Annotated in this window: 103 protein-coding genes (2 of these 103 cut by a window edge); 33 read left to right on the forward strand and 70 right to left on the reverse strand. The window is 73.7% G+C overall.

Annotated elements, in window-relative coordinates; genetic code table 11:
- A protein-coding gene (locus ABTY40_RS07965; protein ID WP_352058716.1) for a glycoside hydrolase family 35 protein crosses the window boundary here: on the forward strand, positions 1 to 1040 show its 3' portion. It extends 721 nt beyond the left edge of the window; only the last 1040 of its 1761 coding nucleotides appear in the window; its start codon lies off the left edge, out of view; it ends in the stop codon at positions 1038 to 1040.
- Positions 1041 to 1152: 112 nt separating this feature from the next.
- Here the strand turns inward: ABTY40_RS07965 and ABTY40_RS07970 are convergent, their stop codons facing one another.
- On the reverse strand, positions 1153 to 1953 hold the full coding sequence (locus ABTY40_RS07970) for a S1 family peptidase (RefSeq protein ID WP_309050745.1): 801 nt from the start codon (positions 1951 to 1953) through the stop codon (positions 1153 to 1155).
- Between the two features lie 163 nt (positions 1954 to 2116).
- Between ABTY40_RS07970 and ABTY40_RS07975 the strand changes: the two genes are divergently transcribed.
- Positions 2117 to 3037, forward strand: a complete 921-nt coding sequence (locus ABTY40_RS07975; protein ID WP_352058717.1) for a hypothetical protein — start codon at positions 2117 to 2119, stop codon at positions 3035 to 3037.
- A 61-nt stretch (positions 3038 to 3098) separates the two neighbouring features.
- On the opposite strand, the gene ABTY40_RS07980 is transcribed toward ABTY40_RS07975, so the two are convergent.
- Entirely contained in the window at positions 3099 to 3644 is a 546-nt protein-coding gene (locus tag ABTY40_RS07980) for an MOSC domain-containing protein (protein ID WP_352058718.1), read from the reverse strand.
- Positions 3645 to 3860: 216 nt separating this feature from the next.
- On the opposite strand from ABTY40_RS07980, the gene ABTY40_RS07985 reads away from it, so the two are divergent.
- Positions 3861 to 5333: an ankyrin repeat domain-containing protein gene (locus ABTY40_RS07985; protein ID WP_352058719.1), complete on the forward strand. Its 1473-nt coding sequence runs from the start codon at positions 3861 to 3863 to the stop codon at positions 5331 to 5333.
- Positions 5334 to 5373: 40 nt separating this feature from the next.
- Here ABTY40_RS07985 and ABTY40_RS07990 read toward each other — a convergent pair whose 3' ends face one another.
- The 5 genes from ABTY40_RS07990 to ABTY40_RS08010 all read right to left on the reverse strand — a co-directional run bounded on the left by ABTY40_RS07990 (position 5374) and on the right by ABTY40_RS08010 (position 9554).
- Complete coding sequence (locus tag ABTY40_RS07990) at positions 5374 to 5793, reverse strand: guanyl-specific ribonuclease (RefSeq protein ID WP_352058720.1); 420 nt, start codon at positions 5791 to 5793, stop codon at positions 5374 to 5376.
- 212 nt (positions 5794 to 6005) lie between these two features.
- Positions 6006 to 7691 carry a DEAD/DEAH box helicase gene (locus tag ABTY40_RS07995; RefSeq protein ID WP_352058721.1) on the reverse strand — a complete coding sequence of 562 codons (1686 nt, stop codon included), beginning with the start codon at positions 7689 to 7691 and terminating at the stop codon, positions 6006 to 6008.
- Between the two features lie 400 nt (positions 7692 to 8091).
- Entirely contained in the window at positions 8092 to 8673 is a 582-nt protein-coding gene (locus ABTY40_RS08000; RefSeq protein ID WP_352058722.1) for a pyridoxamine 5'-phosphate oxidase family protein, read from the reverse strand.
- 71 nt (positions 8674 to 8744) lie between these two features.
- The gene (locus ABTY40_RS08005) at positions 8745 to 9119 is read right to left on the reverse strand and encodes a VOC family protein (protein ID WP_352058723.1); all 375 of its coding nucleotides are present in this window, start codon (positions 9117 to 9119) and stop codon (positions 8745 to 8747) included.
- 57 nt (positions 9120 to 9176) lie between these two features.
- On the reverse strand, positions 9177 to 9554 hold the full coding sequence (locus ABTY40_RS08010; protein ID WP_502990518.1) for a MerR family transcriptional regulator: 378 nt from the start codon (positions 9552 to 9554) through the stop codon (positions 9177 to 9179).
- A 79-nt stretch (positions 9555 to 9633) separates the two neighbouring features.
- Here ABTY40_RS08010 and ABTY40_RS08015 point away from each other — a divergent pair, with 79 nt between their 5' ends.
- Entirely contained in the window at positions 9634 to 10530 is an 897-nt protein-coding gene (locus ABTY40_RS08015; RefSeq protein ID WP_352058725.1) for an aldo/keto reductase, read from the forward strand.
- A 136-nt stretch (positions 10531 to 10666) separates the two neighbouring features.
- Here ABTY40_RS08015 and ABTY40_RS08020 read toward each other — a convergent pair whose 3' ends face one another.
- The 4 genes from ABTY40_RS08020 to ABTY40_RS08035 all read right to left on the reverse strand — a co-directional run bounded on the left by ABTY40_RS08020 (position 10667) and on the right by ABTY40_RS08035 (position 19554).
- Entirely contained in the window at positions 10667 to 12127 is a 1461-nt protein-coding gene (locus tag ABTY40_RS08020) for a glutamate synthase subunit beta (protein WP_352058726.1), read from the reverse strand.
- Complete coding sequence (gene gltB, locus ABTY40_RS08025) at positions 12120 to 16685, reverse strand: glutamate synthase large subunit (protein ID WP_352058727.1); 4566 nt, start codon at positions 16683 to 16685, stop codon at positions 12120 to 12122. Before gltB ends, ABTY40_RS08020 begins: the two co-directional genes overlap by 8 nt.
- Before the next feature lie 574 nt (positions 16686 to 17259).
- A complete protein-coding gene (locus ABTY40_RS08030; RefSeq protein ID WP_352058728.1) occupies positions 17260 to 18654 on the reverse strand; it encodes an APC family permease in 1395 nt (464 codons plus the stop codon).
- A 171-nt stretch (positions 18655 to 18825) separates the two neighbouring features.
- Positions 18826 to 19554: a VIT1/CCC1 transporter family protein gene (locus ABTY40_RS08035; RefSeq protein WP_352058729.1), complete on the reverse strand. Its 729-nt coding sequence runs from the start codon at positions 19552 to 19554 to the stop codon at positions 18826 to 18828.
- Positions 19555 to 19810: 256 nt separating this feature from the next.
- On the opposite strand from ABTY40_RS08035, the gene ABTY40_RS08040 reads away from it, so the two are divergent.
- The 7 genes from ABTY40_RS08040 (at position 19811) to ABTY40_RS08070 (ending at position 28143) form a co-directional block, all read left to right on the forward strand.
- Positions 19811 to 20806, forward strand: a complete 996-nt coding sequence (locus tag ABTY40_RS08040) for an ADP-ribosylglycohydrolase family protein (protein WP_352058730.1) — start codon at positions 19811 to 19813, stop codon at positions 20804 to 20806.
- Between the two features lie 281 nt (positions 20807 to 21087).
- Positions 21088 to 22437, forward strand: coding sequence for an ADP-ribosylglycohydrolase family protein (locus ABTY40_RS08045; RefSeq protein ID WP_502990519.1), 1350 nt, complete (start codon positions 21088 to 21090; stop codon positions 22435 to 22437).
- The gene (locus ABTY40_RS08050; protein ID WP_352058731.1) at positions 22418 to 23569 is read left to right on the forward strand and encodes an ADP-ribosylglycohydrolase family protein; all 1152 of its coding nucleotides are present in this window, start codon (positions 22418 to 22420) and stop codon (positions 23567 to 23569) included. The genes ABTY40_RS08045 and ABTY40_RS08050 overlap by 20 nt, the downstream gene beginning before the upstream one ends.
- Positions 23570 to 23787: 218 nt before the next feature.
- Positions 23788 to 25140: an ADP-ribosylglycohydrolase family protein gene (locus tag ABTY40_RS08055; RefSeq protein WP_352058826.1), complete on the forward strand. Its 1353-nt coding sequence runs from the start codon at positions 23788 to 23790 to the stop codon at positions 25138 to 25140.
- Positions 25137 to 26057, forward strand: a complete 921-nt coding sequence (gene rbsK, locus ABTY40_RS08060) for a ribokinase (protein WP_352058732.1) — start codon at positions 25137 to 25139, stop codon at positions 26055 to 26057. Before ABTY40_RS08055 ends, rbsK begins: the two co-directional genes overlap by 4 nt.
- Entirely contained in the window at positions 26054 to 27280 is a 1227-nt protein-coding gene (locus tag ABTY40_RS08065; protein WP_352058733.1) for a CaiB/BaiF CoA transferase family protein, read from the forward strand. Before rbsK ends, ABTY40_RS08065 begins: the two co-directional genes overlap by 4 nt.
- Positions 27277 to 28143: an HpcH/HpaI aldolase/citrate lyase family protein gene (locus tag ABTY40_RS08070; protein ID WP_352058734.1), complete on the forward strand. Its 867-nt coding sequence runs from the start codon at positions 27277 to 27279 to the stop codon at positions 28141 to 28143. Before ABTY40_RS08065 ends, ABTY40_RS08070 begins: the two co-directional genes overlap by 4 nt.
- Positions 28144 to 28237: 94 nt before the next feature.
- On the opposite strand, the gene lgt is transcribed toward ABTY40_RS08070, so the two are convergent.
- From lgt to hisI, 11 genes are all read right to left on the reverse strand, one after another.
- On the reverse strand, positions 28238 to 29200 hold the full coding sequence (gene lgt, locus ABTY40_RS08075; protein ID WP_352058735.1) for a prolipoprotein diacylglyceryl transferase: 963 nt from the start codon (positions 29198 to 29200) through the stop codon (positions 28238 to 28240).
- A gap of 81 nt (positions 29201 to 29281) precedes the next feature.
- The gene (locus tag ABTY40_RS08080) at positions 29282 to 30103 is read right to left on the reverse strand and encodes a DsbA family protein (RefSeq protein WP_352058736.1); all 822 of its coding nucleotides are present in this window, start codon (positions 30101 to 30103) and stop codon (positions 29282 to 29284) included.
- A 64-nt stretch (positions 30104 to 30167) separates the two neighbouring features.
- Positions 30168 to 30995: a tryptophan synthase subunit alpha gene (gene trpA / locus ABTY40_RS08085; protein ID WP_352058737.1), complete on the reverse strand. Its 828-nt coding sequence runs from the start codon at positions 30993 to 30995 to the stop codon at positions 30168 to 30170.
- Positions 30992 to 32275, reverse strand: coding sequence for a tryptophan synthase subunit beta (trpB, locus tag ABTY40_RS08090; RefSeq protein ID WP_352058738.1), 1284 nt, complete (start codon positions 32273 to 32275; stop codon positions 30992 to 30994). The genes trpA and trpB overlap by 4 nt, the downstream gene beginning before the upstream one ends.
- A 188-nt stretch (positions 32276 to 32463) precedes the next feature.
- Positions 32464 to 32622, reverse strand: coding sequence for a tryptophan biosynthesis modulator TrpM (gene trpM, locus ABTY40_RS08095; RefSeq protein ID WP_345281015.1), 159 nt, complete (start codon positions 32620 to 32622; stop codon positions 32464 to 32466).
- A 7-nt stretch (positions 32623 to 32629) separates the two neighbouring features.
- Positions 32630 to 33439 carry an indole-3-glycerol phosphate synthase TrpC gene (gene trpC, locus ABTY40_RS08100; protein WP_352058739.1) on the reverse strand — a complete coding sequence of 270 codons (810 nt, stop codon included), beginning with the start codon at positions 33437 to 33439 and terminating at the stop codon, positions 32630 to 32632.
- A 143-nt stretch (positions 33440 to 33582) separates the two neighbouring features.
- A complete protein-coding gene (locus tag ABTY40_RS30860; RefSeq protein ID WP_502990513.1) occupies positions 33583 to 34281 on the reverse strand; it encodes a DUF2752 domain-containing protein in 699 nt (232 codons plus the stop codon).
- 83 nt (positions 34282 to 34364) lie between these two features.
- The gene (locus tag ABTY40_RS08110) at positions 34365 to 34619 is read right to left on the reverse strand and encodes an HGxxPAAW family protein (RefSeq protein ID WP_352058740.1); all 255 of its coding nucleotides are present in this window, start codon (positions 34617 to 34619) and stop codon (positions 34365 to 34367) included.
- A 169-nt stretch (positions 34620 to 34788) separates the two neighbouring features.
- Entirely contained in the window at positions 34789 to 35442 is a 654-nt protein-coding gene (locus tag ABTY40_RS08115; RefSeq protein ID WP_352058741.1) for a TIGR02234 family membrane protein, read from the reverse strand.
- Between the two features lie 26 nt (positions 35443 to 35468).
- Positions 35469 to 36962 carry an anthranilate synthase component I gene (locus ABTY40_RS08120; protein ID WP_352058742.1) on the reverse strand — a complete coding sequence of 498 codons (1494 nt, stop codon included), beginning with the start codon at positions 36960 to 36962 and terminating at the stop codon, positions 35469 to 35471.
- An 11-nt stretch (positions 36963 to 36973) separates the two neighbouring features.
- Positions 36974 to 37324: a phosphoribosyl-AMP cyclohydrolase gene (gene hisI, locus ABTY40_RS08125; protein ID WP_352058743.1), complete on the reverse strand. Its 351-nt coding sequence runs from the start codon at positions 37322 to 37324 to the stop codon at positions 36974 to 36976.
- Between the two features lie 84 nt (positions 37325 to 37408).
- Between hisI and ABTY40_RS08130 the strand changes: the two genes are divergently transcribed.
- Positions 37409 to 38044 (forward strand): TIGR03085 family metal-binding protein, encoded by a 636-nt coding sequence (locus tag ABTY40_RS08130; protein WP_352058744.1) that lies wholly within the window; start codon positions 37409 to 37411, stop codon positions 38042 to 38044.
- 10 nt (positions 38045 to 38054) lie between these two features.
- Here the strand turns inward: ABTY40_RS08130 and ABTY40_RS08135 are convergent, their stop codons facing one another.
- From ABTY40_RS08135 to hisD, 10 genes are all read right to left on the reverse strand, one after another.
- Complete coding sequence (locus tag ABTY40_RS08135; protein WP_352058745.1) at positions 38055 to 39293, reverse strand: MFS transporter; 1239 nt, start codon at positions 39291 to 39293, stop codon at positions 38055 to 38057.
- A complete protein-coding gene (locus ABTY40_RS08140) occupies positions 39290 to 39877 on the reverse strand; it encodes an ArsR/SmtB family transcription factor (RefSeq protein ID WP_352058746.1) in 588 nt (195 codons plus the stop codon). Before ABTY40_RS08140 ends, ABTY40_RS08135 begins: the two co-directional genes overlap by 4 nt.
- 110 nt (positions 39878 to 39987) lie before the next feature.
- The gene (gene hisF / locus ABTY40_RS08145) at positions 39988 to 40743 is read right to left on the reverse strand and encodes an imidazole glycerol phosphate synthase subunit HisF (protein WP_345281032.1); all 756 of its coding nucleotides are present in this window, start codon (positions 40741 to 40743) and stop codon (positions 39988 to 39990) included.
- Complete coding sequence (locus tag ABTY40_RS08150) at positions 40740 to 41138, reverse strand: RidA family protein (RefSeq protein WP_352058747.1); 399 nt, start codon at positions 41136 to 41138, stop codon at positions 40740 to 40742. Before ABTY40_RS08150 ends, hisF begins: the two co-directional genes overlap by 4 nt.
- Positions 41135 to 41869 (reverse strand): bifunctional 1-(5-phosphoribosyl)-5-((5-phosphoribosylamino)methylideneamino)imidazole-4-carboxamide isomerase/phosphoribosylanthranilate isomerase PriA, encoded by a 735-nt coding sequence (gene priA / locus ABTY40_RS08155; protein WP_352058828.1) that lies wholly within the window; start codon positions 41867 to 41869, stop codon positions 41135 to 41137. Before priA ends, ABTY40_RS08150 begins: the two co-directional genes overlap by 4 nt.
- A 5-nt stretch (positions 41870 to 41874) precedes the next feature.
- Positions 41875 to 42522 carry an imidazole glycerol phosphate synthase subunit HisH gene (gene hisH / locus ABTY40_RS08160; RefSeq protein WP_345281036.1) on the reverse strand — a complete coding sequence of 216 codons (648 nt, stop codon included), beginning with the start codon at positions 42520 to 42522 and terminating at the stop codon, positions 41875 to 41877.
- Positions 42519 to 42683: a CG2302 family histidine operon protein gene (locus tag ABTY40_RS08165; protein ID WP_345281038.1), complete on the reverse strand. Its 165-nt coding sequence runs from the start codon at positions 42681 to 42683 to the stop codon at positions 42519 to 42521. Before ABTY40_RS08165 ends, hisH begins: the two co-directional genes overlap by 4 nt.
- 2 nt (positions 42684 to 42685) lie before the next feature.
- The gene (gene hisB / locus ABTY40_RS08170) at positions 42686 to 43279 is read right to left on the reverse strand and encodes an imidazoleglycerol-phosphate dehydratase HisB (protein ID WP_030492957.1); all 594 of its coding nucleotides are present in this window, start codon (positions 43277 to 43279) and stop codon (positions 42686 to 42688) included.
- Positions 43276 to 44391, reverse strand: a complete 1116-nt coding sequence (locus tag ABTY40_RS08175) for a histidinol-phosphate transaminase (protein ID WP_352058748.1) — start codon at positions 44389 to 44391, stop codon at positions 43276 to 43278. The genes hisB and ABTY40_RS08175 overlap by 4 nt, the downstream gene beginning before the upstream one ends.
- The gene (hisD, locus tag ABTY40_RS08180; RefSeq protein ID WP_352058749.1) at positions 44388 to 45713 is read right to left on the reverse strand and encodes a histidinol dehydrogenase; all 1326 of its coding nucleotides are present in this window, start codon (positions 45711 to 45713) and stop codon (positions 44388 to 44390) included. Before hisD ends, ABTY40_RS08175 begins: the two co-directional genes overlap by 4 nt.
- A 225-nt stretch (positions 45714 to 45938) precedes the next feature.
- Between hisD and ABTY40_RS08185 the strand changes: the two genes are divergently transcribed.
- From ABTY40_RS08185 to ybaK, 4 genes are all read left to right on the forward strand, one after another.
- On the forward strand, positions 45939 to 47534 hold the full coding sequence (locus ABTY40_RS08185; RefSeq protein WP_345281045.1) for an oxidoreductase: 1596 nt from the start codon (positions 45939 to 45941) through the stop codon (positions 47532 to 47534).
- A 149-nt stretch (positions 47535 to 47683) separates the two neighbouring features.
- Positions 47684 to 48724 (forward strand): hypothetical protein, encoded by a 1041-nt coding sequence (locus tag ABTY40_RS08190; protein WP_352058750.1) that lies wholly within the window; start codon positions 47684 to 47686, stop codon positions 48722 to 48724.
- 11 nt (positions 48725 to 48735) lie between these two features.
- The gene (locus tag ABTY40_RS08195; protein ID WP_345281049.1) at positions 48736 to 49473 is read left to right on the forward strand and encodes an LON peptidase substrate-binding domain-containing protein; all 738 of its coding nucleotides are present in this window, start codon (positions 48736 to 48738) and stop codon (positions 49471 to 49473) included.
- A gap of 16 nt (positions 49474 to 49489) precedes the next feature.
- Positions 49490 to 49984, forward strand: a complete 495-nt coding sequence (gene ybaK, locus ABTY40_RS08200; protein WP_352058751.1) for a Cys-tRNA(Pro) deacylase — start codon at positions 49490 to 49492, stop codon at positions 49982 to 49984.
- Positions 49985 to 50122: 138 nt separating this feature from the next.
- Here ybaK and ABTY40_RS08205 read toward each other — a convergent pair whose 3' ends face one another.
- Genes ABTY40_RS08205 through ABTY40_RS08220 form a run of 4 tightly spaced genes read right to left on the reverse strand, consistent with a single transcriptional unit; the run spans position 50123 to position 53993 of the window.
- Complete coding sequence (locus tag ABTY40_RS08205) at positions 50123 to 50731, reverse strand: DUF2567 domain-containing protein (RefSeq protein WP_352058752.1); 609 nt, start codon at positions 50729 to 50731, stop codon at positions 50123 to 50125.
- 34 nt (positions 50732 to 50765) lie between these two features.
- The gene (locus tag ABTY40_RS08210; protein ID WP_386332576.1) at positions 50766 to 51584 is read right to left on the reverse strand and encodes an ABC transporter permease; all 819 of its coding nucleotides are present in this window, start codon (positions 51582 to 51584) and stop codon (positions 50766 to 50768) included.
- A gap of 49 nt (positions 51585 to 51633) precedes the next feature.
- Complete coding sequence (locus ABTY40_RS08215; protein ID WP_352058753.1) at positions 51634 to 52614, reverse strand: ABC transporter ATP-binding protein; 981 nt, start codon at positions 52612 to 52614, stop codon at positions 51634 to 51636.
- A gap of 11 nt (positions 52615 to 52625) precedes the next feature.
- Positions 52626 to 53993 (reverse strand): NYN domain-containing protein, encoded by a 1368-nt coding sequence (locus ABTY40_RS08220; RefSeq protein ID WP_352058754.1) that lies wholly within the window; start codon positions 53991 to 53993, stop codon positions 52626 to 52628.
- 230 nt (positions 53994 to 54223) lie between these two features.
- On the opposite strand from ABTY40_RS08220, the gene ABTY40_RS08225 reads away from it, so the two are divergent.
- Positions 54224 to 54397: a hypothetical protein gene (locus ABTY40_RS08225; protein WP_345281060.1), complete on the forward strand. Its 174-nt coding sequence runs from the start codon at positions 54224 to 54226 to the stop codon at positions 54395 to 54397.
- Between the two features lie 66 nt (positions 54398 to 54463).
- Here ABTY40_RS08225 and dnaE read toward each other — a convergent pair whose 3' ends face one another.
- Complete coding sequence (gene dnaE / locus ABTY40_RS08230; RefSeq protein WP_352058755.1) at positions 54464 to 58003, reverse strand: DNA polymerase III subunit alpha; 3540 nt, start codon at positions 58001 to 58003, stop codon at positions 54464 to 54466.
- 165 nt (positions 58004 to 58168) lie between these two features.
- Between dnaE and ABTY40_RS08235 the strand changes: the two genes are divergently transcribed.
- From ABTY40_RS08235 to ABTY40_RS08245, 3 genes are all read left to right on the forward strand, one after another.
- The gene (locus ABTY40_RS08235; protein ID WP_352058756.1) at positions 58169 to 59506 is read left to right on the forward strand and encodes a DUF2252 domain-containing protein; all 1338 of its coding nucleotides are present in this window, start codon (positions 58169 to 58171) and stop codon (positions 59504 to 59506) included.
- 70 nt (positions 59507 to 59576) lie between these two features.
- Positions 59577 to 60263, forward strand: a complete 687-nt coding sequence (locus ABTY40_RS08240) for a hypothetical protein (protein ID WP_352058829.1) — start codon at positions 59577 to 59579, stop codon at positions 60261 to 60263.
- 54 nt (positions 60264 to 60317) lie between these two features.
- The gene (locus ABTY40_RS08245; RefSeq protein ID WP_352058757.1) at positions 60318 to 61133 is read left to right on the forward strand and encodes a DsbA family protein; all 816 of its coding nucleotides are present in this window, start codon (positions 60318 to 60320) and stop codon (positions 61131 to 61133) included.
- 73 nt (positions 61134 to 61206) lie between these two features.
- Here the strand turns inward: ABTY40_RS08245 and ABTY40_RS08250 are convergent, their stop codons facing one another.
- Positions 61207 to 62751 carry an outer membrane protein assembly factor BamB family protein gene (locus ABTY40_RS08250; protein ID WP_352058758.1) on the reverse strand — a complete coding sequence of 515 codons (1545 nt, stop codon included), beginning with the start codon at positions 62749 to 62751 and terminating at the stop codon, positions 61207 to 61209.
- 186 nt (positions 62752 to 62937) lie between these two features.
- On the opposite strand from ABTY40_RS08250, the gene ABTY40_RS08255 reads away from it, so the two are divergent.
- Positions 62938 to 64587, forward strand: coding sequence for an alkaline phosphatase D family protein (locus ABTY40_RS08255; protein WP_352058759.1), 1650 nt, complete (start codon positions 62938 to 62940; stop codon positions 64585 to 64587).
- 347 nt (positions 64588 to 64934) lie between these two features.
- Positions 64935 to 65924: a zinc metalloprotease gene (locus ABTY40_RS08260; protein WP_345281073.1), complete on the forward strand. Its 990-nt coding sequence runs from the start codon at positions 64935 to 64937 to the stop codon at positions 65922 to 65924.
- A gap of 54 nt (positions 65925 to 65978) precedes the next feature.
- On the opposite strand, the gene ABTY40_RS08265 is transcribed toward ABTY40_RS08260, so the two are convergent.
- The 6 genes from ABTY40_RS08265 to ABTY40_RS08290 form a co-directional block, all read right to left on the reverse strand.
- A complete protein-coding gene (locus ABTY40_RS08265; protein WP_352058760.1) occupies positions 65979 to 66554 on the reverse strand; it encodes a dienelactone hydrolase family protein in 576 nt (191 codons plus the stop codon).
- Between the two features lie 231 nt (positions 66555 to 66785).
- Positions 66786 to 68372 (reverse strand): Na+/H+ antiporter, encoded by a 1587-nt coding sequence (locus tag ABTY40_RS08270; protein WP_345281077.1) that lies wholly within the window; start codon positions 68370 to 68372, stop codon positions 66786 to 66788.
- A gap of 115 nt (positions 68373 to 68487) precedes the next feature.
- On the reverse strand, positions 68488 to 68961 hold the full coding sequence (locus ABTY40_RS08275; RefSeq protein ID WP_352058761.1) for a GNAT family N-acetyltransferase: 474 nt from the start codon (positions 68959 to 68961) through the stop codon (positions 68488 to 68490).
- Positions 68958 to 69899 carry an RluA family pseudouridine synthase gene (locus ABTY40_RS08280; protein WP_352058762.1) on the reverse strand — a complete coding sequence of 314 codons (942 nt, stop codon included), beginning with the start codon at positions 69897 to 69899 and terminating at the stop codon, positions 68958 to 68960. Before ABTY40_RS08280 ends, ABTY40_RS08275 begins: the two co-directional genes overlap by 4 nt.
- Before the next feature lie 29 nt (positions 69900 to 69928).
- Positions 69929 to 70495: a signal peptidase II gene (gene lspA / locus ABTY40_RS08285; RefSeq protein WP_352058763.1), complete on the reverse strand. Its 567-nt coding sequence runs from the start codon at positions 70493 to 70495 to the stop codon at positions 69929 to 69931.
- A 147-nt stretch (positions 70496 to 70642) separates the two neighbouring features.
- The gene (locus ABTY40_RS08290) at positions 70643 to 71110 is read right to left on the reverse strand and encodes a TraR/DksA family transcriptional regulator (protein WP_352058764.1); all 468 of its coding nucleotides are present in this window, start codon (positions 71108 to 71110) and stop codon (positions 70643 to 70645) included.
- Between ABTY40_RS08290 and ABTY40_RS08295 the strand changes: the two genes are divergently transcribed.
- The gene (locus ABTY40_RS08295; protein ID WP_352058765.1) at positions 71079 to 71810 is read left to right on the forward strand and encodes a hypothetical protein; all 732 of its coding nucleotides are present in this window, start codon (positions 71079 to 71081) and stop codon (positions 71808 to 71810) included. The genes ABTY40_RS08290 and ABTY40_RS08295 overlap by 32 nt on opposite strands.
- Before the next feature lie 534 nt (positions 71811 to 72344).
- On the forward strand, positions 72345 to 75488 hold the full coding sequence (ileS, locus tag ABTY40_RS08300; RefSeq protein ID WP_352058766.1) for an isoleucine--tRNA ligase: 3144 nt from the start codon (positions 72345 to 72347) through the stop codon (positions 75486 to 75488).
- A gap of 213 nt (positions 75489 to 75701) precedes the next feature.
- Here ileS and ABTY40_RS08305 read toward each other — a convergent pair whose 3' ends face one another.
- From ABTY40_RS08305 to rsmH, 16 genes are all read right to left on the reverse strand, one after another.
- Positions 75702 to 76772, reverse strand: a complete 1071-nt coding sequence (locus ABTY40_RS08305; RefSeq protein WP_352058767.1) for a DivIVA domain-containing protein — start codon at positions 76770 to 76772, stop codon at positions 75702 to 75704.
- Between the two features lie 55 nt (positions 76773 to 76827).
- A complete protein-coding gene (locus ABTY40_RS08310; protein WP_309054120.1) occupies positions 76828 to 77118 on the reverse strand; it encodes a YggT family protein in 291 nt (96 codons plus the stop codon).
- A gap of 78 nt (positions 77119 to 77196) precedes the next feature.
- Positions 77197 to 77817 (reverse strand): cell division protein SepF, encoded by a 621-nt coding sequence (locus ABTY40_RS08315; RefSeq protein ID WP_309054121.1) that lies wholly within the window; start codon positions 77815 to 77817, stop codon positions 77197 to 77199.
- A gap of 124 nt (positions 77818 to 77941) precedes the next feature.
- Positions 77942 to 78661: a YggS family pyridoxal phosphate-dependent enzyme gene (locus tag ABTY40_RS08320; RefSeq protein WP_352058768.1), complete on the reverse strand. Its 720-nt coding sequence runs from the start codon at positions 78659 to 78661 to the stop codon at positions 77942 to 77944.
- Positions 78658 to 79398 carry a peptidoglycan editing factor PgeF gene (pgeF, locus tag ABTY40_RS08325; protein WP_352058769.1) on the reverse strand — a complete coding sequence of 247 codons (741 nt, stop codon included), beginning with the start codon at positions 79396 to 79398 and terminating at the stop codon, positions 78658 to 78660. The genes ABTY40_RS08320 and pgeF overlap by 4 nt, the downstream gene beginning before the upstream one ends.
- Entirely contained in the window at positions 79395 to 80597 is a 1203-nt protein-coding gene (ftsZ, locus tag ABTY40_RS08330) for a cell division protein FtsZ (RefSeq protein ID WP_352058770.1), read from the reverse strand. Before ftsZ ends, pgeF begins: the two co-directional genes overlap by 4 nt.
- Positions 80598 to 80875: 278 nt before the next feature.
- Entirely contained in the window at positions 80876 to 81682 is an 807-nt protein-coding gene (locus ABTY40_RS08335; protein ID WP_352058771.1) for a cell division protein FtsQ/DivIB, read from the reverse strand.
- A gap of 28 nt (positions 81683 to 81710) precedes the next feature.
- Positions 81711 to 82805 (reverse strand): undecaprenyldiphospho-muramoylpentapeptide beta-N-acetylglucosaminyltransferase, encoded by a 1095-nt coding sequence (gene murG / locus ABTY40_RS08340; protein WP_345281101.1) that lies wholly within the window; start codon positions 82803 to 82805, stop codon positions 81711 to 81713.
- A 6-nt stretch (positions 82806 to 82811) separates the two neighbouring features.
- Positions 82812 to 84152 carry a putative lipid II flippase FtsW gene (gene ftsW / locus ABTY40_RS08345; RefSeq protein ID WP_352058772.1) on the reverse strand — a complete coding sequence of 447 codons (1341 nt, stop codon included), beginning with the start codon at positions 84150 to 84152 and terminating at the stop codon, positions 82812 to 82814.
- A 52-nt stretch (positions 84153 to 84204) separates the two neighbouring features.
- Entirely contained in the window at positions 84205 to 85644 is a 1440-nt protein-coding gene (murD, locus tag ABTY40_RS08350) for a UDP-N-acetylmuramoyl-L-alanine--D-glutamate ligase (protein WP_352058773.1), read from the reverse strand.
- Entirely contained in the window at positions 85626 to 86696 is a 1071-nt protein-coding gene (gene mraY, locus ABTY40_RS08355; RefSeq protein WP_352058774.1) for a phospho-N-acetylmuramoyl-pentapeptide-transferase, read from the reverse strand. Before mraY ends, murD begins: the two co-directional genes overlap by 19 nt.
- Positions 86693 to 88117 carry a UDP-N-acetylmuramoyl-tripeptide--D-alanyl-D-alanine ligase gene (locus ABTY40_RS08360; protein ID WP_352058775.1) on the reverse strand — a complete coding sequence of 475 codons (1425 nt, stop codon included), beginning with the start codon at positions 88115 to 88117 and terminating at the stop codon, positions 86693 to 86695. The genes mraY and ABTY40_RS08360 overlap by 4 nt, the downstream gene beginning before the upstream one ends.
- 4 nt (positions 88118 to 88121) lie before the next feature.
- Positions 88122 to 89813 (reverse strand): UDP-N-acetylmuramoyl-L-alanyl-D-glutamate--2,6-diaminopimelate ligase, encoded by a 1692-nt coding sequence (locus ABTY40_RS08365; RefSeq protein WP_502990514.1) that lies wholly within the window; start codon positions 89811 to 89813, stop codon positions 88122 to 88124.
- Positions 89814 to 89839: 26 nt separating this feature from the next.
- On the reverse strand, positions 89840 to 91819 hold the full coding sequence (locus tag ABTY40_RS08370) for a peptidoglycan D,D-transpeptidase FtsI family protein (RefSeq protein WP_352058777.1): 1980 nt from the start codon (positions 91817 to 91819) through the stop codon (positions 89840 to 89842).
- Positions 91820 to 91826: 7 nt separating this feature from the next.
- Entirely contained in the window at positions 91827 to 92456 is a 630-nt protein-coding gene (gene ftsL, locus ABTY40_RS08375; RefSeq protein WP_352058778.1) for a cell division protein FtsL, read from the reverse strand.
- Complete coding sequence (rsmH, locus tag ABTY40_RS08380) at positions 92453 to 93409, reverse strand: 16S rRNA (cytosine(1402)-N(4))-methyltransferase RsmH (RefSeq protein WP_352058779.1); 957 nt, start codon at positions 93407 to 93409, stop codon at positions 92453 to 92455. Before rsmH ends, ftsL begins: the two co-directional genes overlap by 4 nt.
- A 318-nt stretch (positions 93410 to 93727) precedes the next feature.
- On the opposite strand from rsmH, the gene ABTY40_RS08385 reads away from it, so the two are divergent.
- The 4 genes from ABTY40_RS08385 to ABTY40_RS08400 all read left to right on the forward strand — a co-directional run bounded on the left by ABTY40_RS08385 (position 93728) and on the right by ABTY40_RS08400 (position 99279).
- A complete protein-coding gene (locus ABTY40_RS08385; RefSeq protein ID WP_352058780.1) occupies positions 93728 to 94267 on the forward strand; it encodes a beta-class carbonic anhydrase in 540 nt (179 codons plus the stop codon).
- A gap of 202 nt (positions 94268 to 94469) precedes the next feature.
- On the forward strand, positions 94470 to 95489 hold the full coding sequence (locus ABTY40_RS08390) for an AAA family ATPase (RefSeq protein WP_352058781.1): 1020 nt from the start codon (positions 94470 to 94472) through the stop codon (positions 95487 to 95489).
- Positions 95489 to 96856 carry a DUF58 domain-containing protein gene (locus ABTY40_RS08395; protein ID WP_352058782.1) on the forward strand — a complete coding sequence of 456 codons (1368 nt, stop codon included), beginning with the start codon at positions 95489 to 95491 and terminating at the stop codon, positions 96854 to 96856. The genes ABTY40_RS08390 and ABTY40_RS08395 overlap by 1 nt, the downstream gene beginning before the upstream one ends.
- Positions 96853 to 99279, forward strand: a complete 2427-nt coding sequence (locus ABTY40_RS08400; protein ID WP_352058783.1) for a transglutaminase TgpA family protein — start codon at positions 96853 to 96855, stop codon at positions 99277 to 99279. The genes ABTY40_RS08395 and ABTY40_RS08400 overlap by 4 nt, the downstream gene beginning before the upstream one ends.
- A 634-nt stretch (positions 99280 to 99913) precedes the next feature.
- Here ABTY40_RS08400 and ABTY40_RS08405 read toward each other — a convergent pair.
- The 5 genes from ABTY40_RS08405 to ABTY40_RS08425 all read right to left on the reverse strand — a co-directional run bounded on the left by ABTY40_RS08405 (position 99914) and on the right by ABTY40_RS08425 (position 104091).
- The gene (locus tag ABTY40_RS08405) at positions 99914 to 100318 is read right to left on the reverse strand and encodes an SCO2097 family morphological protein (protein ID WP_352058784.1); all 405 of its coding nucleotides are present in this window, start codon (positions 100316 to 100318) and stop codon (positions 99914 to 99916) included.
- A gap of 295 nt (positions 100319 to 100613) precedes the next feature.
- Entirely contained in the window at positions 100614 to 101402 is a 789-nt protein-coding gene (locus ABTY40_RS08410) for a class I SAM-dependent methyltransferase (RefSeq protein WP_345281127.1), read from the reverse strand.
- A gap of 66 nt (positions 101403 to 101468) precedes the next feature.
- On the reverse strand, positions 101469 to 101999 hold the full coding sequence (locus ABTY40_RS08415) for an SAV_6107 family HEPN domain-containing protein (RefSeq protein ID WP_352058785.1): 531 nt from the start codon (positions 101997 to 101999) through the stop codon (positions 101469 to 101471).
- 177 nt (positions 102000 to 102176) lie between these two features.
- Positions 102177 to 103403 carry an MFS transporter gene (locus ABTY40_RS08420; protein ID WP_352058786.1) on the reverse strand — a complete coding sequence of 409 codons (1227 nt, stop codon included), beginning with the start codon at positions 103401 to 103403 and terminating at the stop codon, positions 102177 to 102179.
- A 91-nt stretch (positions 103404 to 103494) separates the two neighbouring features.
- Entirely contained in the window at positions 103495 to 104091 is a 597-nt protein-coding gene (locus ABTY40_RS08425) for a TetR/AcrR family transcriptional regulator (RefSeq protein WP_352058787.1), read from the reverse strand.
- A gap of 133 nt (positions 104092 to 104224) precedes the next feature.
- Here ABTY40_RS08425 and ABTY40_RS08430 point away from each other — a divergent pair, with 133 nt between their 5' ends.
- The 5 genes from ABTY40_RS08430 (at position 104225) to ABTY40_RS08450 (ending at position 110500) form a co-directional block, all read left to right on the forward strand.
- Positions 104225 to 105220, forward strand: coding sequence for an ATP-binding cassette domain-containing protein (locus ABTY40_RS08430; protein WP_352058788.1), 996 nt, complete (start codon positions 104225 to 104227; stop codon positions 105218 to 105220).
- Positions 105192 to 107279 carry a YhgE/Pip family protein gene (locus tag ABTY40_RS08435; protein ID WP_352058789.1) on the forward strand — a complete coding sequence of 696 codons (2088 nt, stop codon included), beginning with the start codon at positions 105192 to 105194 and terminating at the stop codon, positions 107277 to 107279. Before ABTY40_RS08430 ends, ABTY40_RS08435 begins: the two co-directional genes overlap by 29 nt.
- A 58-nt stretch (positions 107280 to 107337) precedes the next feature.
- Positions 107338 to 107946, forward strand: a complete 609-nt coding sequence (locus ABTY40_RS08440) for a TetR/AcrR family transcriptional regulator (RefSeq protein WP_352058790.1) — start codon at positions 107338 to 107340, stop codon at positions 107944 to 107946.
- A 422-nt stretch (positions 107947 to 108368) separates the two neighbouring features.
- Entirely contained in the window at positions 108369 to 109007 is a 639-nt protein-coding gene (locus ABTY40_RS08445; protein ID WP_352058791.1) for a DUF4126 domain-containing protein, read from the forward strand.
- 56 nt (positions 109008 to 109063) lie between these two features.
- Positions 109064 to 110500 (forward strand): phytoene desaturase family protein, encoded by a 1437-nt coding sequence (locus ABTY40_RS08450; protein WP_352058792.1) that lies wholly within the window; start codon positions 109064 to 109066, stop codon positions 110498 to 110500.
- A 34-nt stretch (positions 110501 to 110534) separates the two neighbouring features.
- On the opposite strand, the gene ABTY40_RS08455 is transcribed toward ABTY40_RS08450, so the two are convergent.
- The 5 genes from ABTY40_RS08455 to ABTY40_RS08475 form a co-directional block, all read right to left on the reverse strand.
- Positions 110535 to 111422 (reverse strand): hypothetical protein, encoded by an 888-nt coding sequence (locus tag ABTY40_RS08455; RefSeq protein WP_352058793.1) that lies wholly within the window; start codon positions 111420 to 111422, stop codon positions 110535 to 110537.
- A 54-nt stretch (positions 111423 to 111476) separates the two neighbouring features.
- On the reverse strand, positions 111477 to 112394 hold the full coding sequence (gene metF / locus ABTY40_RS08460) for a methylenetetrahydrofolate reductase [NAD(P)H] (RefSeq protein WP_345281147.1): 918 nt from the start codon (positions 112392 to 112394) through the stop codon (positions 111477 to 111479).
- 133 nt (positions 112395 to 112527) lie between these two features.
- A complete protein-coding gene (gene thiE, locus ABTY40_RS08465) occupies positions 112528 to 113187 on the reverse strand; it encodes a thiamine phosphate synthase (protein WP_352058794.1) in 660 nt (219 codons plus the stop codon).
- Between the two features lie 262 nt (positions 113188 to 113449).
- Entirely contained in the window at positions 113450 to 113815 is a 366-nt protein-coding gene (locus ABTY40_RS08470) for an Rv2175c family DNA-binding protein (RefSeq protein WP_345281151.1), read from the reverse strand.
- A 43-nt stretch (positions 113816 to 113858) separates the two neighbouring features.
- Positions 113859 to 114532: the 3' portion of an NAD(P)/FAD-dependent oxidoreductase gene (locus ABTY40_RS08475; protein ID WP_352058795.1), read on the reverse strand. The gene runs 568 nt beyond the window's last position; the window shows 674 of its 1242 coding nt (coding positions 569-1242); its start codon lies beyond the right edge, outside the window; the stop codon is at positions 113859 to 113861.

Here is a 114532-nt window from a genome sequence, read left to right on the forward strand (position 1 = left end):
GGGGGACGGAGCACGCGGCCCGGGACGCGGGGGACGCGGCGGCGGCGCTGCGGGAGATCCTGGAGTGCGGGGCCTCGGTGAATGTGTACATGGCGCACGGCGGTTCGAACTTCGCGGGGTGGGCGGGCGCGAACCGCGCGGGCGAGCTGCACGACGGACCGCTGCTGCCGACGGTGACCTCGTACGACTACGACGCGCCGGTGGACGAGGCGGGGCGGCCGACGGAGAAGTTCTGGCGGTTCCGCGAGGTGCTCGCACCGTACGCGGAGGGTCCGCTGCCCGGGGTTCCCGAGCCGCCGGCCCGGCTCGGGGCGCCGGTGCGGGCCGGCCTCGGCGGCTGGGCGCCGCTGGGCGCGGTCCTGGAGGCGCTCGGCGGGCCGGAGGTGGCGGCACCGCTGCCGCCGTCCTTCGAGGAGCTGGGCGTGGACCGGGGCCTGGTCCGCTACCGGGTGGAGGTGCCGGGGCCGCGGCGGCCGTATCCGCTGTCGGTCGCGGGGCTGCGGGACCGGGCGGTGGTGGAGGTGGACGGGGCCGTGGCGGGGGTGCTCGCGGCGGAGGAGGCGGTGCTGCCGGAGCCGGTGGCGGGCCCGGCGGTGGTGGACCTGTGGGTGGAGTCCCTGGGGCGGGTCAACTACGGGCCCCGGCAGGGGGAGGTGAAGGGCCTCACGGGCGGGGTGCGGCACGAGCGGCAGTATCTGCACGGGGTCCGGGCGCGGGGGCTGCGGCTGGACGCGTTCGAGGAGGCGGCGGTCGGCGCGGTGCCGTTCGGCCCGGTGCCGCGGGACGGCGGGGGCCGGGGCCTGTACCGGGGCGAGGTGGCGGTGGCGGGTGCGGGGGACGCGTGGCTGCGGCTCGGCGGCGGCACCCGGGGCTTCGTGTGGGTGAACGGATTCTGCCTCGGCCGCTACTGGACGGTGGGTCCGCAGGACGCGCTGTTCCTGCCGGGGCCGGTGCTGCGGGAGGGCGGGAACGAGGTGTGGGTCCTGGAGCTGGAGGGCGGCGGGGTGACCGGCGTGGAGCTGCTGCCGGACCGGCCCTGACCCTCCGTGTGCCGGAGGGCCCCGGGGCGGTCGGCGCCCCGGGGCCCTCCTCGGCGGTCGTACGGCCGGTTCCGCGGGGGAACCGGCCGCCGAGCGGGGTTTGCCCTACGGGTCAGAGCGTGGCCGCGGCCGACTTGATCGCGGCGGCGAAGGTGGAGACCTCCGTGTAGACGCCGGGGTAGCCGGGCCGGGCGCAGCCCTCGCCCCAGCTCACGATGCCGACCTGGATCCAGGCACCGGTGTTGTCCTTGCGGAACATCGGGCCGCCGGAGTCGCCCTGGCAGGTGTCGACCCCGCCCTCGTTGTAGCCGGCGCAGATCTCCTCACCGGGGACGAGGGAGCTGCCGTACGCGCGCTGGCACTCGGCGTCCGAGACGAAGGGCACGGTCGCCTTGCGCAGGTAGCGCTGCTGGCCCCCGCCCTCGTAGGTGGCGCCCCAGCCGGCCACGGTGAAGGTGCCGCTGTTGTAGGCGGTGGTCTCGGCGATCTTCAGGGTGGGCAGGGTGGTGATCGGGCTGGCCAGCTTGATCAGGGCCCAGTCCTTGCCCTGGCCGTTGTAGCCGGGGGCCTGGAGGACCTTGGTGGAGCGGACCTTGATGGCGCTGCTGGACTGGAGGTCCACGACGCCGGCGGTGGCGGTGATGCTGGTGGTGTTGCCGGAGCCGCTGACGCAGTGGGCGGCGGTGAGGACGATCTGCGGGGTGAGCAGGGAGCCGCCGCAGCCCATGGAGAGCCGGACCATCCAGGGGAACTCGCCCTGCGCGGCGCGGGTGCCGCCGACGACGGGCGCCGGGGCGGCGGAGGCCGTGGTGGGCTGGAGGCTGACGGCCGCCAGGACGACGGCGCCGGCCGCGGCCAGTTTCTGGAGCGCGCGGACCAGTCGGTTCTTCTTCACGTGTCTGCCTTCTTTCATGGGGGGTTGGCCCTGACGCCACGGCATGCAGTCATGACATGCGCCCGTCAAAGCATGCCGGGAATTATGGGCAACGCCCAACTGCCGTCACAAGGAAGCCTTTTCGGCCAGAGCCGGTGGGGGGACCGTAGGACCGTACAGTGAACGGCAGGGGGGATCCGGCATGCCGAACCGTCATGGCGCCGACCGTGTCGGCGGTACACCCGCTCAGGGGGACCCGTACGGAGTCGTCCACGGCTTCCCGCACCGCGCGACCGTGCACGCCTCGCTCACCGCGCTGCACCGGCACCTCTCCCCCGCCGAACTGCGGCGTTACGCGACGAGCGTGCCCGCCGCGGCGGTGGCCCTCGGCCCCGGCGAGGAGCTCCGCACCGGCGTGCGGCGGGTGGCCGCCGCCCTCGTCCGCCACCTGCGGCTGCCCGAGGCGCGGCTCGTCGTGCGGTTCCGCCGGATGGAGCACGCGGCGAGCGTCCGGCCGGCCACGGGGCCCGAGTACGCCGTGGAGCTCAACGACCGGTTCCGGACCCGCCGCGCCGACATCGGCGCGGCCCTCGCCCACGAGATCACCCACCTCCTGCTCCACCGGCTCGGCCTGGAGTTTCCCGGCACGGCGGCGAACGAGATCCTCACGGACGTGGCGACCACCTATCTGGGCGCCGGCTGGCTGCTTCTCGACGCCTACCGGCAGGACGGCACGGAGGGCCAGCAGCTCGGCTACCTCACCCCCGAGGAGTTCGGGTACGTGCTCGCCCTGCGGTCCGCCCGCTTCGGTGAGGACCCGTCACCGTGGTTCACCAGCGCGGTGGCGTACGAGGCGTGGGTACACGGCCGGGCCGAGGCGGCCCGCGAGCGGCGGCAGCCGCCGCTGGCCGGTGCCTCCTGGACGGCCCGGCGCCGCTACGGCGGGGAAAGGCGCCTGGGCCGGGCGGCCCCCGGCGCCCCGTACGCCTTCGACGGCGGCGCCCCGGCCACCCACGTCACCTTCTCCTGTCCCGTCTGCCGCCGGCGCCTCCGCCTCCCGGCCGGACGTGCCCTCCGCGCCCGGTGCCCTCTCTGCGGAGAGGTCCTGGAGTGCGCGGCCTGATCGGGCGTTCCCGGGCCGTGACCGGAAAGGCGCGCCTCGCCCGCGACCTTCCGGACACGTCCTAGACGCGCTCCAGGGGTCGGTGGGGAAGAGGCGGGTTCTCGACCTTGACGGAATCGCCGGGACGGACGATTCCTCCCTGGCGGACCACGGCCATGACACCGGACCTGAAGGTGAACTCGCCCGACGCGGGGTCCAGGGCGAAGACCTCGCCGAGCAGCCCCGGGCGGAAGTCGTTGATCTTCGCGCACGGGTTGCGCAGGCCCGTCACCTCCAGCACGGCCCGCTCCCCGAGGCGGAGCAGGGCGCCGGTGGGCAGGCCCAGCAGGTCCACACCGCGCGTGGTGATGTTCTCGCCGAGCTGCCCGGCGGAGACCTCGAAGCCCTTGCGGGCGAGTTCGCCGAAGAGCTCCTCGTGCATCAGGTGGACCTGGCGCAGGTTGGGCAGGTCCGGCTCGTAGGTCATGCGGAACTGGTGGCGGATCGTCTTCCCCGCGTGCACGTCTCCTTCCACGCCGAGCCCGGCGAGGAGCCTGATGGACTCGCGAGGGGGCTTGCTGAAGGAGTACGTCTCGTTGCGGCTCACCGCGGCGACCTGACCGGTCATGGCGCTCCCCCGTTGTCGTCGTCCTGCCGGTCGATCCTAGGCCGTGCCCGGAGAGGAGCGGCGTCGCCCGCGAGGCGCGATCCGCGGCGTCCGGTGCTTCGGCACCGTGGTCCCCTTCCCGCGCAAGGTGGTCCGGACGGTGCCGCGCTTCACCGCGAACCCGCGTGAACCGGTAATGATTTGCCCCCGGCCCGGACCTCGGGCCAGGGTCGCGGTATGAGCACGTTGTTCGAACTTGTCCTGGACGGTGACGAGGACGGGGTCGTACGGGCCCTGCGGAACGGGGCCGACCCCGAGGCCCTGGACGAGGGGGAGACCGCGCTGTACCGCGCGGCGGTCGCCGACGAACCGGGGATCGTGCGGCTGCTGCTCGCCGCCGGGGCCGACCCCGGCCGGGCGAGCGGCGCCGACGGCGGCGACCTGGCGCTGTGCGGGGCGGCCTGCGGCGGGCACACCGAGGTGGTCAGGGCGCTGCTCGCGGGCGGCGCCCGGCCCGACCAGGAGGAGGCGTACGGCTGGACAGCGCTGGCCTGGGCCGTACGGCTCGGGCACACCGGCACCGTACGGGCGCTCCTGGAGCACGGCGCCGATCCCGACCGGCCGGGCCCCGACGGGCTCGTCCCGCTCGTCGCCGCCGCCCGGCGCGGCTCCACCGGCACCGTACGGGCGCTCCTCGACCACGGGGCGCGGTCCCTGGAACAGGCGCTGCGGGAGGCGCGGCGGTGGATCGGCGCCGACATCGCGGCCGAGCTGCGGCGCGGGCTGGTCGCCGGGAACGAGGGCGGCGAGACGTACGAGGCGGTGGTCCGGCGGGTCCGGGAGGACGGCGGGGTGACCGTGGTCGTGGAGCTGCTGCGCGAGGACGGCCGGCCGGGGCGCGGCGACGAGCGGCAGACCGGCCACGCGGCCGTCGCCACGCTGCTGGAGGCGGCGCTCGGACGGCGCACCCCGCACGAGGAGCTGGCGGCGCGGGCGCTGCGCTGCGGTGACCCGGAGCTGGACGACTGGACGACGGTGGTGGCCGAACTGGCCGGGCGGGCCGACGAGGAGACCTTCGTGACGGCGGCGGCCTGGTGCGCCTACCGGGACCCGCTGCGGCGGGCGCTCGGGGCGCGGATCCTGGGTGCCCTGCCGGGCTTCGGGCCGGGCGCCGTACCGGTGCTGCGGCGGCTGGCCGTGGAGGGCGCCCTGGGAGGTGACCGGGAACCGCTGCTGTCGGTGGTGGCGGCGCTCGGCGAGTGCGGTGACCCTGCGGCGGTGCCCGAGCTGCTCGCGGCGGCCGGGCACCCGGACGCGGCGGTGCGGCGGGCGGTCGCCGCGGCGCTGGCCGGGATCGTGCCGGCCGGGCACGGCGAGGCGGTACGGGTGCTGCTGGCGCTCAGCCGGGACGCGGACGCCCGCGTGCGGGACTGGGCGACGCTGGCCCTGGCCGAACTCCCCGAGGACTCCCCGCTCGTCCGCGAGGGCCTCGCGGAGCGGCTCGGCGACGACGACCCGGAGACGGTGGCGGAGGCCGCCCGCGGCCTGGCGATCCGTCAGGACCCGCGGGCGGTCGAGGCGCTGGCGTCGATCCTGGCCGACGGCGACCCGGACGGGGCGCCGCGCGAGACGGCGCTCGCCGCCCTGGAGTTCGTCCGCGACCCGCGGGTCCGCGCCCGCCTGGAGTGGACGGCCCCGCGCCGCCGCTGACGCCGCCGCGGCCGGAGCCGTACGGCGGAGGGCGGACGGTTCAGCAGGCGTGGTCGATCAGGTCGAACGAGGCGTAGTGGTCGGCGGTGTAGTAGTCCTCCCGCTCCGCGCTGCCGGTGACGATCCGGCGGGCGCCGCGCGTGGACGTGCCCGGGGTCTTCACCGTGTACTCGTGGTAGTAGCCGGAACCCTGGGCCGGAAGGAGCCGCTCCCGGTTCTGGAAGACGGAGCCGTCCTGCCGGTACGGGAAGGGGCCGCCCGCCTCGATGAGGCGGAGGGTGTCGTGGGCCTGCGCGGGCAGGTCGGAGGAGCAGATCGAGCCGTAGGCCGCCGCCGCGAGGGGGGCCGCGACGGGCGCGGGCGCGGCCGGTGCCGCGCCGGCTGGGGCGCCGAGGAGGAGGGAGGAGAGGAGGGCGGCAGCGACACCGCCGGCCAGGCCGATTCGAGGGGGAAGACGCATGCCTGCGATGCTGACGCGCGAAGAGCGCGGGCAGAACCCCGACCGCCTTCAATTCGCCGGACGTTCACCGCCGCTCACCGGCCGTTCGCACGTCTGCGCGAACCCGTCACAGGGTGTCCTCCGCCGGCGGGTTTCCGCCGGACGGCCGGGGGCGTGGGCCGGGGCCGCGGAGGTCCTCCGCGGCCCGGCGTGCCCGCCCGGCCGAGCGCCCGTCAGCCGTCCGTGGACCTCGGCTGGCGGGCGACGCGGGAGCGGGTGGCGCCGCCACGGGAGCGCCCGCCGCCCGCACCCCGGGACGCGCCGGTACGGGACCCGGCGCCTGAGCCGGTACGGGAGCCGGTACCGCCGGTGCCGGAGGCCGTGCGGGAGCCGGCGCCGGAGGCCGTGCGGCCCGAGGCGGTGCCGGCGGCGCGGCCGGTGCCGGAGGCGCGGCCCTTCGTCGTGCCCGAGCCCGAGCCCGTGGCCGTGCCCCGGCCCGTGCCGCCCGACGCGGAGGCGGACGACGGCCTGCGGCGACGGCGGCCCGAGCCGGTGCCCGGCTGCTGGACGGGCTGCGGGGTCTCGATGACGACCGGGACGCCCGAGGGCTCCTTGGCGCCGGTGAGCCGCACCAGCTCCTCGTCACTGGACTTGATCTGCGCCGTGCGGGGACGGATCCCGGCGTTCGACATCAGCTTGCCCATGTCCCGCTTCTGCTCGGGCAGGACCAGGGTGACGACGCTGCCGGACTCGCCGGCGCGGGCGGTGCGGCCGCCCCGGTGGAGGTAGTCCTTGTGGTCGACCGGCGGGTCGACGTTGACGACCAGGTCGAGGTCGTCCACGTGGATGCCGCGGGCCGCCACGTTCGTCGCGACGAGCGCGGTGACCTGTCCGGTCTTGAACTGGTCGAGGGTCCGGTTGCGCTGCGGCTGGGAGCGCCCGCCGTGCAGGCCGGAGGCCCGTACGCCCTGGGCGAGGAGCCGCTTCACCAGCCGGTCCACGGACCGCTTGGTGTCGAGGAAGAGGATGGTGCGGCCGTCGCGGGCCGCGATCCGCGTCGTGACGGCCTTCTTGTCCGTCTCGTCCAGGACGTAGAGGACGTGGTGCTCCATGGTGGTCACGGCGCCCGCCGACGGGTCGACCGAGTGGACGACCGGGTCGTGGAGGAACATCCGGACGAGCCGGTCGATGTTCTGGTCCAGGGTCGCCGAGAACAGCAGCCGCTGGCCGCCCTCCTCGACCTGCTTCAGCAGCTTGGTGACCTGCGGCAGGAAGCCCATGTCGGCCATCTGGTCGGCCTCGTCGAGGACCGTGACGGCGACCTGGTCGAGGCGGCAGTCGCCACGGCCGATGAGGTCGTCGAGGCGGCCGGGGGTGGCGATGAGCACCTCGGCGCCGCGCCGCAGCGCGGAGGCCTGGCGGGTGATCGACATGCCGCCCACGACGGTGGTGATCCGCAGGCGCAGGGCGGCGGCGTACGGGGTGAGCGCGTCGGTGACCTGCTGGGCGAGCTCGCGGGTCGGGACGAGGACGAGGGCGAGCGGCGCGGTCGGCTCGGCGCGGCGGCCCGCGGTGCGGGCGAGGACGGCGAGGCCGAAGGCGAGGGTCTTGCCGGAGCCGGTACGGCCCCGGCCGAGGACGTCGCGTCCGGCGAGCGAGTTCGGCAGGGTCGCGGCCTGGATGGGGAAGGGCTCGGTGACGCCCTGCTCGGCGAGCGTCTTCACCAGCGCGGCCGGCATGTCGAGGTCCTCGAAGGAGGCCACGGGCGGCAGGGCGGGCGTCACCGTCTCCGGTGGGGTGAACTCCCGGGGCGGCGGGGGCGTGGCGGGGCGGCCTCCGCGGGAGCCCTTGGGCTGCGAGGCGGACGTCGCCCGGGCAGTGCGGGGGCCGCGCTTGTAGGGGCGTTCGGAGCGGGTCATTCGTGCCTTCCTGGCTGCGCGGCACGGCCGGGGCCCGCACCCTGCGAGGGTGCGGGCCCCGGCCGTTTCTCTTCGGAACAATAGTGCGCCCCGGAACCTTCCCGCCTCCGGTCGCCCACCGGGGCGCCCGGCGGATGCCTCCGGGTGAGCGGAGTCACAGGGACGGGGCGTACGCCGGTCCCGCGGGGGTTCTCGGGACGTACGGCGGTCCCGATCGGGTGCACGGGGAGGTGCGGTCCCGGTGTGCGCAGGACCGGCAGGTCAGGCGGGTGCCGAGGCCGGCGCGGAACGCCCCTCGGTGAACTCCCCGCTCCAGGGTACCGAGCCGGGCCCCGTGCGCGACGGCACCCCGGGCGCCGGGCGGGACGGCCGGACCCCCGCGGGAGCCCGGCGGGTCCGCTCACCGCGCCTCGCGGGGCGGCTCGTCGCCGTTGCCGCGCCGGAGGGTCCGCACGCCGCGCCCCGGGGTCCAGGAGGTGACGACGAGTTCCTCGCCGTCCACCCGGGTCCGTACGACCTCGGTGAGCTCCACCCGGAAGAGGTGGAAGGGCGGCGGGGCGCCCGCCTCGCGGGCGTACCACCGGAAGGTGTCCTGGTCGGTGATCTCGGCGGCCCGCCCCGAGACCCGCACGTCACCCCCGCCCATGCCGGTCCCGGAGCCCGGGTTGGCGAGGAGCGAGAAGCGCGGGTCCCGGAGCAGGTCCAGCGCCTTGCGGGAGCGGGGCATCATGCCGAGCCAGAGCTCGCCCGCGCGGAAGTCGGCCTCGATCCCGCTGAGCCGGGGCGCGCCGTCGCGCCGGAGGGTGGCGAGGGCGTGGTGGGTGTACCGGCCGAAGCGCTCGCGCACGGTCGCGGCGAGGACGGGCTCGGCGGCCTCGAAGGCCGACCAGGGATGCCCGGCGCGGGCCGCGTGCCCCTCGCCCCCGTCGTGTCGCGCGTGTCGGCCGTTTCCGGTGGTGTCGGTGTGTCCGGTGTCTCCCATGGCTCCAGGGAACACCGGATACCCGACATCCTCTGTCCGGATTACTCCGCCCGCCGGCTCCGGCGCCGCCGCTAACCGGCCCGCTCGGCCGCGCTGCGCTCCACGCAGAACTCGTTGCCCTCCGGGTCGGCGAGCGTGGCCCAGCCCGTGCCGTCGGGGTTGCGCCGGTCGTCCAGGAGGGTCGCGCCGAGGGCGAGGAGGCGCTCGACCTCCTCGTCGCGCGTGCGGTCCTGCGGCTGGAGGTCGAGGTGGACCCGGTTCTTCACGGCCTTGGGCTCGGGAACCTGGATGAAGAGGAGGCTGGCGCCCGGAGAGTCGACCAGCGCCTCCTCGTCACCGGGCTTGTCGTCGTCGGAGACCTGGGCGTCCAGTGCCGCCGCCCAGAAGGTGGCGAGCGCGTAGGCGTCGGTGCAGTCGATGGTCACATGGCGCACGAGAGAGCTCATGGCGGCATGATCCCCCGCGCCCCCGGCTCCGGGCCACCGTATTCCCGCCGTCCCCGCTCAGCCCACGCCGCCTTCCGCCCCGGCGAGTTGGCGGCCCTCGGTGGCCGCCACGAGGGCGGCGAGCGAGGAGCGGGCGCCCTGGAGGTCCTGGATCCGGGAGTCGATCTCGTCGAGCCGGGCGACGAGCAGGGGGCTCAGGCAGGGCTCGATCTCGGCCTCGCTGCCGCAGACGCAGGCGAGGACCTCGGCGATGACCCGGGTGGGCAGTCCGGCGGCGAGGAGCGCCCGGATGCGGCGGACGACGGCGGGCGCGTCGGAGCCGTACACCCGCTGTCCGCCGGGGGTGCGCTCGGAGGTGAGCAGGCCCTGCTCCTCGTAGTAGCGCAGCAGCCGGACGGTCACGCCGGTCGCGCGCGCCAGTTCGCCGATCCTCATCGTCCCCATGTGATCCCCCTCACTTCCCCGCCCTCCGGGCTTGAAGCTCACACCGGTGTCAGCTCCTACCGTTCCGGGCATGACGCACACCGATGACGTGACGCACACCGATGACATGACGATATTCCAGCTCGGCGGTGACCTGCCGGTCCGGCGCGTGGGCTACGGCGCGATGCGGCTGGCCGACGGGCCGGACGACCCGAGGGGTCCCGAGGCGCGGATCTGGACGGCCCCGGCCGACCGGGCGGCCGCGGTGAAGCTGCTGCGGACGGCGGCGGAGGCCGGGGTCACCCTCTTCGACACGGCCGACGCCTACGCCCTCGGCGCGGGCGAGGACCTCCTTGCCGAGGCGCTCCGTCCCTACGGCGACGAGGTCGCGGTGGCCACCAAGGTCGGCGTGGTGCGCCCCTCCCCCACCGAGTGGGTGCCGCTCGGTCACCCCGCCTATCTGCGCCAGCAGGCGGAGCTGAGCCTGCGCCGGCTGCGGACCGAGCGGATCGACCTCCTGTATCTGCACCGGATCGACGAGAACTACCCGCTCGCCGAGCAGGTCGGCGCCCTGCGCCTCCTCCAGGAGGAGGGCAAGGTCCGGCACATCGGTCTCTCCGAGGTGACGGTCGCGCAGCTGGAGGAGGCGGAGGCGGTCGCCCCGGTCGCCGCCGTGCAGAACCTCTACAACCTTGCCGACCGCGGCCACGAGGCGGTGCTCGACCACACGGCGGGGCGCGGGATCGCCTTCGTCCCCTTCTTCCCGATCGCCATGGGCGGCCACGCGGACCCGGACGGGCCGGTGGCGGCGGTCGCGCGGGAGGCCGGCGCGACCCCGTCCCAGACGGCCCTGGCCTGGCTCCTCCACCGGGCCCCGCACGTCCTGCCGATTCCGGGCACCACCTCGGAGCGGCATCTGAGGGAGAACCTGGGCGCGCTCGGTGTCCGCCTCACCCCCGAGCAGTTCGCGCGCCTGGACGGGTCCTGAGCGGCCGTACGCCGCCCGGCGCCGGGGCGTCGCGGACGCACCGCGGCGCCCGCCCGGTCCTTGGTCGGGGACGGTGGGCGAGCGCCGCGGTCAGTTCCGTACGTCGTTGTACGGGACGTTCGGGGGATCCGGCGGGTCAGACCGTGAGGGCGCGGTCCGTCGGGCGGATCGGGGCCGGCAGGGAGCTGGCGCCGGTCAGGTAACGGTCCACGCCGCGGGCGGCGGAGCGGCCCTCGGCGATGGCCCAGACGATGAGCGACTGGCCGCGGCCGGCGTCACCGGCGACGAAGACGCCGTCGACATTGGTGGCGAAGTCGGCGTCGCGGGCGATGTTGCCGCGCTCGTCCAGCGCCAGGCCGAACTGGGCGACGAGCCCGTTCTCCACGTCGGTGCCGGTGAAGCCCATGGCGAGGGTGACGAGCTGGGCGGGGATCTTCCGCTCGGTGCCCGGCTTCTGAGTGAGCTTGCCGTCGACGAACTCGACCTCGACCAGGTGCAGGAACTGGACGTTGCCGTCCTCGTCGCCCTCGAAGTGGGTGGTGGAGACGGAGTAGACCCGCTCGCCGCCCTCCTCGTGCGCGGAGGTCACCTTGTAGAGCATGGGGAAGGTGGGCCACGGCTGGCCGGCGGCCCGCTCCTCGCCCGGCCGGGGCATGATCTCCAGCTGGGTGACGGAGGCCGCGCCCTGGCGGTGGGCGGTGCCGACGCAGTCGGCGCCGGTGTCGCCGCCGCCGATGACCACGACGTGCTTGCCCTCGGCGGAGATCGGCGAGGTCACGAAGTCGCCCTCCACCACCTTGTTGGCGAGCGGCAGGTACTCCATCGCCTGGTGGATGCCCTTGAGCTCCCGGCCCGGGACGGGCAGGTCGCGGGCGGTGGTGGCGCCGGCGGCGACGACGACCGCGTCGAACCGCTTGCGCAGGTCCGTCGCCGTGAGGTCGCGGCCGATCTCGATGCCGGTGCGGAACTTGGTGCCCTCCGCGCGCATCTGCTCGATGCGGCGGTTGATGTGGCGCTTCTCCATCTTGAACTCGGGGATGCCGTAGCGGAGCAGACCGCCGATGCGGTCGGCCCGCTCGTACACGACCACGGTGTGGCCGGCCCGGGTCAGCTGCTGGGCGGCGGCGAGGCCCGCCGGGCCGGAGCCGATCACGGCGGCGGTCTTGCCCGACAGACGCTCGGGGATCTGCGGCCGGACGTCGCCGCCGTCCCACGCCTTGTCGATGATGGAGACCTCGACGTTCTTGATGGTGACGGCCGGCTGGTTGATGCCGAGCACGCACGCGGCCTCGCACGGAGCCGGGCACAGGCGGCCGGTGAACTCCGGGAAGTTGTTGGTGGCGTGGAGGCGCTCGGACGCCGCCGACCAGTCCTCGCGGTAGGCGTAGTCGTTCCACTCGGGGATGAGGTTCCCCAGCGGACAGCCGTTGTGGCAGAACGGGATGCCGCAGTCCATGCAGCGGCCGGCCTGCTTGCTGATGATCGGCAGCAGGGAGCCGGGGACGTAGACCTCGTTCCAGTCCTTGACTCGCTCGCCCACCGGCCGGGTCTTGGCGACCTCGCGCCCGGTGGTCAGGAAGCCCTTGGGGTCAGCCATGGGTCGCCGCCTCCATCATCTTCTCGGTGGTCTCGGACTCGGAGAGACCGGCGAGCTCAGCGGCGTCCTTGGCGGCGAGCACTGCCTTGTACGTGGTGGGGATGATCTTGCTGAACCGGGCCGCCGCGGCGTCCCAGTCGGCGAGCAGCTTCTCGGCGACCGTGGAGCCGGTCTCCTCGTGGTGGCGGCGCACGACGTCGTGCAGCCAGGCCTTGTCGGCGTCCGACGGGGCCTCGACCGCGCCCAGGTTGCCGGAGTTGACATTGTCCCGGTCGAGGTCGATGACGTACGCGACGCCACCGGACATGCCGGCCGCGAAGTTGCGGCCCGTCTCGCCGAGGACGACCGCCGTGCCGCCGGTCATGTACTCGCAGCCGTGGTCGCCCACGCCCTCGGAGACGACCAGGGCGCCGGAGTTGCGGACGCAGAAGCGTTCGCCGGTGCGGCCGCGGAGGAAGAGTTCGCCGCCGGTGGCTCCGTACGCGATGGTGTTGCCCGCGATGGTGGAGTACTCGGCCAGGTGGTCGGCGCGCCGGTCGGGGCGGACGATCACGCGGCCGCCGGAGAGGCCCTTGCCGACGTAGTCGTTGGCGTCGCCCTCCAGGCGGAGGGTGACACCGTGCGGCAGGAAGGCGCCGAAGGACTGGCCGGCGGAGCCGGTGAAGGTGATGTCGATGGTGTCGTCGGGCAGGCCCGCGCCGCCGAACCGCTTGGTGACGTGGTGGCCGAGCATGGTGCCGACCGTGCGGTTGATGTTGCGGATGGCGACCTGGGCGCGGACCGGCTGCGCCTCTTCGGCGGAGGGCGCGTTCAGGGCCTCGGCGGCGAGCTGGATCAGCTCGTTGTCGAGGGCCTTCTCCAGGCCGTGGTCCTGCTCGACCAGGGCGTGGCGGACGGCGCCGGCGGGCAGCTCGGGCACGTGGAACAGCGGCTCCAGGTCGAGGCCCTGCGCCTTCCAGTGGTGGACGGCGCGGCTGGTGTCGAGCAGCTCGGCGTGGCCGACGGCCTCTTCGAGGGTGCGGAAGCCCAGCTCGGCGAGGAGCTCGCGGACCTCCTCGGCGATGAACTCGAAGAAGTTGACGACGTACTCGGCCTTGCCGGAGAAGCGGTCGCGCAGGACCGGGTTCTGGGTGGCGATGCCGACCGGGCAGGTGTCGAGGTGGCAGACGCGCATCATGACGCAGCCGGAGACGACGAGCGGCGCGGTCGCGAAACCGAACTCCTCGGCGCCGAGCAGGGCGGCGATGACGACGTCGCGGCCGGTCTTGAGCTGGCCGTCGGTCTGGACGACGATCCGGTCGCGCAGGCCGTTGAGCAGCAGGGTCTGCTGGGTCTCGGCCAGGCCGAGCTCCCAGGGGCCGCCCGCGTGCTTGAGCGAGGTCAGCGGCGAGGCGCCCGTACCGCCGTCGTGGCCGGAGATGAGGACGACGTCCGCGTGGGCCTTGGAGACACCGGCGGCGACCGTGCCGACGCCGACCTCGGAGACCAGCTTCACGTGGATGCGGGCCGCCGGGTTGGCGTTCTTGAGGTCGTGGATCAGCTGCGCCAGGTCCTCGATGGAGTAGATGTCGTGGTGCGGCGGCGGGGAGATCAGACCGACGCCCGGGGTGGAGTGCCGGGTCCTGGCGACCCACGGGTAGACCTTGTGGCCGGGCAGCTGGCCGCCCTCGCCGGGCTTGGCGCCCTGCGCCATCTTGATCTGGATGTCGTCGGCGTTCACCAGGTACTCGGAGGTGACGCCGAAGCGGCCGGAGGCGACCTGCTTGATCGCGGAGCGGCGCGCCGGGTCGTACAGGCGGTCCGGGTCCTCGCCGCCCTCACCGGTGTTGGACTTGCCGCCCAGCCGGTTCATGGCGATGGCGAGGGTCTCGTGCGCCTCCTGGGAGATGGAGCCGTACGACATGGCGCCGGTGGAGAAGCGCTTGACGATCTCGGAGACCGGCTCGACCTCGTCGACCGGGATCGACGGGCGGTCGGAGGAGAAGCCGAAGAGGCCACGGAGCGTCATGAGGCGCTCGGACTGCTCGTTCACCCGGTCCGTGTACTGCTTGAAGATGTCGTACCGCTTGTTCCGCGTGGCGTGCTGCAGGCGGAAGACCGTCTCGGGGTCGAAGAGGTGCGGCTCGCCCTCGCGGCGCCACTGGTACTCGCCGCCGATGTCCAGCGCGCGGTGCGCGGAGGCGACGCCGGAGACCGGGTACGCCTTGGCGTGGCGGGCGGCGACCTCCCGGGCGATGACGTCGAGGCCGGCGCCGCCGATCTTGGTGGCGGTGCCGTTGAAGTACGTGGTGACGAACTCCTCGTCGAGGCCGACGGCCTCGAAGACCTGCGCGCCGCGGTAGGAGGCGACGGTGGAGATGCCCATCTTGGACATGACCTTGAGGACGCCCTTGCCGAGGGCGTGGATGAGGTTGCGGATCGCCTGCTCGGGCTCCAGGCCCTCGATGAAGGTGCCGGCGCGGACGAGGTCCTCGACGGTCTCCATGGCGAGGTACGGGTTCACGGCCGCGGCGCCGTAGCCGATGAGCAGGGCCACGTGGTGGACCTCGCGGACGTCGCCGGCCTCGACCAGCAGGCCCACCTTGGTGCGCTGCTTGGTGCGGATGAGGTGGTGGTGGACTGCCGCGGTCAGGAGCAGCGAGGGGATCGGGGCGTGCTCGGCGTCGGAGTGCCGGTCGGAGAGCACGATGAGGCGGGCGCCGCCCTCGATGGCGGTGTCGGCCTCGGCGCAGATCGCCTCGATGCGGGCGGCGAGGGCCTCGCCGCCGCCGGAGACCCGGTAGAGGCCGGAGAGGGTCACGGCCTTCATGCCGGGCATGTCGCCGTCGGCGTTGATGTGGATGAGCTTGGCCAGCTCGTCGTTGTCGATCACCGGGAAGGGCAGGGTGACGCTGCGACAGGAGGCGGCGGTCGGGTCGAGCAGGTTGCCCTGGGGCCCGAGCGAGGAGCGCAGGCTGGTGACGAGTTCTTCGCGGATGGCGTCCAGCGGCGGGTTGGTGACCTGCGCGAACAGCTGCGTGAAGTAGTCGAAGAGGAGGCGGGGCCGCTCGGAGAGGGCCGCGATGGGCGAGTCGGTGCCCATGGAGCCGATCGGCTCGGCGCCGGTGCGGGCCATCGGGGCGAGGATGACCCGCAGCTCCTCCTCGGTGTAGCCGAAGGTCTGCTGGCGGCGGGTGACCGAGGCGTGGGTGTGCACGATGTGCTCGCGCTCGGGGAGGTCGGAGAGCTCGATCTCGCCGGTCTCCAGCCACTGCGCGTAGGGCTTCTCGGCGGCGAGGGCGGCCTTGATCTCGTCGTCCTCGACGATGCGGTGCTCGGCGGTGTCGACGAGGAACATCTTGCCGGGCTGGAGGCGGCCCTTGCGGACGACCCGGGCGGGGTCGATGTCGAGGACGCCGACCTCGGAGGAGAGGACGACGAGGCCCTCGTCGGTGACCCAGTAGCGGCCGGGGCGCAGACCGTTGCGGTCGAGGACCGCGCCGACCTGGACGCCGTCGGTGAAGGTGACGCAGGCGGGGCCGTCCCAGGGCTCCATCATCGTGGAGTGGTACTGGTAGAAGGCGCGGCGGGCCGGGTCCATGGAGTCGTGGTTCTCCCACGCCTCGGGGACCATCATCAGGACCGCGTGCGGCAGGGAGCGGCCGCCGAGGTGGAGCAGCTCCAGGACCTCGTCGAAGGAGGCGGAGTCGGAGGCGTCCGGGGTGCAGATCGGGAAGATCCGGTCCAGGGAGCCCTCGCCGAAGACGTCCGAGACGAGCTGGGCCTCGCGGGCGGTCATCCAGTTCCGGTTGCCCTTGACGGTGTTGATCTCACCGTTGTGGGCGACGAAGCGGTACGGGTGGGCGAGCGGCCAGCTCGGGAAGGTGTTGGTGGAGAAGCGGGAGTGGACCAGGGCGACGGCGGAGGCGCAGCGGCGGTCGGAGAGGTCCGGGAAGAAGGGCTCCAGCTGGCCGGTGGTCAGCATGCCCTTGTAGACCAGGGTGCGGGCGGAGAGCGACGGGAAGTAGGTCGCGGCTTCGCGCTCGGCGCGCTTGCGCAGGACGAACGCCTTGCGGTCCAGGGCGATGCCGGTGGCCTCGCCGGCGGCGTCCGCGACGAACAGCTGGCGGAAGACCGGCATGGTGGAGCGGGCGGAGGCGCCGAGCAGCTCGGGGGCGACGGGGACCTCGCGCCAGCCGAGGACGGTGAGGCCCTCTTCGGCGGCGATCGCGTCGATCCTGGCGACGGTCTCGTCGGTGCCGTCCTCCGGGAGGAAGGCGATGCCGACGGCGTACGCGCCGGCCTCGGGGAGCTCGAATCCGGCGACCTCGCGGAGGAAGGCGTCGGGGACCTGGAGGAGGATGCCGGCGCCGTCACCGGAGTCGGGCTCCGAGCCGGTGGCGCCGCGGTGCTCGAGGTTGCGCAGTACGGTCAGCGCCTGCTCGACCAGCTCGTGGCTGGCTACACCGGTGAGGGTGGCCACGAACCCGACACCGCAGGCGTCGTGTTCGTTACGGGGGTCGTACATGCCCTGGGGGGCGGGGCGACCGTCCATGGGCGACCAGGCGTCGGAACGCATCGGCTCTCCCGTCGTCGTCGTGGCAAGTGGAGCTGCCGAGGGACGACGTTGGCCCTCCGCGAAATTTCGTGCAGGTTACATGATGGCTGGCTTCTCGCGAAGCGGATAGCTCATTCCAGCATGCGGACACCTCCGACACGGAGCGGTGGTGTGTTCTGCCTGTGGGGTGCGGGGATCGGGTGTGTCCCCGCAGGGGACGGAACGCGGGTCCGGGAAGTGAACCGGTGGTCCCGGCGGGCCGTCGTGGTGGGTGGGCTTCATTGCCCGAAGACGCTCATGCGTCATTCCCGTGGGACACGGGATCGAAACCGCCGGGTAACCGGCTACTTATGTGGCGTCCCGCATAGTGTCTCACCGCGACCGGGGTTCGGACCAGGGATCTACGTCACAGCCGGAATGCCCCTTTCATGGGGGAGAGCGTGCCCGAAATGCGGGAAAGGCCCCTTGCGGGGCCTCTCGGCGGTCAGTGAGGGGTACGGAATCCGTCGCCCCGGCACGGGCGGGCCCGGAGCGGGTGGCCGGGCGCCGCCCTGCGGTCATCGGGAGCGACGCGCCACCTCGGCGGCCGGCCCGGTCACCCGGAGCGGGTGACCGGGGTACCGCCGTCCGCGGCACGGTCGGTGTCCCCGGCCGGGCCGGTGCCGCCGCCGCGCCTGCGGCCCCGGCCCACGGCCACGGCGGCAAGGACGAGACCGACCGCCAGGACGGTGAGTCCCCGCAGCCACACCTGGGCCTCGATCTGCGTCGCGAGCAGGACGCAGGAGGCGATGCCGAGGACCGGGAGGACGGTCGGGGCCCGGAAGTGGTCCCCGTCGCCCGGGTCCCGGCGCAGCACGAGGACGGCGGTGTTGACGATGAGGAACACGACGAGGAGGAGCAGCACCAGGGTGGAGGCCAGGTCGGCGACACCGCCGGTCAGGGCGAGCAGCATCGCCGCGCCGGTCGTGACCGCGATCGCCACCCAGGGCGTGCCGCGGCGCGGCAGCACCCGGGCCAGTGAGGCCGGCAGCAGCCCGTCCCGTGCCATGCCGTAGGCCAACCGGGACGACATGATGCCGGTGAGCAGCGCGCCGTTGGCGACCGCGACGAGCGCGATGGCGCTGAACAGCCACAGCGGGACGCCACCCGCCGCCTTGACCACTTCCAGGAGCGGCCCGCTCGACGCCACCAGCTTCTCCGTCGGTACGGCCACCGACGCCGCCACGCCCACCAGCGCGTACACGACGCCCGCCGCGACGAGCGCGCCGAACAGCGCGCGCGGATAGGAGCGGCGGGGGTCCCGCGTCTCCTCCGCGACGTTCACGGAGGTCTCGAACCCGACGAAGGAGTAGTACGCCAGGACGGAAGCGCTGAGCACGGCGGCCGCGACACCCTTCTCGGGCGTACCGAGCTGGACGAGCCGGCCCGGATCGGCGTCCCCGCGCAGCAGCAGCCAGCCGCCCAGGGCGACGACGACGAGCAGGCCGCCGACCTCGATGACGGTGGCGACGACGTTGGCGCGGGTGGATTCCTTGATGCCGCGCGCGTTGACCAGCGCGAGGACGACCAGGAACAGCACGGCGACGACCCCGACCGGCAGTGTCACGAACGCCGACAGGTACTCGCCGCCGAACCCCCGGGCCAGGGCGGCGACCGAGACGATCCCGGCGGTGAGCATGCAGAACCCGGCGACGAAGCCGACGAACGGACCGAACGCCCGGGTGGCGTAGTGGGACGCCCCTCCCGACCGGGGGTACTTCGTCGCCAGCTCGGCGTAGGAGGCGGCGGTGAGCAGTGCCAGGAGCAGCGCCACGACGAGCGGCACCCACACGGCACCGCCCGCGTCGGCGGCGACCTGGCCCACCAGGACGTAGACGCCGGCGCCGAGGACGTCCCCGAGGATGAAGAAGAAGAGCAGGGGCGTGGTCAGCGTCTTCTTGAGCCCGCCCTGCGGCGCGCGGTCCGTTGCGCGTGGATTGCCTATCGACATGTCGATTCGTATCCCCACGCCTCGGTGGTCCACACCTCCCGCCCCCCGGGTGGCCGTCCGCCTCAGGCGTCACAGGAGTGCGCGAGGCGGGTACACGGAACCGCGCCGCGCGTCCCCCGGGCGGGGACGCGCGGCGCGGTTCGCGCGACGGGGCGGCACGGCCCCGTCCTGCTAGAGCGCGGCTCCGAAGAGCATGCCCAGACCGTACGTGACGGCGGCGGCGGCCCCGCCGAGCACGAGCTGGCGCAGTCCGCTGAACCACCAGCTGCGGGCGGTGACCCGGGCGACGAGCGCCCCGCAGGCGAAGAGGCCGAGGAGGGCGAGGAGCACGGCCGGCCAGAGCGCGGTCGCCCCGAGCAGGTAGGGCAGCACGGGAAGGAGCGCGCCGAGCGCGAAGGAGCCGAACGACGACACCGCGGCCACCGCCGGCGACGGCAGGTCGTCGGGGTCGATGCCGAGCTCCTCGCGGGCGTGGATCTCCAGCGCCTGCTCGGGGTCCTTCGACAGCTGCATGGCGACCTCGCGGGCGAGGGCGGGCTCGACGCCGCGCGAGACGTACAGCGCGGCGAGCTCCTCCATCTCGTCCACCGGGTGCTTGCGCAACTGGCGGCGCTCGACGTCGAGTTCGGCCTGCACGAGTTCGCGCTGGGAGGCGACGGAGGTGTACTCGCCCGCCGCCATGGAGAACGCGCCCGCCGCGAGGCCCGCGAGGCCGGTGATCACGACGGTCTGCGAGGAGACCGCGCCGCCGGCCACACCGGTCATCAGGGCGAGGTTGGACACGAGTCCGTCCATGGCCCCGAAGACCGCCGGACGCAGCCACCCGCCGTTCACGTCGCGGTGGGTGTGGTTGTCGCGGTGGGCCTCGTGCAGTGGCGCCTGGGCTTCGATGATGGACATGGTTCTCCCCTCGGTTCCGGCGGGCCGGGTCGCACCCGCCGCCCCCAACTCCCTCGAAAATACGCGCGATGTAAGGGGCGCGCCAGCAAGGCAGGCCGTACTTAGTAAGGGCCGCCTCACCCGATGGGCCCCGCTCCGGCGAGGCGTCAGGTGGGTGACAGAGACGTTTCTGCGGCGAGTTCACGGCCCGTGGTGGCAGAGATCCAGGGATCGGGACACCACCGGCGTCCCACCACCGCCGAGGAAGGGGCGCGAGATGGTGACCACGGCATGCGACACGCGCGAGAGGGCGCGGGGGGCGCTCCTCGGCCTCGCCGTCGGCGACGCGCTCGGCGCGCCCGCCGAGAACATGCGGCCCTCCGAGATCCGCCGCCGCTGGGGCCGTGTCGAGGGGTTCGTGACGGACCGGCCGGCCGGGACCGACGACACCGAGTACGCCATCTTCTCGGCGCTGCTCCTCGCCCGCCACGGTTCCGCCCTCACCGTGCGGCACGTGGAGGAGGCCTGGCACCACTGGATCGCCGACCTCGACGAGGGCCCCTTCCGAGGGGCCGGGTTCTCCGAGCGCGGCACCCTGGAGAACCTCCGCCGGGGGCTCGCCGCGCCGATCTCCGCCCAGCACCGGCACGCCTGGAGCGACGGACTCGCCATGCGGGCCGCGCCCTTCGGGGTCTTCGCGGCGGGCCGCCCGGAGGAGGCGGCCCGGCTCGTCGCCATCGACGGCAGCGTGAGCCACGAGGGCGAGGGCATCTACGGGGGCCAGGCCGTCGCGGCGGGCGTCGCGGCGGCGATGACGGGCGCGGGCGTGACCCCGGTCATCGCGGCGGCCCTTTCGGTGATCCCCATGGACTCCTGGACCGCCCGCTCGCTGCGGCGCGCGGTCGTCGCCGCGCAGCGCGTCCAGCCGGACCCGGCCGTACGTGAGCGCCAGGTCCGCTCGGCGGTGGTCATCGGCGGCTACCCGTGGACGGACCTCGCCCCGGAGGCGGTGGGCCTCGCCTTCGGCGCCTTCGCGGCGGCCCGCGGCGACTTCCGCACGGCGGTCCTGACCGCCGTCAACATGGGCCGCGACGCCGACACGACGGCGGCCCTGGCGGGCGCCCTGGCCGGCGCGTCGGGCGGCCTGCGCGCCATTCCCGGGGAGTGGGCCTCGGCCATCGGCCCGGTGAGGGGCAGCTGCCTCCCCTCGATGCGCGGCCGCCACGTCCTGGAGACCGCGGACCTGCTGACCCCGGAGGAGACCAACCGATGACCACGAACCCGCCACCCCCCGCGCCCCCGGACACCCAGGCCCCCGCCCCCACCGCCGTGGGCACGCGCCCGACGGACACTCCGCTCACCGCCCCCACCGCTGTGGGCACGCGTCCCACGGACACTCCGGTGTCCACCGCCGGCACACGCCCCGCACCCCCGAACACTCCGGCGCCCGCCCCCACCGCCGCTGTCGGCACGTGCCTCGCGGACACTCCGCTCACCACCCCCACCGCTGTGGGCACGGGTCCCGCGGGGCGGGACGGGTGGGCACAGCCCCCGGTGCCGGGCACCGGCTCCCTCCCCGGCGCCCACAAGCACCTGGCGGCGCCCCCGGAGCGCGCCGCGCGCTACGGGCCCCCCGGTCCCGCCTCCCGCCAAGCCGCCTTGCACCCGGCGGCACCGGCGCGCACCGCACACAATGGGACCCCCCACCCCGCGGCCCCCGAGCGCACCGCGCAGTCGCGGCCCTCCGCCCACCGTCAGGTCACCCGGCAGGGGAGGATCGAGGGCCTGCTCCTCGGCATCGCGGCGGGCGACGCCGCCGGCTGGCCCGCCGCACGCCACCGCGCCGCCCGGATGCCGGAGTGGACTCGCCGGCTCACCCGCGAACTCGACACCTTCGCGGAGCAGAACGCGACGACCACCCTCCCCGTCCCCCTCGCCCTCAACCAGCCGCCCGAGCCCCTCCGCCTCGGCCCCTCCGACGACGCCGAATGGGCGGTCTTCACCGCCGAGTCGGTCCTCGCCGCCGCCGGCCCGGCCTTCGCCGCGCTCCCGCCGGAGCGCCGGCTCCGCGCCGCCGTCGACCAGGCGTGGAACGCCCTCGCGGCCCAGGTCGCCGCCGCGGCGGCCCGCGCGCCGGAGGTCGAGTCCGCCGTCCTCCCGCTGCGCGCCCGGATCTCGGTCCGGGCGGGTCTCGGCAATCTCGCGACCGGTCTGCGCCCGCCCGCGACCGGCCACGACAACCCGCACTACTTCGACGACGCCGCCTGTGTCCGCGCCGCCGTCCTCGCCGCCGTCCACCCCGGCGATCCCCGCGCGGCCGCCGCGCTGGCCGAGTTCGACGCCCGGTACACCCAGGACGGCGACGGCGTGCACGGCGCCCGGGCGACGGCGGCGGCCGTGGCGGCCGCGCTCGGCGGGGCGGCGGCGGACGAGGCCGTCGCGGCGGCCCTCGCGGAACTGCCGCCCGCCACGGAGATCGGCCGCAACGCCCGGCACGCCCTGGCCCTCGCGGCGACCGCCGGCTCGGCCTTCGCGCTGGTCCCGCTCCTGGAGCACCAGATCGTGGACCACGTCTACAGCTACGGCATCGCCGCCGCCGAGACCGTCCCCGTCGCGCTGGCCCTCGCGACCGCCGCACGGGGCGAGATGGCGGCCGCCGTCCCGGCCGCCGCGTGCCTGTCCCGGGTCGCGGACTCGGCCCCGGCACTGGTGGGCGCGCTCACCGGCGCGCTGGGCGGCGGCCGTTCGGTGCCGGGGACGTGGCGGGAGGCCTGCCGGACGCTGGCGGGCTGCGCGCTGCCCCGCCTGGCGGGCGCGGACCTGGTGGAACTCGCCGGGCTGCTGGGAGCCACGGAACCGGCCGCCCCGGGGGGACAATTCCGGCATGACACCCACACTGGATGACCGGATCACCGGCAGTCTCATCGGCGCCGCCGTCGGCGACGCGCTCGGCGGCCCCGTCGAGGGGTACACCCCCGCCCAGATCCTGGAACGCCACGGCGGGCGCGTCACCGGCATCGTCGGGCCGTGGAACGGCGGCGAGTGGCGCACCGCCCGGCCCCTCGCCCCGTACCACAAGGGCGACGGGCACGTCACCGACGACACCTTGATGACCCACGCCCTGATCCGGGTCTACGTGAAGGTCCGTGACCATCTCGACGCGTACGCGGTCGCGGACCACCTCGTCCCCGAACTCATGGACGCACCCGTCTGGATCCCGGAGCTGGAGGCCGAGGCGCTCCCCCTCCAGCGGATCTTCCTGGCCGAGAAGTGGATCGTCACCCGCCTCCACTACGGCCACGCCGACCCGCGCGAGGCGGGCACCGGAAACATCGTCAACTGTGGCGCGGCGATGTACATGGCACCGGTCGGCCTGGTCAACGCCGCCCATCCGGCCGCCGCCTACGCCGAGGCCCTGGACGTCGCCGGCGCGCACCAGTCCTCGTACGGCCGGGAGGCGGCGGGTGTCTTCGCGGCGGCGGTCGCGGCGGCCTGCGCGCCGGGGGCCACGCCCCGTACCGTCGTCGAGACGGCGCTCTCGCTCGCGAAGGACGGCACGCGGGCGGCGATCGAGGCGGTCGCGGAGGCCGCGGACCGCCACCGGGACTTCGAGTCGGCGCTCGTTCCGCTGCGGGCGGCCGTCGCCCCGTTCGACTCGGTGGGCCCCGACTACCGCACGCCCTCGCTCGGCGCCCGCCGCCCCTCCCGGCTGCACGCGATCGAGGAGCTGCCGATCGCCCTGGGCATGCTCCTGGTCGGCGAGGGCGACTACCGCCGTACGGTGCTCGGCGCGGTCAACTACGGCCGTGACTGCGACTCGATCGCCACGATGGCGGGGGCGATCGCGGGCGCCCTGCACGGGGAACCGGCCGTGCCCGCCGACTGGGCGAAGGAGGTCGCGGAGGCGAGCCGCCTCGACCTGCACGCCCCGGCGGTGGCCCTGGCCTCCGTGGCCCACGAGGTCTTCGCCCGGGACCTGGCCCGCCGCCGCGCGCACGAGGCGGCGTACGCGGAGCTGACGGGCGCCCCGCGGTGACCACCCCGCCCCCCGGAGCACCCGCCACGCCGGCCACTCCCGGCACGATCCCCGAAGCACCCGCCACCCCGCCCGTTCCCGGCGCCGTCCCCGGAACCCCGGCCACCGGCCCCGGTACCGGCGTCCGCCGCCGCGCGCCGGTGGACCCCTCCCCCGCCGGTACGCCCCCGGCCCCGGACGCCCGCGCGGCGGCGACGCCGGACGGGCCCCCCGCGCTCCTGCGCCTGACGTGGGTGCAGCCGGAGGACCTCGTGGGGCACGAGCTGCGGCAGGCGGCCGAGGACGGGCGGGACGCCCGGGCCCTCGCCGCGCGGTGGGCGGCGGCCGGGGGCGGACCCGCGCCCGCCACCGCCGGTGCCTCGCCCGTCCCCCGGCCACATCTGCGCGCGCTCGCCGGGGAGCTGCTCGACGCCCTGGCCGCGCTGCCCTCCCCGCTCGCCGCCGACGAACCCGAGCGCCTCGACGCGATCGTGCCGGTCCGCCCCGCAGGCCGGGCCGCCGCCGTGGACGACCCCGGCCTCCGGGACCGGCTGCACGCGGCCTGGCTCGGCCGGGCCGCAGGCTGTCTGCTCGGCAAGCCGGTCGAGAAGCTGCCGCTGCCCGCCCTCCGCGCCCTGGCCCGCGCCGCCGGCAACTGGCCGCCGGCCGACTGGTTCACGGCCCGGGGCGTGCCCCCCGCGCTGCTCGCCGCGCATCCGTGGAACCGCCGCTCCGCGGGCACCTCCCTCGCCGAGAACATCGACGGGATGCCCGAGGACGACGACCTGAACTACCCCCTGGTCAACCTGCTCCTCCTCCAGCGGTACGGCCGGGGGTTCACCACCGCCGACGTCGCCCGCCTCTGGCTGGACGAACTGCCCGCCGGCCGCGCCTTCACGGCCGAACGGATCGCGTACCGCAACCTCCTCGACGGCTTCGAACCCCCGCTGACGGCCGTCCACCGCAATCCCTTCCGCGAGTGGATCGGCGCCCAGATCCGGGCCGACGTGCACGGCTGGACCCACCCCGGCGCCCCGGAGGCCGCCGCCGCGCAGGCGTACCGGGACGCGGTGCTCACCCACACCGCCAACGGCGTGTACGGCGCCATGTTCGTCGCCGGCACCGTGGCCGCCGCCGCCTCCGGCACGGCCGACGTGCACCAGGCCCTCGCCGCCGGACTCGGCGTGGTCCCGCCGCGCTCCCGCCTGGCCCGGGCGGTCCGCCTGGGCATCGCGACGGCCCGCGCCACCGCCGGCTTCGACACGGTCGTCGACCAGTTGCACGCCGCCCTCGGCGGGTACCACTGGGTGCATGCCGTCCCGAACGCCGCCCTGCTCGCCGCCGCGCTCACCCACGCCGACGGCGACTTCTCGCGCTCGATCTGCGCGGCGGTCTCCGGCGGCTGGGACACCGACTCCAACGGCGCGACCGCCGGCTCCGTCGCCGGCCTGCTCGCCGGGCACCCCGACCGGCTGCCCGCCCGCTGGACCTCCCCTCTCAAGAACCGGCTCTCGACCTCGGTCGCGGCCTTCGACGGCATCGGCTTCGACGCCCTGGCCGAACTGACCCACCTGGAGGCAGTACGCCCATGACCAGCATCGTCGTACTCGGCAGCACCAACATGGACCTCGTCGCGTACGTCCCGAGGGCCCCGGCCCGCGGCGAGACCGTCACCGGCCGCGCGTTCCGCACGATCCCCGGCGGCAAGGGCGCCAACCAGGCCGTCGCCGCCGCCCGGGCGGGCGCCGAGGTCGCGATGATCGGGGCGGTCGGCGCGGACGACTTCGGGACCCGCCTCCGGGCCAACCTGGAGCACTGCGCGGTCGACACCGATCTGCTGCGCACCACCGACGGCCCCTCCGGCACCGCCCACATCGTCGTCGACGACGAGGGCGGCAACGCGATCGTCGTCGTCCCCGGGGCCAACGCCACCGTCACCTCCCTCACCCACGGCGACGAGGCGCTGATCGGCACCGCCGACGCCCTGCTGCTCCAGCTCGAACTCCCCCTCTCCGTCGTCGCGGAGGGCGCGCGCACCGCCCGCCGGCTCGGTGTCCGCACCGTCCTCACCCCGTCCCCCGCCCAGGCCCTGCCCGCCGAACTCCTGGCCACGACCGACCTGTTGGTGCCGAACGAGCACGAGGCCACCGCCCTCACCGGGCTGTCCGACCCGGTCGCCGCCGCCCGCGCCCTGCTGCGGGACGTGCCCGAGGTGGTCGTCACCCTCGGCGCGTCGGGCTGCCTCTACGCCGCGCGCGGCGCCGAGCCCGTCACCGTGCCCGCCCCGCGGGTCCGGGCCGTGGACACCACCGCCGCCGGGGACACCTTCGTCGGCGCCCTCGCGGTCGCGCTCGGCGAGGGCCGGCCCGTCCCCGAGGCGCTGGCGTGGAGTCAGGCCGCCGCCGCGCTCTCCGTCCGGCGCGAGGGCGCGTCGACGTCGATGCCGTATCGAACGGAGATCGAGGCGGCGTTCCTCTCCCCCGACTCCCTGGAGGCCGACCCCGTATGACCGCCCCCGCGTCCTCCCCCGTCCCCGCGTCCGCCCCGCCCGCTCCGCTGCACGGACTGCGCGTCCTCGACCTCGCGACCCTCTTCGCCGGGCCGCTCGCGGCCACGATGCTGGGCGACTTCGGCGCCGACGTCGTCAAGGTCGAGCACCCGCGCACACCCGATCCCTCCCGCGGGCACGGGCCCGCCAAGGACGGGGTGGGCCTCTGGTGGAAGGTCCTCGGCCGCAACAAACGGACGATCACCCTCGATCTGTCGAGCCCCGGCGGCCGGGACACCCTGCTGCGGCTCGCCGCCGACGCCGACGTGATCGTGGAGAACTTCCGGCCCGGCACGCTGGAACGCTGGGGCCTGGGCTGGGAGGAGCTCTCCGCCGCCAATCCCCGGCTCGTCCTCGCCCGGGTCACCGGCTTCGGCCAGTTCGGCCCGTACGCCCACCGCCCCGGTTTCGGCACCCTCGCCGAGGCGATGAGCGGCTTCGCCGCGATCACCGGCGAGCCCGACGGCCCGCCCACCCTGCCCCCCTTCGGCCTGGCCGACTCGATCGCCGCCCTCGCCACCGCGTACGCGGTGATGACCGCGCTCACCGCGAGGACGACGACCGGGCGCGGCCAGGTCGTCGACATGGCGATCATCGAACCGATGCTCTCCGTCATCGGACCCCATTCCCTCTGGTACGACCAGCTCGGTTACGTCCAGCCCCGGACCGGCAACCGCTCCCGCAACAACGCCCCGCGCAACACCTACCGGACCGCCGACGGCTCCTGGGTCGCCGTCTCGACCTCCGCCCGGTCCATCGCCGAACGCGTGCTGCGCCTGGTGGGCCGGCCGGAGCTGATCGACGAGCCCTGGTTCGCCGACGGCACCGGCCGGGCCGCGCACGCGGACGAGCTGGACGAGGCGGTCGGCGGCTGGATCGCGCGCCGCACCCGGGACGAGGCCCTGGCGGCCTTCGAGAAGGCGGAGGCCGCCATCGCGCCCGTCTACGACGTGCGGGACGTCGTGGACGATCCGCAGTACCGGGCGCTCGGCACCCTCACCGAGGTCGAGGACCCCGAGCTCGGCACGATCCGCATGCAGAACGTCCTCTTCCGGCTGTCCGAGACCCCCGGCGTGATCCGCTGGCCCGGCCGACCCCACGGGGCGGACACCGCCGGCGTCCTCGCCGAACTCGGCCTCACCCCCGCCGAGATCGGTGCCCTGCGCGACCAGGGAGCGGTATGAGCGGTACGGGCCGGACCCCCGGCGCGGGCCACGCAGCCGACCCGGGCGGGGCCGTGCTGGACCGCGCGCACACGCCGCTGACCTGGCTGTACGCCCCCGGTGACCGGCCCGCCGTGGTGGCGAAGGCGCTGGTCTGCGGCGCGGACGTGGTGATCGTGGACCTGGAGGACGCGGTGGCCCCGCACCGCAAGGCGTACGCCCTGGACGCCACGGCGGATCTGCTCTCCGACGTCCCTCCCGTACCGGTCCACGTCCGCGTCCACTCCCCGCACGACATCTCCACGCTGGCCTCCCTCCCCGGCCTCGGCGGTCTGCGTCTTCCCAAGGTGACACACGCCACTGACATCCACCGGATCGCGGAGCTCGCCCCCGGCGTCCCGCTCCACCCGCTCCTGGAGAGCGCGCTGGCCGTGGAGCACGCCCACGCCATCGCCTCGGCGCACCCCGCCGTCCGCGGCGTGGCCCTCGGCGAGGCGGACCTCCGCGCGGACCTGGGCGTACGGGAGGACCGCGGGCTCGACTGGTCGCGCGGCCGTCTCGTGGTCGCCGCCCGCGCGGCCGGGCTGCCGCCGCCGGCGCAGTCGGTCCACCCGGACCTCGGTGACCTGGCGGGCCTCGCCGCCGGCTGCGCCCGGGGCCGCGCCCTGGGGTTCCTCGGCCGGGCGGCGATCCATCCCCGTCAGCTGCCGGTGATCGAGCGCGCCTACCTGCCCACCCCGGAAGAGGTCGACGCGGCGCGGCAGGTCGTCGAGGCCGCCGCTGCCGAGCCCGGGGCCCAGGCCCTGGCGGACGGCCGCTTCGTGGACGCGGCCGTGGTGGCGGTCGCCCGCCGGGTCCTCTCGCTGGCCGCCCGCACACCCTGACCCCGGCCGGGGCAGGAGCCGGGCAGAACCGGACCCGGACAGAAGAAGGGGCCGCCGGAACCTGTCGGTCCCGGCGGCCCCCGGCCACGGCGGATCAGCTCTTGGCCGCCGATCCGGCGCCCTCGGCGCCCTCGCCCGCACCCTTGCCCGCGCTCTCCGGGGCGTCCTCTCCGGTGTTCCCGGACGCCTCGTCCGGCCCGTCGTCCTCCGCGCCGGCCGCCTCGGCGGCGGCCTTCCCGGCGGCGGCCCGGGGCTCCACGATCTCCTCGCGGCCGGGGCGGACCCGGGCCGAGACGACCATGTACACCACGGCCAGCAGGAAGACGACGATCGCGGTCCACACGTTCAGGCGCAGACCGAGCACGTGGTGCGCCTCGTCCACCCGCATGTACTCGATCCAGCCCCGGCCGGCGCAGTACGCGGCGACGTACAGGGCGAAGGCCCGTCCGTGGCCGAGCCGGAAGCGGCGGTCGGCCCAGACGACCAGGAGCGCCACGCCGACGCACCACAGCGACTCGTACAGGAAGGTGGGGTGGTAGTAGCCGGCCTCGCGGTTGGCGCTCTCCGTGATCTTCAGCGCCCACGGGAGGTCGGTCGGCCGGCCGTACAGCTCCTGGTTGAACCAGTTGCCCCAGCGGCCGATGGCCTGGGCGAGGGCGATGCCGGGGGCGATGGCGTCGGCGTACGCGGGGAGCGGGATGCCCCGCCGGCGGCAGCCGATCCAGGCGCCCACCGCGCCGAGCGCGATGGCGCCCCAGATGCCGAGGCCGCCCTCCCAGATCTTGAAGGCGTCGACCCAGTTCTCACCCTCGCTGAAGTACAGCTGGTAATCGGTGATCACGTGGTAGAGGCGTCCGCCGACGAGGCCGAAGGGCACCGCCCAGACGGCGATGTCGGCCACGGTGCCGGCGGTGCCGCCCCGGGCGATCCAGCGCTTGTTGCCGTACCAGACGGCGACGAAGACACCGATGATGATGCAGAAGGCATAGCCGCGCAGCGGGATCGGTCCGAGGTTGATCACGCCGGTCGACGGGCTGGGAATGTAGGCAAGGTCCATGGCAGCACCGACGCTACCCTGCCGGGCGGGCGGGACGGCAGCCCACCCGGCAACGTCTGCGTAACTAACCGGCCGGAAGGGTCAGCCCGCCGACGGGGAGGCCGTACCGGGCTTCTTGCCCTTGTTGGCCTCGGCGACCCACTTCTTCAGGTTCTCCTTGGAGATCTGCTCGTTCCCCTTGGTCGGGAAGATCGCCTCTCCGTTGAGGAGGACGGACGGGGTGCCGCGGAAGCTGCCCTTCTTGAAGGCCTCGTGGGACGCGGCGACCCAGCCGTCGTGCGTGCTCTCCTCGACGCAGGAGCGGAAGGCGGGCGTGTCGAGCCCCGGCACCTTGGCCGCCAGCTCGATCAGCTTGGCGTTCTTGGCGAAGGCGTCGTCGGGCTCCGGCGGCTGGTTGATGTAGAGCGTGTCGTGGTACGGGGTGAACTTCCCGGCGTCCTGGGCGCAGGCCGCCGCGTTCGCCGCGCGCAGGGAGCCGCTGCCGCCCATGTTGCCGTCGATGAGCGTGGCGAGGTGGTACTCGGTCTTGAGCGCGCCGGAGGCCTCCAGCTCGTGGATGGTGTCCCGGAAGGCGTTCTCGAAGGCGGCGCAGGCCGGGCAGCGGAAGTCCTCCCAGATCGCGAGGGTGGAGGGGGCGTCCGGCCGGCCCGTGACGATGGCGGGCTTCTCGCCGTCGACGGCGCCGCTGGGGGCGACGACGGGGCCCGCCTTGTCGGAGTCGCCGTCCTTGTCCCCGCCGGCGGCGATCACTCCGACGACGGCGGCGAGGCCCAGGACGCCGACCACCGCCGCGGACACGATCAGGACGCGCCGGCGCTTCTCGCGCGCCTTCTCTCGCTCGCGCTGCTGCTGGAGGCGCTCGCGCGCGCTCCCGTTCCTACCGTCACGGTTCTTCTCGCTCACGCCCCACGCAACGAACCGGGGAGGCACAACCGCGCCTCCCCGGTCCGAGTTCCACCCGAACGGGTTACGAATCCCGGCGGACACCCCGCGCGAGTTCGGCCGCCAGTTCCCTTACCCCGGTGAGGCCGGCGGCCTCGTCGCCCCCGGCGTCGAGGATGCGCTGGACGAAGGCGGAGCCGACGATGACGCCGTCGGCGAAGCCGGCGACCTCCTTGGCCTGTTCGGCGTTGGAGACGCCGAGGCCGACGCAGACGGGCAGCCGGCCGGAGCGGTCGGCGGCGCGGGTGCGGCGGACCAGGTCGGCGGCCTGCTCGCCGACCGAGGCACGGGTTCCGGTGACGCCCATGAGGGAGGCGGCGTAGACGAAGCCGGAGCCGGCGTCGGTGATGGTGCCGAGCCGCTCGTCCCTGCTGCTGGGGGCGACGACGAAGACGGTGGCGAGACCGTGCTTGTCCGCGTGTTCGCGCCAGAGGGCGGACTCCTGGACCGGCAGGTCGGGCAGGATGCAGCCCGCGCCGCCGGCCTCGGCGAGCTCCTCGGTGAAGCGCTCGACGCCGTAGCGGTCGATCGGGTTCCAGTAGGTCATGACGAGGACCGGCTTGCCGGTGGCCTCGTGCGCCTCCTTCACCGTCCGCATGACGTCGGCGATCCTGACGCCGCCGCGCAGGGCGATGTCGTCGGCGGTCTGGATGACCGGGCCGTCGAGGACCGGGTCGCTGTGCGGCAGACCGACCTCGACCACGTCGGCGCCGCCGTCGAAGACGGCCTTGATCGCGGCGATGCCGCCGTCGACGGTGGGGAAGCCCGCCGGGAGGTAGGCGATGAGCGCCGCCCGGTTCTCCGCCTTCGCCGCGGCGAGGGTGTCGCCGAGGAGCTGGATGTTGCCGGTCACTTCGCGTCCCCCTCGATCTCGGCGGTGCCGGCGGCGCCGGCCGCCACCTCGGCGTCGGTGTCGTACAGCCCGAAGTAGCGGGCCGCGGTGTCCATGTCCTTGTCGCCGCGCCCGGAGAGGTTGACGACGAGCAGCCCGTCCGGGCCGAGTTCGCGGCCCACCTCCAGGGCCCCGGCGAGGGCGTGCGCCGACTCGATGGCCGGGATGATGCCCTCGGTGCGCGAGAGCAGGCGCAGGGCGTTCATGGCGGCGGCGTCGGTGACGGCCCGGTACTCGCCGCGGCCGCTGTCCTTCAGGTAGGCGTGCTCGGGGCCGATGCCGGGGTAGTCGAGGCCGGCGGAGATCGAGTACGGCTCGGTGATCTGGCCCTCGTCGTCCTGGAGGACGTACGACCGGGAACCGTGCAGGATGCCGGGCTCGCCCGCGGTGAGGGTGGCGGCGTGCTCGCCGGTCTCGACGCCGTGGCCGGCCGGTTCGCAGCCGATCAGCCGGACGGAGGCGTCCGGGACGAAGGCGTGGAAGAGGCCGATCGCGTTGGAGCCGCCGCCGACGCAGGCGACGGCCGCGTCGGGCAGGCGTCCGGCGCGCTCCAGGATCTGGCGGCGGGCCTCGACGCCGATGACCCGGTGGAAGTCGCGGACCATGGCCGGGAAGGGGTGCGGTCCCGCGACGGTGCCGAAGAGGTAGTGGGTGCGGTCGACGTTGGCGACCCAGTCCCGGAACGCCTCGTTGATGGCGTCCTTGAGGGTGCGGCTGCCGGACTTCACGGCGACGACCTCGGCGCCGAGCATGCGCATCCGGGCGACGTTGAGCGCCTGCCGCTGGGTGTCGATCTCGCCCATGTAGATGGTGCACTCGAGGCCGAAGAGCGCGCAGGCGGTGGCGGTGGCGACGCCGTGCTGCCCGGCGCCCGTCTCGGCGATGACCCGGGTCTTGCCCATGCGCCGGGTGAGCAGGGCCTGGCCGAGCACGTTGTTGATCTTGTGCGAGCCGGTGTGGTTGAGGTCCTCGCGCTTGAGGAAGATCCGGGCGCCGCCGGCGTGCTCGGCGAAGCGGGGGACCTCGGTGAGGGCGCTGGGGCGGCCGGTGTAGTGGACCATGAGGTCGCCGAGCTCGCGGGCGAACTCGGGGTCGGCCTTGGCCTTCTCGTACTCGACGGCCACCTCGTCCACGGCGGCGACGAGGGCCTCGGGGATGAACTTGCCCCCGTAGGCGCCGAAGTAGCCCTCGGGGGACGGGACCTGGCCGTCGGGATCGGGAATGAAGAACTCGCTGGACATGCGGTTGCTCCTCGCGGGGCGGACGCCCCGGGTACGCGTGGGGTGGAAGGTGACGGTGTGCGCGGCGTCACTCACGTACGGAACACATCCCTCACGCGGCCGTCGCGGGTACGCGTCGGCCCGCCGGCGGGACCGCCCGCATGGGCGGGGCCGGGGGGCACACAAGCCGTGGAGGGGTGACGGAGTCGTCAGGAGACGCGCGCTCGGCGCGGGCGCCATCGCATGCCGTTGACCTGGCCCGGCTCGTCGCCGATCACGTACCGCACGCGCCGCCCGTGGACGCGGCGCGCGGGCGCGCGGCAGCCGCGGGGGCGGCAGCCGGGGGCGAGGCGGGCGGCGATGGGCATGGTGCGGTCAGCTCCGGCCGTGGCGCAGGGCCGGGTGGGCGCCGGCGGCGACCAGGTCGGCGACGGCGGCCTTGGGGTCGCGGCCGGTGACGAGGGACTCGCCGACGAGGACCGCGTCGGCGCCGGCGTTGGCGTAGGCGATCAGGTCGTGCGGGCCGCGGACGCCGGACTCGGCGATCTTGACGATGCCGGCCGGGATCTCCGGGGCGACGCGCTCGAAGGTGGAGCGGTCGACCTGGAGGGTCTTGAGGTTGCGCGCGTTGACGCCGATGATCCGGGCGCCCGCGTCGACGGCGCGCTCGACCTCCTCCTCGTCGTGGACCTCGACGAGCGGGGTGAGCCCGATGGACTCGGCGCGCTCGATGAGGGAGACGAGGGCTTCCTGCTCCAGGGCCGCGACGATGAGGAGCGCGAGGTCGGCCCCGTACGCCCGGGCCTCCCAGAGCTGGTAGGCCGTGACGATGAAGTCCTTGCGCAGCACCGGGATGTCGACGCGGGCGCGGACGGCCTCCAGGTCGGCGAGCGAGCCGCCGAAGCGGCGCTGCTCGGTGAGCACGGAGATGACGGCGGCGCCGCCGGCCTCGTAGTCGGCGGCGAGACCGGCCGGGTCGGCGATCGCGGCGAGGGCGCCCTTGGACGGGCTGGAGCGCTTGACCTCGCAGATCACCGTGACGCCGTCCCCGCGCAGCGCGGCGACGCCGTCCTTGGCCTGCGGCGCCTTGGCGGCGCGCTCCTTGAGCTCGTCGAGGGAGACCCGCGCCTGCCGCTCCGCGAGGTCGGCGCGGACGCCCTCGATGATCTCGTCGAGCACACTCACGCGAGAGGCCCCCTTCCGGGACGTTGTTGGTGATGATGAACCAGGTTCAGCCACTTCGATCCTATCCGCAGGAGGGCTCGGTGCCCGCATCGGCGGGAGCGGCGTCCCACCTGCTGGGACCCGTGGGGCGGCCGGGCCGGGCGTCACGGGACCAGCGCGGAGCCGAAGGGCAGGTTCCGGACCAGGGTGAAGAGGGCGAGGACGGCGCCGATCCCCCACCACCAGGCCGGGGAGAGATCGACGCGCATCGGGGTCCCGCGGACGGCGCGGACCAGCCAGACGGCGATGAGGACGGCGAACAGGCCGTAGCCGGCGACGGCGAGTGCGTTGGCGCCGAGCGCGGTGGGCAGGTCGCCGTGGACGAAGGCGTGGGCGCTGCGCAGGCCGCCGCAGCCGGGGCAGTACAGGCCGGTGAAGCGCAGGAGCGGGCAGACGGGGTAGTGCCCGGGTTCGTTGGGGTCGACGGCCCCGACGTAGGCGAAGGCGGCGGCGACACCGGCGAGCGTCCCGGCGGGGGCGAGCAGACGCAGGGCGGGCGGCCGGTTCCGGGGCGGGCGCGCGGGGCCGTGGGCGTACGGGTGGGAGTGGCCGTGCGGCGGGGCGTACGGGTGCCCGTGCGGCGGGGGTACGGGGCCGTTGGCGGGGGCCGGGGAGGGCGCGGGAGCCGGGTTCCCGGGTACGGGGGCGGCGGCTCGGCCCGGGGAGGGCGCGGGCTGCGGATTCTCCGGTGCGGGAGCGGGGCCCTCGGGGCCGTGCGCCGCGCCGGGCCCGGGGGCCGCCGGGCGGTCCGGTGGGGCGGGGGGATCGTTGGTCACGGCTCCGGCCGTCGGCTGCGCGTCCACGCGGTGATTGTCGCCCCTGACGCGCGAGGGCGCAGCCCGGCACGGCCGGACTGCGCCCTCGATCCCGTCGAACGCGTGTCGGGTCAGACGCGGGCCCGGGCGGACTCGGTCGCGGCGGCGCGGGCCGCGGCGACGGTCTCCGACTCCTTCGGCATGCCGAGGCCGGCCGCCTTCATGGCACCGCCGACGATGCCGCCGAGCACGATGACGCCCACGCCGGCCCAGAAACCGGGCACGTTGGCCGCCACCATGAAGACCCCGGCGATGCAGAAGCCGATGAAGGAGATGATGACACCGGTCCAGGCGGCCGGGGTGTGTCCGTGGGCGCTGCCCGCCATGAGTTGCTCCTCGTTGCTGTTGCTCGGTGGTGAGGTCTCGCGTGCGCGGACACTCGGCTCTCATTGTCCCGCACGCGGGCGCGCGAGGGTGAATCGGGGGTGCCGGACGATCACGCGTCGCGCCCGGCGCCTCCCCCGCGCGCGGCGGCCGGGGCCGCGCGCGCCCGTCTCACGTCCCGTGCGTGGGGTCCTCGCCGCGGTCCAGGGCCTTCCACAGGTCCTCGGGGCGGTCCGGGTCTGCCGGGCGCGCCGTGCGGGCGGTGCGGGGTCCGGCGGTCCGCTCGTACCGTCCGCCCATCGCCGGCCAGCTGGTGCCGAAGCGCAGCGCGACGATCCCGGCGAGCAGGATGAGGACGGCGCCGCCGGCGGCGACGTACGGCCAGGCGGTGTGGGTGAGACCGGCCACGGCGGCGGCGGTGTCGCCGCTGATGCGGGCGGCCTCGGCGTCGAGGGCGGCGCGGTCGGAGGCACCGAGGACCGCCGCGAGGGCGGCCCCGGCGCCGCTCAGCGCGAGGAGCGCGGCGACCAGGGTCCGGCCGGCACGGCGGACGGCGAAGACGGCGACCAGCGCGGCGAGGCCGACGATGGCGAGGGCGGTGGGGACGCCGGTGACGGTGCCGCCCTGGGCTTCGACCGGGACGGTGCCACCGCCGACGGACGCGGTGCCCTCCGCCCAGATCTGGCCCGAGGAGAGCAGTACGACGGTGGCTCCGAGGGCGCCGAGGAGGAGGGCGGCGGCCAGGCTGCGCCTGCTGCCGCCGGGGGAGACGGCCGCGCGGGCGGCTCGGGGCTGGGGTACGGGTACAGCACTCACGTACCCCACTATCCCTTACGTCCCTCCCGGCCGGTTCAGCCGGTGGTGGTCATCCGGTTGGCGGTGTGGACGGCGCGGAGGACGGCGGCGGCCTTGTTGCGGCACTCGGCGTCCTCGGCGACCGGGTCGGAGTCGGCGACCACACCGGCTCCCGCCTGCACGTACGCGGTGCCGCCGCGCAGCAGGGCGGTACGGATGGCGATGGCGGTGTCGGAGTCGCCGGCGAAGTCCAGGTAGCCGACGCACCCGCCGTACAGACCGCGCCGGGACGGCTCCAGCTCCTCGATGATCTGCATCGCGCGGGGCTTGGGGGCCCCGGAGAGCGTGCCGGCCGGGAAGCAGGCGGTGAGCACGTCGAAGGCGGTCCTGCCCTCGGCGACGCGGCCGGTCACCGTCGACACGATGTGCATGACGTGGGAGTACCGCTCGATCGACATGAAATCGACGACCTCGACGGAGCCGGGCTCGCAGACCCGGCCGAGGTCGTTGCGCCCGAGGTCGACCAGCATGAGGTGCTCGGCGCGTTCCTTGGGGTCGGCGAGCAGCTCCTCGGCGAGGTCGTGGTCCTCCTGCGGGGTGGCGCCGCGGTGGCGGGTGCCCGCGATGGGGTGGAGCATCGCCTGCCCGTCCTCGACCTTCACCAGGGCCTCGGGGCTGGAGCCCACGACGTCGAAGCCGTTCTCGAAGCGGAAGAGGTACATGTACGGGGACGGGTTGGTGGCCCGCAGGACCCGGTAGACGTCCAGGGCGGAGGCGGTGCAGGGGGTCTCGAAGCGCTGGGAGGGGACCACCTGGAAGGCCTCGCCGGCCCGGATGCGCTCCTTGATGTCCTCGACGGCCTCCTGGTAGGCCGGACCGCCCCAGAGCGCCGATACCTCCGGCAGCTCGGAGGCGGGCAGGGTGGCGGGGGTGCTCGCGACGGGGCGGGCCAGGTCGGCCTCCATCGCGTCGAGGCGCGCGACGGCGTGGGCGTAGGCCTCGTCGACGCCGGTCTCCAGGTCGTTGTGGTTGATCGCGTTGGCGATCAGCAGGACCGTGCCGTCCCAGTGGTCCAGGACGGCGAGGTCGCTGGTGAGGAGCATGGTGAGCTCGGGGAGCTCCAGGTCGTCGCGGGTGTGCTCGCCGATGCGCTCCAGGCGGCGCACGATGTCGTAGCCGAGATAGCCGACCATGCCGCCGGTGAACGGGGGCATGCCGCTCGCGAGGTCGCGGGGGGTGTGCAGGGTCTCGACGGTGGCGCGCAGGGCCTGGAGGGGGTCGCCGTCGGCGGGGACGCCGACGGGCGGGGTGCCGAGCCAGTGGGCCTCGCCGTCCTTCACCGTGAGGGTGGCGTCGCTGCGGACCCCGATGAAGGAGTAGCGGGACCAGCTGCGGCCGTTCTCCGCGGACTCGAGGAGGAAGGTGCCGGGGCGTTCGGCGGCGAGCTTGCGGTAGAGCCCGACCGGGGTGTCGCCGTCCGCGAGGAGCCTGCGGCTGACGGGGATGACGCGGCGGTCGGCCGCCAGCTTGCGGAAGGTGTCGAGATCCATGGCGCCAGACCCTACTCGGCCGCGAGGAGCACGTCGGTGTCGAAGCAGGTGCGCGTGCCGGTGTGGCAGGCGGCGCCGATCTGGTCGACCTTGACGAGGATCGTGTCGGCGTCGCAGTCGAGCGCGACGGACTTGACGTGCTGGACGTGGCCGGAGGTGTCGCCCTTGACCCAGTACTCCTGGCGGCTGCGCGACCAGTAGGTGCACCGGCCGGTGGTGAGGGTGCGGTGGAGGGCCTCGTCGTCCATCCAGCCGAGCATCAGCACCTCGCCGGTGTCGTACTGCTGGGCGATGGCGGGGAGGAGCCCGTCGGGGCTGCGCGTGAGCCGGGCGGCCACGGCCGGGTCGAGATTGCTGCTCATGGCGCCATTGTGCCGTGGCGGGAAGGGGTGTCCGGGCCGGTGTCCACTGGGCGGACGCGGCGGCCGGGACGTACGCTGGCGTGCATGTCGACGCATGCCACACGTGAACGACTTCTGCTCGCCGACCTGTTGGAGGCGGCGGGCCCGGACGCCCCGACGCTCTGCGAGGGCTGGCGGACCCGGGACCTGGCGGCCCATGTGGTGGTGCGGGAGCGCCGGCCGGACGCGGCGGCGGGCTCGCTGGTGCCGGTGCTGCGGGAGCGGGCGGAGCGGGTGCGGGAGGAGTTCGCCGCGAAGCCGTACGAGGAACTGATCCAGCTGATCAGGACGGGGCCGCCCCGGTTCTCGCCGTTCACCATCAAGCAGGTGGACGAGGGGGCGAACGTGGTCGAGTTCTACGTCCACGCGGAGGACGTCCGGCGGGCGCAGGGCGACTGGCCGGCCCGCGAGCCGGACCCGGTCTTCGCGGACGCGCTCTGGTCGCGCCTGGAGCGCACCGCCCGGCTGCTGGGCCGCAAGGCGCCGGTGGGCCTGGTGCTGCGCCGCCCCAACGGCCAGACGGTGGTCGCCCACCGCGGCACCCCGGTGGTGACGGTCTCCGGGGAGCCGGGTGAGCTGATGATGTACCTGTTCGGGCGGCAGGGCGCGGCGAAGGTGGACCTGGACGGGGAGCCGGAGGCGATCGAGCGGCTGCGGGAGACGAAGCAGCTGGGGATCTGAGCCGGGACCGTCAGGGCATCTCCGCGCGGCGCAGGGCCTGCGCCGAGAGGCCGTAGAGCCCGCCGAGGACGCAGACGGCGGCGCTGGCGGTGAAGACCGGCGCCGGGCCCCACATGGCGACGGCCGCCCCGGTGAGCGGGAAGCTCAGCGGGGCGACGCCGAGGCTGAAGAAGGTGGTCACCGAGGTGACCCGGCCCAGGTAGGCGGGGTCGCACTCGGTCTGGGTGAGCGCTCCGCACAGCGCGCCGCTGAGTCCGGCGAGCAGGCCGATCGCGACGGACACGGCCACGGCCGCCGGCAGCCGCGGCACATACGCGAGGGCGCCGATCGACACCGCGCCGAGGGCGATGGTCCAGGCGAGGACCCGGCCGGCGCGCGGGATGCGGCCCCGTACGGTCAGGACCAGGGACGCGGCGCCCGCTCCCGTACCGAAGCCGGCGAGGACCCAGCCGACGCCGGCGGCGCCCCAGCCGCGCTGGTCGGAGAGGAGCGCGAGGCCGACGTTGAGGGGGCCGACGAAGCCGAGGTCGCTCAGGGCGACGACGATCACCAGCGGGCCGAGGACGCGGTGCCGGCGGATGTAGCGCAGTCCGTCGGTGAGGTCGCGCAGGGCGGTGGTCCTCTCCCGTGGCCGCCCGCCGCCGGAGGGCAGCGGCGAGAGGCGGAGCGCCAGGAGCAGGGGCAGCGAGAAGGCGAAGAGCAGTCCCGCCGCGCCGAACGCGGCGGCCGGTCCGCCGAGGGCGACCGCGAGCCCGCCGAGCGGAGCGCCGAGCAGGACCGATGTCCGGTACGAGAGGCTCCGCATGCCCTGGACCCTGCCGAGCTGGGCGGGGGGCGCGATCCGCGGTGGCAGGGCGCCGACGGCGGGCATGAAGAGGGCGTCCACGGCTCCGAAGACGACCGCGAGGGCGGCGAGGGCCCAGAGCCCCGGGGTGGAGAGCGCGAGCAGGGCGGCGACGCCGAGGACGACGACACAGCGGACGGCATCGGAGGAGATGACGACCCGGCGGGGTCCGAACCGGTCGGCGACCACTCCCCCGAAGAGCATCAGCAGGGCGCGCATCACGGCGCTCAGGGAGAGCACGATCCCGGCCTGCGCGGGGGTGCCGCTCTGGACGGCGGCCCAGGAGAGGGCCAGGTGGTAGACCATGTCGCCGGTGGTGGAGGCGGTGTAGGCGCCGAGCCAGCGCAGGACCTGGGGGTCACGGTGGGCGGGGCGGCCCGGCGGCGCGACGACGGTGGCCGTCACGAGCGGTAGGGGAACGCGTGGAGGTGCACGGCGACGTTCTCGCGGCCCTCGGTGTCGCCGGCCGCTTCGGCCGCGCGGGCGGCCCGGTCGTACTTCTGCAGGACTGCTTCGAGCTCCTGGCCGAGGGCGGTCAGCTCGGCGGCGTTGAGGCGGGGCAGCCACTCGGAGCTGAGGGGGGCGGAGCGCCATTCGGGGGACCAGGTGAGCCGCTCGTCGAGGAAGCGGCGGTGGAGTTCGACGCGCTGCTCGTTGACCGTGCGGCCGAAGGCGTCGCTCGCGGCGGCCAGCTCGGGGGCGTCCCTGACGTCCTCCTCCTGGATGCTGAAGCCGTACGAGCTGGGCTTCCACCAGCGTTCGCGGCCGTCCGCCGACTGCGTCTCGGCCTCCTCGATCAGACCGTGGTCGGCGAGCTTGCGCAGGTGGTAGCTGACGAGGGAGACGGCCTCGTCGACCTGGTCGGCGAGCTGGGAGGCGGTGGCGGTGCGGGCCACGAAGAGGGCGCGGTAGAGGCGCATCCGCAGCGGGTGCGAGATGGCTTTGAGGGTGCCGAGATCGGTGATCCGGCGGTTCTCCGGCGACGTCATGTCCACGACCCTAGAAAGGAAGGAAATCTTGCGCAAGATAAATTGCACAATAAATCCTGTGCATCTCGGGAAGAGGAAGGGCCCCCGCGGGGGCCCTTCCTGTCGAGCGCTCAGCGGACCGGCCGGCCCGCCTCCCGCAGCGCGTCCTTGACCTGCGAGATCCGCAGGTCGCCGAAGTGGAAGACGGAGGCCGCGAGCACCGCGTCCGCGCCCGCCGCCACGGCCGGCGGGAAGTCGGAGAGCTTCCCGGCTCCGCCGGAGGCGATCACCGGCACCGTGACGTGCTTGCGCACGGCCGCGATCATCTCGGTGTCGTAGCCGTCCTTCGTCCCGTCCGCGTCCATCGAGTTGAGCAGGATCTCCCCCGCGCCCAGCTCGGCGGCCCGGTGGGCCCACTCCACGGCGTCGATGCCGGTGCCCTTGCGGCCGCCGTGCGTGGTGACCTCGAAGGAACCCGAGGCCGTGCGCCGGGCGTCGACCGAGAGCACGAGGACCTGGCGGCCGAAGCGCTCCGCGATCTCCTGGATCAGCTCGGGGCGGGCGATGGCGGCGGTGTTGACGCCCACCTTGTCGGCCCCGGCCCGCAGCAGCTTGTCGACGTCCTCTGCGGAGCGCACCCCGCCGCCCACGGTGAGCGGGATGAAGACCTGCTCGGCGGTGCGGCGCACCACGTCGTAGGTGGTCTCCCGGTTGCCGGAGGAGGCGGTGATGTCGAGGAAGGTGAGCTCGTCGGCGCCCTCGGCGTCGTACAGCTTGGCCATCTCGACGGGGTCGCCCGCGTCCCGCAGGTTCTGGAAGTTGACGCCCTTGACGACGCGGCCGTTGTCCACGTCCAGGCAGGGGATCACTCGTACGGCGAGGCTCATGCCGCGTTCCTCCTGTACGCCTCGACCTCGACCTCGACGACGAGGCGGGGGTCAACGAAGCCGGAGACGATGAGCATCGACGCGGCGGGGCGGACGGCGTCGAACAGGTCCTTGTGGGCCCGGCCGACCTCCTCCACGTCACGCGCGTGGGTGAGGTACATCCGGGTCCGCACCACGTCCTCCACGCCGAGGCCGAGCTGCTTCAGGGCACCGAGGGCCACCTGGAAGGAGTTGACGGCCTGGTCGTACGGGCCGCCCTCGGCGATCTGTCCGTCGACCACCGAGGTGCAGCCGGAGACCAGGACCAGGCCGTTAGGGAGCTCGACCGCGCGGGAGTAGCCGAACTGCTCCTCCCACGGGGCTCCGGTGACGACCTTGCGGAGCGCGTCGGTCATGCCGAGGCCACCGCCTCCAGGGCCTCTTCGAGGGTGAAGGCCTTGGCGTAGAGCGCCTTGCCGACGATCGCGCCCTCGACGCCCAGCGGGACGAGACCCGACAGGGCCCGCAGGTCGTCCAGGGAGGAGACGCCGCCGGAGGCGACGACCGGCTTGTCGGTGGCCGCGCAGACGTTCTTCAGGAGCTCCAGGTTGGGGCCCTGCAGGGTGCCGTCCTTGGCGATGTCGGTGACGACGTAGCGGGCGCAGCCCTCGGAGTCGAGGCGGGCCAGCGTCTCGTACAGGTCGCCGCCGTCGCGGGTCCAGCCGCGCCCGCGCAGGGTCGTGCCGCGCACGTCGAGGCCGACGGCGATCTTGTCGCCGTGCTCGGCGATGACCTTGGCGACCCACTCGGGGGTCTCCAGGGCGGCCGTGCCCAGGTTGACGCGGGTGCAGCCGGTGGCGAGGGCGGCGGCGAGGGAGGCGTCGTCGCGGATGCCGCCGGACAGCTCGACCTTGATGTCCATCGCGCCGGCGACCTGGGCGATCAGCTCACGGTTGTCGCCGGTGCCGAAGGCCGCGTCGAGGTCGACCAGGTGCAGCCACTCGGCGCCGGAGTTCTGCCAGGCGAGGGCGGCCTCCAGCGGGGAGCCGTAGGAGGTCTCGGTGCCGGACTCGCCGTGCACGAGACGGACGGCCTGACCGTCGCGGACGTCGACGGCGGGGAGGAGTTCGAGCACGCTTCCAGACAACACAGTCACAGGGTTCCGATCCAGTTGGTGAGGAGCTGGGCGCCGGCGTCACCGGACTTCTCCGGGTGGAACTGGGTCGCCCACAGGGCGCCGTTCTCGACCGCGGCGACGAACGGTTCGCCGTGGGTCGCCCAGGTGACCTTCGGGGCGGCGAGGGTGGGGTTGCCGATCTCCAGGGTCCAGTCGCGCACCGCGTAGGAGTGCACGAAGTAGAACCGGGCGTCGGCGTCCAGGCCGGCGAACAGCTCGCTGCCGTCGGCCGCCTCGACCGTGTTCCAGCCCATGTGCGGCACGACCGGGGCGTTCAGGGGCTCGACGCTGCCGGGCCACTCGTCGAGGCCCTCGGTCTCGACGCCGTGCTCGACGCCGCGGGCGAAGAGGATCTGCATGCCGACGCAGATGCCCATGACCGGGCGGCCCCCGGAGAGCCGGCGGCCGATGATCCAGTCGCCGCGGGCCTCCTTGAGCCCCCGCATGCAGGCGGAGAAGGCGCCGACGCCGGGGACGAGGAGTCCGTCGGCGTTCATCGCCTTCTCGTAGTCGCGGGTGATCTCGACGTCGGCGCCGACCCGGGCGAGCGCGCGCTCGGCGGAGCGGACGTTGCCGAAGCCGTAGTCGAAGACGACGACCTTCTTCGGGGATGCCGTACTCATGCCCATACGTCCAGTCGCAGTACACCGGCGGCGAGACACATCGCCGCGCCGAGGGAGAGCAGCACGATCAGACCCTTGGGCATCTGCTGCTTGACGAAGGAGTAGATGCCGCCGAGGAGGAACAGCCCGACGACGATCAGGATGGTGGAGAGGCCGTTCACGACTACAGGGCGCCCTTCGTGGAGGGGAGGATGCCGGCGGCGCGCGGGTCGCGCTCGGAGGCGTACCGCAGGGCGCGGGCGAGCGCCTTGAACTGGCACTCCACGATGTGGTGGGCGTTGCGCCCGTACGGGACGTGGACGTGCAGCGCGATCTGGGCCTGGGCCACGAAGGACTCCAGGATGTGGCGCGTCATCGTCGTGTCGTACGAGCCGATCATCGGCGCCATGTTCTCGGGCTCGGTGTGCACGAGGTAGGGGCGGCCGGAGAGGTCGACGGTGACCTGGGCGAGCGACTCGTCCAGCGGCACGGTGCAGTTGCCGAAGCGGTAGATGCCGACCTTGTCGCCGAGGGCCTGCTTGAAGGCGGCACCGAGGGCGAGGGCGGTGTCCTCGATGGTGTGGTGCGAGTCGATGTGCAGGTCGCCGTCGGTCTTCACGGTCAGGTCGAACAGACCGTGCCGGCCGAGCTGGTCGAGCATGTGGTCGTAGAAGCCGACCCCGGTCGACACGTCGACCTTTCCGGTGCCGTCGAGGTCGATCTCGACGACGACGGAGGTCTCCTTGGTGGTGCGCTCAACGCGGCCTACGCGGCTCATCGCTTCTGCTCCTTCATCAGTTCACGGACCGCGTCGAGGAACGCGTCGTTCTCTTCGGGGGTGCCGGCGGTGACCCGCAGCCAGCCCGGTACGCCGTTGTCCCGGACCAGGACGCCCCGGTCGAGGATCTTCCGCCAGGCTTCGTGGGAGCCCTCGGCCCCGTCGAAGCGCCCGAACTGGACGAAGTTGGCGTCGGAGTCGGTGACCTCGTAGCCGATCGCCCGCAGCTCGGTGACGAGCCGGTCCCGCTCGGCCTTGAGCTGCTCGACGTACCCGAGGAGGGTGTCGGTGTGCTCCAGGGCGGCGAGCGCGGTGGCCTGGGTGACGGCGGAGAGGTGGTACGGGAGGCGGACCAGCTGCACCGCGTCGACCACCGCCGGGTGGGCGGCGAGGTAGCCGAGGCGCAGTCCGGCGGCGCCGAAGGCCTTGGACATGGTGCGGGAGACCACCAGGTGCGGCCGGCCCTCGATGAGGGGCAGGGCCGAGTCGTGGTGGCTGAACTCCACGTACGCCTCGTCCACGACGACCAGGGAGGGCTTCGCGGCCTGGGCGGCCTCGTACAGGGCGAGGACGGTGTCGGTCTCGACGGCGGTACCGGTGGGGTTGTTGGGGGAGGTGATGAAGACGACGTCGGGCCGGTGCTCGGCGATCGCCTCGCGGGCGGCCGCCACGTCCACGGTGAAGTCCTCGTTGCGCGGCCCGGAGATCCAGCCGGTGCCGGTGCCGCGGGCGATCAGGGCGTGCATCGAGTACGAGGGCTCGAAGCCGATCGCGGTACGGCCGGGGCCGCCGAAGGCCTGGAGGAGCTGCTGGAGGACCTCGTTGGAGCCGTTGGCGGCCCAGACGTTCCCGAGGGTGACCGGGTGCTTGCCGGTTCGGGTGAGGTAGCGGGCGAGCTCGGTGCGCAGCTCGACCGCGTCCCGGTCGGGGTAGCGGTTGAGGCCGCGGGCGGCCTCGGCGACCCGCTCGGCGATCCGGGCCACGAGCGGCTCGGGCAGCGGGTAGGGGTTCTCGTTGGTGTTCAGCTGGACGGGCACGTCCAGCTGCGGCGCGCCGTAGGGGGACTTGCCCTTCAGCTCGTCGCGGATGGGGAGGTCGTCGATTCCGGTCACGGGGTCTGCGGCACCTTCCATCCGAACCTCGCCTTGATCGCGGCGCCGTGGGCGGGCAGGTCCTCCGCCTCGGCGAGGGTCACCACGTGGTGGGCGACCTCGGCGAGCGCGTCGCGGGTGTAGTCCACGATGTGCACACCGCGCAGGAAGGACTGCACGGAGAGGCCCGAGGAGTGGCAGGCGCAGCCGCCGGTGGGCAGGACGTGGTTGGAGCCGGCGCAGTAGTCGCCGAGGGAGACCGGGGCCCAGGGGCCGACGAAGATCGCGCCCGCGTTGCGGACCCGGTCGGCGACGGCGGCGGCGTCGCGGGTCTGGATCTCCAGGTGCTCGGCGCCGTAGGCGTCGACGACGCGCAGGCCCTCCTCCACGCCGTCGACCAGGACGATCGCGGACTGCTTGCCGGAGAGGGCGGGGGCGATCCGGTCGTCGACGTGCTTGGCGGCGGCGACCTGCGTCCGAAGCTCCTTCTCGACGGCCTCGGCGAGCTCGGGAGAGTCGGTGACGAGGACGGCGGCGGCGAGCGGGTCGTGCTCGGCCTGGCTGATCAGGTCGGAGGCGACGTGGACCGGGTCGGCGGTGGAGTCCGCGAGGACCGCGATCTCGGTCGGGCCCGCCTCGGTGTCGATGCCGATGCGGCCGGTGAAGTAGCGCTTGGCGGCGGCGACCCAGATGTTGCCGGGGCCGGTGACCATGTTCGCGGGCGCGCAGGACTCGGTGCCGTACGCGAACATGGCGACGGCCTGGGCGCCGCCCACGGCGTACACCTCGTCCACGCCGAGGAGGGCGCAGGCGGCCAGGATGGTGGGGTGCGGCAGACCCCCGAACTCCTTCTGCGGCGGGGACGCCAGCGCGACGGAGGCGACGCCCGCCTCCTGGGCCGGGACCGCGTTCATGATCACGGAGGAGGGGTAGACGGAGCGGCCGCCGGGGGCGTAGAGGCCGACGCGCTCGACCGGGATCCACTTCTCGGTGACGGTGCCGCCGGGCACGACCTGGGTGGTGTGGGTGGTGCGGCGCTGGGCGGCGTGGACCAGCCGGGCGCGCCGGATGGACTCCTCCAGGCCGGCGCGGACGGCGGGGTCGAGTTCGTCGAGGGCGCGCCGCAGGGCGGCGGCGGGCACCCGGACCTGGTCGAGCCGGACGCCGTCGAATTTCTCCGCGTACTCGATCAGCGCCGCGTCGCCCCGATGATGCACGGCCTCGCAGATCGGCCGCACCTTCTCCAGGGCGGCTTCCACGTCGAACTCGGCACGGGGCAGCAGGTCACGCAGGGCGGAACCCTCGGGGAGGGCCTCGCCGCGCAGATCGATTCGAGAGATCACGGGTCAATTCTCGCAGACGGGCCGAAGGAGCCGGTCGGCCGTATCACTGGCTGATACACGCCGCGGCCCCTCGTATCACTGGCTGATACGCGTCCCACTGGCGTCTGGTCGCCACTCCTGACCGTTAGCGTTCAGCCCGTCACTCACCGGGAAGAACGGCTGTACGAATCCACGAATCCGGCAGCGGAATCGTGGACGCGGATCGTGGAAAGCGAGGGGGCGGCATTGACCGAGCCGCACGAGGACGGGGTGCCGGAGGGTCTCACGGGTCCGGAGCAGGCCATGTGGCGGGCGTTCCGGATCGGCAGGACGTGCGACCTGACGGAGGGGATCGCGGAGCGGGACGACCCGTTCGGGCCGCATCTGTGGGGCGAGCAGCGGTGCGTCAGCGCCGAGGTGGTGCAGCGGCTGCTGCTCGACGGGCCGCAGGCGCGGCCGGGGCGGGTGGCCGCGCTGAAGCTGCGCGGGGCGCGGATCACGGGGGTGCTGAATCTGGCCGGCGGCACGATAGGGCCGTACGTGGAGCTGACCGGCTGCCGGTTCGACGGCGAGGTGGTGGTGCCGGAGTCCCGGTTCGGGACGCTGCGGCTGGTCGAGTGCGCCATTCCGCGCCTGGAGGCGGCCCGGCTGCACACCGAGGGGGACCTGCACCTGCCGCGCTGCCGGGTGCGGCGGGGCATCCGGCTGACGGACGCGCAGATCGGCACGGACCTGCTCATCAACCAGATCCAGGTGTGGCCGGACCGGCAGGGCCGGGCCATCGCGGCGGACGGGATGGTGGTGGCGCAGGACCTCCAGGCCGAGCTGATCGAGACCTACGGGGAGCTGAGCCTGCGCGGGGCGCAGATCGGTGTCTCGCTGAGTCTGCGCGGCAGTGTGCTGCGCGGCGCGCAGCAGCGCCGGGCGCTCAACGCGCCCCAGCTGACGGTGGAGCGCTCGCTGTACCTGAACGCGGCGTGGGTGTACGACGGCACGGGGAACGTGACGGGGACCCCGCCGTACGGGACGGCGCCCTCCCAGGACGCACGGCGCAAGCCGGTGGAGTGCCACGGCGGGGTGCGGCTCGACGACGGCCGGTTCGGGGACGCGGTGGACCTGCACCACGCGCGGTTCGTGCTGAACGGGGCGCGCCGGGAGGAGGTGTCGCTGCGCCGGATCGTCACCCCCGAGCTGCGGTTCAACGGGGAGCGGCCGGAGGAGGGCCGGGTGGTGCTCAACGGGGCGAAGGTGGTCACGCTGATCGACCTGTCGACCAGCTGGCCGGGGCCGGGGGGCCTGGCGATGGGCGGCTTCGTCTACGAGAACCTGGTGCCGTACGGGCACTTCCCGCTGGCCAGGCGCCTGGAATGGGTGGCGGCGGCCACGCCGGAGTACGCCCCCGAGCCGTACGAGCGGCTCGCGACGGTCCTGCGCGCCAGCGGGGAGGACGCGGACGCCCGCGAGGTGCTGCTCGCCAAGCAGCGGCGCAGACGCGAGACGCTGCCGGTGGCGGGGAAGCTGTGGGGCTACCTCCAGGACCTGACGGTGGCCTACGGGTACCGGCCGGGCCGGGCGGCGCTGTGGATGGCGGTCCTGTGGGCGGCGGGCACGGTGGCCTTCGCGCGCTACCGCCCCGATCCGCTCAAGAAGGAGGAGTCGCCGGAGTGGAACGCCACGCTGTACGCCCTCGACCTGCTGCTGCCGGTGATCAATCTCGGGCAGGAGGGCTACTGGCGCCTTGAGGGGATCTGGCAGTGGGTGGCCACGGTGCTGATCCTCGTCGGCTGGGTCCTGGCGACGACGGTGGCAGCGGGCGCGACCCGGCTGCTGCGCCGCGGCTGACCGGCCACCCGGCCCGGGGGCGAGGCTGAGCGGCGGCCCGGCAGGACCGGCCGGCGGGGGCGGCCCGCCGCTCCGGGTGCGGGGAGCCGGTGAGGCGCGGGTGAAGGCCCTGGGCAGGAGGGCGCGGGAGGAAGGCGGCGGATGGGAAAATGCGTCGCACCATGTCCTTGTTCCGCGCCCTGATCGGGAGCGTCCGCGCGGTCCGGCACGCCCCCCGGCTCACCGCCGGCCTCGTGCCGGACGACGACGTGCTGCTCGACGCCCCGGACGGGCGGCTCGGCCCCGCGCTCGTCTCCGCCGCGCTCGCCGACCCCGGGCCCGCCGCCAAGCTGCTGGCCACCACGCGGGACGGCGGCGAGTGGGAGGACCGCGACCGGTACGTGACGCGGCTCGCCACCTTCGCGTACAGCAGGGACGGCTGGCTCACCGAGTGGCTGGCCGCGTCGCCCGGGGACCCGGACGCGCTGCTCGTCACGGCGCAGCTCGCGGTGCGCCGGGCCTGGGAGTCGCCCGCCCGCGCCGAGCGGCTGCGCGAACTGGACCCGCTGATCCGGAGGATCACGGAGGAGGCGCCGGACGACCCGGTGCCGTGGCGCCTCGCCCTGGACCACGCGCGCGGGGCGCACGCCGGGCACGCGGTCTTCGAGTCGCTGTGGGAGCGGGCCCTGCGCCGTTCCCCGCACCACTACGGCTGCCACGTCGCCGCGCTGAAGTACCTGTCCTCCCAGTGGTACGGCTCGCACCGGGCCGCCTTCGACTTCGCCGAGCAGGCCGCCGACGACGCCGCCCCGGACTCACTGGTCCGCGCGCTCCCGGTCCGCGCGGCCTACGACCGGCTGCGGATGGTGCCCGGATCGGGCCGGCCGGTGGCCGGCGAGCGCGTGGACCGGGCCGCCGACCGCGGGCTCGGCCTGTCGGCGGTCTTCCCCGCGGCCGACCCGTGGCCGGCGGAGGTGCGCAACCTCCTCGCGTACGTGCTCGCGGCGCGGGGGCGGTGGGCCGACGCGCTGGCCGAATTCGGCCGGATCGGCCCGTACGCCACCTCGTTCCCGTGGGGTGCCGGACGGCAGGATCCGCTCCGCGGATTCCTCGCCGCGCGGGACCGGGTGCGCGGCGAGCTGGCGCGCCGGACGCCGCTGTGGGAGGGCGGCCGGGAAATACCCGGACGGGGCGGGGCCGGCGGCCGTTAGGCTTGACCGCTGTGACCACCGCTCGCCTGCCACTCTTCCCGCTCAACGCGGTGCTGTTCCCCGGCCTCGTGCTGCCGCTGAACGTTTTCGAGGAGCGTTATCGCGCCATGATGCGGGAGCTGCTCACGGGCGACGAGTCCGAGCCGCGCCGTTTCGCCGTCGTCGCCATCCGGGACGGGCACGAGGTCGCGCCCACCGCCCCCGGCATGCCGGACCCGACGGCGCTGCCGGAGAAGGGCCCCGCCGCGGGCTTCGGCCCCGATCCGATCCGTTCCTTCCACGAGGTGGGCTGCGTCGCCGACGCGGCCTCGATCCGGGAGCGCGCCGACGGCAGCTTCGAGGTGATGGCCACCGGCACGACCCGGGTGCGGCTGCTCTCCGTCGACGCGAGCGGTCCGTTCCTGGTGGCCGAGGTGGAGGAGATCCCCGAGGTGCCCGGGGAGGGCGCCGACAGCCTCGCCGAGGGGGTGCTGCGGGCCTTCCGCGACTACCAGAAGCGGCTGGCCGGAGCGCGGGAGCGGTCGCTGACGACCAGCGAGCTGCCCGACGAGCCCTCGGTGGTGTCGTACCTGGTGGCGGCGGCCGCGGTGCTCGACACCCCGTCGAAGCAGCGGCTCCTGCAGGTCCCGGACACCGCGACGCGGCTGCGCGAGGAGCTGGCGCTGCTGCGCTCGGAGACGGCGGTGCTGCGGCACCTGCCCTCCCTGCCGGCGGTGGATCTGACGATCGCGCCGACGTACCCGAACTGAGTCCCGAGGAGAGCGCGTGGCGAAGAAGCGGAAGAACGCCGGGGGCACGCCCGCGACGGTGGCCCTGACCTCGGCCGGCACCCCGTTCACCCTGCACGCGTACGAGCACGACCCGGCGTCCCCCTCGTACGGCGAGGAGGCAGCGCAGGCCCTGGGCGTCTCCCCCGACCGGGTCTTCAAGACGCTGGTGGCGGACGTGGACGGCGAGCTGACCGTGGCGGTGGTCCCGGTCGCGGGGCAGCTGGACCTGAAGGCGCTGGCCTCTGCGGTCGGCGGCAAGCGGGCGGCGATGGCCGACCCGGCGGCGGCCGAGCGCACCACGGGCTACGTACGGGGCGGGATCTCGCCGCTGGGGCAGCGCAAGCGGCTGCGGACGGTTCTCGACTCCTCGGCCTCCGGGCACGCGACGATCTGCGTCTCGGCGGGCCGGCGCGGGCTGGAGGTCGAGCTCTCCCCCACGGACCTGGCGGCGCTCACCTCGGCGGTCCTGGCGCCGATCGGCCGGGACTGAGCGGACGGGGCCGAGCGGCCGGTCCCCGGCGGCCGGGGTGCGGTGAACGGCGCCGCGCGGCCGGCGGGAGGCGGCGGGTACGTGAGAGGGCCCGGCGGGTGCGTCACCGCCGGGCCCTTCGCCGCCGTCCGGGACCGCTCAGGGGCCCCAGGGTCCCTCCGGTTCCGGGTCACGGGGGCCGAAGAGGGCCGTGAGGGCGAGGTGCACGACGGTCGCCGCGAGCGGCCAGGCCAGCATCGCGGCGGCGGCCATGTTGAGTTCGAGCGGCGCGTCGAAGGTGACGTTCGGGCCGACCTGCTTGGCGTGGGCGACGACGTTCGCCGTGGGTCCGAGGGAGGAGCCCAGCCACCAGGCGAGCAGCGAGCCGAGCACACCGCCGGCGGCCAGGCCGAGGACGAGCGGCACCCCGCCCTTGCGGCGCAGCAGGAAGACCAGGACCGCGGCGGCCGCGCCGAAGGCGAGCGCGAGCAGGACGAAGGTGCCGTCCGCGCCGATCGCCGCCTCGCCCTCGGAGTCGCGGAGGTAGACGCCCTTGCCGTCGGAGATCAGCTTCACGTGCGGCGCCTGCCAGAGCCACAGCAGGCCCAGGAGCGCTCCGGCGACCGCCGAGGCGATCGTCACCACGATGCCCTGCACCACTTCGGCCGCCGTGATCGGGTCGCCGGCCGGACCGAGCAGCGGCGGGGGCGGCGGGGGCCAGTCGGGATCGTTCGGCGGAGGCTGAGAGGGAGTCAGAGGTGCGGTCACCCCGCCATCGTGCCAGGTGCGGCTGTGCCCCGCCTCAGCGGACCGCGGCCCGCCGGTAGGCCCACGTGGCGACCGCGAGGGACAGCACGCCGACGACTCCGCACACCGCGAGGTCGCGGGCGACGGCCACCCAGTCGGGGTGCGGCGCGAAGGTACGGGCCAGTGCTTCGACGCCGTACGTGGAGGGCAGCAGGTCCCGCGCCCAGCCGATCGGCCCGGGCAGCCGCTCCGCGGGCAGGACGCCGAGGAGCAGGGCGGCGGACATGCCGAGCTGGCCGAGGAGGGTGGCCAGCTCCTGGCGGGGGGCGAGGAGGCCGAGCGCCGCGCCGAGCCCGGCGAGCGCCGCCCCGGCGAGGGGGACGACGGCGCCGAGGATCCACAGGTGGCCGAGGGGCAGCCCGAACAGGACGGAGCCGGTGACGGCGGTGACGACCGTGCCGGGCACGGTGAAGGAGGCGTACGCCCCGGCGGCGCCGAGGACGACGGCGGCGGGCGGCACGGGCAGGGTGGCGTAGTGGTCGAGGCCGCCACCGGCCCGCAGCTGGCCGAAGTACTGGGCGAGCAGGTTGAGCGCGACGAAGGCGACGACGAGCACGGAGGACCCGGCGACGACGGCCCGCGCCTCGCTGCCGCCGTCGACGACCCCGCGCATCAGGACCATGATCCCGACGGACTGGAACGTCGCCACGAAGAGGAGGGGGATGCGGGCGACCCGGGCCCGCGAGAGCTGGGCACGGTAGACGGCGGCCAGGGAGGGCAGCAGCCGGGCGGCCGGGGCGAGGGGCGCGGCGGCGTCCTGCGTCCGGCCGGTCCCCGCGGGGCGCGCGGCGGTCGGCAGAACCTCGGCGGGCACGGTGCTCACTGCGTACGGCTCCTGACGGTCACGGTCGAAACGCGGGGGTTCACGCCTTCACCAGTCCCTCGGTCCGGCCGCCGAGGGCGAGGTACACGTCCTCCAGGCTGGGGGTGGCGAGGGTGAAGTCGTCGAGCGCGGCGAAGGCGGCCCCGCCGGTGACGGCGGCGACGGCCGCGCGGGCGGCGTCGGGGGCGAGCCGGAGGACCCAGCGGCGCCCGGACTCCTGGGCGAGGCCGCGCAGGGCGGCGACCTCGGGGAGGTGGAGGGGGGCGGCTTCGCGCCACAGCAGGTCGACGCGGACCTCGCCGGCGACGCGCTCCTTGAGGCCGGCCGGGGTGTCGCAGGCGATGACCCGGCCGCGTTCCAGGACGGCGACCCGGTCGAGGACGGTCTCGGCCTCGATGACGTTGTGGGTGACGAGGAGCACCGTGGTGCCGTGCTCGGCGCGCCGCCGGTCGACGGCCGCCCAGACGGCCCGGCGGGCGACCGGGTCCATGCCGGTGGTGGGCTCGTCCAGGACGAGGACGGGGCGGCGGCCGACGAGGGCGGCGGCGAAGCAGGCGAGCCGGCGCTGGCCGCCGGAGAGCTTCTTCAGGGGCCGGCCGGCGATCTCGCCGAGGCCGAGCTCGTCCAGGACGGCATCGCGCTCGGCGCGGGCGTCGTGGGCGGACAGGCCGCGGAGCCGTCCGGTGGTCTCGGCGGCGAGGGAGACGGTCAGCTCGTCGAGGGCGGTGGACTCCTGGCCGAGGTAGGCGAGGAGGCGGGCGGCGCGTCCGGGGTGGCGGACGAGGTCGTGCCCGAGGAGTTCGACGGTGCCGGAGTCGGGGCGCATGAGGCCGGTGAGCTGGCGGACGAGGGTGGACTTGCCGGCGCCGTTGGGGCCGAGCAGCCCGAAGATCTCACCGCCGCGCACGTCCAGGCTGATCCCGTCGGTGGCCCGCACCTCCGGGGTCGCGGGCGTACCGCGCCTGCCGCGCGTGGCGGGGTACGTCTTGACCAGATCCCGCACCACGCACACCGTACTCACGGAGGGAGAGCCTACGGGGTCGCCGGGCCGGCTCCGGGCGCGGGGGCGTGTTCGGCGGCGGCCCGGACGTCGATCTCGCGCCAGAACCCGGCCCGGATGGCGTAGCGGTCGTGCTCGTCGATCTGGTCGTCCTTGTGGGCGAGCAGGCCGAAGCGGGCGGCGTAACGGAGGAGTTCGCCGTCGATGCGGTGCGGAATGCGGGGGTAGAGGGCGGAGAGCTTCTGCACGTGGCCCGGGTCGGTGAGCCGCTCCATCCACCGGCGGGCGAACACCTGTCCGACCTCGAAGGGGTCGCCGCCGACGGTGGTGATGTCCTCCTCGCGGTCGGCCCAGCGCTGCTCGGCGCTGGTGAGCTGGGCGAGGGTCGGCAGGGAGGCCGTCTCCGGCGGCTCGCCGACCCAGGAGGAGCCGGGGCGTTCGATCAGGCCCCGGTCGGAGGACCAGCGCAGGGCGCTGGCCGTCTGGGTGGCGGAGGGCGTGGCCGGTCCGCCCGCCGGGGCGCGCAGTCCCGCGAGGTCCTTGGGGGTGGGGATGCCCTTGCCGTGCGCCGGGGCGGGGGCGTGGCCGTTGTGCCCGGTGTGGCCGTTGTGCCCGGCGTGATCGTTGAGCTCGCCGTGCCCGTCGGCTCCGTGGCCGTCGCGGGAGGGGTCGGACGCCTCGGCGGCGGACCGCTCCCCGTTCCGTACGGCGGAGGCGGCGGCTTCGACGGCCTCGGCCGCACGTTCGGCGGAGGCGGCGAGGGCGGATTCGGGCAGTGGGGCGGAGAGGATGGCCGCGATCTCGGGGCGAGGGGCGGGGGCCGGGGCGCAGAGGCCGGTGAGGTCGCGGGCGCGGACGGCCCGGGTGATGAAGGCGCGGTCGAGGACCCGTCGCTCGTCGGCCTCGGCGACGAGGTCCTCCGACTGGTTGTAGTCGCCGTCCGCGGCCTGGACGGCCCACAGGTGGACGGCGACGCCGTGCTCCTTGGCGGACATGAGGCCGGGCAGCAGGTCGCCGTCGCCGGTGACCAGCACGATGTCGGAGCAGGCCCGGTTGCGGGCGAGCTCGGTGAGCTCGGTGTGCATGGCCGCGTCGACGCCCTTCTGCGCCCAGCGGCCCTCGCTGCGGGTCAGGGCGCCGAGCCGCACCGTCACCCGGGGCATCACGCGCAGCCTGCGGTGCTCGGGCTGCGGCACCCGGTCGGGCGCGCCGTCGAACCAGTAGATCCGCAGCAGGGGCAGCGCGGTCTCGTCCTCGGCGCGGCGGCGCAGCTGCTGGATGAGCGCGGCGTGGTCGACGCTGATCCGGGAGCGGGCCGGTTCCCCGGCGAGGAGGCTGGCGGCGGCGCCCAGCAGGTAGCCGGCGTCCACCAGGACGACGCAGCGGTCCACGTGTTCCACCCTCTTTCGGGAAACCTCGGGGTCGGACTCGGGATCGGAGGTGCTTCGGGTTTGCTTCGAGTCTGCCCGACCGGCGGGGGCTTGACGGCCGGAACTGGATCATCGGCGTGGCGGAGTGGCGTCCGGCGGTCCGTGACGCTCCGCAATGATCCAAAATGCGGCGTTTCTCCCGGTGTGTGAGTCTGACAGCGGCCCTGGCCCCTAGATCCCTTCGAGGAGGCATCATCCCCATGGCCAAGAACCGCAACCAGAACCGCAGTCAGAAGCAGCAGTCGCCGGCCGAGCGCAGCTCCGAGCAGGCGCAGCGGTCGTCGATCGAGTCCCAGGCCGAGCACCGCGCCGCGCAGGTCACCCCCGGTGACATGGCGCGGAAGGGCCGTCAGAAGCGCTTCGGCCACAACTGACGCCTGCCGCGGCAAGGCAAAGGGGCGCGCCCGTGACGACGGGCGCGCCCCTTGCGCGTGCGGGGGTCAGCCCGCCAGACAGGACGGGCCGAGCAGCACCTTCAGGTCGCCGAAGAGGGCGGGGTCGGGCTGGACCCGGTGGCGGTCGAGCCGCAGGACGGTGGTGGTGCGGGGGCCCTGGAGCTTGATCCGTACCTCGGTGTTGCCCCTGTGGTGCTGGAGGATCTCGCCGAGCCGGCTGACCATCGGCGGGGTGACCTTCAGCGCCGGGATGGTGAGGACGACGGGCGCGTTGGTCCCGGCGTTGGACAGGTCGGGGACCATCAGCTCCATGGCGACCAGCCGGGGCACGTCCTCCCGCTTGTCGAGGCGGCCCTTGACGAAGACGACGGCGTCCTCGACGAGCTGGGTGGAGACCAGCTGGTAGGTGGCGGGGAAGAACATGCACTCGATGGAGCCGGCGAGGTCCTCCACGGTGGCGATGGCCCAGGCGTTGCCCTGCTTGGTCATCTTCCGCTGGAGGCCGGAGATGATGCCGCCGATGGTGACGACGGCGCCGTCGGCGTGCTCGCCTCCGGTGAGCTGGGAGATGCCCGCGTCGGTCTTGTCGGAGAGGACGTGCTCCAGACCGAAGAGGGGGTGGTCGGAGACGTACAGGCCGAGCATCTCGCGCTCCTGGGCGAGCAGGTAGGACTTCTCCCACTCCACCTCGGAGAACTCGACGTCGAGTCCGAAGCCGGGCTCGCTGCTGTCCTCGTCGCCCATGCCGCCGAAGAGGTCGAACTGGCCCTCGGCCTCCTTGCGCTTGACCGCGACCACGGTGTCGATCATCGGCTCGTGCTGGGCGACCAGGCCCTTGCGGGTGTGGCCCATGGTGTCGAAGGCGCCGGCCTTGATCAGCGACTCGACGGTGCGCTTGTTGCAGACGACGGCCTCGACCTTGTCGAGGAAGTCGGGGAAGGAGCTGTACTTCCCCTTGGCCTTGCGCGTCTTGATGATCGACTCGACGACGTTGGAGCCGACGTTGCGGACGGCGGTGAGGCCGAAGAGGATCACGTCGTCGCCCTGGGCGGCGAAGTTCGCCTCGGACTCGTTGACGTTCGGCGGGAGCACCTTGATGCCCATGCGCCGGCACTCGTTCAGGTAGACGGCGGACTTGTCCTTGTCGTCCTTGACCGAGGTGAGCAGGGCCGCCATGTACTCGGCCGGGTGGTTGGCCTTGAGGTAGGCGGTCCAGTAGGAGACGAGGCCGTACGCGGCGGAGTGGGCCTTGTTGAAGGCGTAGCCGGCGAAGGGGACCAGGACGTCCCAGAGGGCCTGGATGGCCTCGTCGCTGTAGCCGTTCTTCTTCGCGCCGGCCTGGAAGATGGTGAAGTTCTTCGCCAGCTCGTCGGGCTTCTTCTTGCCCATGACGCGGCGGAGGATGTCGGCCTCGCCGAGCGAGTAGCCGGCGATGATCTGGGCGGCCTTCTGCACCTGCTCCTGGTAGACGATCAGGCCGTAGGTGACGTCCAGGACCTCCTTGAGCGGTGCCTCCAGCTCCGGGTGGATCGGCGTGATCTCCTGCTGGCCGTTCTTGCGCAGCGCGTAGTTCGTGTGCGAGTTCATGCCCATCGGGCCCGGGCGGTAGAGCGCGGACACGGCGGAGATGTCTTCGAAGTTGTCGGGCTTCATCAGCCGCAGCAGGGACCGCATGGGCCCGCCGTCGAACTGGAAGACGCCGAGGGTGTCGCCGCGCTGGAGCAGCTCGAAGGTCGTGGGGTCGTCGAGCGGCAGGGCGAGGAGATCGATGTCGATCCCCTTGTTGGACTTCACCATCTTGACGGCGTCGTCCATGATCGTGAGGTTGCGCAGGCCGAGGAAGTCCATCTTCAGCAGGCCGAGCGACTCGCAGCTCGGGTAGTCCCACTGGGTGATGGTGACGCCGTCGGTGTGCCGCACCCAGACGGGGACGTGCTCGGTGATGGTCTCGCTGGACATGATGACGCCGGCGGCGTGCACGCCCATCTGCCGGACCAGGCCCTCGACGCCCTTGGCGGTGTCGATGACCTTCTTCACGTCCGGCTCGTTCTCGTACATCGCCCGGACCTCGCCCGCCTCGCTGTAGCGGGGGTGCGAGGGGTTGGTGATGCCGTCGAGGTCGATGCCCTTGCCGAGGACGTCGGCGGGCATGGCCTTGGTGATCCGGTCGCCCATGGCGTACGGGTAGCCGAGGACGCGGGCGGAGTCCTTGATCGCGTTCTTGGCCTTGATCTTGCCGTACGTGCCGATCATGGCGACCTTGTCGGCGCCGTACTTCTCGGTCACGTACCGGATCACCTCGACGCGCCGGCGCTCGTCGAAGTCGATGTCGACATCGGGCATCGAGATGCGCTCGGGGTTGAGGAAGCGCTCGAAGATCAGGCCGTGCGGGATCGGGTCGAGGTCGGTGATGCCGAGGGCGTACGCCACGATGGAACCGGCCGCCGAGCCACGGCCCGGGCCGACGGCGATGCCCTGCTTCTTCGCCCACATGATGAAGTCGGCGACGACGAGGAAGTAGCCGGGGAAGCCCATCGAGATGATCGTGTCCATCTCGTACTCGACCTGCCGCATGCGGTCCTCGGGGATGCCGTCCGGGAAGCGGCGGTGCATGCCCCGCATGGTCTCCTCGCGGAACCAGCTGACCTCGGTGTAGCCCTCCGGGATGTCGAACTTGGGCATGAGGTTCTTGGCCTCGAACATGCCCTCGGTGGTGACCTGCTCCGCGACCAGGAGGGTGTTGCGGCAGCCCTCCTGCCAGGCGTCCGAGGAGTCGATGGCGTACATCTCCTCCGTGGACTTCAGGTAGTAGCCGGTGCCGTCGAACTTGAAGCGGTCCGGGTCGGAGAGGTTCTTGCCGGTCTGGATGCACAGCAGGGCGTCGTGGGCCGTGGCCTCGTGCGCGTAGGTGTAGTGCGAGTCGTTGGTGACCAGCGGCGGGATGCCGAGCTTCTTGCCGATCTCCAGGAGTCCGTCGCGGACCCGGCGCTCGATCTCGATGCCGTGGTCCATCAGCTCCAGGAAGTAGCGGTCCTTGCCGAAGATGTCCTGGTACTCGGAGGCGGACTTCAGGGCCTCGTCGAACTGGCCGAGGCGCAGCCGGGTCTGCAGCTCGCCGGAGGGGCAGCCGGTGGAGGCGATCAGGCCCTCCGACCACTGCGCGATGGTCTCCTTGTCCATCCGGGGCCACTTCTGGAGCCAGCCCTCCTTGTAGGCGTCGGAGGAGAGCCGGAAGAGGTTGTGCAGTCCGGTGGCGTTCGCCGCCCAGATCGTCTTGTGGGTGTAACCGCCCGAACCCGAGACGTCGTCCTTCTTCTGGTGCGGCTGGCCCCACTGGATCTTCCGCTTGGTCCGGCGGGACTCCGGCGCGACATAGGCCTCGATGCCGATGATCGGCGTCACCCCGGCCTTCTTCGCGCTGTGGAAGAAGTCGTAGGCCCCGTGCAGGTTGCCGTGGTCGGACATGGCGATGTGCGTCATGCCCATCTCGTTGCACGCGTTGAACATGTCCTTCAGCCGCGCGGCACCGTCCAGCAGCGAGTACTGGGTGTGGACGTGCAGGTGCGTGAAGGGCGGCTTGGTCACGGCGGGAGGTCTCCGTAGCGGTCACGGGGGTGGCTGGGGGGACCGTGGAAGTCTACGTCGCTCCGTCCGCCGCACGCGGGCACTCGGCGGTACGGTCGCACGTTGGAACGCCTGGAACACGTGTCCCATATGTCATGAACGGCTTTTCCCCAGGAGGCACCCTCGATGTCGGTCCCGCAGCCCACCGCGCAGGAGCGCGGTGAGCACATCCTCGCCGTCTTCGACACCGCCTTCGGTGCCCTGCTCGCCGCCGACCCGGCGGCCTTCCGCGTCAAATTCCGGAAGATGGCCGGCTCCGCCTTCGCCTTCTACCGGGGCACGGCCTGCCTCTTCTACGCCGACCTGGAGGACGAGGCGCACGGTGGCCCGTACCTGGACGAGCGGACCGGCCGGGTCTGGATCCACGGCGATCTCCACGCCGAGAACTTCGGCACCTACATGGACGCCAACGGCCGGCTGGTCTTCAACGTCAACGACTTCGACGAGGCCTACGTCGGTCCCTTCACCTGGGACCTGAAGCGGCTGGCCGCCTCCCTGGCGCTCCTCGGTTACGCCAAGGCGCTCTCCGACGAGCAGATCACCCACCTGGTCCGGATCTTCGCCGCCGCCTACCGGGAGCGGATCCACGCCCTCGCCACCGGCGCCGGGCACGACGAACTGCAGCCGTTCACGCTGGACACGGCCGAGGGCGCGCTGCTGGGCGCGCTGCGCGAGGCCCGGTCCCTGACCCGGTTCGGCCTGCTGGCGTCGATGACGGAGATCCGCGACCACGAGCGCAGGTTCGCGCCCGGCGGCGGCTCGATCGAGCTGGACGCGGCGACCCGCTACAAGGTCCTGGCGGCCTTCGACGGCTATCTGGAGACCCTGCCGGAGGCCTCGCTCGTCCGGCCCGACTCGTACCGGGTGAAGGACGTCGTGGGACGGCGCGGGATCGGCATCGGCTCGGCCGGCCTGCCCTCGTACAACATCCTTCTGGAGGGGCACAGCGACGCCCTGGAGAACGATGTCGTGATCTATCTCAAGCAGGCGCAGACCCCGGCGGTCTCGCGGCACGTGAAGGACGCGGCGGTGCGGGACTACTTCCTGCACGAGGGGCACCGGACCGTGATCTCGCAGCGGGCGCTGCAGGCGCACGCCGATCCCTGGCTGGGCTGGACGGAGATCGAGGAGGAGGGCCGGCGCACCGGGCAGCTGGTCGCGGAGGTCTCGCCCTACGCGGTGGACCTGGACTGGGCCGACATCGACGACCCGCAGGACATCGCGGCCACCGTCGCGGACCTCGGCCGGGCGACGGCGGCGATGCACGCGGCGGCGGACGACTCCAGCGGCCACTCGCTCGTGCCGTTCTCCACCGAGCGCGCGATCGACGCGGCCATCGCCGCCGACGAGGAGGGCTTCCCCGAGCTCCTGGTGGATTTCGCCCACGGCTACGGGGCGCGGGCGAGGGCCGACCACCAGATCTTCGTCGACCTCTTCCGCAACGGCCGGATACCGGGGCTGTAGGGCGGCGGACGGCCGTACACAGCTTCCGCTTAGGGACGCCTTACGGACCGGCATGGCACACTCCACGACGATGGACATGGCAGGGACGCAGCTGAGGATGCTGCGGGCGGCGTTCTTCACGGCACTGGCCGTGACGCTGTCCGTGGCGTCGCACGTGCTGCTCTCGGGCGCGCCGCTGCCACTGGGGACGGTGGTCCCGGTCGCGGGCGGCGTCTTCGCCGCGGCGTACGCGCTGGCCGGCCGGGAGCGCGGATTCGGCCCGATCGCCGGGCTGCTGGTCCCGCTGGAGCTGGCGGCGGACACCCTCTTCACCAGCGGGCAGACCGTCTGTTACGGCCCCGCGGGCGGCCCCGTCGCCGGTTCCCTGCGCTCGGTGGGCGTGGAGGTCTTCTGCGGCGGGGCCGTGGGCGGCCCGCTGCCCGGCGTGGCGGCGCCCGGGAGCGCGGCGGCCGCGGGCCTGCTGACCTCGCCGAGCCCCGCGCTGCCCTGGCTGCTGCTCGCCGCGCACGTCGGTGTGGGCCTTGCCGCCGCGTGGTGGCTGCGCGGCGGGGAGCGGGCGCTGGTCCGGCTGCTCGGCGCGGCGGCGGCCCGCGCGTTCCGGCCGCTGCTGCTGGTGGCGGCCCTCTTCCGCACGGGTGGGCGGGCTCCGCTGCGGGCCGGGCGGCCCGCGGGTCCGGCCCGGTCCTCCCGCACCCGGCTTCTCGTGCACTCGGTGGGGCGGCGGGGGCCGCCGCTGCCGGGCCTCGCTGTCGTCTGAGCGAGCCCCGCGGCTCCCCTTCCCTTTTCCCACCGTTCCACGGAGATCACGATCATGAGTGCACGCAACAGCCAGGCCAGCAAGGCAGCCGCCCGCGAGCGGCTGCGCGTCGAGCGCGAGCGCCAGGCGAAGAAGGACCGGACGCGCCGGCAGGTGACCGTCGGCGTCTCGGCCGTGGCCGTCCTGGCCGTCGCCGGCGGCATCGGCTACGCCGTCGTGCAGGCGAACAAGCCCTCCCATTGGGAGGCGGCGGCGAAGGCCACGGCCGTGACCGCCCCGAAGAACACCACGGGCACCGACGGCACGACCGTCGTCATCGGCAAGGCCTCGGCGAAGAAGACCCTGGAGCTGTACGAGGACTCGCGCTGCCCGGTCTGCGCGACCTTCGAGCAGGCGGTGGGCCCGACGGTTGAGAAGGACGTCGAGGCCGGCAAGTACAAGATCAAGTACGTCGGCGCCGCCTTCATCGACGACATGGACCAGGGCGAGGGCTCCAAGAACGCCCTGTCCGCCCTCGGCGCGGCGCTGAACGTGAGCCCCGAGGCGTTCCTGTCGTACAAGGCCGCCCTCTACTCGGCCCGGTTCCACCCGGAGGAGAGCCAGGACAAGTTCGCCAAGGACTCCTACCTCCTGGAGGTCGCGGACTCCGTCCCGGCGCTCAAGAGCAACGCCGCGTTCAAGAAGGACGTGGAGGACGGCACCTTCGACGCCTGGGCGATGAGGATGTCGAAGGCCTTCGACGCCAGCGGGGTGAAGGGCACCCCGACGCTGAAGATGGACGGCAAGCCGGTGACGGTGGCGGGTTCGGACAACCCGCCGATGACCCCGGAGCAGTTCCGGACGGCGGTCGACGCGGCCCTGAAGGGCTGACGCGTCCCCGCCCGTCCGCGTTCCCCCCGCGGCTCCGGCCCGCCGTGCGGCGGGCCGGAGCGGCCCGGGTGGGTCAGGGCGCGGGGGCGAAGGACAGCATGCGGGGTTCGCGCCGGGCGTCGTCCCCGTCCAGGTTCGCGGGGGTGAGAACGAGCCGGTCGCCCGCGTAGGCCCGCTCCCCCAGGACGCCCATCCCGAACTCGTACGGCGCGGTGGCCACCGGCAGCTTCAGGACGTCCTTCATCGTGTCCACGCCGCCCGGCCCGATCCGGAAGATCCGCCCGGGCCTGCTGCTGGTGCCCAGCTCGTGGACGAACCCGACCTTGCCCGGCACGGCCCGGAGGGGGAAGTAGCCGTACGAGGTCGCTTCCGACTTCACTCCCCACGCGAGCCTGCCGGTCGCGAGGTCGTAGGCGCCCACGCGGTCGGTCCCGCCGAGGACCACGATGCCCGGGCCGACGACGGCCTGCGCGCACGCCTGCGCGTTGCTGCTGGTGTCGACGGAGTCCCCGCAGTGGGTGAAGCCCTTGGGGCGGGGGTCGATGGTCCGCAGGGCCTTGCCGCCGGGACCGAGGGCGACGATCCGCCAGTCCTTCGCGCCGTTCTCCCTGGTCGGCGTGGTGATCACCACCGGTTCCTCGGAGAGGACCTGGCCGATCACCCGCCCCGGTGCGGTCCGGTACCGCCACCGCACCTTGCCGGTCTCCGGGTCGAGCTCCCGCAGACCGGCGTACGCCTTCGCCCCGGCGGTGATCGCGCAGTCGTCGAGCACCAGAAGCCGGATGCCGCCCGCGACCCGGCCCGGGTGGCACCTGCCGGGCTGCTCCATCGGGATGTCGTAGAGCTTGTTCCCGTCGTCCACCCGGTACGCGGCCGCCGACATGCTCTGGACGACGGCCAGGGTGCCGCCGGTGATGGCGGTGTCCACCATGATCGTGTCGTCCGTCCCGCCGGTCTCGACAAGTCTCTTGTGCCAGCCCGCCGTCCCCTTCCTCAGGTCGATCATCTGGAGCCGGTTGCACCGGGTGCCGGTCCAGGCCTCGACGTTCTGCAGGACGATGACGACCTTGCCGTCGGGGGTGGGGTGGACCGGGGTCTCGCAGACGGGGGTCGGCAGGGCGACGCTCCACAGTTCGGCGCCGTCGCTCAGCCGGTGGGCGACGACCTTCTTGTACACGGCCTGGACGGCGGTGTCCCCGACGATCCACAGGTCCTCGGTCCGGATCTGCCGGCGGGGCAGGTCGGTCCGGTCGTCCACGATCCAGGCGCTCGCCTCCCCGGACAGACGCTTCCGCGCGATCTCGTCGTTGCCCGGGACGCGGGTCCGCTGCGGGCCGGGCCGGGCCGTCGCCGGACCGGGCGCCGCCGTGGCGGGAGGCCGGCCCGACGGGGTGGCCGTGGGCGCGGCGGCCGACGGGTCCGGGCCGCCGCGCGCACCGAGGACGTACCCGCCGACGCCGGTGAGCAGGGCGAGGGCGAGGAGGCCGGCGACGAGCGGGCCGCGCCGGCGTCCCCGGTACGGCCCCGGGGGCGGCGGCGGACCGAACCCCGCGGGCGCGTACGGGTTGCCGGGCGCCGGCCGGGGCGGTGGCCGGTCCTCGTACCAGGGTTGCGACATGGTTCTCCCCCTCCTGTCGCCGCGCGCTTCCGAGTCAGATTCTAGAAAGGCGTTCTGATTTCGCCCCAGGTTAGCGGGTCGGGCGGCGACCTCTTCGCGGACCCCCGCGTCCGCGCGGCGAAGCCTCGGCGAACTTTCCGGAATTCGCCTGACCGCCCGTCAAACCGGTCAGTAATCTGAGCGCCCGTGACCAGTCGTTTCATATCTCCCGCCCCCAGCCGCCGCACGGTCGTCAAGGCCGCCGCGGTCGGCGCCGTCGCCGTCCCCGTCCTCGCGGGCGCGGCCTCTCCGGCCCTCGCGGCCACCGGGGCGACCGCCTTCCTCCACGGGGTCGCCTCCGGTGACCCGCTGCCCGACGGCGTCCTGCTCTGGACGCGCGTCACCCCCGCCCCGGAGGCCGTGCCCGGCTCCGGTCTCGGTCCCGATGTCCGGGTCGACTGGGAGCTGGCCGAGGACCGCTCCTTCACCCGGGTCGTCGCCACCGGTGCCACCACCGCGAGCGCCACCTCCGATCACACGGTCAAGGCGGACGTGCGGGGCCTGCGCCCGGCCACCGCCTACTGGTTCCGCTTCCGGGTGGGCGACACCGTCTCGCCGGCCGGTCGCACCCGCACCGCGCCCGCACTCGACGACGCGGCGCCCGGCGTGCGCTTCGGCGTGGTCTCCTGCGCCAACTGGGAGGCCGGCCACTTCGCCGCGTACCGCCACCTCGCCGCCCGCCCCGACCTGGACGCGATCCTCCACCTGGGCGACTACCTGTACGAGTACGGCAGCGGCGTCTACCCGAAGGCGGCGTACGGGGTCCGGGCGCACGAACCGCGCCACGAGATCGTCTCGCTGGCCGACTACCGCGTCCGGCACGCCACGTACAAGACGGACCCGGACCTCCAGGCGCTGCACGCGGCGCATCCCTTCGTGGCCATCTGGGACGACCACGAGTTCGCCAACGACGCCTGGACCGGCGGGGCCGAGAACCACACGCCGGGCGCGGAGGGCGACTGGGCGGCCCGGGTGGCCGCCGCCAAGCAGGCGTACTTCGAGTGGATGCCGGTCCGCACCTCCACGGAGGGCACGGTCTTCCGGCGGCTGCGCTTCGGCAGGCTGGCCGATCTGCACCTGCTCGACCTGCGGTCCTTCCGGTCCGCCCAGGCGAAGACGGGTTCCGGTTCGGTCGACGACCCGGACCGGACGCTCACCGGGCGGGCCCAGCTGGACTGGCTGAAGGCCGGGCTCGCCGGTTCGGACGCGGCCTGGCAGCTGGTCGGCACCTCGGTGATGATCTCGCCGGTCGCCTTCGGCTCGCTCCCGGCGCACCTCCTGGAGCCGATCGCCGAGCTGATGGGCCTCCCGAAGGAGGGGCTCGCGGTCAACGTCGACCAGTGGGACGGCTACACCGACGACCGCAGGGAGCTCTTGACCCACCTCACCTCGCGGGCGATCCGCAACACCGTCTTCCTGACCGGTGACATCCACATGGCCTGGGCGAACGACGTGCCCGTGAAGGCGGCGACCTACCCCTTCTCGGGGTCGGCGGCCACCGAGTTCGTGGTCACCTCGGTCACCTCGGACAACCTGGACGACCTGCTGCGCGTGGCTCCCGGGACGGTCTCGGTGGTGGCGACCGGCGCCGTCCGGGCGGCCAACCGGCACGTGAAGTGGGTGGACATGGACCACCACGGCTACGGGGTCCTGGACGTGACCGCCGAGCGGGCGCAGATGGACTACTACACGGTCTCCGACAAGCGGGATCCGGCCGCGACCACCTCCTGGGAGCGCTCCTACCGCACGCTCAGCGGAACGCAGCGGGTCGAGCGGGTGTACCAGCCGGTGCGCTGAGGCGAAGACTTGACCGACTGACGGTCCCTCAGGGTCGATTTTCGGCCATGATCGATCGTGTTAACAGAAGATCACATCGTCACGGCGGGTGGCGTGTTCCGGTAGATCGAATCCGGACACACCACCCGCCTTCATGCCTCCGGGTGTTACGTCCACGTCTCAAACTCCGGAATGGGCGCAATTTTTTCTTCCCGATGCCCCTAATTGCGCGCTGAATGATTGGGCTTGAACGATCCTGCTGGCGGCCTGACATGAACCCGTAATCTCCCCGCCGTGGCGAGGAAGTACCTCTCCACCACCCCCCGCGAGGAGTCACCGTGCGTGCTCTTGTCCGTATAACGCCGCGTATGTCACGTCGTATGCTCGGCACCGCCGTCCTGGCCGGAACCCTGGCCCTGGCCCCCTTCTCGGCCCCGTCGACGGCCACCGCCAAGTCGACGGATCTGGCCACCGGCACCTCGGCCGAGGAGTGCGTGGACACCCACGAGGACCACGGCCACGAGGCCTTCTCCGGCGCCCGCAAGTCGCGCGGGGCCGCCACCCAGGCCGTCGAGCCCAACGAGGTCAGCGCCGCCAAGGCCAAGGCCATGGACGCGGATCTGGCCAAGCGGCTGGAAGCCGCCCGTGCCAACGGCCGGGCCACCGCCACGGCCGGTGCCACCGCGGTCACCATCCCCGTCTACTTCCACGTCGTCCACAGCGGCACCACGGGCAAGCTGAGCGCCACCGACATCAGCAACCAGATGAACGTGCTCAACTCCGCCTTCGGCGGCCAGGGCACCGGCAACGTGAACACCAACTTCCAGTTCTCGCTGGCCGGCACCACCTACACGGACAACGCCACCTGGTACAACCTGTCCTCCGGCTCCACCGCCGAGAAGCAGATGAAGCAGACCCTCCGCCAGGGCGGCGCCAACGCGCTGAACATCTACACCGCCAACCTCAGCGGCGGCCTGCTCGGCTGGGCGACCTTCCCGTCCTCCTACCAGTCCAACCCGTCGATGGACGGCGTCGTCCTCCTGGACAAGTCCCTGCCCGGCGGCTCGGCCGCCAACTACAACCAGGGCGACACCGCCACCCACGAGGTCGGCCACTGGATGGGCCTCTACCACACCTTCCAGGGCGGCTGCACGGGCAACGGCGACTACGTCGCCGACACCCCGGCCGAGAAGAGCGCGGCCTACGAGTGCCCGACCGGCCGTGACACCTGCGCCTCCAAGGCCGGCGTCGACCCGATCCACAACTTCATGGACTACACGTACGACGCCTGCATGTACCAGTTCACCGCGGGCCAGGTGACCCGCATGAACGACCACTGGGTCGCGTATCGCGCCTGACACCCCGTCGCCACGGGCGAAGGCCCCCGGGAATCCCGGGGGCCTTCGCCCGTGTCAGCCGTCCAGCCCTTCGAGGAAGGAGAGCGCGACCGCCCAGGTCCGCTCGGCCGCGTCGGCGTCCCAGTCGGGCAGCTCCGGGTCGGTGTAGAGGTGGCCGGCGCCCCGGTAGCGGTAGATCTCGACGTCCGCCCCGGCCCGGCGCATCTGGAGGTACCAGGCGGAGAGCCAGTCGTCCGTCTCGAACGGGTCGGGCTCGGCCACGTGCAGCTGGACGGGCAGCTCGTCCACCGCCACGTTCGGCGCGAGGTCCGAGGTGCCGTGGAGCAGCAGGAGCCCGCGCGCCTTCTCGTCACCGAGGGCGAGGGTCTGCGCCACCGAGGCGCCGAAGGAGAAGCCCGCGTAGACGAGCCCGCGCTCGGAGTACGGGGCGGCGGCCAGGATCGCGCGCCTCAGCAGCTCGTCCTTGCCGATCTCGTCCCGCTTGGCCATGCCCTCCTCCACCGACTCGCTCGTCCAGCCGTCGAAGAGGTCCGGCACCCACACCCGGTGCCCGGCGGCCCGCAGCCGGTCGGCCGCGGCCCCGACGGCCGGGCGCAGCCCGTGGACCGAGTGGAAAAGCATGATGTCCATACGCGCCATCCTGCCACCCGCGCCGGAGAACCCCCGCCGGACGGCCCCGGGGCGGGGACGGCTCCCGCGCGGGAGCACGGTGGCCGGATCCGTACGGCAGGAGGCCGGGGCGCGCCCCCGGACGGAGCGGTGGCCGGATCCGTACGACAGGAGGTCCGGGCGCGCTCCCGGACGGAGCCATGGCCGGATCCGTACGACGGGGGTGGTCGCGCGGGCGGCGCGCGTACCGCCTCAGTGCATGCTGCGGACGTCCAGCTGCCGCAGCACGCGGTCCACCACCTCGGGGTCCACCCCGGGCTCGCTGCGGGCGGCGAGCACCTCGTGCCGGGCCGCCGACATCAGCTCCCGCTGGATCCGGTGCACCGCCTTCAGCCGCGCCGCACGTTCCGCGTACGCGGCCCGCCGCTCCTCGTCCACCATGTCGGGGCTGATGCGCGCCCCGATGTCGAAGGCCCCGCGGTGGAGGCGCTCGCGCACCTCGTCCGGCAGGTCCTCGACCTCCTCGATCTCCTTGAGCCGCCGCTTGGCGGCCCCGGCCGCGCGGACGGCCAGGGCGCGTTCCATCGCCCGGTCGGCGTCCGCGTCGGCCCGCACCCCGAGCCGGCGGACCAGCCAGGGCAGGGTGAGCCCCTGGAAGACCAGGGTGGCGATGATCACGCAGAAGGCGATGAAGACGATCTCGTCCCGGCCGGGGAAGGGCGCCCCGTCGTCCGTGCGGAGCGGGATGGCGAGGGCGAGGGCCACGGAGGCCACCCCGCGCATCCCGGCCCACCACATGACGACGGTCTCCCGCCAGCTGACCGGGATCTCCTCGTCCACGTCCCGGCGGGTGTGCAGCCGCTTCGCCAGCCAGGTGGCGGGCAGCAGCCAGAGCAGGCGCACGCCGACCACCACGGCGACGACGGCGGCGCCCCAGCCGAGCATCTCGGGGCCGCGCCCCTCGGCCACTCCGAAGACGTGGATGAGTTCGAGGCCGATGAGCCCGAAGGCGATGCCGGTGACGAGGGTGTCGACGACCTGCCAGAAGGTCTGGCCCGCGAGCCGCCCCATGACGTCGTCGGCGTCGACCGCGTGCTCCGCGAGGAAGAGGGCGGTCACGAGGACCGCGAGGACCCCGGAACCGTGCAGCTCCTCGGCGAGGACGTAGCCCACGAAGGGGACGAGGAGCGTCAGACCGGTCTGGAGCGTGGGGTCGCCCAGGACGCCGATCAGCTTGTTGGAGAGCCAGCCGAGGCCGAGACCCACGGCGACCGCGACCACGCCGGAGAGCACCAGCTCACCGGCCGCCTCCGGCCAGGAGAAGTGGCCGGTGACGACGGCGGTGATCGCCACGTGGTAGAGCACAATCGCGGTGACGTCGTTGAAGAGGCCCTCGCCCTCCAGGATCGACACCAGCCGGCGCGGCAGGCCGAGCGACCCGGCGACGGCGGTGGCCGCGACCGGGTCGGGCGGGGCGACGAGCGCCCCGAGCGCGAGGGCGGCGGCGAGCGGGAGACCGGGGACCAGCGCGTCCGCGACGGCGCCCACGACGGCCGTGGTGACGAAGACCAGGGCCACCGCGAGGAGGAAGATCGGCCGCTTGTTGGCCGCGAACTGACGCCAGGAGGTGCGCTGGACGGAGGCGTAGAGCAGCGGTGGCAGGACCAGCGGGAGGATGTACTGCGGCGGGATCTCGACGTTCGGGACGAACGGCAGCAGGGCGAGCACGATCCCGACGAGGGTCATCAGGACCGGTGCGGGCAGTCCGAGCCGCTCACCGAGCGGCACGGTGAGGACGGCTCCGAGCAGCAGCAGGAAAAGAAGGGCCAGTTGATCCACGGGCCCCACCTTGTCACGAACGTCCGTTTTCTCCGCCATGACCCCCGGGCGCGTGCCCCGGGGGGCGCGGCGGACGGCGGGGGCGGAGGGCACGGAGGCCGCCGCTCCGCGCGGATCAGACGCGCAGGGCCTTGCGCATGGCGCGGTGGGGCATCCCGGCGTCCGGGAACTCGGGGCCGTACGCCACGTACCCGAGCCGCTCGTAGAAACCGAGCGCCTGGGTCTGCGCGTGCAGGTCCACCGCGCCGAGACCGCGCTCGCGCGCCGCCTCCTCGACGGCCCCGACCAGTGCCGCGCCGACGCCGAGGCCGCGGGCGGCCCTGGTGACCGCGAGCCGGCCCAGGGAGCCGACGGCGGCGTCCGCGCCGGTCTTCGCGATCGCGTCCGCGCCGTACAGCAGGCGCCCGGTGCCCAGCGGTACGCCGTCCGCGCGGACCGCGAGGACGTGCACCGCGGTCGCGTCGTACGCGTCGTACTCCAGCTCGGGCGGGACGCCCTGCTCCTCGACGAAGACCTCGCGCCGGACCGCGAAGCAGGCCGCGCGGTCCTCCTCCCCGACGGCCTGCCGAACGGTGAGGCCGCCCGTCACCGGCTCTCCGCCTCGATCCGGTCCAGGGCGGTCCTGAGGTCGGCCGGGTAGGTGCTCTCGAACTCGACCCACTTCCCGTCGCCCGGGTGCTCGAAGCCGAGGCGGACGGCGTGCAGCCACTGCCGGGTGAGGCCGAGCCGCTTGGCCATGGTCGGGTCGGCGCCGTAGGTGAGGTCACCGACGCAGGGGTGGCGGTGGGCGGACATGTGCACCCGGATCTGGTGGGTGCGGCCCGTCTCCAGCTTGATGTCGAGCAGCGAGGCCGCACGGTACGCCTCGATGAGGTCGTAGTGGGTGACGGAGGGCTTGCCCTCGGCGGTGACCGCCCACTTGTAGTCGTGGTTCGGGTGGCGGCCGATCGGGGCGTCGATGGTGCCGCTCATCGGGTCCGGGTGCCCCTGGACGAGCGCGTGGTAGCGCTTGTCGACCGTGCGCTCCTTGAACTGGCGCTTGAGCGAGGTGTACGCGTACTCCGACTTGGCGACCACCATGAGGCCCGACGTGCCGACGTCGAGGCGGTGCACGATGCCCTGGCGCTCGGCGGCGCCGGAGGTGGAGATGCGGTAGCCGGCGGCGGCCAGACCGCCGATGACGGTGGTGCCGGTCCAGCCGGGGCTGGGGTGCGCGGCCACGCCGATCGGCTTGGTGATCACGACGATGTCGTCGTCGTCGTGGACGATCTCCATGCCCTCGACGGGCTCCGCGACGATCTGCACGGGCGCGGGCGCGCCCGGCATCTCGACCTCGAGCCACGCGCCGCCGCTGACCCGCTCGGACTTGCCGACGACGGCGCCGTCGACCTGGACCTTGCCTGCGGCGGCGAGCTCGGCCGCCTTCGTACGGGAGAACCCGAACATGCGGGCGATGGCGGCGTCGACGCGCTCGCCCTCCAGGCCATCGGGAACGGGCAGGGTGCGGATCTCGGGACTCGTACTCACCCGTCGAGTATGCCTTGTGCCGGGAGTGGTCAGTCCTTGTGGACGGTGCCGTCGGGGTCCAGGCCCCGGAAGGACAGCAGGACGATCAGGATGCCGCCGCACACGATCGCGGAGTCCGCGAGGTTGAAGACGGCGAAGTGCGCCGGGGCGATGAAGTCCACGACCGCGCCCTCGAAGACGCCCGGGGAGCGGAAGATCCGGTCGGTGAGGTTGCCGAGCGCACCGCCGAGGAGCAGGCCGAGGGCGATGGCCCAGGGCAGGCTGTAGAGCTTGCGGGCGAGCCGGATGATCACCACGATCACCACGGTGGCGATGCAGGTGAAGATGATCGTGAAGGCCTCGCCCATGCCGAAGGCGGCGCCCGGGTTCCGGATCGCCTCGAAGCGCAGCAGGTCACCGATCACCTTGATCGGCTCGCGGCCCTCCAGCTTCTCCACGACCAGGATCTTGCTGCCGAGGTCGAGGAGGTAGGCCACGACGGCCACCAGGAACAGGGCGAGGATCCGGCGCCTGCCCTTCGGCCGCTCCACGGGGACGGCCGACTCGTCGGCCCCTGCTGAATCCGGCGTACCGATGACGCTCTCCGCCTCTGCCACTGAGTGAGTCCCTCGAACCTCGATGCCTGACCGTGCACCGAGGGTACGGCACGGCCCCCCGCCACCGGCAGCCCGGACCTGCTCCCGCTCCGGGCCCGGGTGCCGCGCCGCCCGGGCCCGGAGCGCGCCCGATCCGAGAGGAGGGCCTCAGCCCCGGCGCTCCTGGCGCTGCTTGTCCTCGACGCACAGGGTGGCCCGGGGGAACGCCTGCATGCGCGCCTTGCCGATGGGCTTCCCGCAGATCTCGCAGAGTCCGTAGGTGCCGGCGTCCAGCCGTTCCAGGGCGTGCTCGGTCTGCTCCAGCATCTCGCGGGCGTTGGCGGCGAGGGCCAGCTCGTGCTCCCGGGTGATGTTCTTGGTGCCGGTGTCGGCCTGATCGTCACCGGCACCGTCGCCCGAGTCCCGCATCAGGCCGGTGAGCTCCTGCTGCGAGTGCGCGAGCTCGGTGCGCAGGCGCGTCACCTCCGCCTGGAGCACGCCGCGGGCCTCCGCGACCTCCTCCGGCGTCCAGGGATCCTCGCCGGGGCGTACCGCGAGCTCCCCGGCGCGGGCCGGGGGCACCGCCGCCTCGTCCTCGACGGTCGTGACGCCACCCGCGGTCTTCTTCGCTGCCACCGTCCTGGCTCCTGTCTGCTGCTTCGCGGCGCCCGCCGTCCTGGCGGGCGCCTTCCTCGCCCCGGCCTTCCTGGCCGTGGTCCTCTTCGCCGGGGCCGACGGGGCCCCGGAGGTCTCCGGCGTCCCGGGGGGTGCGGCGGACCCGGCACCGGCCGTGTCCGGGGTGTCCGGGCCCGTCGGCCCGGCCCGGTCCTCGGGGGGTACGGCACGGGCGGCCGGTTCGCCGGCCGGCGGCGCCTTCTTCGCGGCCCTCTTCCGCGCGGGGGTCTTCGGGGCGGCCCGCGCGGACTCCGCCTCGCCGGCCCGTTCGGCCGCGGCCTTCTCCGCCGGGGCCTTCCGCGCCGCCGTCCTTCCGGCGGCCGGCGGCGCCTTCGGGGCCGCCTTCGCCGGATCCGTCCGCTCGGCGGCGGCCTTCTTCGCCGTGGTCCTCCCGGCGGCCGTCCGTTTCCCCGCCGGCTCGGCCGCGGCCTTGTCCGCCGCGGACGTCCCGGCCGTCCTCCCGCGCGCGGGGGCCGCCGTGGCCGTCTTCCTCGCGACCGCCGACTTCTTCCCCGCCACGTCCTTGCCGTCCACACCCGCGCCGGCGGAACCGGCGGCGGTGGAGGCGGCCCGGGCTCCCACCGGGGCCTTCGAGGCCGTCGGGGACTTCTTCGCGGCGGTCTTCTTCGCCACCATGTCGCGGCCCCTTCACATTTTGTGATCTTGCTCGCGAATCGTGCTGGGACGATAAATCGGCCCACGGTCCGCGGCAACGGGGCACGCCGCCGTTCCCGCCCACCCCGGTACCCCACGGGACGGGCCTGCCTCCGTTGTGCCCCGCTCACCGCCCGGTAATCCGCCCCTGCCCCTCCCCCACATGGCCGTATCCGAACTCCGGGGCGCCCCGTGTGGCCATTCGGGTCACCGGGGAGCGGGGAAAAGGACGTGCGGCGCGGTGCCCCGCGCCCCGTACACTGGGGCGTAGCGAGAGGCTTGGATGGGGACGAGTAGCGTCGTACGCAGCCATGAGCGACCCGGGGACGGTGAGAGCCCGGGGGCGAGCCCGATGTGAAGCATCACCCCGGAGCTGCCGGAAGAAAGCCGCGGGTCACCGCGGTGACTAGACCCGGCGTCGCGATCCCAATGAGGGGGCTCAGGGTGTCCGCGCCCGGGGTCAAGGAGGGTGGTACCGCGGGAGCAGAGCTCTCGTCCCTCCGACGGAAGAGAACCGTCCGTCCGGAGGAGAGTCCGCCGCATGACACCGCCGCAGTACCGTCAGGTGCCCGCCCAGGTCGACCTGCCCGCGCTCGAGCACGCCGTGCTCGACTTCTGGCAGGAGAACAAGGTCTTCGAGAAGACCCTGGAGCAGTCCGCAGGCCGCCCCGAGTGGGTGTTCTACGAGGGCCCGCCCACCGCCAACGGCATGCCCGGCGCCCACCACATCGAGGCCCGCGTCTTCAAGGACGTCTTCCCCCGCTTCCGGACGATGCGCGGCTACCACGTGGCCCGCAAGGCCGGCTGGGACTGCCACGGCCTGCCGGTCGAGCTCGCCGTCGAGAAGGAGCTCGGCTTCTCCGGCAAGAAGGACATCGAGGCGTACGGCATCGCCGAGTTCAACGCCAGGTGCCGCGAGTCCGTGACCCGCCACACCGACGCCTTCGCCGAGCTGACGACCCGCATGGGCTACTGGGTCGACCTGGACGACGCCTACCGGACGATGGACCCCTCGTACATCGAGTCGGTCTGGTGGTCGCTGAAGCAGATCTTCGACAAGGGCCTGCTGGTGCAGGACCACCGCGTCGCGCCCTGGTGCCCCCGCTGCGGCACCGGCCTGTCGGACCACGAGCTGGCCCAGGGCTACGAGACGGTCGTCGACCCCTCCGTCTTCGTGCGCTTCCCGCTGACCTCCGGCCCGCTGGCCGGCAAGGCGGCCCTCCTCGTCTGGACGACGACCCCGTGGACCCTGGTGTCCAACACGGCGGTCGCCGCCCACCCCGAGGTCACCTACCTGGTCGCCACCGACGGCGACGAGAGGCTGGTCGTCGCCGAGCCGCTCCTGGAGAAGGCGCTCGGCGAGGGCTGGGTGACCACCGGCGAGTCCTTCACCGGCAAGGACATGGAGCGCTGGACCTACCAGCGCCCCTTCGAGCTGGTGGAGTTCCCGGCCGAGGCGCACTTCGTCGTCAACGCCGACTACGTGACCACCGAGGACGGCACCGGTCTGGTCCACCAGTCCCCCGCCTTCGGTGAGGACGACCTCAAGGTCTGCAAGGCGTACGGCCTGCCGATGGTGAACCCGGTCCGCCAGGACGGCACCTTCGAGGAGGAGCTGCCGCTGGTCGGCGGCGTCTTCTTCAAGAAGGCCGACGAGGCGCTCACCGCCGACCTGGAGGCCCGCGGCCTCCTCTTCCGCCACGTGCCGTACGAGCACAGCTACCCGCACTGCTGGCGCTGCCACACGGCGCTGCTCTACTACGCGCAGCCGTCCTGGTACATCCGGACGACCGCCGTGAAGGACCGCCTGCTCCAGGAGAACGAGCGGACCAACTGGTTCCCCGAGTCGGTCAAGCACGGCCGCTTCGGCGACTGGCTGAACAACAACATCGACTGGGCGCTCTCCCGCAACCGCTACTGGGGCACCCCGCTGCCGATCTGGCGCTGCGAGGAGGGCCACCTCACCTGCGTGGGTTCGCGTGCCGAGCTGACCGAGCTGACCGGCACGGACCAGTCCGGGCTCGACCCGCACCGGCCGTTCATCGACGACGTGACCTTCACCTGCCCGGCCGACGGCTGCGCGCTGGAGGCCGTCCGGGTGCCGGAGGTCATCGACGCCTGGTACGACTCGGGCTCGATGCCGTTCGCCCAGTACGGCTACCCGTACCGGAACAAGGAGCTGTTCGAGAGCCGCTACCCGGCCCAGTTCATCTCCGAGGCCATCGACCAGACCCGCGGCTGGTTCTACACCCTGATGGCCGTCGGCACCCTGGTCTTCGACAAGTCCTCGTACGAGAACGTGGTCTGCCTCGGCCACATCCTCGCCGAGGACGGCCGCAAGATGTCCAAGCACCTGGGCAACATCCTGCAGCCGATCCCGCTCATGGACCAGCACGGCGCCGACGCGGTCCGCTGGTTCATGGCGGCCGGCGGCTCCCCGTGGGCGGCCCGCCGGGTCGGCCACGGCACGATCCAGGAGGTCGTCCGCAAGACCCTCCTGACGTACTGGAACACGGTCGCCTTCCAGGCCCTCTACGCCCGTACGTCGGGCTGGGCCCCGTCGGCCGCCGACCCGGCCCCGGCCGAGCGCCCGGTCCTCGACCGCTGGCTGCTGGGCGAGCTGAACACGCTCGTCGCCGAGGCCACCGAGGCCATGGAGTCGTACGACACGCAGCGGACCGGCAAGCTCCTCTCGGCCTTCGTCGACGACCTGTCCAACTGGTACGTGCGCCGCTCGCGGCGCCGGTTCTGGCAGGGTGACGCGTCGGCGCTGCGCACCCTGCACGAGGTCCTGGAGACCGTCACCCGGCTGATGGCCCCGCTGACCCCGTTCATCACCGAGCGGGTCTGGCAGGACCTGGTCGTGCCCGTCACCCCGGACGCCCCCGAGTCGGTCCACCTGGCGAGCTGGCCGGAGGCGGACGCGGCGCAGGCCGACCCGGCCCTCTCCGAGCAGATGGTCCTGGTCCGCCGGCTGGTCGAGCTGGGCCGCGCCACCCGCGCCGAGTCCGGGGTGAAGACCCGTCAGCCGCTGTCGCGGGCGCTGGTCGCCGCCTCCGGTTTCGCCGCCCTGTCGCCCGAACTGCGGGCGCAGATCACGGAGGAGCTGAACGTCTCCTCCCTGGCGTCCCTCTCCGAGGTCGGCGGCAGCCTCGTCGACACCACCGCCAAGGCGAACTTCCGGGCCCTCGGCAAGCGCTTCGGCAAGGGCGTCCAGGACGTGGCGAAGGCGGTGGCCGCGGCCGACGCCGCCGCCCTGTCGTTGGCGCTGCGCTCCGGTGAGGCCTCGCTGGAGGTGAACGGCGAGCGGGTGACCCTCTCCCCCGAGGAGGTCATCATCACCGAGACGCCGCGCGAGGGCTGGTCGGTCGCGTCCGACGCGGGCGCGACGGTCGCCCTGGACCTGGAGATCACTCCGGAGCTGCGGAAGGCGGGCCTCGCGCGGGACGCGATCCGGCTGATCCAGGAGGCGCGCAAGAACAGCGGCCTGGACGTGGCGGACCGCATCGCGCTGCGGTGGTCGTCGACGTCGGAGGAGACGGTGGAGGCGCTGTCCGCGCACGCGGAGCTGATCGCGGAGGAGGTGCTGGCGACGGAGTACGGGCAGGGCGAGCCCGACGACTCCTTCGGCCCGGCCTTCACGGACGAGCCCCTCGCCCTCACCTTTCACCTCCGCAAGTCCTGACCCACCCCTCTCCCGAAGGGCCCGGCTTCCCCGAAGCCGGGCCCTTCCCCGTACCCCCGCCGTGGGCGGTCGTCCCGCCGGGGTCAGCAGGGGAGAAGGACGACGGGTGGGCCGAGGGACCCGCGCGTACGCCGAAGGGCCGGCTCCCGGGTGGGGAGCCGGCCCTTGGGGCTGCCGACCGGTGCGCGCCTCAGCGCGCGGGGGGTCGCCGCGTCAGTTGTCGTCCTCGTCGATGAGGAACCCGCGCATCGGCGCCGGCGCCTGCTGCATCGGCTGCGGAGCCTGCGGCCGGACCGGTGCCATCGGCTGGGTCATCGCCGGCGACATCTGCTGCTGACCGCCGTAGGACGGGGCCCCACCCATGGACGGCGCACCGCCCATCCCGCCGTTGCCACCGTAGGACGGCGCGCCCGCACCGGCCGAGGCCATGGACGGGGACGGCGGCAGGGAAGCCGTCGCCGGGGTCCGCGGCGGGGCCAGCGAGTCGTCGGCCTGGGTCTCCAGCTGACGCAGCTGCGACTCGAGGTACGACTTCAGGCGCGTGCGGTACTCGCGCTCGAAGCCGCGCAGGTCCTCGACCTTGCGCTCCAGCGTGGCGCGGGCGGACTCCAGGGAGCCCATCGCGACGCGGTGCTTCTCCTGCGCGTCCCGCTCAAGAGCGTCCGCCTTGGCGCGGGCGTCCCGCTCCAGGCCCTCGGCGCGCGAGCGCGCCTCGCCGACGATCTTGTTGGCCTCGGAGCGGGCCTCGGCGATCGCCTGGTCGGCGGTCTGCTGGGCCAGCGAGAGGACACGCGCGGCGCTGTCGCCACCCGGGCCCTGGGCCGGCTGGGGCATCTGCTGCTGCTGCGGGTGACCCATGGGGCCGCCCTGCATCGGGCCGGGACCCATCGGGCCGCCCTGCATCGGGCCGGGGCCCATGGGCCCGCCCTGCATGGGACCCGCGGGAAGCTGGGGAGCACCGGAAGGCAGCTGCGGCGGGCCCATCTGCGGCGGCTGCTGCTGGACCGGCGGTCCCGATATGGCGGCGGGTACCGGGGCCCCGGGACCGACGGGACGGTCCTGCTGCTCCGGAGGCTTGCGCATGTTCTGCTGCTGCTGGTTCTGCGCGGCGGCACGCGTCGCGGCGGCCAGCTTGGCGCGCAGGTCCTCGTTCTCGCGGAGCAGGCGGGTCAGCTCGGATTCGACCTCGTCGAGGAACGCGTCGACCTCGTCCTCGTCATAGCCTTCTCGAAGGCGGACGGTCGTGAACTGCTTGTTCCGCACGTCCTCGGGAGTCAGCGGCATCTCTTCTTCACCTCTACGTAGTCGTCGGCAGTCGGCAGGACCGTATCGTCCACACTCACCTCGCGAAGCTGCTCACGATGGAGATCAGGATGTAGACGATGATCATCAGAACGAAGAAGGACAGGTCGAGTGCCACGCCCCCGAGACGCAGCGGCGGGATGAACCGCCGCAGAAGCTTGAGCGGTGGATCGGTGACAGTGTAGGTGGCCTCCAGAACGACCACCATCGCCTTTCCGGGTTGCCATGAACGGGCGAACTGGAAGACGTAATCCATGACGAGCCGGACGATCAGGAAGACGAGGAAGCACATCAGCACGATGTAGACCACTTGTAGTGCGACGCCCATCCCGCGTTTCCCTCTCCCCTGGCTCTCGTGCTCTCACTTGTTCCGGCCGCTCGCGGCCGGTCCGTCCGGTCTCGTTTCTCAGCTCTGGTTGAAGAATCCGCCCTCTGCGATCCGGGCCTTGTCCTCCGCCGTGACATCGACGTTAGCAGGCGACAACAGGAACACCTTCTGCGTCACGCGCTCAATGCTGCCATGGAGCCCGAAGACGAGACCGGCGGCAAAGTCGACAAGTCGCTTCGCGTCGGTGTCGTCCATCTCGGTGAGGTTCATGATCACAGGGGTGCCCTCACGGAAGTGTTCCCCGATGGTACGGGCCTCGTTGTAGGTCCGCGGGTGCAGCGTGGTGATGCGGTAGGGCTCCCGCTCGGACACGACCTTGGGCATGATCACCGGTGCGTTCTTCTCCAGGCTCGGGCGTTCGGGTGTGATGGATGCCACGGGGGCAATTCGGGCCGGACGTCCGCTTTCGGCGAGTACCGGGACGGAATGGGCGACCGGTTCGCGCGGGGCGGGCGGCGTGGGGACGCGCACCGGCTCCTCCCGCTCGACCTGGCGCGGGGGGGTGTGACGCCGCTCCCGCTCGGGCTCCGGCTCCAGCTCGGGCTCGAAGTCGTCGTCGGGGTCGAAACCCCGGCCGTCGTACCCATCGTCCTCCACGAGGCCGAGGTAGACCGCCATCTTGCGCATCGCGCCGGCCATTCTCCGATTCCTCCGCTCTGTGGTGGATCGGTCCTCGTCACCAAGTTCCCGCGATCCACGTGGCCATCCCGCCGTTCTGCGGAATGACCATATTTTCTGCTGTGGTCCGACTCGCTTCGCGACGTTACCCGAGCTTCGGGCGGACGCCGAGTACCGCCGTACCGACGCGGACGTGTGTCGCACCGGCGGCGATGGCGTCTTCGAGGTCCGCACTCATCCCTGCTGACACCATGTTCGCAGCCGGGCGGGTCGCGCGCAGGGCAGTCGACAAATCCATCAGCCGGTCGAAGGCGGCGCGTTGCCGGCCGGCGTACTCCCCCGCCAGCGGGGCGACGGTCATCAGGCCGTCGAGCCGGAGGCCGGGGGCCGCGTCCACGGCCGCCGCCAACTCCTCGATGGCGTCCGGGGCGACACCGCCGCGGTCGCCGCGCTCCCCGGACCCGGCGTCGAGGGCGACCTGGACGAGGCAGCCGAGCTCACGGCCGGCCTTCTCCGCGGCGGCCGACAGGGAGGACACGAGCTTCAGGCGGTCGACGGATTGCACCACATCGGCATAACCCACCACGGAACGGACCTTGTTGGTCTGCAGCTGGCCCACGAAGTGCCAGGTCAGGTCGAGGTCGGCACAGGCGGCCGCCTTGGGAGCGGCGTCCTGGTCCCGGTTCTCGGCGACGTGCCGCACCCCGAGTCCGTGGAGGATTCTCACGTCGCTCGCCGGGTAGGTCTTGGTGACCACGATGAGGGTCACCTCCTCCCGCGCGCGCCCCGCGGCGGCGCAGGCGGCGGCGATCCTCTCCTCCACCCGCGCCAGGTTCTCGGCCAGTTCCGACGTGCGGTCCGTCATGTCTCTTCTCGGTTCAACCAGACAAATCCCGCGAGTCGCCCCGTGGTGCGGTCGCGGCGGTACGAGTAGTGGTCGCGGGACTCCAGGGTGCAGACCCCGGCGTCCTCGACGTCACGGACCCCGAGCCGGGCGAGCTGGGCCCGGACCCCGGCGGCCACGTCGACGGCCGGAGTGCCCCAGGAGGTCTCGGCGTACGCGGCGGGTTCGGCCTCCGCGACCTCGGCGCGCATCGCCTCGGGAACCTCGTAACAGCGCCCGCAGACGGAGGGCCCGGTGCGGGCGACGATCCGTCCCGGGTCCGCGCCGAGCTCCGTCATCGCCCGCACGGCGGCCGGGACGATCCCGGCGATCATGCCGGGCCGCCCGGCGTGGGCGGCGGAGACGACCCCGGCGACGGGGTCGGCGAGGAGGACGGGGACGCAGTCGGCGGTGAGCACGGCGAGGGCGAGCCCCGGCCGGGTGGTGACCGTCGCGTCCGCGGACGGAACGGCGTCCCCCCGCCACGGCCCGTCGGCCACGGCCACCTCCGCGCCGTGGACCTGGTTCATGTAGACCACGTCCGCCGGCCGGAGGCCGAGTTCCCCGGCGGCACGGGCGCGGTTGGCCCGTACGGCCGCGGGGTCGTCCCCCACGGCGCCGCCGAGGTTGAGCTCCTCGTACGGAACGGCGCTCACCCCGCCCCACCGGTCGGTGAAGGCGAAGTGCGCGCCGTTCGTCGCGAAGCGGTGCCCTATCACTTCAGGAAGTCCGGGACATCCAGTTCCTCGGCCTGGCTGTCCGCGTAGGGGCGGGCCGGCGGGACCGGCGGCAGCGGGGCCTCGTTGACCACGGGGGCGGGCTCGGCCGGCGGGGTGGCCGGCTCCTCGCGCGGGGCGACGGTGCCGAGGCCGCCGAGCGGGCGGGGGGTCTCGGTGGCGCGGGGCGCCGGGGCCGGCTCCTCGCGCTTGGCCGAGACCGAGCCGATGATGTTGTCCCGGCGGGCGGGCGGCTGGCCGCCGTCGAAGCCGGCCGCGATGACGGTGACCCGCACCTCGTCACCGAGGGCGTCGTCGATGACGGCGCCGAAGATGATGTTGGCCTCGGGGTGGGCCGCCTCGCTGACCAGCTGGGCGGCCTCGTTGATCTCGAAGAGACCGAGGTCGCTGCCGCCGGAGATGGAGAGCAGCACGCCGCGGGCGCCGTCGATGGAGGCCTCGAGGAGCGGCGAGGAGATCGCCATCTCGGCGGCGGCCACCGCGCGGTCGTCGCCACGGGCCGAACCGATGCCCATGAGCGCGGAACCGGCCTCGGACATGACCGACTTGACGTCGGCGAAGTCGAGGTTGATGAGACCGGGGGTCGTGATGAGGTCGGTGATGCCCTGGACACCGCTCAGCAGCACCTGGTCGGCCGACTTGAAGGCGTCGAGCACGGAGACCTGGCGGTCCGAGATCGAGAGCAGCCGGTCGTTCGGGATGACGATGAGGGTGTCGACCTCTTCGCGGAGCTCGGCGATGCCGTCCTCCGCCTGGTTGGCGCGACGGCGGCCCTCGAAGGTGAACGGGCGGGTGACCACGCCGATCGTCAGGGCGCCGAGCGAGCGTGCGATGTTGGCGACGACGGGCGCGCCGCCGGTGCCGGTGCCGCCGCCTTCGCCGGCGGTGACGAAGACCATGTCGGCCCCCTTGAGGACCTCCTCGATCTCCTCGCGGTGGTCCTCTGCCGCCTTGCGACCGACGGCCGGGTTGGCCCCGGCCCCGAGGCCGCGGGTGAGTTCGCGGCCGACGTCGAGCTTGACGTCGGCGTCGCTCATCAACAGTGCTTGCGCGTCCGTGTTGATGGCGATGAACTCGACGCCCTTGAGACCGACCTCGATCATTCGGTTGATGGCATTGACACCACCGCCGCCGACACCGATGACCTTGATGACTGCGAGGTAGTTCTGCGGTGCTGCCACGTCGAAGGCCTCTCGCCTCGAGTTACGTGTCGCCGCTTCGCGTTGGTGGGCGCCGCGACGACGGATGCCGATTGGGACGGTCCGAAACGCCGACCCAAACCCTAACGTTGAAGTTTAGGGTTACCAGTGTCTCTGTTCGCTGGACTCTTCCGGACAGGACACTAAGTCGACAAGTGGCGCGCGTTCAACGAACACGCCGAACCTCCCGTTTTTCTTTTCACCCTATGTGATCACCCGTAGCGGTGGCCAACCAGGGTGCTGGCCAGCGGTGATGGCCGTCAACTCCCTGACGTGGCGGGGGCCGTGGGGGCACTTACATCGAAGTGCCCCGCTTTGGGCGCCGCCTTCATCAGAGCGGTCAGCACCCGGGCCTTGGCGGTGCCGTGTTCGGAGCTCCCCCAGAGCACGGTGCGGCCGCCGGCCAGCTCCAGGGTGACGGAGTCGTACGAGGTCACGCGGACGGCACGGGTGTCGCGGACGATGTGCCCGGGAAGTTCGCCCCGCACCCGGACGGCCTCCCGGAGGAGCCGGTCGGGGCCGAAACGGCGCAGGGCGGGCGAGGCGGCCGGGGCGAGGTCGAGCCGGGGCACGCCGCGGGGCGCGGTGTCCACGGTGGCGTACCGGACGCCGTTCTTGTCGACTTCGGTGAACTTTCCGCCCTTTTCCACCAGGAGAACCGGCTGCCGTTCCGTCACTTTCAGACCGATTCCGTGCGGCCAGGAACGCGTGACCTCGACCGCGTCGATGCGCGGCAGTTCCTTCCTCAGCCGGGCCTCGATGGCGTCGGTGTCGACGGAGAGGAGCGGGGCGCCGACCGGGACGGCGGCGACGGCCTCCACCTGGCGCGGGGTCAGGACCCGGGTGCCGGAAGTCTTCACATGTTCCACACGGAACCAGCTGGAGCCGTAGAGCGCCCAGACCACCCCGGCGGTGAGCGCCAGGCCGCCGGCCGCGATCAGCAGCACCCGCAGGCCGGGGAGGCGGACGGCACGGTTCCGCTCCCCCGGCCCCGACGGCCGGTCCGACGCCCGCCTGGGCCTGCCCGTGCCGTTCTTCTTCTCGGCGGTCGTCGGTCCGGCTGCCACCTGGCGCTCTCCTGCCCTCAGTGCGCCGCTACGCCTGCCGGCGGGCGGCGATCGCCTCGTACACCATGCCGACGAGCAGGTCGTCGGCGTCCCGGCGGCCGAACTCGGCGGCGGCGCGGGACATCTCGTACAGCCGGTGCGGGTCGGCCAGCACGGGCAGGACGTTGCCCTGGACCCACTGCGGCGTCAGCTCCGCGTCGTCCACGAGGAGTCCGCCGCCCGCCTTGACCACCGGCTGGGCGTTGAGCCGCTGTTCGCCGTTGCCGATGGGCAGCGGGACGTAGGCGGCGGGCAGCCCGACGGCGGAGAGCTCGGCGACGGTCATCGCGCCCGCGCGGCAGAGCATCATGTCGGCCGCGGCGTACGCGAGGTCCATCCGGTCCACGTACGGTACCGGCACGTACGGCGGCATTCCGGGCATGTTGTCGACACGCGGCAGTTCGTTCTTCGGGCCGACCGCGTGCAGGATCTGGATGCCGGAGCGCTGGAGCACCGGGGCGATCTGCTGGATGACCTCGTTGAGCCGCCGGGCGCCCTGCGAGCCGCCGGAGACCAGCAGGGTCGGCAGGTTGGGGTCGAGGCCGAACGCGGCGCGCGCCTCGGGCCGCACCCGGGCCCGGTCGAGGGTCGCGATGGTGTGGCGCAGCGGGATGCCGATGTAGCGGGCGTTGCGCAGCTTGCTGTCGGGCGTGGCGACGGCCACCCCGGCCGCGTACCGCGAACCGATCTTGTTGGCCAGGCCGGGCCGGGCGTTGGCCTCGTGGACCACGATCGGCACGCCGAGGCGCTTGGCCGCGAGATAGCCGGGCAGCGCCACATAGCCGCCGAAGCCGACCACGCAGTCCGCCTTGGTGCGCTCCAGGACCTGCTCGGCGGCCTTGATGGTGCCGCGGAGCCGTCCCGGGACGGTGATCAGCTCGGGGGTGGGTTTGCGGGGCAGCGGTACGGCGGGGATGAGCGCCAACTCGTAGCCCCGCTCGGGGACGAGCCGGGTCTCCAGACCCTTCTCCGTGCCCAGCGCCGTGATGCCCACGGTGGGGTCCTGCCTGCGCAGGGCGTCCGCGAGGGCGAGCGCGGGCTCGATGTGGCCGGCGGTCCCCCCACCGGCGAGTACGACATGCACCGAAATTCACCGCTCTCCGGACGGGCGCTTCTTGACGCGCCGTCGCATCGACTTCCATCTCACCCCGGCCCGCTTGCCCCAGCCGGGGCGGCGCATGGCCAGGGCCGCTTTCGCGGCGGGTTCCTGTCGCGCGAAGGCGATCAGGAGCCCGACGGCGAACATGGTCGGCAGCAGGGCCGACCCCCCGTAGGAGAACAGCGGGAGCGGGACTCCGGCGATCGGCAGCAGGCCGAGCACCGCACCGACGTTGATCACGGCCTGGGCCGTGATCCAGGTGGTCACGCCTCCCGCGGCAAACCTCACGAAGGGGTCCTCCGTGCGTCCGGCCACGCGGATACCCGCATAGCCTAGGGCCGCGAAGAGGGCCAGCACCGACAGCGTCCCCGCCAGACCCAGTTCCTCACCGGTGACGGCGAAGATGAAGTCCGTGTGCGCTTCGGGCAGTTGACCCCATTTTTCCACACTCGCACCCAGGCCGGAACCGAACCATCCACCCGAGGCCAGAGCATAGATGCCGTGCGCGGCCTGGAGGCAGGGGGCTCCCTCGCCACCGGGGTCGGTGGCGCCGATGCAGTCGAAGCGCTTCATCCGGTTCGCGCTCGTCTTGATGAGGAGCACGCCGATCGCGCCGGCCACCGTGAGCACCCCGACGAAGAGGCGGGTGGGCGCCCCGGCCGTCCACAGCAGGCCGAAGAGGATCGCGGTGAGGATGATCGCGGTGCCCATGTCACCGCCGAGCATGATGAGCCCGAGCAGCATGAAGGCGCCCGGGACCAGCGGCACCAGCATGTGTTTCCACTGGGTGAGCAGCTTCATGTCCTGTTTGCGGGCGAGCAGGTCCGCCCCCCACAGGATCAGCCCGAGCTTGCCGAACTCGCTGGGCTGGAGCATGAAGGGCCCGCCCAGGGAGATCCAGTTCTGGTTGCCGCCGACGGAGTGCCCTATCCCCGGGATCTGCACCAGCACCATCAGGAAGACGGCGCCGGCCAGGATCGGATAGGCGAGGGCCCGGTGCAGCTTCACCGGCATCCGGGAGGCGATCAGGAGCAGCCCGGTGCCGAGCAGCGCGGCGAAGAGCTGCTTGCGGAAGAAGTAGGAGGGCGCCAGATCGAAGGTGAGCGCCTTGATCATCGAGGCCGAGTAGACCATGACGAGGCCGAGCGCGGTGATGAGGAGCCCCGCGCCGATGATCACGTAGTACGCGGTGAGAGGCCGGTCCCAGGCCCGTCGTGCCCGCTCGTACAGCCGTCGCACACCCCCGCCGCGGACCCGCCGCGGGGGTGCGGGGGCCCGGCCTCCGCCGCGTACGGCGGACGGCCGGCGCGTCCCGGCGATCTTGCTCGGCATGCTCGCTGTCCCCTCCGGTCGTGCCCGGCCCGGCCGGACCCCGCTGGTCGGGTCAGGCGGGCCCGGTGGCGGCGAGTGCGCGGACCGCGTCCGCGAAGGCCTCGCCCCGCTTGTTGTAGTTGGTGAACATGTCCATCGAGGCACAGGCCGGGGCGAGGAGGACGGTGTCCCCGGGGCGGGCCAGCCGGGCCGCCTCCCGGACCGCCTCGGACATCGCCCCAGTGTCGGTCCGGTCGAGGTCCACCACCGGGACCTGTGGGGCGTGTCGCGCCAGGGCTTCGCGGATGAGGGCGCGGTCGGCGCCCATCAGCACGGCCCCGCGCAAGCGCTTCGCCGACTTCTGGACCAGCTCGTCGAAGGTGGCGCCCTTGGCGAGGCCGCCGGCGATCCAGACGATCGGGTCGTAGGCCGCCAACGAGGCCTCCGCGGCGTGGGTGTTGGTGGCCTTGGAGTCGTCCACGTACGTGACGCCCTCGACCTCCTCGACCAGCTCGATGCGGTGCGGGTCGGGCCGGAAGGCGCGCAGCCCCTCCCGTACCGCCTTGGCCTCCACGCCGAAGGCGCGGGCGAGGGCCGCCGCCGCGAGCGCGTTGGCGATGTTGTGCGGGGCCGGGGGGCGGACGTCGGAGACCTCGGCCAGCTCCTGGGCCTGCTTCTGCCGGTTCTCCACGAAGGCCCGGTCGACGAGGATGCCCTCGACCACACCGAGCTCGGAGAGGCCCGGGGTGCCGAGGGTGAAGCCGATCGCGCGGCAGCCCTCCTCGACGTCGGCCTCGCGGACCAGGTCCTCGGTGGCCTTGTCGGCGGTGTTGTAGACGCAGGCGACCTGGTTGCCCTCGTAGATACGGCCCTTGTCGGCGGCGTACGCCTCCATGGAACCGTGCCAGTCGAGGTGGTCGGGCGCCAGGTTGAGCACGACGGCCGAGTGGGCGCGCACGGACGGCGCCCAGTGGAGCTGGTAGCTCGAGAGCTCGACGGCGAGCACGTCGTACTCCTCCTCGCCGAGCACCGCGTCGAGGAGGGAGACGCCGATGTTGCCGACGGCGGCGGTGCGCAGGCCCGCCGCCTCCAGGATGGAGGCGAGCATCCGGGTGGTCGTGGTCTTGCCGTTGGTGCCGGTGACCGCGAGCCAGGGGGCCGCTCCCGGCCCGCGCAGGCGCCAGGCCAGCTCGACGTCGCCCCAGATCTCCACGCCCGCCTCGGCGGCGGCCGCGAAGAGCGGCTTGTCCGGCCGCCAGCCGGGGGTGGTGACGACGAGCTCGGTGCCGGACGGCAGGGTCGCCCCGTCCCCGAGGCGGACGGTGATGCCCTCCGCCTCCAGTTCGGCGGCCTGCGCCCGGGAGCGCTCGTCGTCGCCGTCGTTGACCACCGTCACGACGGCGCCGCGGCCGTGCAGGACGCGGGCGGCCGGGATACCGGAGACGCCGAGTCCCGCGACGGTGACGTGCTTGCCCTGCCAGTCCAGCTGTTCGCTCACTTTTCGGATGCCCATCCCGCGTAGAAGAGACCGAGGCCGACGATGACGCACATGCCCTGGATGATCCAGAACCGGACGACGACCAGGACCTCGGACCACCCCTTGAGCTCGAAGTGGTGCTGGAGGGGGGCCATCCGGAAGACCCGCTTGCCCGTCATGCGGAAGGAACCGACCTGGATGACCACGGACATGGTGATCAGGACGAAGAGACCGCCGAGCAGGGCGAGGAGGAGCTCCGTGCGGGAGCAGATGGCGAGACCGGCGAGCGCGCCGCCGAGGGCCAGCGAGCCGGTGTCACCCATGAAGATCTTGGCGGGCGAGGTGTTCCACCACAGGAAGCCGAAACAGGCGCCCATGAGGGCGGAGGCCACCACCGCGAGGTCCAGCGGGTCGCGGACCTCGAAACAGGCGTTGGGGTTCGTCAGGTCCATCGCGTTGGCGCAGGACTCCTGGAACTGCCAGAGCCCGATGAACGTGTAGGCGCCGAAGACCATCACCGAGGCGCCGGTCGCCAGACCGTCCAGACCGTCCGTCAGGTTCACGCCGTTGGACATGGCGAGGATCATGAAGAGCGCCCACACCACGAAGAGCACCGGGCCGATGGACCAGCCGAAGTCGGTGATGAAGGAGAGCTTCTCGGAGGCGGGGGTCAGCCCGCGCACATCGGCGAACTGCAGCGAGAGCACGGCGAAGGCGATGCCGACGATCAGCTGGCCGGCCATCTTCGCCTTGGCGCGCAGGCCCAGCGACCGCTGCTTGACGATCTTGATGTAGTCGTCGAGGAAGCCGACGAGGCCCATGCCCGCCATGAGGAACAGCACCAGGACGCCCGAGTACGTCGGGTCCTCGCCGGTGATGACCTTCGCCAGGGCGTACGCGATCAGCGTGGCCAGGATGAAGGAGATGCCGCCCATGGTGGGCGTGCCCTTCTTCCCCAGGTGACCGCGCGGGCCGTCGTCCCGGATGAACTGGCCGTATCCCTTGCGGGCGAGCAGCTTGATGAGCAGCGGGGTGCCGATCAGGGTCAGGAAGAGGCCGATGGCCCCCGCGAAGAGGATCTGCCTCATCGGCCGGCGACCTCACCCTCGGTGTCGAGCAGCGCCAGCGCGACCTGCTCGAGACCGACCGACCTGGATGCCTTCACAAGGACGACGTCCCCCGGGCGCAGCTCACTGCGCAACAGGTCGACAGCCGCCTGCGCGTCGGACACGTGCACCGACTCCTCACCCCACGAACCCTCGTTATATGCGCCCAGTTGCAGCCAGGACGCTTCCCTGTCCCCGACCGCGACGAGCTTGCTGACGTTGAGCCGGACGGCGAGCCGTCCGACCGCGTCGTGCTCGGCCAGCGAGGCGTCGCCGAGCTCGGCCATCTTGCCGAGCACCGCCCACGTACGACCCCCCTGGGCCTGTGCGGCCCGGCCCATGGCCGCGAGCGCGCGCAGGGCGGCTCGCATGGACTCGGGGTTCGCGTTGTAGGCGTCGTTGACGATCGTCACGCCGTCCGGACGCTCGGTGACCTCCATGCGCCAGCGCGACAGGGAACCGGCCTCGGAGAGCGCGGTGGCGATCTCCTCGGCAGGCATGCCCAGCTCGTGCGCGACGGCGGCCGCTGCGAGCGCGTTCGACACGTGGTGCTCACCGTACAGGCGCAAGGTCACGTCGCTGCACCCGGTGGGTGTGTGAAGGCGGAAAGCGGGCTGTCCGGTCGCGGTGAGGCGGACATTCTCGGCCCGTACGGCCGCTTCGTCCGCTTCGCCGAAGAGGGTCACGCGCGCCTTGGTGCGGCTCGCCATGGCGCGGACGAGCGGGTCGTCCGCGTTGAGGACCGCCACGCCGCCGTCCTCGGCGGACGGGAGGGACTCGACGAGTTCGCCCTTGGCCTGGGCGATCTGCTCCCGGCCGCCGAACTCCCCGATGTGGGCGCTGCCCACGTTGAGGACGAGGCCGATACGGGGCGGGGTGAGCTCCGTGAGGTAGCGGATGTGGCCGATGCCGCGGGCACCCATCTCCAGGACGAGGTGCCGGGTCTCGTCGGTGGCCTTGAGCGCGGTGAGCGGCAGGCCGATCTCGTTGTTGAGCGAGCCGGGCGTCCACACGGTCGGCGCGTGCCGTTCGAGGACCTGGGCGATCAGGTCCTTGGTGGACGTCTTGCCGGCCGAGCCGGTGAGGGCGACGACATCGGTGCCGAGGCGCTCCACGACCGCGCGGGCGAGGGCTCCGAGCGCGGCCTGGACGTCGTCCACGACGATCGCGGGCACGCCGAGGGGGCGGGCGGCGAGCACCGCCGCCGCGCCCGCCTCGACGGCGCGCTGCGCGTAGTCGTGGCCGTCGACGCGCTCCCCGGCGAAGGCGGCGAAGAGACTGCCGTCCCGCACCTCACGGGAGTCGATGACGACGGGCCCGGTGATCCGGGCGGCCGGATCCGGTATGTCGTGCGCCTGCCCGCCGACGATTTCGGCGATCTCGGCGAGGGAGAGGGCGATCACTGCTTCATCCCTGACTGTTCTGGTGGCTGGCGGTGGCTCCGCCGGCCGGCGGAGCGGCTTGGGCGTTCTGGTCGAGGATCGCGGCGCGCAGGACCTCGCGGTCGTCGAAGGGCCGGACCACGCCGGCCGCCTCCTGGCCCTGCTCGTGGCCCTTGCCGGCGACGAGGACGGTGTCGCCGGGCTTCGCGCGGGCCACGGCGGCCGCGATGGCGGCGGCACGGTCCGCGAGGACGAGGACCTCGCCGCGCTCCTCGGCGGGCACCTCGGCGGCGCCCGCGAGCATCGTGGTGAGGATCGCGAGGGGGTCCTCGGAGCGGGGGTTGTCGGAGGTCAGGACGGCGGTGTCGGCGAGCCGGGCCGCGGCGGCGCCCATCGGGCCGCGCTTGGTGGTGTCCCGGTCGCCGCCGCAGCCGATGACCACGTGCAGCCGGCCCTCGGTGACCTCGCGCAGGGAGCGGAGGACCGATTCGACGGCGTCGGTCTTGTGGGCGTAGTCGACGACGGCGAGGTACGGCTGGCCGGCCTCGACGCGCTCCAGCCGGCCGGGGACGCCGGGGACGGCCGCGACGCCGTCGGCGGCGGCCTTCGGGTCCAGGCCGGCGGTGGCGAGGGTCGCGACGGCCGCGAGGGTGTTGGCGACGTTGAACGGGCCGGGCAGCGGGGCGGTGGCGGCGATCCGCTCGCCTCCGGGGCCGACCGCGGTGAACGTCGAGGTGTGGGAGCCGAGGACGAGGTCCTCGGCGCGCCAGTCGGCGTCGGCGCGGCCCTCGGCGGAGAAGGTGACGACCGGGACGGTCGCCTCCTTCGCGAGGCGGCGGCCGTACTCGTCGTCGGCGTTCACGACGCCGATCCGGCTGCGTTCGGGGGTGAAGAGGCTCGCCTTGGCCCGGTAGTAGTCCTCCATGTCGGAGTGGAACTCCATGTGCTCCGGGCTCAGGTTGTTGAAGACGGCGACGTCGAAGACGCAGCCGTCGACCCGGCCCAGCACGAGGGCGTGGCTGGAGACCTCCATGGCGACGGCCTCGACGCCCCGTTCGCGCATGACGGCGAAGAGGGCCTGGAGGTCGGTGGCCTCGGGGGTGGTCCGCTCCGACTTGATGCGCTCGTCGCCGATCCGCATCTCGACGGTGCCGACCAGGCCGGTGCGCCGTCCGGAGCCGCGCAGGCCGCCTTCGACGAGGTAGGCGGTGGTGGTCTTGCCGGAGGTGCCCGTGATGCCGATCTGGAGGAGGTCCTCGCCGGGGTGTCCGTAGATCTCGGCGGCGAGTTCCCCCATGTGGCCGCGCGGGTTCTCCACGACCAGGACCGGCAGGCCGGTCGCGGCGGCGCGTTCGGCGCCGGCCGGGTCGGTGAGGATCGCGGCGGCGCCGAGACCGGCGGCCTGGGCGACGAAGTCGGCGCCGTGGGCGCGGGCGCCGGGCAGCGCCGCGTACACGTCGCCGGGGCGCACCGCCCGCGAGTCGTGGGTGATCCCCGACACCGCGACCGCGCCGGGCGTCTCGACGCCCAGTCGTGCGGCCAGCTCGCCCAGGGGTGTCGGGCGGGCCTGCCGCGGCCGGGGTGGGGTGGTTCGGTACTGATCAGCGTGTGGCACGGCGGTGAGCGTACCGGGCGCACCCTCTGCGGGGCTAAATGAGCCCGGGGCGTCGCCGGAGTTCGATTTCCGGTTCCCGGAACGGGGGGTGATCGTTGTCACTGGTGCTCCCGGAGTGTCACGGGGTGTCACGGGGTGGGGTCGAAGGTGACGGGCAGTCGGGGGGCCTCGCGGCCGGTGGGGGCCACGTGGAGGGTCTTGAGGGCGAACTCCATGACCTTCTTGTAGATCGGTCCGCAGATCTGGCCGCCGAAGTAGCTGCCCTTGGTGGGGTTCTGGATGGCGCAGTAGACGGTGACGCGGGGGGCGTCGGCGGGGGCGAAGCCGGCGAAGGAGGCGGTGTAGCCCTTGTAGCGGCCGAGTTCGGGGTCGACCCGGTTGGCGGTGCCGGTCTTTCCCGCGACGCGGTAGCCGGGGATGGCGGCGCGGGTGCCGGTGCCCTCGCGGTCGTCGACGACGGACTCCAGCATCTCGGCGAGGGTGCGGGCGGTCTTCTCGCTGACGACGCGGGTCTTCCCGGGCTCGGGGGCAGGGGTGAAGCGGCCGTCGGGGCCCTTGGTGCCGCGGACGAGGCTCGGTTCGACGCGTACGCCTCCGTTGGCGATGGTCGAGTAGACGGAGGCGGCCTGCATGGCGTTGACGGAGAGGCCCTGGCCGAAGGGGATCGTGTACTGCTGGGAGGTGGACCACTTCTCGGGCCTGGCGAGGATGCCGGGGGTCTCCCCCGGATAGTCCAGGCCGGTGGGGCTGCCGATGCCGAACTTGCGCAGGTAGGAGTCGAGGATCCGGTTGGACTCGGCCTGGGTGGCGCCGAGCTGGCCGGTGGCGAGGATGGTGCCGATGTTGCTGGACTTGGCGAGGACGCCGTTGAGGGTCAGGTACCAGGTGACGTGGTCGACGTCGTCCTTGAACAGCCGGTCGCCGCGGTGGAGCCGGTTGGGGACGACGACGTGGGTGTCGGGGGCCGCCTTGCCCTCCTCCAGGACCGCGGCCATGGACATGACCTTGCTGGTGGAGCCGGGTTCGTAGGCGTCCTGCAGGGCCGCGTTGCCCATGGCGGCGGAGTTGGCGGCGGAGAGGTCGTTGGGGTCGAAGCCGGGGGCGTTGGCCATGGCGAGGACCTCGCCGGTCCGGGTGTCCTGCACGATGACGTAGCCGCGGTCGGCCTTGGACTTGCGGACCTGCTCGGTGATGGCGCGCTGGGCGGCCCACTGGATGTCGCGGTCGATGGTGAGTTCGACGTCGGAGCCGGGGACGGCGGGCGTGCCCTGGGAGCCGGCCGTGGGCACCTGGCGGCCGTTGGACTGGGTGAAGCGGATCTTGCCGTCCTTGCCGGCGAGTTCGCCGTCGAGCATGGACTCCACGCCGCCGGCGCCGCGGCCCTCGGCGTTGACGTACCCCAGTATCCCGGCGGCGAGTTCGCCGTTCGGGTAGACGCGCTTGCTGCTGGGCTCGCTGAGGATGCCGCCGAGCAGGTTCACCTTGGTGCCGCCGGGTTCCTGCGCCTTCTGGCCGTACACCCTCTTGAGGTCCCTGATCTGGTTCCAGACCTGCGGGGTCTGCTTGCGGGCCAGCAGGGTGTAGCGGGACTTGGGGGTCCGCAGCTTCTTGGCGATCTCGGCGGGTTGCTTGCCCAGGAGCGGGGCGAGGAGGGCGGCGGCCTGCTCGGGGGCGTCGGGGACCTTGCTCTCCTCGGGCGTGAAGAGTTTCGGGTCGGCGGTGATGTCGTACGCGTCGACGCTGGAGGCCAGCGCGATGCCGTTGCGGTCGGTGATCTCGCCGCGTTCGGCGGAGAGCGTGTACTCCTGGTAGCGGTACGCGGCGGCCTTGGCGGTGTACGCGTCGGCGTGCACGGCCTGGACCTGGAGCAGGCGCACCACGAAGACGAGCATGACGAGGGTCAGGCCGACGGAGATCAGCCGCAGCCGGGGCCGGGGGCTGCCGAGCTTGATGGTGCGGGGTTTCCGGGCGGGCGGCCGGGGCGCGGGGCGCTTGGCGGCCGGGCGCGGGGCGGGGCGGGCGGTACGGGCTCCGGCGGAGGCGGGCCGGGGGCGGGCGGGCCGGGCGGGGCCGGGGACGCGGCGGCGCGGGGGCTCCTGGGACGGCACTGCTCGGTCACCTGCCGGAGGTCGTGGGGAGGGTGGTCGGGGGCGCGGTCGCGTCGGACCCCGTTCCGTCGGACACGGCACCGGCGGATCCGGCCCGGGCGGGGTCCGCCCCGGAGGCGGCGTCGGTCCACGCGGGGTCGGTTCCGGCGGCGCCCGCGCCCATGGCGGACCGCTGCTGGAGCTGGTCCGCCTGCGGGGAACCGGCCGTGGCGGGCGGCGCCGCCGGCTCCGTGGGCGGGGTCGGTACGGGCGTGGGGCTCGGCTCCGGGGCGGGGGCCGCGGAGGGCACGCCCAGCACCTTGCCGTCGGGCCCGAGGAAGGCGGGGCTGCCGCCCGGCACCATGCCGAGCTTGCGGGCGCGCCGCTCCAGGGCGTCGGGGGCGGCGTGGGCGTCCACGTCCCGCTGGAGCGCCTGCTCCTCGTCGGTGAGTTCGGTGGTGCGGTCCTTGAGCTCGCGCAGCTTGAAGGAGCCCTGGTTGAGAGCCGAGTTCAGCAGGAGCAGGCTGATGAGCCCGCCGCCGAGCAGCACCACGACCAGCAGGACGAAGGGGGTGCGGGCGGCCGAGCTGGGCCCCGACGGCATGAGCCGCCCGAGCCGCGCGGCCCGCCCTTTGAGCGGCCCCTTCGCCGTGCTCACAGCACGTCCTCCCGGATGCGCTCGGCCCCGCGGAGCCGGGCGGGCGCGGCACGCCGGTTCTCGGCCACCTCTTCCTCGGTGGGGAGTTCGGCGCCCCGGGTGAGGAGCTTGAGCCGGGGCTGGTACTTCTCCGGGACGACCGGCAGGCCGGGCGGCGCGGTGGTCGCCGCGCCGGCCGCGAAGACCTGCTTGACCAGCCGGTCCTCCAGGGAGTGGTACGAGAGGACGGCGATCCGGCCGCCTACGGCGAGGGCCTTCACGGCGGCCGGAACGGCCCGCTCCAGGACCGACAGCTCGCCGTTGACCTCGATGCGCAGGGCCTGGAAGGTCCGCTTGGCCGGATTGCCGCCGGTGCGCTTGGCGGCCTGCGGAAGGGAGTCGCGGATCAGCTCGACGAGCCGGGCGCTGTTGGTGAACGGCTCCTTCTCGCGCTCGCGGACGATGGCCGAGACGATCCGCTTGGCCTGCTTCTCCTCGCCGTACGCGCGCAGGATGCGGACGAGCTCCCCGGCCGGGTAGGTGTTGAGGACCTCGGCGGCGCTGATGCCGGTCGTCTGGTCCATGCGCATGTCGAGCGGGGCGTCCTGGGCGTAGGCGAAACCGCGGTCGGCCTCGTCCAGCTGCATGGAGGAGACGCCCAGGTCGAAGAGGACGCCGTCCACCTTCGGAATGCCGAGCCGGTCGAGGACCTCGGGCAGCTCGTCGTACACGGCGTGGACGAGGGTGGCGCGCTCCCCGTACGGGGCGAGCCGCTCGCCGGAGAGCCGCAGCGCCTCCTTGTCCCGGTCGAGGGCGACGAGCCGCGCCTCGGGGAAGGAACGGAGCAGGGCCTCGCTGTGTCCGCCGAGACCCAGGGTGCAGTCGACGACGACCGCGCCGGGGCGCTGGAGGGCGGGGGCCAACATGTCCAGGCACCGCTGGAGCATCACCGGGACGTGTCGGTCGTTGCTCAATGCGCCCTCTCAGATCCGGCGCGGAGGCACGTACCGCCGAGCGGGAGGATGCCGAGCCGTAGGTACCGCCGCACACACGGGGGAGAAACCGCGGAAATCGCTCGATGTCTCCGTGAACTCCGCGTCACTTTAGTCCACGGGCCCCGCCGGTCAATCAACCGGCTGGCGCGTCGCGGAGAGCCGGAGGGGCGGGCGGACGTCACCCTTCCGGAGGCGGCCTCCCCCGGTCTGTGGGGTGGCTCACACCAAGGGCGGTCGGGGTTCTTTGTCCGCTCCCACAGGCGCCCGCCCGGGGCCGTGCCCCCTACCGTCGGGACCATGACGCCCTCCGCGCACCCTTCCTCCGCCGTCCTGGCCGGCGACTCCACCGTCACGGACCGCCTCGTCGCGGCGAACGCGCGGTACGCCGCGGCGTTCGCCGACCCGGGCATGGACGCCCGGCCCGTCCTCGGCGTCGCCGTGGTCGCCTGCATGGACGCCCGGCTCGACCTGCACGCGGCGCTCGGCCTCGAACTCGGCGACTGCCACACCGTCCGCAACGCCGGCGGGGTGGTCACGGACGACGTCATCCGCTCCCACACCATCAGCCAGCGTGCCCTGGGCACCCGCAGCGTGGTGCTGATCCACCACACGGGCTGCGGCCTGGAGACCCTGACGGAGGAGTTCCGGCACGAGCTGGAGATGGAGGTCGGGCAGCGGCCGGCCTGGGCGGTCGAGGCCTTCCGCGACGTCGAGCAGGACGTCCGGCAGTCGATGCGGCGGGTGCGGACCTCCCCCTTCCTCCCGTACACCGACGACGTCCGCGGTTTCGTCTTCGACGTGACGACCGGGCTGCTGCGCGAGGTCGACCCGGCCTGAGAGCCGGCCGGCGGCCCGGCCGACCAGGCGTAACGGCCGTGAAACCGGCGCAAACCCCGGCATCTTCTCCGCACTTGTCCACCGGCGAGTGACACAACCCGGCCAGGCCAACAAGAATGCTCGGGTGACACCCCCCGCAGACCGCCCGGACGGGCCCGGCGGGGGCAGGTGTCGGTGTTCCTGCAAGGCCGAGGAGGGCCGGGTGACGACCTATGACGATCGAGCGAGCCTCACTGATCTGACCACCACCGCGGAGCGTGTCCGCAGATCGGTGGAGAGTGTGATCGAGGGCAAGCCCGAGGTCGTACGGCTCTCGCTGACCGTACTGCTCGCCGAGGGGCACCTCCTGATCGAGGACGTCCCCGGCGTCGGCAAGACCATGCTCGCCAAGACGCTGGCCCGGTCCATCGACTGCTCGGTGCGCCGCATCCAGTTCACGCCCGACCTGCTGCCCTCGGACGTCACGGGCGTGTCGATCTTCGACCAGCAGCGGCGGGACTTCGAGTTCAAGCCGGGCGCGATCTTCGCCCAGGTCGTCATCGGCGACGAGATCAACCGCGCCTCGCCGAAGACGCAGTCCGCGCTCCTGGAGTCCATGGAGGAGCGGCAGGTGACCGTGGACGGGCAGACGTACGAGCTGCCGAGCCCGTTCATGGTCGTCGCCACGCAGAACCCGGTGGAGATGGAGGGCACCTATCCGCTGCCCGAGGCGCAGCGGGACCGCTTCATGGCTCGGGTGTCCATCGGTTACCCGAGCCCGGAGGCCGAGCTGCAGATGCTCGACGTGCACGGCTCGGTCTCCCCGCTGGACGACCTCCAGCCGGTGGCGCACGCGCACGACGTGCTGAAGCTGATCGAGGCGGTGCGCGCGGTGCACGTGGCCGACGCCGTACGGCGGTACGCCGTCGACCTCGTCTCCGCCACCCGCACCCACCCCGACCTGCGGCTGGGCGCCTCCCCGCGGGCCACGCTCCACCTGCTGCGGGCCGCCAAGGCCTCGGCGGCCCTGTCCGGACGCGAGTACGTGCTGCCCGACGACCTGCAGGCGCTCGCCGTGCCGGTCCTGGCGCACCGGCTCCTGCCGACGGCGCAGGCGCAGCTGAACCGCCGTACCTCCGAGCAGGTCGTCCTGGACATCCTCCAGCGCACCCCCGTCCCGGCCACGGCCCCGCCGGCCGCGCCCGGCTTCGGGCAGCCGCAGCCCGGGGGCCGGCGGCTGTGATGACGACCGCTGCCGTGCGCGACGGGCAGCGGGACGAGGACGACCGGGGCGGGCTGCGGGCCGCCTTCGGCGGTCTGACCACCCGCGGCCGGTCCTTCCTCGCCGCCGGGGTGGCCGCCGCCGTCTGCGCGTACGTCCTCGGCCAGGCCGACCTGCTGCGGGTGGGACTGCTCCTCGCCGTGCTGCCGGTCCTCTGCGTCCTGGTGCTGCACCGCACCCGCTACCGGGTCGCTACCTCGCGGCGGCTGACGCCGCAGCGGGTGGCGGCCGGCTCCGAGGCCCGGGTGCAGCTGCGGATGGAGAACGTCTCGAAGCTGCCCACCGGTCTGCTCATGCTCCAGGACCACGTGCCGTACACCCTGGGGTCCCGCCCCCGCTTCGTCCTGGACCGGGTCGAGGCGGGCGGGCGGCGCGAGGTGTCGTACCGGGTCCGCTCCGACCTGCGCGGCCGGTTCCCGCTCGGCCCGCTCCAGCTGCGGCTCGGCGACCCCTTCGGGATGTGCGAGCTGACCCGTTCCTTCAGCGCGTACGACACCCTCACCGTCGTCCCCCGGACGGAACCGCTGCCTCCGGTGGCGCTCTCCGGCGAGGCGGTGGGGCAGGGCGAGGGCCGGCAGCGTTCGCTGGCGCTCGCCGGGGACGACGACGTCATCCCGCGCGCCTACCGGCACGGCGACGACCTGCGACGGGTCCACTGGCGCTCCACCGCGCGCTACGGCGAGCTGATGGTGCGCGGCGAGGAACAGCCGCAGCGGGCGCGGTGCACGGTGCTCCTGGACACCCGCCGGATCGCCTACCGGGGCGCCGGGCCCGACGCGGCCTTCGAGTGGGCGGTGTCCGGGGCGGCGTCCGTCCTGACGCACATGCTGGAGCGCGGGTACGCGGTCCGGCTGATCACGGACACCGGCAGCTCCGTGCCCGGCGACGGCGGTGACGGCTTCGGCGGCTCCGGCCAGGACGCGGCGGACGCGGCCGGGCTGATCATGGACACCCTCGCGGTCGTGGACCACTCCGAGGGCGCCGGGCTGTCCCGCGCCTCGGAGGCGCTGCGCTCCGGCGAGGGGCTCCTGGTCGCCTTCCTCGGCGACCTCGACGAGCGGCAGGCGGCCCTGGTGGCGGGGATGCGGGCGCGCGCGGGCGCGGCCGTCGCGTTCGTCCTCGACTCCGGCGGCCGGCAGGCGTACGGCTCCGGCGAGGGCGGCCCGCCGGCCGGGGCCGGCGGGGCGGCCGGGGAGCGGCTGCGGCAGCTGCGCGAGGCGGGCTGGACGGCGGTCGCCGTGCCGCCCGGGGCGCGGATCGCCGACGTGTGGCAGGGGGCGGCCGGGGGCCGTCCCGAGACGGCGCAGAGCTACGGAGGCCGGTCATGAGCGGGCGTACGCGCCTCACGCCGGCCGCCTGGGTCGCCACCCTCACCGCGGCCGGGGCTCTCCTTCCGCTGGTGCGGCCGGCGAGCTGGATCTTCACGGCGGCCCTGGTGCTCGGCCTGGTCAGCGGGGCGGGCGTGCTCGCGCGCCGGGTGCCGCTGGCCCGGCCGCTGACCGTGGCCGCGCAGGCGGTCGTCGCGCTGCTGGCGCTGACCGTGGCCTTCGCCCGCGAGCAGGCCCTGCTGGGGGTGATCCCCGGACCGGAGGTCTTCGCGCACGCGGCGGAGCTGTTCCGGTCGGGTGCCGAGGACGTCGGGCGGTACGCGGCCCCGGCACCGGACACCGAGGGCATCCGGCTGATGCTGGTGGGCGGTGTGGTGACGATCGGGCTCCTGGTGGACGCCCTCGCCGTCACCTTCCGGCGGGCCGCCCCGGCGGGTCTGCCCCTGCTGGCCCTGTACTCGGTGGCGGCGGGGCTCTCCGGCGGCGGGGCCGGGCACCTGTGGTTCCTGCTCGCCGCCTCGGGCTATCTGCTGCTGCTCCTCGCGGAGGGCCGCGACCGGCTCTCCCAGTGGGGGCGGGTCTTCGGCGGTCCCCAGCGGCCCGGCCGGCGGACGGCGCCGGCCTCCGGCGGCGGTCCGGGGTTCGCGCCGGTGCGGACCGGACGGCGGATCGGGGCCGTGGCGATGGGGCTCGCGCTCGCGGTGCCGCTGGTGCTGCCCGGTCTCGGCGGCGGTCTCCTCGGCGGCGCCGGCGAAGGGGCCGGCTCGGGCGGCGGGCAGGGCGGCACCATCTCGGCGGTCAACCCGCTGGTCGCCCTCCAGGACAACCTGCGCCAGCCGGAGGACCGGGAGGTCCTGCGCTACCGGACCAACAGCCGCGACATCGGCGACCTGTATCTGCGGCTGGTCTCGCTCGACCAGTTCGACGGGGCCTCGTGGAAGTCGTCGGTGCGCCCGATCGAGGACGTGCCGCGGCTGCTGCCGTTCCCGGAGGGGCTCGCCCAGGGCGTGCCGTCGACCGAGGTGACCACCAACTTCGTCGCCTCGGAGGCGTACCGGGACAAGTGGCTGCCGATGCCGTACCCGGTGGCGAAGGTCGACATCGACGGACGGTGGCGGTACGAGCCGGCCGGCCGGACGATCGTCGGCGACAACAAGCAGACCACCGGCGGCGTCCGCTACCAGGTGACCAGCCTGGACGTGCGGCCGACGGCGGACCTGCTGGCCGGGGCGGGTACCGCGCCGGAGAAGCTGCGCCGGGAGTACACCAAGGTGCCCGAGTCGCTGCCGGCCGACGTGCGGGCGACCGCGCTGCGGATCACCCGGGGCGCGCGGAGCGACTACGAGCAGGCGGTGAAGCTCCAGGAGTGGTTCGCGCGGGACGGCGGCTTCCGGTACGAGGTGAACGTCGACTCCGGGACCGGGGTGCAGGCGATCTCCCGTTTCCTCCGGGACAAGCAGGGCTTCTGCGTCCACTTCTCCTTCTCCATGGCGGCGATGGCCCGCACCCTGGGCATCCCCGCCCGGGTGGCCGTCGGCTTCATGCCCGGCACCCCGCAGAGCGACGGCTCGGTCTCGGTCGGCATCCGGGACGCGCACGCCTGGCCGGAGCTGTACTTCGAGGGCGTGGGCTGGACCCGGTTCGAGCCGACGCCCTCGCGGGGCACCACCCCGGACTACACCCGCGCCGAGAGGCCGTCGGGCACCGCGACCGGCGTGCCGCAGCCGCGGCAGAGCGCCTCGGCGCAGCCGTCGGTCGCGCCGAGCGCGTCGGAGAGCTGCCCGGCGCAGCTGCGCCGCCTGGGCGAGTGCGGCCCGGACGTGGCGGCCGGCGCCGCCTCCCCGGGTGGCGGCGGTACGGACTGGTGGGGCGGGGTCCTGATCGGCGCCGTGGTCCTGCTGGTACTGGCGCTGCCCCTGCTCCCGGCGCTGTGGCGCGCGCGCCTGCGGGCGCGCCGGCTCGGCGGGTCGGGGGCACGGGATCCCTCGGCGGTGGCGGCGCGGACGCTGGCGGTCTGGGCGGAGATCAACGACACCGCCTGGGACCACGGGATCGAGCCGGACGAGTCGCGCACCCCGCGTCGTACGGCGGCCCGGATCGTCTCCCGGGGCGGGCTGGAGGGTGAGGCCGCCGAGGCGGTGCACCGCGTGGCGGGGGCCGTGGAGGAGACCCTCTACGCGCCGTCGCCCCGCCCCGCGCCGGGGCTCTCGGACGACGCGGCCCGCGTCCGCGCCGCGTTCCACGCCGCGGCCGGCCGGCGCGCCCGCGCCCGCGCCCTCCTGGCCCCGCGCTCGGCGGCCCGCCTGCGATGGGCGCTGGCCGAACGGTGGGCGGCGGTCTCGGCCGCCTGGTCCGCCCGCTGGGACGCGGCCGTCGCCGCCCCGCTCTCCCTGCTGCGTCGGGGGTCCCGCGAGGCGGGGTGAGAGCGGGCGGCCGGCCCCGGTGCGAGCGAGGGGTTCCGCCGTGACTCGGGCCGGGGCGCCGCGCGTCCCGGCCCGAATGGCGGCCGGCGGTACGACCACGGCGGGCTGTCCGCGCCGCGGAGGATCCGGCGCCACCCCCGTGCCCGCCCGCGCGGGCCCCTCCGTGCCCCGTCCCTGGTCCGGTGCCGGTCTCGTCCCGCCCGGCACGGCCACGGTGGTACGCGCTCCGGCGGCTCCCGGCCCGCAGCCGGCCCGGCCGGAGGCAGCACGGCCCCCGGCCCCCGTCCGGCCGGTCCGCAGCCCTGTCCCGGCGGGCGTGCGGGCGTCCCGGCCCGCAGCCCTGTCCCGGCGGGCGTCCCGGCCAGGCCTGGCGGCGAACCCCCTGCCCCACACCGGCCCCCGCCCGGCACGGCCCGTTCCCGCCCGCGGGGCTCATGGTGCTCCGAGGTTCCCGGCCTCGCGTCCGGGCACCGGCGCGGTGCGGGTGCGGGCCGTGGCCGGCCAGGGACCCTGCGCCGCAGGCCCGGGGTGCACACGGCCGGAAACACGTCGAGCCCCGTGGGCCTCGCGCCGTACGGCGCGGGAGCCACGGGGCTCGAGGTGCTGGGGTGCGGGGCTGCCGCTCAGGGGGGCGTCAGTGGCCGCCGCCCTGCTGTTCGTCACGGCGGCGCTGCCACCGATCCTCGATGCGGTTCATCATGGAGCGTCGCTGCCGGGTCTGACGGCCTCCGGCCGCCACTCCTCCACCGGCCTGCTGCTCACCCGGCTTGGGCGCCTTGCGCCATCCGGTGACCGCCAGGACCGCGCAGCCCAGCATGACGAGGAATCCCACCACGCTGATCCAGATCTGCTGTGCGACCATTCCGGCCATGAGGAGCGCGATACCCACCAGGAAGCCGGCGACTGCCTGGTAGACCCGTCGCCGGGTGTACGTACGCAGTCCGCTTCCCTCGAGCGCTGTCGCGAACTTGGGATCTTCGGCGTACAGCGCTCGCTCCATCTGCTCGAGCATTCGCTGCTCGTGCTCCGAGAGCGGCACGGAGTCCTCCTAGTCGTCGGTCGCGGGGGCGACCGGTTTGCGGCCCTTTCAGGATAGGCAGGGAATCGCCCCCGTGAAACCCGCCCACAATGCCGAAAAGCCAATCCGGGCCGCCATGCGGATCGGTTGCTGAAGCGTTGATTCCCCAGCCCCTTGTCCGTCATGCCGGATGGTGTGCCTCGATCATACGGGGCCGGACCCCTGATCGGGCGGCCTGTGGCGTACTCCTCGCGGGCCCGTCGTCCACACCGCCGAACGGGTGCCCGTCCTGCGGTGCGGCCGAGGGGTCCGGGGATCAGGCCGGCTTCTCGCCGAGGAGGTGGAGCTGGGTGGCGATGGCGTGGAAGGAGGGCAGCTCGGCCGCGGCGGCCTCCAGCTTGAGCAGGGCCTCCGCCGCGCCGGGCTCGGTGTCGACGAGGACGCCGGGGACCAGGTCGGCGAAGACCCGGACACCGTGGACGGCTCCGACGCTCAGCCCGGCCCCGGCGGCCAGCTCGGTGAGCTGCTCGGCGGTGAAGCGCCGGGGCACGGGGTCACCGGCGCCCCAGCGGCCGGCCGGGTCCGCGAGCGCGGTCCTGGCCTCGGTGAAGTGGCCGGCGAGGGCGCGGGCGAGGACGGCGCCGCCGAGTCCGGCGGCGAGGAGGCTGAGGCTGCCGCCGGGCCGGAGCGCGGCGACCGCGTTCCGTACGCCCTCGGCGGGGTCGTCCACGTACTCGAGGACGCCGTGGCAGAGCACCGCGTCGTAGCCCTCGCGCCCGACCACGTCGAAGAGGCCGCGGATGTCTCCCTGGACGCCGGTGACCCGGTCGGCGACCCCGGCCTCGCCGGCCCGGCGCTCCAGCGCGAAGAGGGCGTTGGGGCTGGGGTCCACGACGGTGACCCGGTGGCCGAGGCGGGCCACCGGCACCGCGAAGTTGCCGGAGCCGCCGCCGGTGTCGAGGACATCGAGGCTGTCCTTCCCGGTGGCCTTGGCACGGCGGTCCAGGGCGTCTCGGAGGACGTCCCACACGACGGCGGTCCGCAGGGAGGCGCGCGAGGGGCGCGACGACGCCTCTCGGCCGAAGACAGGGGAAGGGTCCGGCACGGCTTTTGTCTCCTCGGTGACGGGTACGGACGCCCCCACCCTATGGCCTCGGCCGTCCTCGGTGGATCATCCGGCCGCCTCGCCGGGGCCGCCCTGGCGGGGCAGCACCGGCCGGAGCGCGAGGAGCCGCTCGACCAGGCGGAGGAAGTGGGCGGCGTCCCTGAGCAGGTCGTCGGCGTCGCGCCGGCCGACGGCGGTGGTGATGCCGGCCTCGGCGCGGGCGCGCCGTTCGGCGCCGGAGGCGAAGAGGGCGCTCCACTCGGTGAGCTCGGGCGCGAGCTCGGGGAGCAGCTCCCAGGCGCTCCTTATGCGCTGCCGTTTGCGGGCGGCCGGGGGCTGGGGCCTGGCCCGGGCGGCGAGCACGGCGGCGGCGGCCCGCAGGGCGGCGAGGTGCGCGGTGGCGTACCGCTCGTGGGGGCGGTCGAGGGCGGCGGCCTCGGCGAGACCCGCGCGGGCCTTGGCGAGCAGGTCGAGGGCGGCGGGCGGGGCGGAGTCACGGCGGGGGACGGGGTGGACGTCGGACGCGGGTCCGACCTGTGCGGGGGCAGGGTGGCCGCTCGGGCGGCGCCGGGACGCGGCAGCGGAAGGGCTGGCCATGACGAGCCTCCTGTCGTCGTGTGACGGCACTGTGGCCGTATGTGCCCATCGTGCAGGCCACCACTGACAATTACCCTGACCTGCGCTTTTCGGGCGGCAGGCACCGTGGCCGGGCGGGTGGCGGGCATGGCGGGCGCCCGGGTCGCGCCCCGCCGCCCGCCCGGTCGGGGCGGCGCGTCAGGCCTCGCCGGAACCCGTGACGCCCACCGGGACCGGGGCGTCAGCGGCGGCGCCGGGGACGGCGGGCCGCGCGGACTCCCGCCGACCGCGACTGCGGCTGCCTTCGGGAAGGAGGGTGAACAGCCCCAGCACGGCCAGGGCGGCGCCGAGCCAGAGCGGTGCGCGCAGACCGAAGTGCGTGAGGAAGACCCCGCCCAGGAAGGACCCCAGGATCACGCCGAGGGTGATGAAGGAGGAGTGGACGGTGTTGACCAGGGGGCCGGAGTTGCCGGCGCGCTGGACGCGGAGCGCCATCGCCGGGTTCATGGTCACGCCGACCAGGCCGATGCCCATCATGAGGGCCACGGCCGCGGCGCCCCTGTCGGCGAGGAGGGCGAACGCGGCCAGGAACAGGACGTTGAGTCCGAGGCCGGCGGCCTGGACGCCGACGGTGTGCCGGTCGGCGAGGCGGCCGACGACGGTGTTGCCGACGACGGTGGCGGCTCCGTAGGCGATCAGCAGGAGCGGGACGGTGCCCGCGTCGAATCCGGTGACCTCGGTGAGGATCGGGGTGAAGTAGCTGAAGGCGGCGAAGGTGGCGCCGATGATGAAGGTGCTCGTGGAGAGCACCAGCCACAGGCGCGGCTTCCCGAAGACGCGGATCTCCTCGCGGACGGCCCCGGTGGTGCCGGCGGGCCGGTCGAGCCTCGGCACACCGGCGGCGGTGACGAGGGCGGCGATCAGGGCGAGCGCCGTGATGGCCCAGAAGGCGGCGCGCCAGCCCAGACGGCCCCCGACGAAGGTCGCCATGGGCAGGCCGAGCAGCGTGCCGAGCATGAGGCCGTTCATGACGACGGCGATGGCCCGGCCGCGGATCTCCTCGCGGGTGAGGGCGGAGCAGACGGAGATGGCGACGCCGAAGAACGCCTGGGAGGCGACGCCGGTGATGACGCGGGCGGTCAGCATGGCGCCGTAACCGGTCGCGGTCGCCGCCAGCGCGTTGCCGGCGAGGAAGACCGCGAAGAGGACGAGCAGGGCGGGCCTGGGGCGCAGCTTCATGACGGCGACGGTCAGGAACGGCCCGCCGACGGCCATCGCGACGGCGAAGGCGGTGATGAGGTAGCCGATCTGCGGGATGGTCACGCCCAGGCCCTCCGCCATGGGGGGCATGAGACCGGCGACGGCGAACTCGCTGGTCACCATGGCGAAGATGCCGAGGGCCAGCACGTACACGGCGCGTGGCATGGGTGGTCACCCTTCGTTTTGGATAGATCAGTACAAAATTAGGGCAGGAGCGGGGACCGGACCCGCCCGGAGCGGCGCCGGACGGCAGCCGTCAGGGCGCCAGCGCGCCCAGGGCGGTGTCGGCGACCGCTTCGAGCGTGGCGCGGTCGGCTCCGTTCTGGGCGGAGACGCGCATGCCGGCGATGACCGCGTTGAGGTACGACGCGTACGCGCCCGCCTCGCGCGCCCGGGACACCTCCCCGGCGCGCTGCCCGGCCGCCAGGGCGCCGCTCAGGTCGGCGTGCCGCCGCTCCAGGTCGCGCCGGAGGAGTCCGGCGACCTCGGGGTCCCGGCCCGCCAGCTCGGCACTGCTGTTGACGCCGAAGCAGCCGATCCCCCGGCCGCCTCGGCGGTTGGCCTCCTCCGTGTCGATGACGGAGGCGAACAGTTCCCGCAGGCGGGCACCCACCGGCCGGGCCGGATCGTCCAGGATGCGGGCCTGACGGTCGGCCATCGCGTCGAGATAGCGCGCCAGCGCCCGTACGAACAGGGCGTGTTTGCTGGAGAAGGTGTTGTAGATGCTGCTGCGGCCGAGCCCGGTGGCCTCGCACAACTCCTGGGTCGAGGTGGCCTCGTAGCCGTTCTCCCAGAACAGGCGCAGGGCCCCGTCCAGGGCGCGCTCCTCGTCGAACGTCCTCGGTCGTGCCATGACGACACGTTAGCACGTATTGGACTGTGCGATCCAAAACTGCCTCCCCGCCGGGCGGCGCGACGGCAACAACGGGGCGCGTGCTAGCTTTTGCACTGACCAGTCAGTTCAAAAGAGAACGGGGGGTGGGTCCGTGGGAGCGGAAGCCGACGGGCAGCCGCACGGCGCCGCCGTCGTCGCGGACGGATTCGGACTGAAGGGCCCGCGCGGCTGGGTCTTCCGCGGGGTCTCCTTCCGCGCGGACGCCGGGGCACTGATCGCGGTCGAGGGACCGTCCGGCAGCGGCCGGACCTCCCTCCTGCTGGCGCTGACCGGCCGGATGAAGGCCAAGGAGGGCGGCGCCGAGGTCGGCGGCCTCCCCCTGCCGCGCAAGATGGCGGCGGTGCGCCGGATCACCGCGCTCGGCCACGTCCCCGGCGTCAGCGAGCTCGACCCGGCCTTCACGGTCGCCGAGCACCTGCGGGAACGGGTGCTGCTCCAGCGCCGCTTCGACGGTTCCGTACGAGCCCTTCTGCGCCGCCCCTCGGAGCGGGCGGCCGAGGCGCGGGCCCGGATCGACGCGGCCCTGGCCGCCGCCGGCCTGGACCTCGGCTCCCTCCCGAAGGGCGAGCGGACGTCCGTGCGCGATCTGGAGCGGCTGGAGGCGCTGCGCCTGTCCGTGGCCCTGGCCCTCATCGGCCGGCCCCGGCTGCTCGGCGTGGACGACGCGGACCTGAAGCTGTCGGGCGCCGACCGTACGGAGGCCTGGGCCCTGCTGCGGTCGGTCGCCGAGTCCGGGACCACCGTCCTCGCCGTGTGCAGTGAGGCGCCCGCGGACGCCCTGCGGATCACCACCGTGGCGGCGACCGGACCCGACCCGGCCGACGCGCCCGGCGCGCCCGGCGGAGGCGCCCCCGGGGCGGAGAAGGCCGGCACGGCCCCAGCCGTGAAGACCGTGAAGACAGCGAAGGCCGAGAAGACCGTGAAGGCCGAGACGTCACCGAAGGCCGAGAAGGCCGCCGCCGGCTCCGAGGCGGAAGCCGCGGAGGACGCCCAGGACCCCGCCGAACCGAACGAACCCACCGGCCCGAACGCCGACGAGAACGAGGAGGGGGCGGCCGATGCGCTCGCCGAAACTGGCCGCGCTTGAGCTGAAGCGTTTCGGCAGGGGCAAGCTGCCGCGCGCCGCGCTCGTCGCGATCCTGCTGCTGCCACTGCTCTACGGCGCCCTGTACCTGTACTCCTTCTGGGACCCGTACAGCAGGCTCGACAAGATCCCCGTCGCCCTCGTCAACGAGGACCGGGGTGCCACCACCGACGGCAAGCAGGTCAACGCCGGTGACGACATCACCGAGGGCCTCCTGGAGAGCGAGACCTTCGAGTGGCACCGGGTGAGCGACGCCGAGGCCCGCGAGGGCGTCGAGGAGGGCCGCTACTACCTCTCGCTCACCATGCCCGCCGACTTCAGCGCGCGCATCGCCTCCAGTTCCGGTGACGCGCCCGAGACCGGCGCGCTCCAGGTCCGGACGAACGACGCGAACAACTACATCGTCGGCCAGATCTCGCGGACGGTCTTCTCCGAGGTGCGCACCGCCGCCTCCACGAAGTCCTCGCGGACCTTCCTCGACAAGATCTTCATCTCCTTCTCGGACATCCACGACGCCACCGCGAAGGCGGCGAAGGGCGCCGCCGACCTCAAGAAGGGTGTCGACAAGGCGAAGAAGGGCTCGGAGAACCTGGCCGAGGGCCTCAGGACGGCCAAGAAGGGCAGCGGCGACCTGGCCGGCGGCCTGAAGAAGCTCGACAAGGGCGCCAAGGACCTGGAGCACGGCTCCCGCAAGGTCGCGGACGGCACCCAGGCCCTGGCCGACAAGGTGAACGGCACCGCCGACAAGGTGCGCCCGTACCTCGCGAACAACGGCAAGTCGATCCGCGACACCGCGCGGCTGGTCTCCGACTCCGCCACGGCCGCCCGCCACGACCTGGAGGACCTGGTCCGGCGCGGCCCCCTCGTCCGCAGCGGCGCGCACAAGGCCGACACCGCCCTGACGGCCTTCCACCGCCAGGAGTGCGAGGTGAACCCCACCCCGGACACGGCACTGTGCGAGCGGCTGAAGGAGGCCGTGGTCTCCGCGCACGACGTCGCGACCATCGCGGACGACGTGCACGAGCTGACCAAGGACAGCAACGGCGACCTGAAGACGCTGGACGCGCGGCTCGCCACGCTGGTGCGGCAGGCGGACGAGCTCGCCGCCCGCTCCCCCCGGCTCGACCAGGACGTCGCGGACGCCATCCGGAAGATCAACGAGCTGAACGCGGGCGCGCGGAAGGTCGCCGACGGCGCGGACAAGCTGCACACCGGCATCACCGACGCCAAGGCCGGCTCGAACCGTCTGGACTCGGGCATCGGCAAGCTCACGAAGGGCGCGGGCGACCTGGACGGCGGCCTGTTCAAGCTGGCCGACGGCTCCGGCGACCTCGCCGTCGGGCTCCACGACGGCGTGGAGAAGATCCCCGACTACGACAAGCCCGACCGCGACCGGCGTACGGAGGTCATGGCCGACCCCGTCAAGCTCGCCGCCCAGTCCCTGCACAAGGCGCCGAACTACGGCACGGGCTTCGCCCCGTACTTCATCCCGCTCTCCCTCTGGGTCGGCGCGATGGTCGCCTACATGATCATCCAGCCGCTGAACCGCCGTGCCCTGGCCGCGGGCGGCTCCGCCTGGCGGATCGCGCTCGCCGGCTGGTTCCCGGTGGCGGCGATCGGCGTCCTGCAGGTCGCCGCCCTGATGTCGGTCCTGCACTGGGGGCTCGGCCTCCAGATGGCCAGGGCAGCCGGCACGGTCGGCTTCCTCGCCCTCGTGACCTGCTGCTTCGCAGCCATCATCCAATGGCTCAACGCCCGCTTCGGCGCGGCCGGCCGCATCCTGGTCCTGGCCGTGCTGATGCTCCAGCTGACCTCGGCGGGCGGCACGTACCCCGTCCAGACCAGCCCGGGCTTCTTCAACGCCGTCCACCCGTTCCTGCCGATGACCTACGTCGTGGAGGCGCTGCGCCGGCTGATCACGGGCGGCGGCATCGCCCCCGTCTGGGAGGCCTGCGCGGTTCTGGCCGCGTTCACCCTCGGGGCCCTGGCCCTGACGGCGGTCTCCGCCCGCAAGCGGCAGGTCTGGACGCTGGACCGGCTCCACCCCGAGCTCACGCTGTGAGCGCCACGATCGCCCGCGCCGGGGCCACGGCCCCCGCCGACCTGTGAGAATCGACCCCATGGACAGCAGCAGCACCCGGCGCCAGGCCACCCGCGCCAAGCTCTACGAGGCGGCCGTCACCCTCATCGCGGAGCAGGGGTTCTCCGCGACGACGGTGGACGAGATCGCCGAACGCGCCGGGGTCGCCAAGGGCACGGTCTACTACAACTTCAAGAGCAAGACCGAGCTGTTCGAGGAGCTGCTGCGGCACGGCGTCTCGCTCCTCGCGGCCTCGCTGCGGACGGCCGCCGAGGAGACCTCCGCACGCGGCGGCAGCCGGGTCGACGCGCTGGACGCGATGATCCGGGCGGGGCTGGTCTTCATCGACCGGTACCCCGCCTTCACCCAGCTGTACGTGGCCGAGCTCTGGCGCACCAACCGGGCCTGGAACTCCACCCTCCTGGTGGTACGTCAGCAGGCCGTCGCCGTGGTGGAGGGCGTGCTGCGCGAGGGCGTCGAGGCCGGGGAGCTGAGCGAGGAGATCGACGTGCCGCTGACGGCGGCGGCCCTGGTCGGGATGGTGCTGGTCGCGGCGCTCGACTGGCAGGCCTTCCAGCGGGAGCGCTCCCTGGACGACGTGCACGCGGCGCTCTCCCGCCTCCTGCACGGCCGGGTCGGCGGTCGCTGACCCGGCCACCCGGCCGCCCCGTACGGGTGACCCCGACCGGCGTACCCCGCCGCCCCGTACGGGTGACCCCGGCCGGCCGCGCCCCGGGAGGGAGAACCCGGGCGGCGAACCCGGGCGGCGGAACGCGAAGAGGCCGGTCCGGCGAGGCTCGATCCCCCCGAGCCCCGTCGTACCGGCCTTCCGCTTTCCCCGTTCCCCCCGTCCCCCGTTCCGGTCCCCCGCGCGCATCCCCCGCGCACGTCCCCCGGGGTCCCGGTACCGGCAGGCGCGCGGCCCCGCTCCGCCGCCCCGTGCCGGCGGTGTCGGAGCCGCGCTCCTTCCGTGGGCTCCACTCTCCCGTCCCGGACGGAGGACGCCCATCCGCGTACCTACTCATCTCGCGCCCTAGGTACGGATACTCAGTGCTGGTTACGATCGCGGGCGTGTCCGTACTCCCCCTGGTGTTCACCAGCGGCTGGGCGAGCGGGATCAACGCCTACGCGGTGGTCCTGCTGTTCGGCGTCCTCGGCGCGACCGGGCTGACCGACGAGGTGCCCGAGTCGCTGCAGCGCACCGACGTCCTCGTCGTCGCGGGCCTCCTCTTCCTGTGCGAGGCGGTCGCGGACAAGATCCCGTACGTGGACTCGGCCTGGGACTCCGTGCACACCGTGATCCGGCCGGTCGCGGGGGCCGTCGTGGGGGCGCTGCTGGCCGGGCAGAACGGGTCGCTGCCCGAGCTCGCGGCGGGTGCGGTGGGCGGGTCGACCGCGCTGCTGAGCCACCTCGTCAAGGCCGGGACGCGGATGGCGGTCAACACCTCGCCGGAGCCCGTCTCCAACATCGCCCTCAGTCTGGCCGAGGACCTCGGCGTGGCCGGGATCATCACCTTCGCCGTGTTCCACCCGGTGGCGGCGGCCGTGATCGCGGCCGTGCTGCTCGTCCTCGGCCTGGCGGCACTGGTCTTCCTCGCGAGCCGGATCCGCCGCTTCCTGCGCCGGCGGGCGCAGCGCCGCGAGGAGCGCCGGCTCGCGTCCACCGGGGCGCGCCGGCGACCACCCGGAGGGGACGGGGCCGGCCGCTGACCGCCGGGCCGTCCCGGCCTGCGGGCCGGGCCCGGCCGCCGGATAGGGTCGCTGACATGGCACGGATTGTGGTGATCGGCGCCGGCCTCGGCGCCATGGCGGCGGCGGCCCGGCTGGCCGTGGCGGGCCACCGGGTGACGGTGTACGAGCGGACGGACACGTACGGCGGGGCGGTCGGACGGTTCGAGCGGGACGGATTCTCCTTCGACACCGGGCCGGGGCTGCTGCACCTGCCCGCCGTCTACCGGGACCTGTTCGTGAAGACCGGCAAGGAGCCGCTGGAGGAGTGCGTCACGCTGACGCAGGTCGACCCGGCGGCCCGGCACGTCTTCGCGGACGGCACCCGGGTCGATCTGCCGAACGCCTCCCGAGCCGGGACGGTCGCCGCCCTCGACGCGGCGCTCGGGACGGGCGCGGGCGAGCGCTGGGGCGACTTCCTGGTACGGGCCCGCGAGGCCTGGGACCGGACCCGTCGACCTCTCCTGGAGGAGCCGCAGCCCGCCGACCCCGCCCCCCTGGCCCGGGAGCCGTACCCGGCGCTGCGCACGGGCCTCCTGCGACGGCCTGTGACGACGCTCGCCGGGATCGGGTCCCGCGAGCTGCGCGACCCGCGCCTCGCGGCCCTGCTCGACGCGTACGCCTGGTCGTACGGTTTCGATCCGGCCACCGCCCCCGCCTCGGCCGCGGTCCTGCCGTACATGGAGCAGACCTTCGGGAGCTGGTACGTGGGCGGGGGCCTGCGGGCGCTCGCCGAGGCCGTGTACGAGCGGTGCCGGAAGCGGCGGGTGGAGTTCGTCTTCGGTACGGCGGTGGCGGACGTCCTGGAGAAGGACGGGCGGGCGGCCGGTGTGCGGCTCGCGACGGGTGAGGCGGTGGAGGCCGACCACGTGGTCTCCGGCGCCCCCGTCCCCGCGCTGTACCGCGACCACGTGGTCGCGTGGGAGCGGGAGGACGACGACGTGCCCCGCCATCAGCGGCTGGGAACGGGCCGGGTGACGGTCTGTCTGGCCCTGCGCGGGGCACGGGAGCCGGAGGCCGTCCACCGCACGGTCGTGCACGGCGGGGGCGGGCGGCCGGCGGTGACCGTGCTGCGGCCGGACGATCCGGCGCTGCGGCCCGACGACGGGCACGAGGCGGTGACGGTCACCGCGACCGTGCGGCTGGGGCGTGAGCGGGACTGGGAGGCCGTCGCCGACGCGATGGTGGCGGCGGCCGGTCAGGCGGTTCCCGGGCTCGCCGGGCGGCTCCTGTGGCGGCACGTGCGCACCCCGGAGGACGTGCTGCGGGACACGGGCTGCGCCGAGGTGCCGGGCCCCGCGCTGGCGGGCGCCGGGGGCCGGCTGCTGCCCGCCGCGAACCTGTCCCCGCTGCCGGGCCTGTACCTGGCGGGCGGCTGGTCGCATCCGGGCGGCGGGCTCGCCCACGCGGGCATGTCGGGCGCGCTGGTCGCGGGCCTCGTCGTGGAGGGTGAGGACTTCCGCGGCTCCCGGTGACCGGGCGGGCCCGTACGGCCGCCCGGACGCCGGCTCAGTAGCGGTACGGCGACCGGTCGTCCGGGAGCTGCTGCTCGTGGCCGTACGCCTCCGGGGCGTGCGGCTGCGGCGGCTCGGGCTCGGCGTCGCGCTGCTGGGGGACCCACACGCCGCCGGGCGGCGTGTCGTAGGTGTAGGACGGGGCGTAGGGGTCGCCGTAGTACGGGGTGTACTGCTGGCCGTCGGTGCCGGGGCCGATGTACGGGTCGGAGTAGGCGGCGTACTGCTGCTGCCCGTCGCCGGTGCCGTAGTCGTAGGCCGGCTGCGGGGCGTACTCGGCGGGGAAGCCGTCGTAGCCGCCCTGGCCCGTGAGCCCGTCCTGGCCGGGGGCCGCGGCGTGACCGTCCTGCCCCGGGGCCCCGTACGGCGCCGTCGGGTCGTACGCGCCCGCGTCATTTCGGGCGTCGCCGCCGGCGGGCGCGTACACGGCGTACTGGCCCGTCTCGTCGGGCATCGGCAGGGGCTCGTACACCTCGGTGTTCCCCGGCTCGCCGCCCCGCGCGGCCCCGGCGCCGTCCGGGGCGCCGGACCCGCCCTCGCCCTCGCCGTCGTACGAGAGTTCGGTGACCTCCAGGGTCGCCCCGCGCCGCCCGGACCCGCCGGACCGGCGGCGGCGGCTCGCGCCGGGGTTGCCGCCGATCGCCCAGCCGGTGGAGAAGCCGCGCCGGAAGGAGAGCGTCACATAGGTCTGGCCGACGGCGAACGCGAGGGCGCCGAGGACGATGACCAGGACCGAGGGCAGCAGCACGCCCACGACCACGCCGAGGAATCCCGCGAAGGCGAGGAGACGCCAGCGCAGTCGCGCCTTGTACTGGAGGAGCACCTCGCCCAGCAGCCAGAGCGCCACCACACCGAACGCGATGTAGAGGACCGTCCACCCCATGCCCCGCCGCCCCTCTCCACGGTCACCGCCGCGGGTCGGGGCGGGTACGACCGGTCACGACTGCTGGTGCAGTCCGAGATTCTCGTAGATCTCGAGCGTCGCGGTGGAGCTGTTCAGCGTGATGAAGTGCAGTCCGGGGACACCCTCGGAGAGCAGCCGCGCGCAGAACTCCGTCGCGAACTCGATACCGATGGAGCGTACAGCGGCGGGATCGTCCTTGACCGCGAGGATCCGCTCTTTCACGTCCGCGGGGAAGGCGGCGTTGCTCAGCTCGGGCAGCCGGCCCAGGGTCTTCACGTTCACGACGGGCATGACTTCGGGGATGATCGGGGTGTCGCAGCCGGCCTTGGCGACGCTGTCGCGGAGCCGCAGGTACTTCTCCGGATCGAAGAACATCTGGGTGATGGCGTAGTCCGCGCCGGCGCGGCACTTGTCCACGAAGTGCCGGATGTCCGTGTCCCAGTCGGTGGAGCGGGGGTGCATCTCCGGGAAGGCGGCGACGCCCACGCAGAAGTCGCCGGACTCCTTGATGAGCCGGACCAGGTCGGCGGCGTAGCGGACCCCCTCGGGGTGCTCGACCCACTCCCCCAGCGGGTCGCCGGCCGGGTCGCCGCGCAGCGCGAGCATGTTGCGGATGCCGGCGTCGGCGTACTGGCCCAGGACGTTGCGCAGCTCCGCGACGGAGTGGTCGACGGCGGTGAGGTGGGCGACGGGCGTGAGCGTGGTGTCGGAGGCGATCTTCTGGGTGGCCTTGACGGTGCCGCCCCGGGTGGAGCCGCCGGCGCCGTAGGTGACGGAGACGAAGCTCGGGCCGACCGCCTCGACGCGGCGCATGGCGTTCCAGAGGACCTGCTCGCCCTTCTCGGTCCGGGGCGCGTAGAACTCGAAGGAGTACGACGTGCTGCCGGAGGCGAGGATCTCGCGGACCGTGCGGGCGCGGTCCGAGCGGACGGAAGCGGTTCCAAGGGCCATACCGGCAGGTTAGACGCGGTCCGGGAAGCGGCGTACCCGACGTCCGAGGGATGGACAGCTTTTCGGACAGCGGAAACCGGGCCGGGGCGGAGCCGGGTTCCGCCCCTGGGCCGTGTCCGGTCCCTCCCGGGCGCTACGCCGCCGTGCCGGCCCGCTCGCGGACGCGCCGGGCGAGGGCGGCGGTCGCGGCGGCCGGGTCGTCGGCCTCCGTGATCGCCCGGACGACGACGATCCGGCGCGCGCCGGCGTCCAGGACCTCGTCGAGGTTGGTCGCGTCGATGCCGCCGATGGCGAACCAGGGGCGGTCCTGGGCGAGGCCCGCCGCGTACCGGACGAGGCCGAGGCCCGGCGCGTACCGGCCGGGCTTGGTGGGCGTGGGCCAGCAGGGGCCGGTGCAGAAGTAGTCCACGCCGGGCTCGGCCGCGGCCGCGGCCACCTCGGTCTCCGCGTGGCAGGAACGGCCGATGAGCACCTCGTCGCCGAGGATCGCCCGGGCGGCGGGCACGGGCAGGTCGCCCTGGCCGAGGTGGAGGACGTCGGAGCCGCTCGCGTGGGCCACGTCGGCCCGGTCGTTCACGGCCAGGAGCGTGCCGTGGCGCCGGCAGGCGTCGGCGAGGACGGCGAGGTGCTCCAGCTCCTCGGCGGCCTCCATGCCCTTGTCGCGCAGCTGGACGACGTCCACGCCGGAGGAGAGCACGGCGTCGAGGAACTCGGGCAGGTCGCCCTGCCGCTTGCGCGCGTCGGTGCACAGGTAGAGCCGGGCGTCGGCGAGTCGCTCACGAGGTGTGGGCATGGCTGGGTACCCCCATCGGGTGGTGCCGGCACGACGCCGACCGATGGCCCACCGCCGCGCCCGCTGCTGGATCTGTCGCTGGTGTCGAGCCGCGCGGCCGCCACGGTAGCGGGTACGGGCGGGGCGGGACGCCGGTGGGGGTCTCGCGGTGCCGGGGGCGGGACCGGCGCGGCGAGGCACGACACCCCGCCCCCTGGGCGGGGGGCGGGGCGTCACCGGTCGCGTCAGCGCCGTCCCGCGCGGGGGACGCCGTTCCGGCGGGTCAGACGGCGAGCGCCTGGGCGCGGCGCTTCACCTCCGTGCCGCGGTTCTCGGCGAGCGCCTGCGCGGGCGTGCCCGGCAGGCTCGGGTCCGGAGTGAACAGCCACTCCAGCATTTCCTCGTCGGTGAAGCCGTCGTCCCGCAGCAGCGTCAGGGTGCCGGCGAGGCCCTTGACGACCTTGTCGCCCTGGATGAAGGCGGCAGGCACCTGCAGGGCCTTGTTCTCCCCGCGGCGTACGGCGATGAGCTGGCCGTCCTTGACCAGCTGCCGGACACGCGTCACCTCGACGTCCAGCATCTCCGCGATGTCGGGGAGGTAGAGCCACGCGGGGACGAGAGCATCGATCTTTTCGTCAATCTCGGTCACGGGACAAGCGTGCCATCCCGGACCGACAGCCGGTAGTCGGGCCCTACCGGACGGCCGCCTTCAGGGGGACGGCCGGGTCGGAGGCGCGCTCCGGGTCGACGGGTGTGCCGCTCTCGATGAGCTTGCGCCCCTGGGCCAGGTCGCGGGGCCGGCCAACCGCGAGCAGGGCGACGGGCACTCCCCCGCGCAGCCACAGCACGCTCCAGGCCTCCGAGGAGGGGTCCCCTCGCCACACCGTCCCGTCGGCGTCCGCGTGGCGTCCCGCGTACTGGACGAACCGGCCGAACTGCTCGGACCAGAAGTACGGCACCGGGTCGTACGGCTCCGGCAGCGCGCCCAGGATGTCGGCGGCGACCGTGCGCGGGCCCTGGAGGGCGTTGTCCCAGTGGTGGACGAGGAGCCGGGCGCCGTAGCGGGCGGAGGGGAAGGAGGCGCAGTCGCCGACGGCGTACACGTCGGGCAGGGAGGTGCGCAGCCGGTCGTCGGCGGTGACGGCGCCGTCCGGGTCGAGCGCGATCCCGGAGCCGGCGAGCCAGCCGGTGGTGGGACGGGCGCCGATGCCGACGACGACCGCGTCGGCGGCGAGTTCGCGGCCGTCGTCGAGGACGACGGCGCCGGGCCGGACGGCCGCCACGCGCGCGTGGGTGAGGAGTTCGGCGCCGCGCTCGGCGTACCAGCCGGCCATGAAGGCGGTGACCTCGGCGGGCAGGGCGTCGC

This window comes from Streptomyces sp. NPDC126503 (assembly GCF_040302405.1).
Taxonomy (GTDB): domain Bacteria; phylum Actinomycetota; class Actinomycetes; order Streptomycetales; family Streptomycetaceae; genus Streptomyces; species Streptomyces gulbargensis.

Coding starts and splice junctions, on each gene's coding strand:
- ABTY40_RS08385 (WP_352058780.1), top strand. CDS start 93,728: ATGACGCCCTCCGCGCACCCTTCCTCCGCCGTCCTGGCCGGCGACTCC.
- ABTY40_RS08015 (WP_352058725.1), top strand. CDS start 9,634: ATGACGCACACCGATGACGTGACGCACACCGATGACATGACGATATTC.
- metF (WP_345281147.1), bottom strand. CDS start 112,394: ATGGCCCTTGGAACCGCTTCCGTCCGCTCGGACCGCGCCCGCACGGTC.
- ABTY40_RS08110 (WP_352058740.1), bottom strand. CDS start 34,619: ATGGCGGGCAGCGCCCACGGACACACCCCGGCCGCCTGGACCGGTGTC.
- ftsW (WP_352058772.1), bottom strand. CDS start 84,152: ATGCCGAGCAAGATCGCCGGGACGCGCCGGCCGTCCGCCGTACGCGGC.
- ABTY40_RS08455 (WP_352058793.1), bottom strand. CDS start 111,422: ATGGGGTGGACGGTCCTCTACATCGCGTTCGGTGTGGTGGCGCTCTGG.
- ABTY40_RS07970 (WP_309050745.1), bottom strand. CDS start 1,953: ATGAAAGAAGGCAGACACGTGAAGAAGAACCGACTGGTCCGCGCGCTC.
- ABTY40_RS08240 (WP_352058829.1), top strand. CDS start 59,577: ATGGACATGGCAGGGACGCAGCTGAGGATGCTGCGGGCGGCGTTCTTC.
- ABTY40_RS08235 (WP_352058756.1), top strand. CDS start 58,169: ATGTCGGTCCCGCAGCCCACCGCGCAGGAGCGCGGTGAGCACATCCTC.
- ABTY40_RS08250 (WP_352058758.1), bottom strand. CDS start 62,751: ATGTCGCAACCCTGGTACGAGGACCGGCCACCGCCCCGGCCGGCGCCC.
- ABTY40_RS08245 (WP_352058757.1), top strand. CDS start 60,318: ATGAGTGCACGCAACAGCCAGGCCAGCAAGGCAGCCGCCCGCGAGCGG.
- ABTY40_RS08225 (WP_345281060.1), top strand. CDS start 54,224: ATGGCCAAGAACCGCAACCAGAACCGCAGTCAGAAGCAGCAGTCGCCG.
- ABTY40_RS07995 (WP_352058721.1), bottom strand. CDS start 7,691: ATGACCCGCTCCGAACGCCCCTACAAGCGCGGCCCCCGCACTGCCCGG.
- ileS (WP_352058766.1), top strand. CDS start 72,345: ATGACACCGCCGCAGTACCGTCAGGTGCCCGCCCAGGTCGACCTGCCC.
- ABTY40_RS08005 (WP_352058723.1), bottom strand. CDS start 9,119: ATGAGCTCTCTCGTGCGCCATGTGACCATCGACTGCACCGACGCCTAC.
- ABTY40_RS08010 (WP_502990518.1), bottom strand. CDS start 9,554: ATGAGGATCGGCGAACTGGCGCGCGCGACCGGCGTGACCGTCCGGCTG.
- rbsK (WP_352058732.1), top strand. CDS start 25,137: ATGACCAGCATCGTCGTACTCGGCAGCACCAACATGGACCTCGTCGCG.
- ABTY40_RS08070 (WP_352058734.1), top strand. CDS start 27,277: ATGAGCGGTACGGGCCGGACCCCCGGCGCGGGCCACGCAGCCGACCCG.
- ABTY40_RS08065 (WP_352058733.1), top strand. CDS start 26,054: ATGACCGCCCCCGCGTCCTCCCCCGTCCCCGCGTCCGCCCCGCCCGCT.
- ABTY40_RS08030 (WP_352058728.1), bottom strand. CDS start 18,654: ATGTCGATAGGCAATCCACGCGCAACGGACCGCGCGCCGCAGGGCGGG.
- ABTY40_RS08040 (WP_352058730.1), top strand. CDS start 19,811: ATGGTGACCACGGCATGCGACACGCGCGAGAGGGCGCGGGGGGCGCTC.
- ABTY40_RS08395 (WP_352058782.1), top strand. CDS start 95,489: ATGACGACCGCTGCCGTGCGCGACGGGCAGCGGGACGAGGACGACCGG.
- ABTY40_RS08150 (WP_352058747.1), bottom strand. CDS start 41,138: ATGACCGACGCGCTCCGCAAGGTCGTCACCGGAGCCCCGTGGGAGGAG.
- ABTY40_RS08020 (WP_352058726.1), bottom strand. CDS start 12,127: ATGGCTGACCCCAAGGGCTTCCTGACCACCGGGCGCGAGGTCGCCAAG.
- hisF (WP_345281032.1), bottom strand. CDS start 40,743: ATGAGCCTCGCCGTACGAGTGATCCCCTGCCTGGACGTGGACAACGGC.
- murD (WP_352058773.1), bottom strand. CDS start 85,644: ATGGGCATCCGAAAAGTGAGCGAACAGCTGGACTGGCAGGGCAAGCAC.
- ABTY40_RS08130 (WP_352058744.1), top strand. CDS start 37,409: ATGTCGACGCATGCCACACGTGAACGACTTCTGCTCGCCGACCTGTTG.
- ABTY40_RS07990 (WP_352058720.1), bottom strand. CDS start 5,793: ATGCGTCTTCCCCCTCGAATCGGCCTGGCCGGCGGTGTCGCTGCCGCC.
- gltB (WP_352058727.1), bottom strand. CDS start 16,685: ATGCGTTCCGACGCCTGGTCGCCCATGGACGGTCGCCCCGCCCCCCAG.
- ABTY40_RS08190 (WP_352058750.1), top strand. CDS start 47,684: ATGCGTCGCACCATGTCCTTGTTCCGCGCCCTGATCGGGAGCGTCCGC.
- hisI (WP_352058743.1), bottom strand. CDS start 37,324: ATGAGCAGCAATCTCGACCCGGCCGTGGCCGCCCGGCTCACGCGCAGC.
- ABTY40_RS08265 (WP_352058760.1), bottom strand. CDS start 66,554: ATGGACATCATGCTTTTCCACTCGGTCCACGGGCTGCGCCCGGCCGTC.
- hisH (WP_345281036.1), bottom strand. CDS start 42,522: ATGAGTACGGCATCCCCGAAGAAGGTCGTCGTCTTCGACTACGGCTTC.
- ABTY40_RS07980 (WP_352058718.1), bottom strand. CDS start 3,644: ATGACCGGTCAGGTCGCCGCGGTGAGCCGCAACGAGACGTACTCCTTC.
- ABTY40_RS08305 (WP_352058767.1), bottom strand. CDS start 76,772: ATGCCGCTGACTCCCGAGGACGTGCGGAACAAGCAGTTCACGACCGTC.
- trpB (WP_352058738.1), bottom strand. CDS start 32,275: ATGTCCAGCGAGTTCTTCATTCCCGATCCCGACGGCCAGGTCCCGTCC.
- ABTY40_RS08435 (WP_352058789.1), top strand. CDS start 105,192: ATGCGCTCGCCGAAACTGGCCGCGCTTGAGCTGAAGCGTTTCGGCAGG.
- ABTY40_RS08450 (WP_352058792.1), top strand. CDS start 109,064: ATGGCACGGATTGTGGTGATCGGCGCCGGCCTCGGCGCCATGGCGGCG.
- hisB (WP_030492957.1), bottom strand. CDS start 43,279: ATGAGCCGCGTAGGCCGCGTTGAGCGCACCACCAAGGAGACCTCCGTC.
- ABTY40_RS08035 (WP_352058729.1), bottom strand. CDS start 19,554: ATGTCCATCATCGAAGCCCAGGCGCCACTGCACGAGGCCCACCGCGAC.
- ABTY40_RS08400 (WP_352058783.1), top strand. CDS start 96,853: ATGAGCGGGCGTACGCGCCTCACGCCGGCCGCCTGGGTCGCCACCCTC.
- trpM (WP_345281015.1), bottom strand. CDS start 32,622: ATGCCCATCGCCGCCCGCCTCGCCCCCGGCTGCCGCCCCCGCGGCTGC.
- lgt (WP_352058735.1), bottom strand. CDS start 29,200: ATGGACCTTGCCTACATTCCCAGCCCGTCGACCGGCGTGATCAACCTC.
- ABTY40_RS08140 (WP_352058746.1), bottom strand. CDS start 39,877: ATGACGTCGCCGGAGAACCGCCGGATCACCGATCTCGGCACCCTCAAA.
- ABTY40_RS08415 (WP_352058785.1), bottom strand. CDS start 101,999: ATGGCCAGCCCTTCCGCTGCCGCGTCCCGGCGCCGCCCGAGCGGCCAC.
- ABTY40_RS07985 (WP_352058719.1), top strand. CDS start 3,861: ATGAGCACGTTGTTCGAACTTGTCCTGGACGGTGACGAGGACGGGGTC.
- ABTY40_RS08440 (WP_352058790.1), top strand. CDS start 107,338: ATGGACAGCAGCAGCACCCGGCGCCAGGCCACCCGCGCCAAGCTCTAC.
- ABTY40_RS08310 (WP_309054120.1), bottom strand. CDS start 77,118: ATGGGCGTCGCACTACAAGTGGTCTACATCGTGCTGATGTGCTTCCTC.
- ABTY40_RS08050 (WP_352058731.1), top strand. CDS start 22,418: ATGACACCCACACTGGATGACCGGATCACCGGCAGTCTCATCGGCGCC.
- ABTY40_RS08420 (WP_352058786.1), bottom strand. CDS start 103,403: ATGCCACGCGCCGTGTACGTGCTGGCCCTCGGCATCTTCGCCATGGTG.
- ABTY40_RS08320 (WP_352058768.1), bottom strand. CDS start 78,661: ATGACGGACCGCACGTCGGAACTGGCCGAGAACCTGGCGCGGGTGGAG.
- ABTY40_RS08120 (WP_352058742.1), bottom strand. CDS start 36,962: ATGGATCTCGACACCTTCCGCAAGCTGGCGGCCGACCGCCGCGTCATC.
- ABTY40_RS08425 (WP_352058787.1), bottom strand. CDS start 104,091: ATGGCACGACCGAGGACGTTCGACGAGGAGCGCGCCCTGGACGGGGCC.
- thiE (WP_352058794.1), bottom strand. CDS start 113,187: ATGCCCACACCTCGTGAGCGACTCGCCGACGCCCGGCTCTACCTGTGC.
- ABTY40_RS08000 (WP_352058722.1), bottom strand. CDS start 8,673: ATGGGAGACACCGGACACACCGACACCACCGGAAACGGCCGACACGCG.
- ABTY40_RS08260 (WP_345281073.1), top strand. CDS start 64,935: ATGTCACGTCGTATGCTCGGCACCGCCGTCCTGGCCGGAACCCTGGCC.
- ABTY40_RS07975 (WP_352058717.1), top strand. CDS start 2,117: ATGCCGAACCGTCATGGCGCCGACCGTGTCGGCGGTACACCCGCTCAG.
- mraY (WP_352058774.1), bottom strand. CDS start 86,696: ATGAGGCAGATCCTCTTCGCGGGGGCCATCGGCCTCTTCCTGACCCTG.
- ABTY40_RS08315 (WP_309054121.1), bottom strand. CDS start 77,817: ATGGCCGGCGCGATGCGCAAGATGGCGGTCTACCTCGGCCTCGTGGAG.